Here is a 115,174-nt window from a genome sequence, read left to right on the forward strand (position 1 = left end):
CGCGCCGTCCCGCCATCGGCACCCGCACGCGCGGTCGCACCGTCGTGAGCTGTCGCACCATCGTCCCCCGCATGCCCGGTCGCGCCGCCATCACCGGCATGAGCCGTCGCACCGTCATCACCTGCACGCGCCGTCCCGCCATCGGCACCCGCACGCGCGGTCGCACCGTCGTAAGCTGTCGCACCATCGTCCCCAGCATGCCCGGTCGCGCCGCCATCACCGGCATGAGCCATCGCACCGCCATCACCCGAATGCGCGGTTCCGCCATCATCGCCCGCACGCGCCATCGCGCCATCGTCACCGGCATGAGCCGTCGCACCATCGTCCCCTGCACGCCTGGTCGCGCCGCCATCACCGGCACGCGCCGTCGCACCGTCATCACCCCCACGCGCAGAACCATCACCGGCGGCCCCCGCCTTCGACATACCGTCATCAGCACCATGCGAATGCGCCGAATCATCGCCCGCACCATAACTATTCGAAGAGCCGTCAGCTCTCGCCGTCGAACCGTCGTCCACGGCATGCGCAGTCGACCCGTCTGCCGTACCGTCACCACTGCTACGACTAGGCTCCCCCGTTTGCCCTGCGTTCGGCGCCCCCTCCCCGGTCTGCCCGCTTCCCGGGGCAGCCGCACGCCCACCGGCATCACCATCACCGACCCCACCCGGCCCGGTGTCAGGACGAAAGCCGATGCGGGACAAGCTATCCGGGTCAACCGGCGAACCGTTCGGCCGGTACCAATCTGGATGCCGATCTGTATAGAACTTCTCGGCCATCGCACGATTCGCACCGGACATCGCGCCGTTCGAAGCGCCCGCCGTCAACATACGCAGGTCGAATTCGGTGTCTTTCAGACCTTCGACGGCCTTGTCCCAGCCGCCTTCCGGCCCGGACTTTGCCCAGGTGAACGCGAACTGCGCGCCGACACTGCCGCCGAAGCCGGCGACGGCACCCACCGTGCCCGCGGTCGCGCCGGTGAGGAGGCCGCGCAGCCAGGCCTTCATCTCCGTTTCGGCCAGCTTATGGCCGAGTCGCTCGCCGATCGGACTCGCGACACCGGCGCCAACCGCCGAACTGATCGCGGTGATGCCGACTTGTTCCCAGTTGACCTCCTTGCGATGTCCCGAATTCACCTGATATTGCTGAATTCCCCAGTCCTGGACGGTGCCGAGGACGGTGTCGATGGCGATGTGGCGGACCAGGAATTCCGCCAGTCGACGCCCGAGGAATTTGGCCACGATTTCGACGATCTTGTCCATGATCCGCTTGGCGATAATCCGGATGGCCACCCGCGTTCCGGCAATCGCCAACGCCTCCTCCGCGGGCGCGGTCGGCGGAAAGATCCATGCGATCGCGATCTCGGCCGCCAGCAGCGCCAGGGAGGTGATCAGCATGAGCTGGCCGTATTCGATTTCAGTGCCGACGCTGGTCGCCGAATCGGCCAGCTTCTCGAAATCGCGGGCCAGCATCTCGAGCGATTGCGGACCTTCGAGATAACTGTCGAAGTTGGCGATGATCGCCTCGATGCCGTCGCCGTCCTGATATGCCTTCAGCGACGCCGTTTTCGCATCACGGATGTCGGGCAGGATGTCGCGCAGTCCGGTCGCCGCGGCACGCCAGTCCTCGGCTAACCCCCACATGCCGTCGGGATCGCCCGCAGGCCAGTCGGATCCGGCGACCCATTCCAGCCATTTGAGATATCCCGGCAGCTCAGCCATCTGCGTTCACCCTCGGTCACCAGCTGGAATCGGTGACTCCGCGGTCCGTGGCCGATTGACGCGAGAGGACCTCGACATTGCTGAATTCCATCTGCGCGCCGTCTTTATCGGAAATTAGTTGGCGCTCTTCGGAATTCGGCGGAGCGAGCGAAACCTTCGGCGCCTTCGGCATTTCGGCGCTCAGGTCGGGCATGCCCTCGATCAGATCCGACAGTTTGGGTAGTCGCGCGCGACGATCGTGCAGGGGCATCATCAACTCCTGCGCCTTGCGCGACACCTCGGCGGTCGCCCGCTGCGCCGCTTCGGTCACCGCCTTCGCGATCTCGCCGTAGCTCAATTCCTCAATGCCGGAAGCGAATTTGGTTTCGATGATGGTGCCATCGGCATTCACGGTGACCGTGATCCGCTTGCGCACGGTAGCGCTGGCGGTCAGTTCGGCACGCTGCTGCTGTACCTGCGCGATCGCCCGAAACTGTTGCTGGACCTCATCGAGCACCGCGGCCATCTCGGCCTTGGCGAATTCGTTCGTCATGGGTAACAACTCACCGGAAGCCGTCGCCGTTGGACTGGTCCATCCGCCGCAGTTCCTCGGCGGTCTTGGTCTGACCGGTGTAGAAGTTGTCGAAATTCGTCGCCGTGGTCTTGATATTCCCGGTCATCTTCTCGCGAGCGACCTTGTATCCGTCTGGCCCTTCGGCGAACTGGCGACCCAGCTTGTCGTTCCCCCACGGCGCACCGCGTCCGGCGAGCGCGGCATCCAACGTGCTCAGCACGCTATTGACCCGATCCCGAACCGCGCTGGTCCGCTCGGCGGCCTTCTCGAACAGATCCGCGTCGTGCCTCAACTTGTCCGACATCGCGCACTCCTCGAGCTCCAGCGGTTCCCCGCACCCATCACCATCGGACTCTCTGAGTCGACGATGCCAGCGCTTGGCAACTCATCCGTAGCTCGAACATGAACGGCAAGTGCCGCGCCAGTTACAGCGCCCACCAACCGTGGTTCGCCGCTACTTGCGCTTGCGGAACCTGCCCACGATGCCGTCGACAATGCGCAGCACACCGCGCACCGCCATCGGGAAGAACGCCGCCTTCATGAACTCGAAGTAGCTCGGGTTATAGCGCGCGACATACGAGATCGCCGGATCCACGGATTCGACCTGGTGCCACCAGAACATCGGAATGTAGAGGATGTCACCGGTCTCGAGGACCACGTCGTAGAAGGACGCCTCCCCCAGCTTCTCGAAGCTGCTCACATCCGGGCCGAACTCGTCGGGCAGCCCGGTGTAGGGGTCCGAAACTTTCAGCGGAATCCGGCCGTACACATTGCGGTACTCATTCGGCGGAAACAGCCGGACCCGCTTGCGGCCGTGCAACTGAATCAGCAGGCCGTGCCATGGATCATTGTGCAGCGGTGTCAGATTGCCCTGCTGGCCGATCCACACGCTGCTCGCCGCTGGACTCTGCTGCCGGGTGCCGACGCGCGCGGGCAGCTGATCGGCCAGCGGCTGCGGGTCCGCGGCGGCACGCGAGTAGTAGTTCTTGCCCGGCTTGGGCTCGTCGAAGACGGCTGCCATGACATCGCGGTATTCGAGCACCTCTACCGGCGATGTTTCCTGCGTGAACACATTGGTCGTACTGGTCAGCGCGGCGACCTTCTGGTCGCCATACTTCTCACGCAGCGCTTCCGGCTGAAAATCCTCGAATACGGGCCAAGTTGTTGCGACACCACGGAATACGACCGGAGTCTGCTCATCGAAGACAGCCTCGAGTTGGAAATCCCGATCGGGTACGACCAACCCCTGCCGCCCGCCCCTCGACGGACTCACCACATCCCGTACGCTCCGACCGACCCACAGCGCGAAACTGGCTAGAAAGATAGGAGCCAGCGTGGCCGGCCTCTCATCGTAACCCTTAGTCATATCCCCGTATCTTCTAAGAGAATTGGTGTAGCGCCCTGACTTTCGGTTGCTCTGTGCAACCATCACCCCGTCGTGAGCCGACCCTATCGACACCTCGAGTCTACCGCCGCGAACCGCACCCACAGCTGGGAAGACCGTAACGCAACTCACCGCCGATCAAGCGGACCTCCCACAGACGGCGACAACGGGTGTGTCGGGACGCCTAGGGTCGAAGGGACGCCGATTTCAGGAGATATCGTGGCCGACTTGCCTTCGGACCCGTTGATTTCGCTGGTGACCGTGGCGGCGGAGCAGATGGGGTATTCGTGCCGGGCAACTGAACCCGACGAGCTGCGGTTGGTGGGCCCGCGCGGGGACGGGCCGCATTTCCTGTGGTTGCACAACCTGCGGCGCAGGCTGAACGAGCAACCGTTCGAGCAGTGGCCCGGGCTCATCGCCGATCATGTCGAGACGTTCCTGGCGCGAGTGGATCCGGATTACGCCGATTCACTCGCTACCGACGAATTCCTCACGGTGCGTGGACTTCTCAGGACACGGTTCGCGTCGTCGGACACCATTGCGGGCATCGACATCGTCGGCCGCTACGTCGCGCCGGGAATCATTCAGGTGATGGTGATCGAGCAACTTCTCACTGCGGAGGCCGTCACTACCGACCAGCTCGACGAGTGGCAGATCGACAGCACTGAACTCTTCGAGCTGGCGGAGGCGAACACCCGCGCCGCCGGACGGCTCCAGATCGAATGGCGGAACTTCAACGATGCGCATTTCGCCATTCTGAGCGGCTCGGACTCCGCGAGTGCCCACTCGAACTGGCTCGGCGACTATCCGGTAATCGGCACCTACGGAGCGCTTTTCGTAGTCTCGCACGAGGGCAATGTCTACGCGCACCCGATTGTCGGACCGAACGCGCTGACGGCGATGATCCTGCTGGGCAAGGTGGCCGCCAATACCTACCGCAGCGAACCGCGGCCCATCAGCCCGGCGGTCTACTGGTGGCGAGACGGAGAGATCAGCCTGGCTGCCATTACCGAGGTCGATCCCGATCACAATGTCGAGGTGCGCCCGACCCCGGAATTCGAGGCGTTGCTGACCAGCCTGGCGGTGACCTGCGAGTTCGCGGTGGTACCCGCCGAAACGGTCGATACCGCGCTCGACGCGCTGGAACAGTACCGACAGATGTGCATCGCGCCGGACAACAGCGCGAACCCACCCGCCGTCGACGACCTCATCGCTGAGATCGACCGCAACGGCGGCGCAGTCGGATTCGTTGCGGCGGCTGCGGATTCACGTGGAGCCGTACTGCGCACCTGGGGACCGAACCGCGGCCAGCACCTGCTCGCCGTACTGAAACTCACCAAGGACCGCGACCTCGCCGTGCTCGACGTCGAGACGGGCCACCTCTACGACCCCCGCGGGCGGGTCGAGGTCCACGTAACCGTCGGCGATGGCCGGTCACTGCCCTACCTCACCCGCGCACTACTCGACGACTTCGTGGTCGCCGCCGCCGACCCGGATGACCCGTTCCTGGTCGTCACACGCGCGGACGGGACCTATATCCGAACGCGCCGCCACGAGTGGGTCTACGAAATCGAGCACCGGGCCGGATCCGCGTCGGAACATTTTCGCGTGTATACCTTGCGGCACACGGTTGCTCGCGATGTCATCTGGGCGTGGGCCTGTGGTGACCCGTCGTGGATGGTCGCGGTGCAATGGCGGCGGGTCGATCCGACCTCGCCCGGTATCGAGGCGGCATCCGGGCTGGAAATCCTGCAGGACGAACTGTCGTCCGCTGGTTCCGATCTCTCGGCCGACGCCCTCGCGCTCCTCGATACCTTTCTGGCAGTTCGTGATACACCGATCCCGTCGACGGATCTCGCTGCGACGGAGAACCTCGCGATCGACCCGGCGATCTTGCGCGAGCTGGCGTCATCACACACCGAAGAGGCACGCCCGATCGAAACAGAGAAGCCGGACGACCCGGACGAGACCTGAGGGCAGTCCGGTGCAGCCACACCCGGGTGCGAGGATCGCAGCATGCGAGTACTGGTGCAGCGCGTATCCGCCGCGCAAGTGACCGTCGACGGACAGACCGTGGGCCGGATCGAACCGAATCCGCAGGGTCTGGTCGCCCTGGTCGGCGTGACGCATGACGACACCGAAGGCACCGCGAAGGCATTGGCGGACAAGCTGTGGCGATTGCGAATCCTGGAGGGGGAACGCGCCGCCGCGGATCTGAATGCGCCCATTCTCGTGGTCAGCCAGTTCACCCTCTACGCCGATACCGCCAAGGGGCGCCGGCCGTCCTGGTCCGCCGCCGCACCCGGTGCTGTCGCCGAACCGCTGGTCGAGACCTTCGCCCAGGCGCTGCGCGAGCTCGGCGCAACCGTGGCCACCGGACGGTTCGGCGCGCATATGCATGTCGAACTCGTCAACGACGGACCGGTCACATTGCTGCTCGAGGGCTGAACACGACCACCCGAGCGCAACCACCCCTGACAGGTTCGCGAACCACCGGTTGCTCGGCTGAACCCACGAACGTCACGGAACAGCAACACCGTCCGAGACCGCGGTCGCCGCAGCTGTCAACAGGACGATCTCGGCAGCAGCGGTCGCCGGTGGATTGCCTGCTCATTCCGGCCATTTCTATGGCAAACTCGGTCGAGCAGAATGCGGCCGCTCGACGACCGTGGCGCGGAAGGGTAAGCGGGAGTTGAGGTCGCGATGGATCTGAGTGCACTCGAGCGTCGGGTAGCCGAGGATCGCCGGGCAGCCATCGACCGGACGGTCGAGAACGAATTGCGTTTGGCCACGTCACTGTGTGACCTCGCAAAGGGCCTGGTCGCAACCAAGAACGGCCCCGGCAGAGACCGGACGGCCGAGGCGCTGGCGCCATCGCAGGAGTCCGTCGGCATTCGACTGCACTGGCTCGCCGCCGGTCGCGTGACCGCCGAGTTCGCGGGCGAAGTCCAGGATGCGCTGCGCGTCTTCGAGCAGGCGACTCGGCACATCGGTCACCGCGAGCTCGCGGCGAGCACCATCCGCAATGCCTGCCATACCTATCGCCAGGTGTCGCGGACGCATCCGCAGGTGGCCGCGGTCTGCGCGGACGGGCTGTCGAAATGCGGCGTCTGGTTGTGTCGTCTCGACCCGAAGGCCGCCGTCGCCGCCAGCGAGGATGCCGTGCGCATCCGCGGCGCGCTGTTCGCTGCGAATCCGGATCAGTCCGGGAAGTATCTCGCCAGCCTGAACATGCTGCTGCGCACGCTGATGGTCGGCCGCCAGCGCAAACAGGCGGTGGCGATGTACCGCGAGCGGTACGCGGCACTGACGTCGCCGGAGATGACGGCGCGGCTGCGCGAAACCCGGATCGAGGATATCGATCTCACGAATAAGACCTTCACCGCGCTCACCAAACTCGAGGCCCGGACCTTGCAGCGCGCGGGACATCTGACGCAGCAGCAGATTCTGTACCAAACCTCCGGAGATCTCGCCACGATCGAGGAGATCAACTGGAAGCTCGCACTGGTCGGCCTGAAGCCGCTGGCCGCGGGTGCCCTACCCGATCCCCCGTCGCGGCCGGTGGAGATCGGTGCGACCTTCGGCGCATTGAGTGTCCGCTGCAGCGCTCGCGACGCCGTTGCCCAGGTCCGCGCCGCGATCATCGCGGCCTACGCCGCCGATAGCGTACGCCAGGTCGACCGCTCGGCCGTGCGTGGCGCACACGAAACCCACTGGCACACCTTCGATCCCGAACTGAATCCGGCCGAATCCCTGGGCGATGATGTGGTGTTGATCGAACAGCCATACGGCGGTTCGGTTGTCGTCATGAGCTTGAACTGGGAGATGGCTCCGGTCGGCAAACACCCACTGGCACAGCACCTTTCCGCGCGCTGGCCGGTGATCAGCGTTACCGCGAATGAAAAAATGTCCTACGAGCTGTGCCGATACGAGGACGGTGTGGCCACCCAATACGCCGCCCTCGGCCGCCCGAGCGGACAAGCCCCGCTCGATACACCATTGGCGCCCTTGGACTTCGCGGCCCTGGCCGACTACGGCGCGGACTACGCGTCCGAAACCCAAGTGCGTGCCGCCTTCGGCAACACCGATATGTTCGCGAAACTCACCCACCTGCCCGCCAGCGGGATCCGGCAAGCAGCCCTGGCTATTCCGCTAGCGGACTACGGCGACAACGTCCTGTTTTTCCGCAAGTCGAGCGCGGACTGACGAACTTCCCCAACTCCCTGTGCACGTCGAGAACGCCCGGCGCCGCCGGGTCTAAGCGATGAGCTGTCGGCGCAGGGCGGACAAGTCGACGAATGCGAACCTGATGGCGCGGTCGCCGCAGCCATAGGGCAGGACCAGGGTGTTCCGGTGGACGAGCGCGCCGCATGAGTACACCACGTTGGGCACGTAGCCGTCGCGTTCGTCTTCGTTCGCGGTCAGCAGCGGCTCGCGGAGTGCGCCGATGAGTCGAGTCGGGTCGTCGAGATCGAGCAGAATCGCGCCGATGCCGTACGTGCGCATCGGACCGACGCCGTGGGTCAACACCAGCCAGCCGTCGGGTGTCTCGATCGGTGGACCGCAGTTGCCGAGTTGGATCAGCTCCCAGGGGTGCGTTGGCCGATAGACGGTGACCGGCGCACGCCACACCCGGGTGTCGGAAGAGCTGACCACACTGATGTTTTCCCGGTCCCACCGCGAGAGCATCAGGTAGCGGTTGTCGACACGTCGTGGAAACAGTGCCATCCCTTTGTCTTCAGCGCCGGACCCGGCCAGCCGAGTGCTGACGAAAGTGCCGAAATCGTTGGTGCGCAACAGCCGTGGCGCGATGCGGGCGCCGTCGAAGGCGGTGTAGGTGCCGTAGTAGGTGACAGTCCCATCCGGCTCGATGAACCGGGTCAGCCTCGCGTCCTCGATGCCGCGGCTCTCGTCGGGGCTCTCGGGAAGCAGCACCCGCGCCGATAGCGGAGCATCGGCGGGGAAGTTCACGGTGTAGTCGCCTGCCGCCGAGGCGGCGACCCGGCCGGTGTCCAGAAAGGGCGAAGGCTTGTCGAAGCGAACCGAATCGTGTTGTGCGACTGTGCCGGTCCGGAATTCGATGCTCGAAAGGTGCCCCTCGCCCAGCGCACGTACGCTCATGACGAACCGCAGCTCGCCCGCCGCCAGGCCGGATTGGTCCGGGTGCGCGACCATCGACGGATTGAACAGCGCCGCGGCTTCGACCGCGTACTCCTGGGTGAAGTACGCGCCGATGAGCTGCCTGCGCGCGGTTGTCAGGGTCCCCCGCCGTGGCAGCAGATGTTCGACGAGCGCCGCATGCGTGGCGAATGTCGCGTCGATATCGCGGTGGCGGTCGCCGAACCGACGGCGCACGGAAGCCAGGCTGGCCAGCAGGTCCGCATCGGTGAGTGCAAGCACGCGGTCGATGATGGCCTCGGCGCGTGAAATCCCTTGTCCGAGAATCTCTTGGCCGGGCAGAAATAGCCTCGCCGATACCCTGCGGGCATCCGGCACCAGCACCACGGCACTGCGCCGGACGAGATCGGCGGGATTGGTGGAGTCGGCCACTACCCGGCCAGCGTGAGTCGGCGCGCCTGTTGCTGCGTGGAGATCAGCGCGAGCGTCGACTCGGCGCCCTGGTTCTCGTTTCGGCCGGTGTGCTCGAGTCCGTCGCAGCAGCCCCCGCTGACCGGGTCGATCAGGGGAGTGTCGACGTCGTTCGTGCCGCGGAACCACGCCTCACACAGCAGTACCGCATCCTTCCATCGCTGGTCGCCGGTTTCGTCGTAGGCGCGGGCGCAGGCGTCCGCCAGGGTCGCCACCTCGATGGGTTGCTGGTCGAAGCCGGGCCGGGTTTCGCCGGTCGCCCAGCCGTCGACGGGGGTGACCGATAAGTGATCACCCGAGGTTTCGATCTCGAGTAACCAGCGCAGCATCGCGAGTCCATCGGCAAAGACGCGGCCCTGTCCGGGCAGCAGCGTGCCGACCGCGAGCAGCGCTTCGGCCAGCACCGCGTTGGCATAGTGCAATCGCGGCTCGGGCCAGCGCCAGTCGAGACGGCGGGTCGGCGGGCCGATCCGGGCGGCCGCGTCGGCGAGTAGTTCGCGCGCTTCTGTGTTCCCCGGCTGGACACGCAGCACCTCGGCGGCGCCGAGAGCGGCGAAGGCCATTGCCCGGGGAAATGGGGACCGCCGGTGCGCCCCGAGGGTGAAGTGCGCCAACGCGATCTGCGCCAAGTCGGGTTGGCGGGCGACGACGGAGCCGAGAGCCCACAGGGCACGGCCCCAGTGATCTTCGAGGCTCGGTTCGTCCTGCCAACTCCGGTCCGTGCCCCGACGATTGTGGCAGCTTCCGTCCTCGTTCAGGGCCGCGATAATGAAGTCCAGATACACGCCGGTGTTTTCGAGTAGTCGTTCGGTCGGCTCGGGCTCACGAACGGCCACCACGAGTGCGCGCGCGACATCGTCGACACAGTAACCATTCTCGATGCGGGGCGTGGTGAACTTCGAGTGTTCGAAGATGCCGCACTCGTCGCTGAGTCGGTAGAGGTGCGCGTAGGAGATGCTGATGGTATTCATGCCGTGGCCAGCTTCGTATCGGCTCGCAGCGTTTCCGCGGCAAGGTCACGATACTTTCGGCCTACCGACGTCCAAAACAGTTCGGGCGCGATGCGTTCGGCTTCGGCGCCCATTCTCGCGGCGAGGCCGGGTTCGGTGATCACGCGGCGCAGCGCGGTGGCGATATCGGTCGGTGATTCTCGATCGACAAGCAGGCCCGCGCCGCTCGACAGCAGTTCTTCAGCATGCGGGAAGGCGGTCGATATCACCGGTTTGCCCGCCGCGACCGCCTCGATCAGCACGCCGGATGTCACCTGCTCACGCGAATCGTAGGGCAGCAGAACCACATCGGCCTGTCTGATGAGCCGGTACAGCTCGATGTTGGACAGGTAGCGGGCGTCGAAGTGCACGGCGTTGGCGACGCCGCGGCGCTGGGCGCGCTCGACGAGGCCGGTGCGATAGGACTCACCCTGGCGCGCAAGCACTCTCGGATGTGTCTGTCCCACCACCCGATACTGTGCGGCCGGGCGCAAGTCGGCGAGGTGGGCCATCGCGTCGATGCCCCATTCGATGCCTTTACCCGCACCGAGTAGTCCCCAGGTCAGGATTACCGGCGTGCGGGAGATCGGCTGGTGTTGGTCGCCGGGCTGTCCGGAGCGATTGTCGGTGGCACCGTGCGGAATTACCCGAACCTTGGCCGGGTCGACCGCATAGTGGTCGATGAGTCGTCGGCGAGCCGTGTTCGTCATGGTGACGACGACCGCGCAATTGCGAGCGAGCTGCTCGAGGATCATCCGTTGCTGTGGTGTCGGGGTGACCAGCACTGTATGCAGCACGACAATGGCCGGAACCCGAAGGGCACGAACGATTTCGAGGATATCGACGCCGTCTCGCCCACTGTAGATGCCGTATTCGTGCTGGATGATCGCGATATCGAAGCGGTTGAGTGCGATGGCCGCGGCGGCGGCACCGCGGTGGTCGCTGCGCTCCCACTGATGTGCCACCTCAGGGGCCGGTGCCGGATCCGGACTGTCGACCACGGCGACAATGCCGACGGTTGGACAGCGCCCGAAATCGACCGACACGAAACCGATTTCGCCCGGCGCGGTCAACGCATCGACCAGTGCACCGGTGAAGGTCGCCAGCCCGCACTGGGTCGGTGAATAGGTACTCAGAACGCCATAGGACCGAACCGACACTGCGCCAGCCTTTCTGATTCGAGGCAGCGCCGACGGTGCCGCTGTCTGCAGCCACTCAATTGGCTGATCGTGTTGCGCTGAAGCGCTTGAGAATCCGCTCCGGGAAAAAGACACGGAGGGATCGGCAACCAGGTCTCGATGATAACACCCGGATCGGCGAAAATTAGTGTGATATGATCGCCGCATCATGTTCGCCCACATCTGGGGCGACTCTCGGCGGTCTTGCCGCCAGTAACCGAGGATTATATGAGAATCGGCGTTATCGCGTCGGTCGCACACCGTACACCTCCGAAAAACTATGGCCCGTGGGAGCAAATTGCCTCGACGCTGGCCGAGGGGTTTGTCGCGCGTGGGCACGATGTCACACTGTTCGCAACGGCGGACTCCGCGACCTCGGCACGGCTGGTCTCCGCCGTACCGTCGGGATACGAGGAGACGGTCGATGCGGATGCGAAAGTCTTCGAAGCGCTGCATAATTCGGCGGCATTCGCGCGGGCCGGGGAATTCGACATACTCGCCAACCATTTCGACTTCATGCCGCTGACTTACAGCAGGCTGGTATCCACACCGATGGTGACGACGATTCACGGCTTCGCCTCGCCGAAAATCGTTCCGGTTTATCGAGAATTCGGTGACATCGCCCACTTTGTGGCGATCACCGATGCCGATCGCGACCCGGATCTGCGCTATGCCGCGACTATTCATCATGGTATCGATCTCACTCAGTTCACATTTCGGCCGGAGCACGGCGAATATTTGCTCTTTCTGGGCAGAATTCATCCGGATAAAGGGACGCACCTGGCGATCGAGGTGGCGCGGCAGGCCGGACTGCCATTGAAGATCGCAGGTGTGATCCAAGACGAGGAATACTTCCGCTCGGCGGTCGAACCGCACCTCACCGGCACCGATGTGACCTACCTCGGTCCGGTCGGTCCGGCAGAGCGGGACGCGCTACTCGGGGGTGCCCGCGCACTATTGCATTTGATCGGTTTCGCCGAGCCGTTCGGTTTGTCGGTCGTGGAAGCCATGGCCACCGGGACACCGGTCATCGCAACACCATTGGGCTCGATGCCGGAGATAGTCCGCCACGGTCGCACCGGATTCCTCGTCGCCGATGTCGCGGGTGCGGTCGCGGCCGTATCGGATATCGGCCGGCTCGACCGTTCCGCCTGCCGGGACGACGTCTTCGAACGGTTCACAGCTGATCGCATGATCGATGCCTACCTAGCTCTATTCGAGCGGGTCGTGCGAGATTGCGGACATCGCAACGAATCCGCCGAGCCGGTACCGCAACAGGCCATCGGCTCGCCTGGACTGTTCTCACACGCCGGACTGTAATCGACAGTGCCCCAGTGCTATTGGGTCTCAGACCGGGTGCCGAGGTGGTGCGGCGTCTCGGTTCGTGACGCCGACCGCATCAGACTGTTCGCTTGATCGGGCGGGGTGTCGGCGGGGATAACCAGCAGGGCCAGATGAGTTCCGCCGACGCCTGCCAGATGCATGACATCCTGTGATTGGGCAGCGCCCGGCCCGTAGAGTCGGATGCCGTCGTCGTGGTCGATACGGCGTTGGGCGAGACTGACCGCGTTCCAGGCGAAGCCGATTCGCACGGTCGAGCCGAGGCGTGGGGTGAGGACGCTGATCAGATCGTGCAGTTCGGCGGTGAGGTTAGCCGTCCACGGCCACCATGCACCGTCGACCTGTCCCGAACGGGAGCCGCTTGTGCGCAGCAGCAGGCGTGGCGTGCGGGTGGGTGTCCGGAACGGTTGCAGGTTGCGTAGCGGCGGGCCGATGTTTCCGGTCATGTCCCGGTGATTGGTTATCGGGCGGTGCGCCTTGATGTGAGTCATGATCTGGTCTCGATTCCACTGGCGGCCAGGGTCGCCGGTTCGGGTTTGACGGCAGCCATCAGGGCCGCATGCGCGGTGTCCTCGGCGGTGGCCGACGGGATTACGCGGAGCACGATCAAGCCGCTGTCGCGGCCGAAGACGAACATCGTGTTCCACCGCTCGAAGCGATAGGGATCGAGCCGGACCGTGCGGTTGTCGACGGTCATTTGCTGGGGTGCGCGTGACCAGCACGCGGGGTCGTAGACGACCCGCCAGACCGGTCCGAGCCCCACCGATAGGACCGCCAGCAGATCTGGCAGTTCGGCGGTGAGTTCGCCGGATCGGGGCCACCAGGCGCCATCGATATATCCGTCGCGTTCGGTCTTCGGCTTCAGTCTCAATCGAGGCGTGTACTCCGGCGGGACGCGATGTCGAGCGGCCGGTGAGCGGATCTTTTTCGGTGACATGATGGTGCTCCTGTTTTCGGCTGTAGTGCCCGTCGATTGATGGGTATCGCGGGAATGCGCGACGGTGCCCGCGTGCCGTCTGGACGGTCAGTAGCAGTGGCGGCGACCGCGGATGGGTGGCCGCTGGTGCCCGCGAGCATGAGCACCAATCCGGTGACGACGACGATGACGCAGATCCTCAGATCTGTTGATGCTTCCAGTAGACGCCGGTTATGCCGTAATGTCAACGCTGTAGGTCTACGATACTGACCTACAGCGAAGATGCTGAGGACTGGAGAATGCTTCGAAATGACCGAACCACCGACCGCTCACACGAACTCCCGATCCGGGCGGCCCGCCCCGGCCACCGCAGGACGGAGCCGCGGTCCGGTGACCAGGGCGACGGTGCTGCACGCGGCGCTCGAGATCGTCGATCGGGACGGGGTCGACGGGCTCTCGATGCGGCGGCTGGCCGAGGCGGTAGGCCGGGATCCGATGGTGGTCTACCGGCATGTGGCCAATAAAGCCGCGGTGCTCGACGGCGTCGCCGAGGTCGTCTTCGCGCAGTTGTCGGTCGATGCCTTCGCCGCGGACTGGGCCGCTCAATTGCGAGTGGTCGCACGCGATTTCCGACGCTTGGCACTGGCCCACCCGAAGGCGGTACCACTGCTGGTGACCCGGCCGTTGGCGACTCCGTTGGGGCTGCGCCCCCAGGCGGTGGTCCGTCCGCTCGAGGACATCCTCGCGCTGCTCACTCGCGCCGGGTTTTCCGGTGCGGATGCCCTGCACATCTACCGTGCACTGTTCGGCTTTCTCTACGGTCACGTGCTCAACGAGTTGCAGGAGATCGTGGAGCATCCCGAGGAAACCGACGAGGTGCTGCGCCTCGGGCTGCATCGGCTGCCCATCGCGAAATTCCCATTGCTGCGCGAGCTCGCCCCGGTGCTGGCGGCCTATGACGGCGCCACCGAACTCGAACGAGGTCTCGATATTCTGCTCACCGGACTCGCGGCGACGCTGCCGGGCCACCGGCAATGATCGTTGGCCACTCAGGCCCCCGCCCCGCCTTCGGAGTCCCAACGTTGCTGTGCCGCAATCGTTTCAATGTCAGCAGGGGTAACCACCGCTAGCGTGAGCTGAGCACCACTGACGCCGAGAATACTGAGCGTATGCCGGGCCTTGTGCCGGTAGCCGTCGAGCCGCACCAGGCGCCCGCCACTGGCGAGTTTCCTTGGTGCTGCGGCCCATTCGTCGAGGTGATAGATCACTCGATGGATCGGGCCGAGTCGGGTCGCAACCGCGGTGAGCAGTTCCGGCAGTTCGGCCACCAGGTCATTGCCGCGCGGACGCCACACTCCGTCGACCGAACCGGTTGCGTCCATTGTGAATTCGAGTTCCTGTCGCAGCGGACGAGGATTCGGCGGGTGTCTACCCGATTCGGTTCGGGTCAATTGGTGCGTCATGGTCGACGCTCCTCTCTCGGCCGCGTGGCGACCGGGTCATGGTGGCGGCGAGGCCGGTGAGCAGAATGTCCAGGCCCTGTTCGAGTTCGGCGACGCCGTCGTAGGCGGCCAAGTCGGTGGCGAGGCTGCGCAGCAGTGGGAATTCGCCGATCGGCAGGCGGTACAAGCCCAGGCGCAGCAGGTCGGTTGTCTCTTCGGGGCGTTCGACGAGTTCCTGTCGCTCATTGAGAATGTGGCCGTAGAGAAAGCCGAACAGCGCACGATAGATGTGCAGCGCATCGGTGCCGGTGAATTCGGCGCGGGTGAGCAGCATGAGGATGTCCTCGAGCGGACGCAGTGTGCCTGCCGGTCGGCGCCCGAGCGGGGTGGCCAGCGGGTGAGTTACCAGCAACGGAACGACATTCGGGTGCTCGACCGCTAGACGGCGGAAGTTCCGCGCGATACTGCGCAGTTGGTGGCGCCAGTCGCGGTCGGTGGTGTCGACGGTCAGCTGCTCGAAAACGATCTCGGCGACACCGTCGAGGAGCGCCGCCTTATTCGCGGCATGCCGGTAGAGCACCATGGGGTCCCGGCCGAGGGCTGCGCCGAGACGTCGCATAGATAGCCGGTCGACGCTATCGCGGTCGATGATCTCGAGCGCGGCCGCCAGCATCACGGCCCTGGTCAATGGCGGATTCCCCCCGTTGGCGCGGTGCGCGCGACCTTCCGGATTCTTGGGGGAACCGATGGGTCCTTCCCTGATTCCGTTCATCCCATTCAGCACCTCTCGATAAACAGCACAACTGTTAACGATGTAAGCCTACGCCGTAGACAGCCGGCGTAGATAGGGCCTAAGCTGTGGATATACCGAATCGTATAGCGGCTGGTCAGCCGGTTTGGGCTGTCCGAGACCGACACCGCGCAATCCCGAGACAGGAACATTGCGATGACGATCGTAGACAAGATCGCGCAGCGGGTTCGGGTGGTTCGCGCAAGCTTGCGGAAGCTGTTCGCCAGACCGAACGAAGACAGTCGGCGTCGAACCGATATTGGTGGCAAACCTCCCCACGGCATGGTCGACCGCTTCTCGAATTCGCTGAGAGACATGTTCAAACGCTGACCGAATCAGGGGCATGACGAATGGCAATCACACAGGTCGCTGCCTACGCGCATCTGAGCGCGGCCGATATCGAGGCATTCGGCGATGAGCTGGATGCGATTCGCCGCGATATCACCGATCAGCGCGGTGCGCGGGACGCCGCCTACATCCGCCGCACGATCGTCTTCCAGCGTGCACTCGACGCCGCGTCGCGACTGATCATCGGTCTCAGTCGCAAGCGAACCGGTTGGATCCTCGGGACTGCCGGTTTGGCTGTAGCGAAGAGCATCGAGAACATGGAGATCGGCCACAATGTCTGCCACGGCCAATGGGATTGGATGAACGACCCGGAAATCCATTCCAGCAGTTGGGAATGGGATATGGCGGGGCTGTCATCGCAATGGCGTTATTCGCACAACTATCGCCATCACGTCTTCACGAATGTGCTCGGCATGGACGAGGACATCGGATTCGGTGTCATACGCGTGACCCGCGATGACCGTTGGCGCCCAGGGAATCTGCTGCAGCCGTTGCTGAACCTGGTGCTGGCGGCCGGCTTCGAGTGGGGTATCGCGCTGCACGGTCTCGACTCCGAACGCCTGCGCGCGGCGACCCCTGCCCAGCAGGCGATGCAGACAAGAGCGCTCCTCGGCAAGATCGCCAGGCAAGCCGGCAAGGACTACCTGGTGTTCCCCGCGTTCAGCGGGCGACACTGGCGGCGCACCTTGGCCGCGGACACCAGCGCCAATGTCCTGCGTAACCTATGGGCCTATCTGGTGATCTTCTGCGGGCATTTCCCCGACGGCGCAGAGAAATTCGCGGCGACCGTCCTGGAACACGAGACCAAACCGGAGTGGTATCTGCGCCAGATGCTCGGCACGGCCAATTTCGACGCGGGCCGGGTGCTGGCCTTCCTCAGCGGCAACCTCTGCTACCAGATCGAACACCACCTGTTCCCCGACCTACCGAGCAACCGCTACGCCGAGATCGCCCTGCGCGTGCGGGCACTGTGCGACAAGTACGACCTGCCGTACACCACCGGTCCACTACTGCACCAATATCTGCTGACGCTGCGTACCATCCACAAACTGGCGCTGCCCGACAGCCTCCTGATCGCCACCTCGGACGACGCACCCGAAACCGCATCCGAACATAGGTTCAAGGGCATCGATTCGTCCACAGTCGTCGACACCGACCGGACGCCGGGACGTCGCGGGTTGCGCACGGCGTTGCGACGACTAGCGATCAATCGTGCGCTCGTCCGCTAACTGGCACCCTTGGCTCCCACCAATTTCCCAGCATCCGCGCAGTAAATGGCCCGCGTCGGCGAGGGCGGTCGCGGTACCGTCGTCGCGTGTCGGACTTCGCGCAATCTGCTGACGAAACAACGAATCGGGCCCAACTCCGGGCCGAGCGCGCCTCCTCATTCGGCGCACATGCCGCGGCATATGCGGAGCATCGCCCCGACTATCCCACCGAAAGCATTCGCTGGGCGTTGGGGCCGGTTGACACCAAGACACCGGTCGTCCTCGATTTGGGCGCGGGCACCGGCAAACTCACCGAGGGGCTGCTCGCCGTCGGCGCGGAAGTGATCGCCGTCGAACCCGATGCCGCGATGCGCGCCGAACTGGCCCGTCGCTTTCCCGAGGTGATCGCGTCGGCCGGTGCGGCAGAGGCGATTCCATTAGCCGACGGCTCGGTGGACGCGGTAGTGGCCGGGCAGGCATTCCACTGGTTCGACAAGGAGCGAGCATTTCCGGAGATCGCGCGGGTACTGCGTGAGAACGGAGTCTTCGCCGCGCTGTGGAATGAGGATGACCTCGGCGTCGAATGGGTTGCGGAGTTGCACAAGGTAACTCGGTCGGCCGCGTCCTTACCGCCGCAGGAGCTGCTGCCCGCGCGACTGCCCGAACATCCGTTGTTCGAGAACTTCGAGCGGGCCGACTTTCCACACCGCCAGCGCCGCACCGCCGAATCCCTCACCGCGACAATCGGAACGCATTCGCACACGCTGGTCATCCCCGCACAGGCACGCAACGAGCTGCTCGAACGAATCTCCGACTACCTGCGTGGCAGGCCAGAGACCGCGGCGGGCGAATTCGACCTGCCCATCCGCACCGACGTCATCCGCGCCGTACGCCGCCCGGATACCCAGCACCGCAGCCGAATTGAGCCGGGACGCGTCGTCTAGCGGAAGCCGCTACCTACTCGACACGTCGCGAACCCCGCAGCACCGCCCCTGAGCTGTGCGCAGACCTCTATCGCCGCTCCTGAAGCGCCCATCGAACGACCGCTGTTCGCCGCGGAACTACGCAATCCCACAAGGGAATTCGAGTAGCTACCTACTCGGGTGAGCACCCCTCCGCCGGCCATACGCTTCTTCCATCGCCGGAGTTCAGTACGAATCGGAGGAGAAATAATCGCCACAGTGGTTGCGGTCGAGTCCCCAGGATGACCCCCGAAGTGCGGTAAGACGCACGAGCGCGGGTGCAAGGAACGACGTCACCGATCCAGCGCGAGCTGGGTAATGTCAGGTCATGCGGCGGACGCATTGTGTCCGAAGCCGTTGAGTACCAGACATTTACGACCTGCGGGCGTCGGTGCGACTCGGTTCCTCGCCGCGCCACGTCACCGATCTCGGTGTGTCGGACAGGTGACCGCTCCGCGACACGTCAAAGCTTCATACCACCAACGCTACCGGGGCAGGAATGTGCGGTATACCGCTCTTAGTCCGGACGCACCGTAAGAATCCGCGGCCCATCCTCGGTAACCGCAACCGAATGTTCCCAGTGCGCGGCCCGACTACCGTCCAGCGTCACCACGGTCCAGTCGTCGTCGAGCACCTTCGTCTGCGTAGTGCCCAACGTCAGCATCGGCTCGATCGCGAGCACCGATCCGACAACGAGTTTCGGCCCCTTACCCGGCGCACCCTCGTTGGCCAGGAACGGATCCATATGCATCTCCCGGCCGATGGCGTGCCCACCGTAACCGTCGACGATGCCGTAGGCCCGGCCGTGCTGCTTTTCGGCCGCGCGCGTCCCCATCTCGATGGCATGGGAGACATCGGTCAACCGATTGCCGGGCAGCATGGCCGCGATCCCCGCCTCCATCGACATCTTGGTGGCATCGCTGAGCAGCTGATCGGCCTCGATGATCGTGCCGACACCGAAGGTCCAGGCCGAATCACCGTGCCAGCCTTCGAGAATCGCGCCGCAGTCGATCGAGACCAGATCACCTTCGCTCAGAATTTCCGACGATGTCGGAATCCCATGCACCACACGGTCGTTCACCGATGCGCAGATCGAACCCGGAAAGCCGTGATAACCCTTGAACGATGGCACAGCGCCCGCATCGCGGATCACCTGCTCGGCGATCTCGTCCAGCTCCAGCGTGGAAACACCGGGCTCGGCCGCCTTGCGCACCGCGACGAGCGCGCGGCCGACAATCGCGCCAGCCGCCGCCATCGCATCCAGTTCGCCTGCCGTCCGGAACGGCACGACCTTCTTCTTGCGGTTGAAGACCATCCGGCCTCAGTGTCCCAGGGCGCGCAGTGCGCGTGCGTTGACCTCGTCGATCTCACCGACACCGTCGACCGAGACGACCAGACCGTCATAATGCTCCAGCAGCGGCTCGGTCTCCTCGCGGTACACCCGGAGCCGGTTGCGGATCACATCCTCGTTGTCGTCCTTGCGACCGCGTGCCATCATCCGGGCGACCACGGTGTCCTCGGGCACGACGAAACAGAGCACCGCGTCGAGCTTCTTATCCATATCCGCGAGGATCTTCTCCAGCGCGTCGGCCTGATCGACAGTGCGCGGGTAGCCGTCCAGCACAAAGCCGTTCGCGGCATCCGGCTCGGCGACCCGAGCCTCGACCATGCGGTTGGTCACATCGCTCGGCACCAGATCGCCCGCGTCGATGTACTTCTGCGCCTCCCGACCCAGCGGCGTCTGGGCGGAGATATTGGTGCGGAACAGGTCCCCGGTGGAGATGTGCGGGACGCCCAGCTTGTCCGACAGGAGATCGGCCTGGGTACCCTTGCCGGCTCCCGGCGGTCCGAGCAGTACAAGTCTCACTTGAGGAACCCTTCGTAATTTCGATTCATCAGCTGGCTTTCGATCTGCTTCACGGTGTCCAAGCCGACACTCACCATGATCAGCACCGAGGTGCCACCGAACGGAAGGTTCTGGGTGCCACCGGACGCGCCGATATCGAGGAAAAGGTTCGGCAGGACGGCTACGAGACCGAGGTAGATCGAGCCGGGGAGGGTGATGCGGCTCAATACGAAATTGAGGTAGTCGGCGGTGGGCCGACCGGGACGATATCCCGGAATGAACCCACCGAACTTCTTCATCTCGTCCGCGCGTTCCTCCGGGTTGAAGGTGATCGCGACATAGAAGTAGGTGAAAAACACGATCAAACCGAAGTAGATCGCGATGTAAACGGGGTTGCCCGGGTTCACCAGGTATTTCTGGATGATCTCCTGCCACCAACTCTTATCGGTGGCGGCCTTCGAGGAGGTCAGTTGCGCGACCAGGTTCGGCAGGTACAACAGTGAGGACGCGAAGATCACCGGAATGACACCGGCCTGGTTGACCTTCAGCGGCAGATAGGTCGAGGAACCGCCGTACATCTTGCGGCCGACCACACGCTTGGCGTACTGCACCGGAATTCGGCGCTGGCCCTGCTCGACGAAGATGACCGCGGTGACAATGGCGAACGCGGCGACACAGACCAGACCGAAGACCAGTCCACCGCGGTTCTGCAGAATGTTGTTGCCCTCGTTCGGGATGCGTGCGGCGATACCACCGAAGATCAGCAGTGACATGCCGTTGCCGATGCCGCGCTCGGTGATCTGCTCGCCGAACCACATGACCAGTGCGGCACCGGCGGTCATCACCAGCACGATGATCACCATGCCGAAGATGCTGGTGTCGGCCAGGATGTCCTTCTGGCAGCCCTGCAGTAGCTGGCCGCGGGCCGCAAGCGCGACCAGACCGGTGGCCTGCAGGATCGCCAGCGCGATCGAGAGGTAGCGGGTGTACTGCGTCATCTTGTTCTGGCCCGATTGGCCTTCTTTGCGCAGTTCCTCGAAGCGCGGGATGACGACGGTGAGCAGCTGGATGATGATGCTCGCGGTGATGTAGGGCATGATGCCGATCGCGAAGACCGACAACTGCAGCAGCGCACCACCGGAGAACAGGTTGATCAACTGATAGATACCGGCGGAATCACCGCCGGAGACCAGGTCTATACATTCCTGGACGCTCTTGTAATCGACACCGGGGGACGGCAGCGACGCACCCAAGCGGTACAGCGCGATCAACCCCAGCGTGAAGAGAATCTTCCGCCGTAAGTCCGGAGTCCGGAAGGCCGATACGAAGGCGGAAAGCACAGATCCTCCTGGCGAACGACATGGTCATGCCATGGAAATAACCCATGACGAGGCTTTGGCAGACAACAATTGAACTCTAACAGTGGCACCGGACGAGCCTTCACTCGTCCGGTGCCACTTAGTGTCAGAGTACCGTCAGCCCAGCTCGGTGACAGTGCCACCGGCCGCGGTGATCTTCTCCTTGGCGGCGCCGGTCACCTTGTCGACGGTCACCTGGACCGCGACGCCGATCTCGCCATCGCCGAGAACCTTGACCAGCTGGTTCTTGCGAACCGCGCCGGCAGCCACCAGCTCCGCCTTGCCGACCGCGCCGCCCTCGGGGAACAGCTTGGCGATCGAGCCGACATTCACGACCTGGTATTCCACGCGGAACCGGTTCGTGAAGCCCTTGAGCTTGGGCAGCCGCATGTGAATCGGCATCTGCCCACCCTCGAAGGCGGCCGGGACGTTCTTGCGAGCCTTGGTGCCCTTAGTACCGCGGCCCGCGGTCTTGCCCTTGGAGCCCTCACCGCGACCCACGCGGGTCTTCTCGGTCTTGGCGCCGGGAGCCGGACGCAGGTGATGCAACTTGATGGTCATGTCAGACCTCCTCAACTGTTACGAGGTGGCGCACGACGTTGATCAGCCCACGGTTCTGAGGGTTGTCCTCACGAACCACGGTCTGGCGGATCTTGCGCAGGCCGAGCGTACGAAGGCTCTCCCGCTGGTTCGCCTTGGCGCCGATCGACGACTTGATCTGAGTAACTTTGAGATCTGCCATTACCTGCCACCTCCCGCTGCCTGAGCGCGTGCGCGCAGCATGCCCGCGGGGGCAACATCCTCGAGGGGCAGACCACGACGGGCCGCGACCTCTTCCGGACGCTGCAGCATCTTGAGTGCCGCAACCGTCGCGTGCACGACGTTGATGGCGTTGTCGCTACCCAGCGACTTCGCCAGAATGTCATGGATACCAGCGCATTCCAGCACCGCACGCGCCGCACCACCGGCGATCACACCGGTACCGGGCGAGGCCGGACGCAGCATGACCACACCGGCCGCCGCCTCACCCTGCACCGGGTGGGTGATGGTCGAGCCGATCATCGGAACGCGGAAGAAGCCCTTGCGAGCCTCCTCGACACCCTTCTGGATGGCCGCGGGAACTTCCTTGGCCTTGCCGTAGCCGACGCCGACCAGACCGTTGCCGTCACCGACGATCACCAGGGCGGTGAAGCTGAAGCGACGACCACCCTTCACGACCTTGGAGACGCGGTTGATCGCGACGACGCGCTCGAGCTGGTTCTTGTCGGCCTGCTGGTCACGACGGTCACCACCGCCACGACGATCGCGGCCACCGCCGCGGCCGTCCCGGCTGTCGCCGCCACCGGCGGCACCGTTCTGCTGTCCGGCGGGTCCGTTGCCGCCGTCACGCCTCTGACGTCCCGGCATCAGACGTTCCTTCCGTAATTGTTTGCAGTCATCAGAACTTCAACCCACCTTCGCGAGCGGCATCGGCGAGCGCCGCGATGCGGCCGTGGTAGTCGTGACCACCACGGTCGAACACGACGGCCTCGATGCCCGCGGCCTTGGCACGCTCGGCGATCAACTGACCGACCTTCTTGCCCTTGGCCGACTTGTCGCCATCCAGTGCGCGCACATCGGCCTCGATCGAGGACGCGGCGGCAATGGTCTTGCCGTTCGAGTCGTCGATGAGCTGTGCGTGCAGGTGACGCGAGGAGCGGTTGACCACCAGACGCGGACGCACGGTGGTGCCGACGACCTTCTTGCGCAGACGGAAGTGACGGCGGGTCTTCGACAGACGACGCGTCGTCGACACGTCCTTGCCACGCGGAATGCGCTTGGCTTTCTGATTTTCGGTTTGCGCCATGATCACTTACCCGTCTTTCCGACCTTGCGGCGAACGACCTCGCCGGCGTAGCGGATGCCCTTGCCCTTGTAGGGATCGGGCTTACGCAGTCCGTGGATGACAGCGGAGATCTGGCCGACCTTCTGCTTGTCGATACCGGACACGGAGAACTTGGTGGGCGATTCCACCGCGAAGGTGATGCCCTCCGGGGCCTCGATCGGCACCGGGTGCGAGTAGCCGAGGGCGAACTCCAGATTGGAGCCCTTGGCCGCCACACGGTAACCGACGCCGAAGATTTCCATCTTCTTCTCGTAACCCTTGGTGACGCCCTCGATCATGTTGGCGACCAGGGTACGGGTCAGGCCGTGTAGCGAGCGGTTCTGGCGCTGGTCATCCGGGCGGACAACCTCGAGCTGGCCGTCCTCACCCTTGGTGACGGTGATCGGCTCGGCGACAACGTGGGTCAGGGTGCCCTTGGGACCCTTCACCGCCACGCTCTGGCCGTCGATGGCGACCTCGACACCGGCAGGAATGGCGATGGGCTTCTTACCAATACGCGACATTTGTCCTACCTCCCTTACCAGACGTAGGCGAGGACTTCGCCGCCCACGCCCTGCTTGGCCGCCTGACGATCGGTGAGCAGACCGGTCGACGTGGAGATGATCGCCACGCCGAGGCCGCCCAGGACCTTGGGCAGGTTGGTGGACTTCGCGTACACACGCAGACCCGGCTTCGACACGCGGCGCAGACCCTGCAGGCTGCGCTCACGGCTCTGGCCGTACTTGAGGTCGACGACCAGGGTCTTACCCACGGGCGCGTCCTCGGTCCGGTAGTCGGCGATGTAACCCTCGCGCTTGAGAATCTCGGCGATATTCGCCTTGAGCTTCGAGTGCGGAGCCTTCACCTGATCGTGGTACGCCGAGTTGGCGTTGCGCAGACGCGTCAGGAAGTCTGCGATCGGATCAGTCATGGTCATAGTTCGACCTTGACACCTTTCTCGCTACGGTTCCCATACAACACCGGCGTATACATCGGCACGCCAGCCGTGGGCCTATAGCAATTCGGCGGTCCGGCCGACACTTGCCGACCGGATTGAGTTCTCATATGAGCTCTCGGTGCGCGGGCCGTCCACACGTCGATGCAGCATCGCATCAAGGACATGTGGACACAGAAGTGCCCAAGCAACCGGTCTAGTGTAGGCAAGGTCGCTACCAGGACAAAATCCGGGTCCGGCCCCTTACACTCACCCGCGTGCAGGAATCCCTCGCGACCGCGTTCGTGGGTCGCGAAGCCGAAATGGCAACTCTAGCGACACTCGGACGGCGCGTGGTCGCCGGTAACGGGTGCGTCGTTTTGATCGAGGGCGAGCCGGGAATCGGCAAATCGGCACTGCTGGAAGCGGCGCGAAATCCATTGGCGGCAGCAGGCCTTCATATCCGTATCGGTGCTGCCGAGGAGTTGCGTCAGGGCGTGCCGTTCGCCGCGGCGTGCTCATGGCTGGACGACACCGGCACCACCGCCCCGATCGACGCGCTGCGCAGCGGAAATCGCGCGGGCGATGTGGCGGCCACCCATGAACTCGCCATTGCCGAGGCGATCGTGGACCAGATCGACACCTGGTGCGCGGCGGGCCCGACTGCGCTGGTCATGGACGATGTGCACTGGGCGGATCGGTCGAGCCTGACCCTGCTGCACCGACTCTGCGCGCTCGTCGACGAGCTGCCGCTGCTGCTGGTGCTCGCGGCCCGGCCGCTGCCGCGCGATCCGGACTTCGCCGCACTATCGGCCGAACTCATGGCACGGCACGCCTCGGTGCTGCGGCTCGGCGCTCTACCCGCCACGGATGCCGCGCAACTGGTACGCCATCTGGTCGGTGCCGAACCGGGACCTCGGTTGCTGGAAAAGGTGGCCGAGGCCAGTGGGAATCCGCTGCATGTCACGGAATTGGTGGCCGCTTTGGTGCGAGACGGGGCGATCAAGGTGTTCGCCGACACAGCCGATCCCGCAAGCGCTGTCGTCGCGAACACGTCCGCGTCCTTGGCCGAAGCGATTACGCAGCGACTGGACTTCCTATCCCGTCCGACCCGGGATGTGCTGCCGATGGCCGCGGCCCTCGGTCCGACCATTGATGTCGCGGACCTGGCGGTGGTGTTGAAGATCCCAATCCTGGATGCCTGGAGCGCCGTGACGGAAGCGCTGGATGGCGGGCTGCTCGTCCGCGTCGACTCCGAGTTGGCGTTTCGACACGATCTGATCCGGCATGCGCTGGCGGATCGGCTGCCTGCTTCATTGCGGTCGGACCTGCTCCAGCAAGCCGGACAAGCGCTCCAGTCGACCGATGCGCCGATCGAGCGGGTTGCCTATTACTTATCGGTCGCCGACCGCGAATTGGACCGGGCCAGCATCGGTTGGCTGATCGGTATCGCCGACAAGCTGATCGTTCGCGCGCCCGAACTGGCGAAGCAATTGTTGAGCCGGGTTGCCGCGACGCCGGATCTCGATCCGGCAATGCGTTCAGTATTGATCCGCCTGAGAATTCACGCCTTGCTCTGGGAGGGGAGCGTCGCCGAGGCCGAATCGGTGGTGCGTGAGGCGCTGCTCACCCAACCGCAGGACGGCGACGATATCGAACTGCGCTGGCTGCTCGCCCAGATCTATCAAGCCCAGGCCCGATTGGCCGATGCGGTCGCAGTGGCCGAGGAGGTGCTGTCCACCAGGCAGCTCGACGCCGAGAACGCCGCCCGGTTTCTCGGCATGTCCGGACTCGGCAATTTCTTCCTCGAGCGGTTCGCTGCGGCCGAGCAGGCCGGTCGGCAGGCCGTGGCGCTGGGCGAGAGCACCGGGAACCCGCTGGCCACCGGATACGGACTCACGGCGGTGGGCGGGGTGCGCTATACCCAGGGCCATCTCGATGAGGCGCTGGATCTGAGCGCGCGTATCCCGGCCCTCTTCGAAGACGGGACCGGGCCCGACCAATTCGATCCATACGCGCTCTACGCCCACTGCTTGATCGAACTCGATCGGCTGGGCGACGCCGAGGAGATACTGAAAACGGCCATCGGTCGCAACCGCCGATTCCGCGGCGTCTATCTGACCTCGAACCTGGTCGCCAAGGCGCGGATGTATCTGGTGGGCGGGCGCTGGGACGATGCGCTGGCCGAATGCGCGGCGAGTATGCAGACGCCCGATGTGCTCGGATATCCGACGGTCGCGCACACCGTCGCGACGCTCATCGGAATTCGCCGCGGCACCTTCCTGCCGGACCCCGACGGCCTGCCCGCACCGGACAATCGCCCGGCCAATATCGGATACGCGCATTTCCATCCGTGGGTCAAGGCGTTGACTGCCGAGGCGCGCGGCCGCCCCGACCTGGCACTGCGACTACTCGTCGAAACGCACAACCGACTCGCCGACGGATTGGCCTCCGCCACACTGCATTACATCTTCCCGGATATCGCGCGCTTGGCCGCGGAGACCGGTGACGCGCACGCGGCCCGATCGGTGGCGGCGAGCGCCGATCTGCTGCTGAGCCGACAGTCGACCGCATCACGAACCGGAACGGCCCTGCTGTGCCGCGGCCTCGCGGACTCCGATCCTGAGCGTCTCCTCGCCGCAGCGAGCGCCTTTCAACAATCGGGCCGCCCACTGTTCGAGGCTCAAGCGCACGAAAACGCCGCCGTCCTACTGGCCGCAGCAGGGCGCGGACCCGAGTCCCGCACCGCCCTGGACGCGGCGGTCGAACTGTATTCCGGCCTAGGCGCATCCTGGGACTCCGCTCGCGCGGTGGCCCGGGTGCGACCATACGGAATCCGCCGCGGCGCCCGCGGCCCACGCAACCGCCCTAAATCTGGTTGGGCCGCCCTCACCGACACTGAACGCAAAGTCGCCGCACAGGTGTCCGAGGGCCTGTCCAATGCGGATATCGCCGCCCAAATGTACCTGTCCCGCCGGACAATCCAGTCCCACGTGTCGAACATCCTGGCCAAACTCGACCTCCGCTCACGCCGCGAAATAACCACCGCCACGCCGCACGCTCGCTGAATCCGGTTCGGTCGCCGGCTCGACAAATCGCCGCATACTTTCCAAGCCCGCCGTACCTGGACGCTCGGTGAGAGCACAAGGAAACAGCCGAAGGCACGGACTCGGGTGAGTCCGTGCCTTCGGTTGGTATTCAGTGCTGGGCGCTCACGAGGAGCGCGGGCTCACCAGGAGCTCTTGTGCACGCCCGGGAGCTCACCGCGGTGCGCCATTTCGCGCAGGCACACGCGGCAAAGGCCGAACTTGCGGTACACCGCGTGCGGGCGACCGCAGCGCTGGCAGCGGGTGTAGGCGCGAACGCCGAACTTCGGCTTGGCCTCGGCCTTGATTCGCAGTGCTTTCTTGGCCATCGTCAGTTCTCCTTGAACGGGAAGCCGAGGTGCTTGAGCAGGGCACGGCCTTCTTCGTTGTTGGTCGCGGTGGTCACCACGGTGATATCCATACCGCGCGGGCGGTCGATGGAGTCCACGTCGATCTCGTGGAACATCGACTGCTCGCTCAGGCCGAACGTGTAGTTGCCGTTGCCGTCGAACTGCTTCGGCGACAGACCGCGGAAGTCGCGGATACGCGGCAGCGCGATGGAGACCAGGCGGTCCAGGAACTCCCACATGCGGTCGCCGCGCAGGGTGACCTTCGCGCCGATCGGCATGCCCTCACGCAGCTTGAACTGCGCGATCGACTTGGTGGCCTTGCGGATCTCGGGCTTCTGACCTGTGATCAGTTCCAGATCCCGGACCGCACCGTTGATGAGCTTGGCGTCGCGCGCGGCGTCACCGACACCCATGTTCACGACGACCTTGACCACGCCCGGAATCTGCATCACGTTGGCGTAGTTGAACTCGCTGTTCAGCGCGTCCTTGATCTCGGCACGGTAGCGCGCCTTCAGACGGGGCTGAGTCTTTTCGGAGGTGGTCATGTCAGATGTCCTTCCCGTTCTTACGGGAGATCCGGACCCGCTTGCCGCTCTCCTCGTCCGTCCGGTAGCCGACGCGGGTCGGCTTGCCGTCGGAGTCGACGACCATCACGTTGGACACGTGGATCGGAGCTTCCTGGGTCACGATGCCGCCCGAGGAGGCACCACGCTGGTTGGTGGAGTTGGCAACGTGCTTCTTGATGCGGTTCACGCCCTCGACCAGGACCCGGTTCTCCTTCGGGTAGGCCTGGATGACCTTGCCCTTGGCGCCCTTGTCCTTACCCGAGATGACCAGCACCGTGTCGCCCTTGTGCACCTTCATGTCAGAGCACCTCCGGAGCCAGCGAAACGATCTTCATGAACTTCTTCTCGCGCAGCTCGCGGCCGACCGGGCCGAAGATACGAGTGCCACGCGGGTCGTTGTCCGCCTTGATCAGCACGGCCGCGTTCTCGTCGAACTTGATGTACGAACCGTCCGGGCGACGACGCTCCTTGACGGTGCGCACGACGACGGCCTTGACGACCTCGCCCTTCTTGACGTTGCCGCCGGGGACAGCGTCCTTGACGGTGGCGACGATGATGTCGCCGATGCCGGCATAGCGACGCGACGAACCACCGAGAACGCGGATGCAGAGGATTTCCTTCGCACCCGTGTTGTCGGCGACGCGCAGTCGCGACTCCTGCTGAATCACTTCAGCCTCCTTGACCTGGATGTATACGCACGCCGGATTGCCGACCCGACGGGCATGGTCGTGTCACCACCCGAACGCGCGCCTGCCAGCGGTTTTCTCGATCGGATGGATCAACCACTGGGGGTTCGCGGCCGGATTGCGGGCACAGCTCCCGCAGGCAACCGGTTCAGTGTAGGTGAATGCCAGGTCGGACCCAAATCAGGGTCCCGCGAGCGCAGCCTGAACTTCCGCTGTGAAACCCGCGCGGATAAGTGCTCGCGGGCTGTCCCGTTACTACCCTCGAGACGAGCAAGATCACCAGATGAACTTTGCACATTCCGCATCTCGCTGAATATGGGGGTCCCTTTTGAGTTCGTCCGCGCGTTCCGCCCGGCTCGGTCGTCGCACCTTCCTGGTCGCGCTGGGGGTGATTCCGACCACCACGGCGCTGGTCTCCTGCGCCCGGGAGCAGTCGGTGCAGCTCACCGGGGCCGATATGCGGGGCGAGGACCCGGCGGTTCGCCCGCAGGACGATCTTTTCCGATTCGTCAACGGCGGCTGGCTGCGCGATTATCAGCTGCCGCCGGATAAGCCGTCCTACACCACCTTCGACGAAGTCGGCGACCGGGTGGAACAGCAGCTGCGCGAGATCATCGATGGCATCCACGAGCCGACGGCCGGGACCGCCGAGCAGCAGATCCGCGATCTCTACGACGCCCGCGTCGATCTGGCCGAAATCGAGCGGCTCGGCGTGACCCCGCTGGCGGATCTGTTCGCGGCGATCGACGGCGCGGCGACCAAACCGGATCTTGCGAAGGTGATGGGCGGGCTGCCGATAGGCGGGCTCATGGGTTTGTCCGTCGGGGTCGATGAGAAGAACTCGGCCGAATACATCGCGAACATCGCCCAGTCCGGTATCGACCCGAATATGGGCGAGAAGTATTACCGCAAGCCCGAATACGCCGAGCAGCGTGCTGCCTATCAAACCTATCTGCAACGAGTCGCTGCGAGCGCGGGCTTTCCCGATCCGGCGGGCACCGCCCAGCGGGTATTCGAGCTGGAGACGAAGATCGCCGCCGGTTACTGGGACGATGTTCGGCTGCGCAATCCCGATGCTGTCTATAACCCGATGAGCTGGGCCCAATTGACCGCGCTCGCACCGCAATTCGATTGGGAGCCGTGGCTGGCGGGCAATACCGACCGACCGCGCGCACTGTTCGATCGCGTGGTAGTCGGTCAGCCGTCGTTCGTGACGACGACCGGAAAGCTCTGGGCCGAGGTCGATATCGCGGCCTGGCGGGAGTATCTGCGCATGGCGGTGGTCAAACAGTTCGCGGCACTGCTACCCAAGGCCATTGCCGATGCCGAATTCGATTTCGTCGGCAAGGTGCTGCAAGGGTCGCAGGAGCGTCCGGAACTGTGGAAGGACGGCATCGCCACCGTGAATGAGAACCTGAGCCAGCAGCTCGGGAAACTCTATGTGCGCAAATACTTTCCGCCCACGGCCAAAGAGCGCGCTCTGGCGATGGTCGCCGATCTCATATCCGCCTACCGGGCCGACTTCACCGATTCGACCTGGATGTCGCCACCGACCAGACAGGCCGCCATCGCGAAACTCGACAAGATCGTCACCAAGATCGGCTATCCGGACAACTGGATCGACTACTCGGGATTGACGATCACGCGCGGCAAGTTGATCGAATCCGTCCGCGCCGCACAGCGTTTCGAAACCAAGCGCGGTTTCGCGCGCCTGGGCACCCCGGTCGACAAGTCCGAATGGCGAATGCCGCCGCAGCTCGTGAATGCCATGTACAACCCGAATGCCAATTCGATCACGTTTCCGGCCGCTATTCTGCAGCCGCCATTCTTCGACTCGGATGCTGCGACCGCGGTCAATTACGGCGCGATCGGAGCGGTTATCGGTCATGAGATCGGACACGGGTTCGACGATCAGGGTTCACGCTACGACGGTGACGGCAATCTGCGCGACTGGTGGACCCCTGAGGACCGGGCCGCATTCGATGCCAAGACCGAGCAGCTCATCGAGCAGTACAACGCGCTGGTCCCGACGGGTCTCGACCCGAGCAGGCACGTCGACGGCGCGCTCACGGTCGGGGAGAATCTCGCGGATCTGCGCGGTCTCGGTATCGCCCTGGCCGCCCTCGGCATCGCCGATAAACGCGACGGCAAGGGCAACCCGGACAACCGCACGCTGTTCTTGTCATGGGCCCGGATCTGGCGGGAGAAATCGACGAAGCAGCATATGGAATTGCGACTGGCCATGGATCCACACGCACCCAACGAGTTCCGTTGCAACCAGGTGGTCCGCAATATCGACGAGTTCTACACCACCTTCGCCGTCGAACCGAGCGACAAGCTGTACCTGGCCCAGGACCAGCGAGTCTCGCTCTGATCCGACGGGCTGGCAACGCCGGAGGCGGGTAGCCTCGGGCCAGCACTATCGCGCCTGACGAGGATGCGGCCGGGACCGCATCGGGAGAGGAAATCCTCGTGACATCAACCGGTCGTCTCGGTCGAATGGACCGTCGTGCCTTCCTGGTCGCGCTCGGGGTGGTGCCCGCGGCCGTCGCTCTCGTCTCCTGCTCGAAGGATGAGCAGCCGGTGCGGCTCACCGGGGTCGATATGGGCGGCGCGGACGAGCCGATCCGTCCGCAGGACGATCTGTACCGGCATGTCAACGGCAAGTGGCTGCGGGAGTACCAGCTGCCGCCGGATAAGGCTGCGGTCGGCGCGATCAGCGATGCGAGCGACCGGACACTGGATCAGCTGCGCGAGATCATCGAGGGCATCAAGGATCCGAAGCCGGGTTCGGAGGCGCAGCAGATTCGCGATCTCTACGACGCGCGCCTGGATGAGGCCGCCTTCGAAACGCTCGGCCTGACACCGCTGACCGATCTGTTCGCCAAGATCGACGGCGCGGCGACCAAACCGGATCTGGCCAAGGTGATGGCGGAGCTGCCGATCGCCGGGCTGATCGGCATCGGAGTCGGCATCGATCGCAAGGACTCCAACGCCTACATCCCCACCGTCAGTCAGTCGGGTATCACGCTGAGCGAGCAGTACTACCGCAAGCCGGAATACGCCAAACAGCTCGCGGGCTACAAGACCTACCTCGAGAAGATGTCCGCGGGCGCGGGCCTCGCCGATCCGGCGGGGATCGCGCAGCGCATGCTCGATCTGGAGACCAAGATCGCGGCGGCGCATTGGGACAGCGTGCGCAATCGCAATACCGATGCCACCTACAACGTGATGAGCTGGCATGATCTGGTCGCGCTCGGACCGCAATTCGATTGGGATCCGTGGATGGCGGGCAATACCGATCGGCCGCGCTCGCTGTTCGACAAGCTCGTGGTGGCGCAGCCGTCGTTCGTGACCGCCGCCGCGCAACTTTGGGCCGACACCGATATCGCGTTGTGGCGAGAGTTCCTGCGGGTCAATGTGATTGCGGAGTACGCCCGATTCCTGCCCAAGGCGATCCGCGACGCGCGGTTCGAATTCGTCGGCAAGGTGCTCAGCGGAATCGAGGAGCGGCCCGAGACCTGGAAGTCCGGTGTCGGGGTCGTCAACGACAATCTCGGTGACCAACTCGGCAAACTGTATGTGGACAAGTACTTTCCGCCGACTGCCAAGGATCGGGCCAAGGAGATGGTGGCCGACCTCATGGCCGCCTACCGGGAGAACTTCACCAATTCGACCTGGATGTCCAAGCCGACCAGGGATGCTTCGATCGTCAAGCTGGACAAGATCGAGGCCAGGATCGGATATCCGGATAAGTGGGACGACTACTCCGCGCTGAAGATCACCAGGGGCAAGCTGATCGAATCCCTGCGCGCCGTCAATGCTTTCGAATCCAAGAAGGCGTTCAACCGGCTCGGCACTCCGGTCGACAAGTCCGAATGGGGTATGTCGCCGCAGACCGTCAATGCCTACTACTCACCCACCAGCAACCAGATCACCTTCCCGGCCGCCTATCTGCAGCCCCCGTTCTTCGACAAGGACGCGACGACCGCGGTCAATTACGGTGCCGTCGGTGCGACCATCGGCCACGAAATCGGCCACGGCTTCGACGACCAGGGCCGCAAATACGACGCCAGCGGTAACCGCAGCGACTGGTGGACGCCCGAAGACTTGGCCGCATTCGAGGCGAAGACCAAACAGCTGATCGACCAATTCGACGTGCTGGTCCCTGAGGGCCTCGATCCCAAATACCACGTCGACGGCGCGCTCACCGTGGGCGAAAACCTCGCCGACCTGCGCGGCCTGCAAATCGCCGTCGAGGCCTACCGCATCGCCGCCAAACGCGAGGGCATCGACCCCGACTACCAGCAGATGTTCTTCTCCCACGCGCGCAGCTGGCGCGAAAAGCAGACCGAGGAATCCACCATCAGCCTGCTCCAGGATGTCCACGCCCCCAACGAATTCCGCTGCAACCAGATCGTGCGCAATATCGCCCAGTTCTACAACACCTTCGCAGTCAAGGAAGGCGACAAACTCTTCCTCCCGGAAAACCAGCGCATCACCCTCTGACAATCGCCTCCCATGAAGCCCGGCCCCTACGCCGGGCTTCATTCGCGGAGAAACGCTCGCGAGCGAATAGGGTTCGCCGCCGAGGCGAGCGGGTCAGAAGGCGCTGCCGGTGGAGGGGCGGGGGAAGTAGCCGGGCCAGCCGAACAAGTAGCCGGGGTAGCTGGGGTAGCCGGGGTAGCTGTGCTGGCCCCAGCCGCCGTGACCGCCCCAGCCGCCGTTGCCGCCCCAGCCACCGTGGCCGCCCCAGCCACCATGACCCCAGCCGCCGTGACCGTGGATGTCGTCAGCCTGGTCCACCTGCACGATCGCCGGGCCCTGGGTGTCGGTCGTATCGGCGAGCGCCGGGCCCGCGACCGCGGCGATCGGGGCCAGGGCAAGCACGGAGGTGATGGCGATGCGGGCGACCATGGGGCGGACGCGTCGGGCGGAACTCTTTTGGTTCATCGGAACTAACCTCAATTCGGTATGCGTCAGTCGTGCGAAGACCCGTGTGCTCACGGGTTCGACGTCGATGCCTCCCGGACGAGAGGATCATTATTGACGTCATTTAACGTACCGCTAGATAGCGGCACGTTCAATAGGTTCACAACAAATGACATGACAGCGATCAGCAAGTCAGGGAGAGTGCCGTGAGCAATGTAGGTTAGGCTGGCCTTTGCTATTGCGGGCTCGAAGGGAGCCGAGTCGGGGAATTCCTCGATGAAGGAGAGGGTGACGATGGAGCCTGTTCGGACGTCTCGTGGCTGGAAGCGGGCGGTGGTTGCCGTGCTGGCCGGTGCGCTGACCCTGGGTATCGCCGCCTGCGGGTCGTCGAGCGATGACGCGGAATCCGACGGTGGCGCACCCGTCACCATCAACCACGCCCGCGGCACGACAACGGTGCAGGGCACCCCGAAAAAGATTGTCACGCTGGGGAATCAGTGGCTGGATTCGACGCTGGCGCTCGGCGTCACCCCGGTCGGCTATGTCGACAATGTCGCCTCGGTATCCAAGAGCACGCCGGCGTGGGAGCCGAAGTCGCTCGAATCGGCGAAGGCCTTGAATACCAGCGGCAATATCGCCGAACAGGTCGCGGCGCTGGAGCCGGATCTGATTCTGGTGGACGGATTCCTGGCCGACCAGAAGACCTACGACGAGCTGTCCAAGGTCGCCCCGACGCTGCCCGCACTCACCTCGTCGTCGATCCAACCGTGGCAGGACCTGGTGACCGCGCTCGGCAAGGTACTGCACAGGGAAGACGACGCGACGCGGGTGATCACCGATGTGGACAAGAAGGTGGAATCCATCGGCCAGGCCAATCCGGGCCTGAAGGACAAGACCTTCGCGAGCACCTGGTTGGCGAGCCCGGCCCAGCTGATGGTGCTGACCGATCCGAACGACGGGTCGAGCAAGATCTTCACCCAGCTCGGACTGACCATTCCGAAGAACCTCACCGACCGGCCGTCGAATCAGGGCCGGCTGGCGCTGTCCCCGGAGCGGGTCGACGAGCTCACCGCCGATCTGCTGCTCGCGGGCTACTCCCCCGGTATGGACGACAAGTACCGACAGTTGCCCGGATACGCCGATCTGCCCGCGGTGCAGAAGGGTTCGGTGGTCTTCCTCACGGTGCAGGAGATCAGCGCTGTTAACCAGCCGACCGCGCTATCGGTGCCCTATCTGCTGAACAAGCTGGAGCCCGCCTTCGCCAATGCGGCGAAATAGCTTCAGCGCGCCGGAGATTCGAGGCGCACCAGTGCGTGGGCCTTCGGCCATTCCGCGGCCATGTCCAGCAGGTACCTGAGTTCATCGGTTCGATCGCGTAGGGCTGGAGTAGCGCGGCCGGAGGACATCGCCGGGGACTCACCAGCAGCTTTTGCCTGCACGGCATGCGCGATACACCGCGCGTATTCGCGAATATCGGTGTGCGCCTCGGCATCCGGTGCGTACGGCCGCAATCGCACCAGCGCATCCCGGATTTCGACCGTCATCCGATATAGCCGCGACGCGGAACCGCCGCTCGGCCGGGCCAGCACTACCTCGGGTACAGCATCCGTGAGCGCCTGCCACAGCGGACGCAGTCGGCGACAGCGGCGCCCGGCCCGGTCCAGTTCCGCCCGAGCCAGCAACGCATTCCACAGCGGGATCGCGATCAGGGCGGTGAGCAGGAACAATGTCGCGTAGGTTCCGATAGACCAGATCAACCCCTGCTCATCTGGTCGAGTTCCGTTGGTCATCCGCACGAGCGAGACCACTGTCGAGATCGCGGCATACACGGCGACGATCAGCAGTGCGCCGTAGGTCAGTCGCTCCTGCACGGTGAGGCCGGCGGCGCGCAACTCTCGCACGCAGGCCCGCGTCATCAGCATGCCGGACAAGGCGGTCGGCACCGTGGTCAGCGACCAAATGGTCAGCCCCCAGTCCAGGTGCGAAGCCACAATGCCGACCAGCACAACACATCCGGACGCAAGGGCGGTCCTGTCGTAGGTGCGCTGCCGGCGTACCGCGGTGCGCGCGTCCCCGCCATCGAGCAATCGTGCGAATCCGAAGACATTCGCCACCGCCAGCGCACCGAAGATCGTGAACAGATCGAGCGCTAGATCAGCCCGACCGAGCCGACCGACGCAGATGAAGATGAGCAGACCGACCAGATCCCAGGCTAGTGCGCGATTGATGAGCTGGTCGCTGAGGGTGTCGGCGACCAGGAACCACCGGCCGATGGTGATCGCCGCGACGAATCCGAGGACCGCCACCACGGGCGCGACGGGCAGCGAGTTCATGGCCCAGACAGTAGAGTCCGGGCGCGGCAGACACCAGCCGTGCGTCAGCGCGCGGCGACGAGTTCGTCGGCCTCGGCGATTTCGGCCAGTTCCTCCTCGACGTACTTATCGCCCGCGAAGTACGAGGCCGCGGCGGCCAGGAACATCATCACGGCGGCCGAGACGAATACCACGATCAGACCGGAGTGGAACGGCCCGGTGAGCAGATTCGGGAAGAACTCCTGACCGGTGAGGGTGTCCGCATTGACGCCCGGCTTGGCCAATTCACCACTGGGTCCGAGCAATTCCTGGATCGGGTTGTATCCGAGGAAGGCGGCGAACATGCTCGCGACGGGCGGCAGGTCGGCGAGTTGGGATGCGGCGCCCGCGGACACGCCCTGGGCACGCAGCCCGCTGTCGAGGGCCGAGGGCAGGCTGGCAGCCAGGCCGACGACCATGAGCGAGAAGAAGATTCCCATCGACAGCGCATTGCCGCCGTTGAACAGGGTGCCGCGCATACCGGATGCCGCACCGCGCTGGGACGCGGGCACGCTCGACATGATGGCGGCGGTATTCGGCGAGAAGAACAGCCCGCAGCCGACGCCGTTGAGCAGCACGATCGCGGCGAATACCCAGTAGTTGAAGTCGACCGGGATGACGAGCAGCAGCAGGAAGGTGAGCCCGGCCAGCGCCGCGCCGCCGGTGGTGAACGCGCGCGATCCGTAGCGGTCCGACAGCCAACCCGAAACCGGTCCGGCGGCAAGGAATCCCACGGTCAGCGGCAAAAGATAGATACCGGCCCACAGCGGCGTCGATTCGTAGTCGTAGCCGTGCAGTGGCAACCAGATGCCCTGCAACCAGATGATCAGCATGAACTGCAGGCCGCCGCGGCCGATCGAGACCATCAGATTGGCGAAATTGCCCAGACCGAATGCGCGGTTGCCGAACAGCGACAGCTGGAACATCGGCTCGGCGACCTTGGTCTCCACCACGCAGAACGCCGCGAGCAGGGCGGTGCCGCCGATCACCGCGCCGAGCACCCAGGGGTTGGACCAACCGGTGGGATGTCCGCCATAGGGCTGGATGCCGTAGGTGATGCCGGTGAGCAGTGCGGTCAGGCCGAGGCCGAAAGTGATGGTGCCCGCCCAGTCGACCTTGCCCTTGGTTCGCGTGCCTACCTCGTGCAGTGAGCGGTAGGACCAGATCGAGCCGATCACCGCGATCGGCACGCTGACCCAGAACACCGCGCGCCAATCCCATTCCGACAGCACGCCACCGATGATCAGGCCGAGGAAGGAGCCCGCCACCGCGGCAACCATATTGATGCCGAGTGCGGTACCGCGCTGTTTGGCCGGGAAGGCGTCGGTGAGGATGGCCGTCGAATTGGCCGTCAGCATTGCGCCGCCGATGCCCTGCAGCACGCGCCAGACGATGATCCACATCGCGCCCGACCCACCGTGGGATGGATCGAACGACAGCGCGACCGAAGTAACCGCGAAGACCGCGAAGCCGAGGTTGTAGATCCGGACGCGCCCGAAGATATCGCCGAGCCGCCCGAACATCACCACCAGCACCGCGGTGACGAGCAGATAGCCCATCAGCATCCACAGCAGATAGCCGACATTGCCCGCTTCCAGCGGATTCAGTCCGATGCCTCGGAAGATCGCGGGCAACGAGATCAGCACGATCGAGGCGTTGACCGCGCTGAGCAGCACACCGATGGTGGTGTTGGTCAGCGCGATCCATTTGTAGTTCGGATGGTCTCGGTCGTAGCGCAGGCGGCGGCGAATGGTCTGGACATCATCCAGATCGAGATCGGCGGATGGAATCGTCACGGTAGTCCCTTGCTGATTGTTACCTCAGGAAACTATATAGTTAGCCGATGTAACTATCAACTGGCCGCCCCACTCAATGGACTGGTCAGCTCTCCGCGGCCTTGCGGTAGCCGCGAACCGCGAAGGCGCCGAAGACCAGCGCAAGCCCTGCGGACCAGGCGACGGTCTGCAGCAGCGGGGTGGCGATGGGACCGCCGATCGTGCAGCCGCGCATTGCCTCGATGGCGCAGCTCATCGGCTGGACGCGCACCACCGGCTGCAGCCAACCCGGGTAGTTCTCCACTGGCACGAAGCCGGAATTGAAGAACAACCCGAGCAGCACGAGTGCCGAAAACAATTGCACGACCTTGTCGCCCGCCTTGCTGACGGCGACCGTGATCACCATGGTGGCGAAGCCGGGAATCAGCAGCACCGGAACCGCGAGCGCACCGAGCACGCCGGGCCAGCCCTGCTCGAAGCGCAATCCGAGCGCCACGCCGAGGGCGACCACGATGATCGTCGCGATCAGCGTCCGTCCGCATTCGGCGAGCAGTCTGCCGATCAGTCCGGCCGCGCGGTGCACCGGCAGCACCCAGATGCGCCGCAGCAGACCGCTTTCCCGCTCCGCGTACAGCGACAGTCCGGTGCCCATGGCACCGTACATCGCGCCGGTGACCGCGATCATCGGGACGAAACCGTAGATGGCGTCCACGCCGGACGATGCGCTGAGGAATTTGTGGAGCACCAGTTGGTACATCAACAGCAGCAGCACCGGCAGGATCAGCGTCGAGGTCAGCACCTCCTGCTCACGCGGCCAGCGGCGCAGCAGTCGGCCCGTTTCGACGAAGCTCTGGTCGATCAGTGTTTTCACGGCCGCCGCCTTTCCACCAAGACCGAGATCGCGGTGAACGCCATGATCAGACCGAGAATCCAGACCGCCGCTATCGCGACGGCCGAGGTGGATTCGCCATTGGCCAGATCGCGCAGGGCGGCAGCGGCCTGGGACACCGGCTGATTGCGGACGAAGGGCTGGATCCAACCCGGAAACCCCTCGGCCGGAACGAGACCCGTGGACATCATGATGAGCAGAAGTTGCGGTGCCAGCAGCGCGGATGCGCCGATTTCCGGCCTACCGGTGGCGACGCCGAGTGTGTCGGCGCCGATCACCAGTGCCACGGCAAAGGCCAGCGACAGTGCGATGAAGACGAGAGCCGCTGTACCGCTGTGGAATCGGAATCCGAAGATCGCGCCGATGACCAGCGCTCCGGCTAGTCCGGCCAGCGCGCGAACCAGGTTCGCGGACATTCGGGCGGCCAGCGGGACCCAGGATTTGACCGGCATGGATCGCATGCGGGTTCCCATGCCGCTGAAAGTGTCTCGGGCGGCGCGGTCGCCCGCCGACATGGCAGTGAAGAACATGCCCTGCAGCACGATTACCGGCAGCAGGTACTGAGCGTAGTCCGCGCCGGTCTGCTCCATCGACTTGCGCAGTGGGACATAGAAACAGACGAAGAAGATCATCGGCGCGATGAAGCCGAAGGGCAGATCACCCTCGCGGACCGCCGCGCGCACGGTGCGCCCGCTCAGCGCGGTCCATTGCATTCCGGCGGGAATGGTGACTGATTCGGTCATGCGGTCACCAGCCCCGGTTCATCGGTGGTGAGCTTGATGAAGACCTCGTCGAGTGAGGGTCTGCGCAGGGCGATATCGATGAGTTCGATACCGGCTTCGGTAATGCGGCGCAGCGCTTCGGCCAGTGTGGCGGCACCGTCGGGGGCCGGAAGCGAAACCCGGTCCTTGGATTCGGCGACCGTCACCGTGCCGAGGCCGCCCAGCGCGGTTACCACGGCGGGCAAGTCACCGGCATCGACCGGCACGACCTCACAGTAGCTCGAACCCGAACGTGCCTTGAGTTCGTCCGCGGTGCCCTCGGCGATCACGCGGCCCTTATCGATGACGATGATGTTGTCGCTCAACGCATCCGCCTCCTCGAGGTACTGCGTCGTGAGCAGGATTGTCACACCCTGTTCCGCGAGCGAACGCACCAGCGACCAAACCCTCTGTCTACTCACCGGATCCAGGCCGGTGGTGGGTTCGTCGAGAAAGACGACCTTGGGCAGGCGCACCAGGCCGCAGGCGATATCGATGCGCCTGCGCATACCGCCGGAATAGCCGCCGACGCGACGATCGGCCGCCTCGGTGAGATCGAACTGTTCGAGCAGTTCGGTGGCGCGGACCTTGGCCTGCTTCGGACGCAGACCCATCAGACGACCGAAGAGGACGAGGTTCTCCCGACCGGTCAGCACCTCATCGAGCGCCGCGTACTGGCCCGTGAGCATGATAGATGCCCGCACAGCCGCGGCCTCACGCACGACGTCGTGGCCCGCAACCAGGGCGCGGCCCGCATCGGGCTTGGTGAGCGTCGACAGGATGGAGACCGTGGTGGTCTTGCCCGCGCCGTTCGGACCGAGCACGCCGAGCACACTTCCGGCGGGCGCCGAGAAGGTCAGGCCGCGCACGGCATGGACGTCGCCGAAGGACTTGCGAACGTCCTCGACCACGATGGCGTTTTCGATCGCGTTCATCGTTCTCCCGGAGTTGCGCTTGGTATGGCGGCGGCCACTGCGGTAACGCAGCGCTGCCAGATCGTTGCGAAACGGTCGATCTCGGTGGTGTCGAAAAGTGCGTCGCTCCAGCGGAACAGGGTGGCCAGCTGGGGTCCGTCGGCGCCGGGGTAGACGGCGACGACGAGGTCGAGTGCGTAGCGCAGCGGCATTTCCGGTTCGGGGGCGACCGGAAGCCGTTGGTGCAGGGTGAGATCGGTGATCGGGGTCCATGGGCCCGATGTGCCTGCGGCGAGGTCCATTCGCCCCAGGTAGTCGAGCATTACCTGCGGGTCCGTGTGCGGTTCGGTGTCGCCGTAGCGAAGTAGGCCGTAGTCCAAGCCCTTGTTCGGGACGCTGTCCAGCTGTGCTGCGACGGCTTTCAGCAGGCCTGCTGCTTCGGCCGGATCGGATTCGGCGCGGGAGATGTCGAGTGTCGAGCCCGCACCGACGCGCAGTGGATAGACGGTGGTGAACCAGCCGACGGTGCGCGAGGTGTCGACGGTGCGCGAGGTGTCGGCGTTGCCGACAGTGCGCGAGGTGTCGGCGTTGCCGACAGTGCGCGAGGTGTCGGCGTTGCCGACGGTGCGCGAGGTGTCGGCATTGCCGACGGTGGCATCCTCGCGGCCGTGGCCCTCGAGGGCGACCAGTGTGCCGGTCGAGCCGTCCTGGTTGCGTTGGGCTCGCCAAGTCGTGACCGCGATTGTCAGTGCGGTGAGCAGCAATTCGTGCATGCTGAGGTCGGTTCCGAGGCCGTCGAGGATGCGGCGGGTGATGTTTGTCGGCGTGAACGATGGCGTGAGGCGGTAGGAGGACCAGGTGTCTCGGGTCGGATCCGGGTGCCGCAGTCCGAGTTCTGGATCGGGGCCGGTTAATTGGTTGGTCCAGAAGTCACGTTGTGCTGTTACTTCAGGTGCGGTGCGGCGCTTGTCGAGTAGTTCCGCCCAAGTGCGATACCCAGTGAATTCTGGTGCGACAGTGAGGGTTTGCCCGTCAAGGAGATGCGACCACGCGTCGGCGAGATCCGCGAAGATGATGTGCCAGGAGACCGGGTCCACCGCGAGGTGGTGGATCGACAGCAACAGCACATCTGGGCCTGCGAAGCGGACGGCCTGAATCATGGTGCCCGTCTTCGGATCGATGCGGTCGATCGCCGCTCGCGCATGCTCCTCGAGTGCGGGGCCGAAGTCACCGGAGACCTGAACCTCGTGGAGGATATCAGCGGCGCGCACGCTGCCCTGTGCTCTGGTTTCGAACCTGTCTTCGGTCGTTGACAGTTGGCCGCGCAGCATGTCGTGTCCATCGAGGAGTGCCTGCAGCACCGCTTCCAACCCGACTCGATCCAACTCGGCGGGTAGCGATACCAGTGTGGAGAGTGCGAGCCTGCGGAAGCCGCCGTACTCGTACATCCAGGACATGATCGGTGTCGGGAGCACCGCACCGACCGCAGTTGGCGTGTTCTCCTGCTGTGCCGCACAGGAATCGATGGCGGCCGCCAGATCGCGGACGGTGCGGTTGGTCATGACCATGGCGGGGCTGATCGAGAGTCCCGCGCGTCGCACGGCGTTTACCAGGGAGATGGCAACAATGCTGTCCATGCCGAGTTCGATGAAATCGTCATCGATGCCGGGTGTGGTCCCGCCCAGTGTCTCCGCGAGCGCGCGGCACAGGGTTCGCTCGGTATCGGTGCTCGGCAGGGTGCGCTGAGCCGAACCTTGCAGCGCCTCCAGCCCAAGAGCATGCAGAGCGCGGACATCGAGTTTGCCGTTAGGGGTGACCGGTAGCTCGGGCAGCGAAATGACCCGCGCCGGAACCATATATGCAGGCAGGCGCTCGGCAAGTCCGGCGCGCAAGTTGGCCGAATCAGCACCGACCGCGAAGGCGAGGAGACTCGGGCCACTCGGCCGCCGCACAACCAGTACGGCGCCCGCGCGGACCTGCGGAAGCTGCAGCAAAGCTGTTTCGATATCGCCGATTTCGATCCGGTAGCCGCGAATCTTGACCTGGTCATCGATGCGGCCGCGGTAAGCGAGATCGCCATTCGGCAACTGCCGCACCAGATCACCTGTGCGATACATGCGGGCACCGGGTCGGAATGGGTCGGCGACGAAGCGGCCCGCGGTGATGGCGGCCTTGCCGATATAGCCGCGTGCCACCTGAGCGCCCGACAAATACAACTCACCGATGACACCGCGCGGCACCGGCCGCAGCATGGCATCGAAGACATAGGCGGACATGCGATCCACCGGTCCGCCGATGGTGGGCTGGGCACTGCCCGACTCGCTGCGACCGGTATTCACCGTCGCGACCACCGCCTCGACCGTGGTCTCGGTGGGGCCGTAGCAGTTGTAGACCGCGGTGCCCGGCAGCGCGCGCAGTTGCTCCCACATGGGCGTACCGATGGCCTCGCCGCCGAGGGCGAGCACGGTCAGCCGCTCACCGTCCACTAGGCCGGCGGCCGAGAGCTGGGTGAACATGGACGGCGAGGTGTCGATCATATCGATCTCGTGCCGGACGATGCCGTCGACGAGGCCCTGCGCATCGCGCATTTCGGTCTCGTCGAACAGGTGGACGGCGTGGCCGTCGAACAGGCCGATCATGGGCTGCCAGGAGGCGTCGAAGCTCAGCGACCAGGCATGTGCGATGCGCAGTCGGCGGCCGAGTCGGGTCACTGCCGGGCGGTAGACGCGGTCGCGGTGGTCGGTGAAGTAGCTGGTCAGAGCGGCGTTTGTGGCGATGACACCCTTGGGTTCGCCGGTTGAGCCGGAGGTGAAGATCAAGTACGCGGCGGTCTGTGGGGGAACCGGGTGGTAGGACGGGATGGGGTGGTTTGCGATTCTTTCGGCTACGGCCGGCTCGTCGAGTACCAGAACGGGACGCGCGGTCTCGCCGAGCAGCGGGGCAGACTCGGCGACCGTCAGTACGAGTTTCGGGTCCGCCTGGCGCAGGATGGATTCGATGCGTGCTGCGGGTGCCGAGATATCTACCGGCACATAGGCTCCGCCGGCTTCCAGTACGGCGAGGATCGCGACGATAGACCTGCCCGATCGCGGTAGCGCAAGGGCGACAACGGTTTCCGGACCGATACCGCCGGCGATCAGCTCATTGGCCAGTTGCCCGGCGGCTGCACGCAATTCACGGTAGGTGTAGCGATCCGAACCGGCGCTCAGGGCGATCGCATCCGGAGTGTCGGCGACCTGGTTCAGGAAGAGCTCGTAAGCCGTCCCATTAGCGTCGACCTGCTTCGCGGCCACGGTAACCTTCTCATCGGCCAGCAGCAGGTCCAGCGAATCAGGGCTCGAATCACCATGATCGGGCAATTGACGCAGCACCGACAGTATCCGCTCGCCGATATCGGCGATCGGGAAGTGCGGCAGGGCTTCGGCAATCGCCTCGAGCATGACGACGAGTGTGCCGTCGTTCAAATGCGACACCACCGAAAGCGGATAGTGCACCAGACTTTCCATCGCCACTGGCAGGAACCGGGTGCCGCTCGCGGTGACGATCGGATCGGTGGCCGCACCGATGGGCGCGTTCTCGAAGACGAACAGCACGTCGAACAGCGCACCGTGACCGGCGGCCCGCTGAATGGTCGACAGGCTCACACATCCCGCATCCCGCATGGCCGCCGATTCGCGCTGTAGCTGCGCGCATTGCTCGGCGACGGTGCGGGTTCGGTCGATGAGGACGCGCGCGGGCACCGTATTGATGAACAGTCCGATCATCGTTTCGACGCCGGGCAGTGCATCCGGACGGCCGGAAATGGTGGTGCCGAAGACGACATCATGTCGATCGGTGAGTCTGCCGAGGACGACGGCCCAGGCGAATTGGACGACCGTGCTCATGGTCAGGCCGTTAGACCGTGCCCATCGCACCAGCCGCGCGGTTTCGGCATTGCCCAGGCTGAATCGGCTGCGGCGTGGAATCGCCGCGCCGATTTCGGTCGCCGCACTACCGGCCAGCATGAGCGGACCGCTCAGCGGCGCAAGGTATTCGGACCAGCGTCGGGTAATGGCCGCGGTGTCCTGCACGGCGAGCCAGCCGATGTAATCGCGGTACGGCCGTGCCGGTGGCAGCGAATCCGCCTGTCCCCCGGCTTCATACACCGCCATCAGCTCGCGGAAGAACACCGCGACCGCCCAGCCGTCCATCAGGATGTGGTGCGCGGTCACGATCATCCGGCGCCGCTCGTCGGGAAGCGTTACCAGCGTGATGCGCAGGGCCGGACCGCGAGAAAGATCGAACCGCCGTTGCCGGTCGGCCGCGGCGATGGTATCGAATTCCGCCGGAAGCGCCGAGATTTCGAACCAGGGCAGATCCACCCAGGTCGGGACGATCTGCACCGGCCTGGGCAGATCTTTATCCCAGAACGCGGCCCGCAGATTGGCGTGCCGCTGCAGGATTGCTTCGCTGCTGCGGCGCAACATCGGCACGTCGATCGGACCGCCGATATCGATGACGAACTGCATGGTGTACAGATCGACCCCGTCGGCGGCCAACCGCGCCAACGCGAACAGCCCCTCCTGTAGTGGGCTGAGCGCGAGCACATCCTCGATTTCGGCCGGGACGCTCCGGTCCACAGTCATCGCAACGCCTTTCGGCCCGAGGTCATCGTATCGCCGCACGTCGGGCCAGCCGCTCGGAAGTAGTCGCCTTTCATTGCGACTGCTTCCAAGCCGCGCCCAAGGCGGCCAGCGCGTCCGAGCTGAGGCCGGATACGCTCATCGCGGCATGTTGGCGCTGATCAGGTTCTGCTGGTTGGGCCGTATCGGGATGGCCGTCATCGCCGTTCGCGTCGGCTGCCACACCGAAGGTGTCGCCGATGGTCGTTGTCACCCCCGCAGCCACCGCCTCGTCGACCGCGGCCGCGAGTTCGGCGATGGTGAGGTGCTCGAATACCAGCTGTGGAGACAGTGGGAGGCCGAGCTGATTGGCGCGTGCCGACCACTGAATGGAGATCACGCTGTCGCCGCCGAGTGCGAAGAAGCCGTCATCGGCGGCGACATCCTCGATTTCCAGCAACTCCTCGAGGATTGCGATGAGCTGCTGCTCGGTCTCTGTCTGCTCGGCAGCGGAAGATGCTGTACCTGTGGCGGTTTCAACAGTGCCACCGGGCCTGGTCGCGAACACGAGTCGTCCTGCGGTGTCCCAACGCGCCCGCTGTTCGGTGCGGAACAATCGAGCTCCCGGCAGGTACGGGTCGTCGATGAATGCTTTTGCCGAATCCTCGACGTACCCCTCGGCAAGTCCGGCCCCACCGACGTACACGTCGCCGTCGACGCCGGGCGCAACCGGTCGCCGGGCTTGATCCAGCACCAACACCCGCGCACCCGGAATGGGACGCGCACGTCCGCTTCCGTCGACCGCCCCGCGCGCCACCGCGCCCGCGTACTCCGGAATCCGGAAGTCGAAGGTCGCGACCGAACCGGCCGCGAGCGCAGGCAGTAGATCGGGAAGCGCTGGGGGCCAATCGGTTCCGATGACCTCCCAGCTGCGCACCGACGGCAACATGGAGACGCCGGTCTGCACGAACCGCGACAGCGTGATGGGATCGGCAACCACATGGGTTACCGAATGTGCCCCGATCAGCTCGACCAGCGCGACCGGATCTTCGTGTTGCGGTTCGGTGGCGAGGATCAGCGTCGCCCCGTCGGCGAGCGCAGCCAGCAACTCGACCGCGATCTCGGGTCCGGACCAGAGTGCGGCGACCAGTCGAACATCCGCCGAACCCGTTGCCCGATCCAGCGATTCGCTGCGGCGCTCAGCGGCGATGGCCCGTCGATCGGCTACCACGGCCGCCACAGCCTCGCGGCCGAGCACAACGTGCGAAACCGCGATAGTTCCATCGGTATTCGCTACCGCGTCCAGTGCGGCAAGCCGTCGCACCACCCCCGCCGCCGAAGCGCCATCGGGCACCTGTGTCACGCCTCGATCGAGCTGTTCGAATAGCTCGCCATAGGTGAGTGTCTCGGTACCGCAGCGCAGAGCGATCCGATCGGCCGGAACACCGCGACCACGCCGGATCAGCTCGGCAAGGCCCGGTATCCAGGTCAGCTCCACACCGGTGGCCCATTCACCGAGGACCCGTTGCCGCTCGGCGGCGGGCATCACGTCGAGTTCGCCGACGGTGCTGTCGGGAGTTTCGGCGAAGGCTGTGAGTACCCGAAGCATGCGCTGCGCGAACAACTCTCCGGTCGCGGGCTCATACAGATCGGTATTCACGATGACACTGGCATCGAAGCCGCCGTCGGATCCCGCGAAGAAATTGATGCTGAGATCCAGCAGCGAGGTGTCGAAATCCAAAGGCAATACCGTCAGTGCGGTGTGCGCGTCCAAACCCCGACCCGCGCCGTCCCAGTTCTCCTCGCGGAAGTGCATCATGGCCTGGAACAGCGGGTTCCTGGACCGGGACCGAGCCGGATTCAGCGCGTCGACCAGGCGTTCCATCGGGATATCCTGGTTGCTGTACGCGCCGAGTGCAGTATCGCGGGAGCGCTCCAGCACGGTCCGCAGCGTCGGATCGCCGGATAGGTCATTGCGCAGCACCACCATATTGGCGAGCAGTCCGACCAACTCGGCCGCGGCCGGATCGACCCGACCCGCGATCGGCGTGCCGAGCGGAATATCCACACCCGCACCGAGTTTGTGCAGCAGCGTCGCGACAGCGGCCTGGTAGAGCATGAACTCGCTGCCCCCGCTCGCCTCGGCGAGCGCCTTCAGCTTGCCGCGCAGGGCGGCGGGGACCGCGAACGGCACTACATGTCCGTTCTTGCCGAGTATGGCGGGACGCGGGCGGTCCAGAGCGACATTGATCTCGTCCGGCAGGTCGGCGAGTGTGTCGCGCCAGTAATCCACCTGCGCACCGAGCGAATCGACCACATCGCGCTGCCACAGTGCATAGTCGGCGTACTGAATGTCGAGGGGCGTCCAGTCCGGAGCAGCGCCCGCGGTGCGAGCACGGTAGGCGGTGGCGAGATCGTCCAGAATCGTCCGGAACGACCAGTGATCGGCCACCAAATGGTGCACGAGCAGCGAGAGCACGTGAGTCCTGTTGTCCAGCATGAAGACTCGCGGTCGAATCAGCAGCTCGGTATCGACCGCGAAGCAGTGACCACCGGCTGCGGCGAGTTCTGCGCGCAGTTTTTCCGGATCGTCCAGCTGCGTCACCGGCACAGCTATCGGCCCTGCGGGCAGCACCAATTGATATGGCATGCCGCCGTTCTCGGGAAAAACGGTGCGCAGCACCTCGTGCCGTGCAACGACGTCGGCGAGCGCGGCAGTCAGCGCATCGAGATCCAGCCGACCGTCGACCCGAACCGCGAATGGGATATTGCCGATCGCACTCGGCCCCTCCAGCTTGCGCTGGAACCACAACGCGAGCTGCGAGTACGACAGCGGAATATGATCGGGCCGTTCGCGTTTCAGCAGTGGGCGCACAGCGGCAGTGACCCGCGCCGGTGTAGCTTCGATCTGTGCGGCAAGTCCCGCGACGGTCGGGGTATCGAACGGTGCGCGCACATCGATCTCGACGCCGAATTCGGTGCGAATCCGCACGACCAGGCGGGTGGCAAGCAGCGAATGCCCGCCGAGTTCGAAGAAGGAATCGTCCGCGCCGATCTGCTCGCGGCCGAAGATCTGCGCGAACAGGCCGGCCAGACGGATTTCGGTGGCGGTGCTCGGCTCCCGGTAGCGGTGGCTGGTGGCGCGTTCCGGATCCGGCAGCGCACGACGGTCGAGTTTGCCGTGTACGGTCAGCGGGATCTCGTCGATCACCGCGAAGGCGCTCGGCACCATGTAGTCCGGCAGCGTCGCGGCGGCATGTCCGCGGACCTCGTCCATATCGAGCGTCGACGCCGAAAATCCTTTGGCCGCAACCACATATGCGGCCAACATCGCACCGACCGCCGCATCCTCGACCGCGATGACGACACAGTGTCCGACACCCGGATACGACGCGATGGCCGCCTCCACCTCGCCGAGTTCGATCCGGAAGCCACGCACCTTGACCTGCTCATCGGCCCGGCCGACGAATTCGATCTCACCATTGGCATTGCGCCGGGCGAGATCTCCGGTCCGATACAGCCGAGCGCCCGGCGCGAACGGATCGGCGACGAAGCGCTCCGCTGTCAACCCACGCCGATTCAGGTAGCCTCGCGCCAATTGCGCTCCGCCCAAATAGATCTCACCGACAACACCCGGTGGCACCAGCTGCAGCGCCGCATCGAGCAGGTACACCGTGACGTTCTGATTCGGCACACCGATCGGCACGATCCGGGTGCCCTGCGGGCCTTCCACATTCATATGCGTCGCGCACACAACTGCCTCGGTCGGGCCGTAATGATTGCGCAGCTCGGCATCGAAGACACCGGCGAACTTGTCGGCCACCTCACCGGGCAGCGCCTCACCACCCACCGGAACATGCCGCAGCGCACGCCATTCGCTCACCTCCGGCAGCAGCAGGAAGGTGCTCAACATCGACGGCACCATATGCAGCACCGTGACCCCGCAGCGGGTGATCAACTCGGCGACGTAGGGAATATCGCGGAAGGCATCGGGCTTCGGGATGACCAGCCGGGCGCCGAGCGTCAGCGTCACGAAGATATCGAGCAGGGAGGCATCGAAGCTGACCGAAGAGGACTGCAGCAGCCGGTCCTCGGCGGTCATACTCCATTCCGCGACGAAGCCAGCGAGATGTTCGGCGATCGCGGCGTGGGATACCGGGACGCCCTTGGGCTTTCCGGTGGACCCGGAGGTGTAGATGACATACGCGAGATGGCCGGGCAGCAGCGGCCGCACCCGGTCCGCATCGCCAGGATCGGTATCCGGGAGTCCGCCGACCGCGGCTTCGGCGGTATCCAGTTCGACCCGACCGAGCACCAGTCGGGGTGCGGCGTCCTCGGTCAGGTAGTCGATGCGGTCGTCCGGGTAGGCCGGATCGATCGGTAGATAGGCCGCACCGGCTTTTAGCACGCCCAGCACCGCGACCACGAACTCCACCGAATTCGACAGCCGCAGCCCGACGATGTCTTCGGTACCGAGTCCCTGCCCGATCAGCCAGTGCGCCAAGCGATTGGCGCGCCGATTCAGTTCGGCGTAGGTGAGTTCGGTGTCGCGTTCCGCAGGGGCGACAATGGCGAGCGCATCGGGCGTTGCCGCGACCTGATTTTCGAAGAGCGCGACCATGGTGGTCGGTTCCGCCTCGACAATCGGGCCGTGCGACAGCGCGAGGATCGCGGCGCGATCGGCCGCGCCGAGCATATCGATATCACCGAGCCTGCGATCGGGATTCGCGAGTGCGTTGTCCAGCAACTGCAGGTAGTGGTCGAGCAGCTGTTCCACCAGGGCGCGGTCCAGATCGGCGATCCGGTATTCGGCCTCCAGATAAGCGCCATCGGCTTCCGTGACTACGGTCAGCCCCAGCGGAACCTGCGCCACCGCACTGCCGAGATCGAGCAGTGTCGCCTCGACACCTGCCAGGTCGAATCCCTGTGCGCTCCTGCGCACCCCGAAGCCGAGTCGGACCAGCTGTTCCAACCCGTCCCGGCCACCGATGCGATCCGGATTCGCCTCGCGCACAACGCGATCGATGCCGACATTCTGATGCGCGAAGGCACCGACGCAGGTGTCGCGAATGGTTTCGGTGAAGCGGGCGAAGTTGTCTTCGGCACCGATGGTGGCGCGCAGCAGCAGCGTATTGCCGAAATAGCCGATCAACGAGCCGGCGGTGCCATCGCGGCGCACGGTAACCGGGACCGATACCAGGAAATCCGTGGCCGCGGTGTAGCGATGGATCACCGCGTCATAGGCGGCCAGCCACACCATGAAAGGGGTGGCGCCGTGCGCACGCGCGAAGGCCTCCACGCGGCCGACGAGCTCCCCGGGCAGCGACAGGGTGCACCGGTCGGACTGCTTCGCCGCAGCCGTGGCGACCGTGGCTGGACCGGGGAGTTCCAGGGCTTCCGGTAGCGGGCGCAGGGTTGTACGCCAATAGTCGATATCGGTTTTGTCAGTGAGATCGCCGAAAACCGCGACGTCGACGAATTGCGCACGGTCGGACTGGACGGGCTCGGCACGGTAAGCGGCATTGAGCTCGGTGAAGAAGACAGCCCACGAGTCGTCATCCCAGCTGATGTGATGCGCTACCAGCAGCAAAGCGAATTCATCGGCACCGATGCGCACCAGGCTGACGCGCAACGGCGACTCGGTCGCGAGATCGAACGGTCGGCCGAATTCCCGGCGAGCCAGCACTTCCAGCCTGCGTGACCGGCCGGTCTCCGGCATATCGGTCAGATCGTGCCTCTGCCAATACAATTCGAGATCCGAGCGGACGGTCTGGTACGGCTCGCCGTTCTCGTCCAACCCGTAGGTGGTGCGCAGAATGTCGTGGGCGTTTACCACGGCCGTGACCGCATCGCGCAGCCGTGCCTCGTCGAGCGCACCCGTCAGCCGATAGGCCACACAGATATTGAGGGTGGTGTCCTCCGGATCACGCGTCTGCAGAAACCACATGCGCCGCTGTCCGGCCGAAAGCGGATGACGTTCACCGGGTTTCGATCTCCGAATGGGCGCGGCCTCGGAAACCGGTGCGGTCAGCCCACTTTCGGCCAAACGCTGGCGCAGCAGCGCCTTCCGGCGGTCCAGCACGCTGGCCGGCTCGTTGTTCGACATCGTCAATCCCTCGCCTAGACGTTGCTGTCGGCCATCAGGCGCACGACGTCGTCCAACGACGCGCCGCCCAGAATGGCCGCCACCGGAAGATCGCGGTTCAGTTCGGCCTGCACCCGCTTGCGGAAGTCCAACGCCTGCAGCGAATCCAGACCGAGCGCCACCAGCGGCACCGAGCTGTCGATGGCGTCGAGCCCATCGGCGCCCATCACCTTGCCCAGTTCGATGCGCACCTGATCGGACAGTGAACCGGCGAATGGCACGACCCCCTCCGGCACGACCACGACGGCAGGGGCAGCGACTCTGGGCTCGACCCGCGGCGGTGCCGGTTCCACTTGCGCGAGCACATCGGCGAGCAGCGGACCCCAGCCGACCGCCGAAATGATGTCGTTCAGCTGCGACCAATCGGCCGCCATCACAATGCGATTGCTGGGCCGTCCGATTTCTGCGTACTCGGTGAAACCGACGGCGAGCGCGTCACGCGGGTCCATGGACTGGCCGCCCGCGGCGGCGATCCGATCCACGCCGACCGCATGCAGTGGGCCTTCGAGATCCCAGATACCCCATTGCATCGCAACGGCATTCGTGCCAGCCGCACGCAAACGCATGGCCAGCACATCGAGCATGCGGTTGACCGTGGCGTAGAGAATCTGCCCGCGACCGCCGAAGGTAGCCGCCGCGGACGAGCAGATGACAATCCGGGCGTCAGCGGCCACCGGTAACAGCCGTAGCAGATGGTCGGTGCCGATGATCTTCGATGCCGCCATCTCGAACAGCTTTTCGGCGGTCACATCGGTGAGTTCGGCGCGCACATAGTTGACTGCGGCGTGTACCAGCATGGTCGCCGGTGTGTCGGCCAGCGCGGCGGCGAGCTCGCGCACGCTGGATTCGTCGCCGACATCGCACGCGACAACCGCGACCGCGGCGGTGCCTACCTGTCGGATAACCCGCAATCGGCCTGCGACGGAATCGGTTTCGCCGGACCGGCTGAGCAGCGTGATCCGCCGCGCACCACGACCGGCGAAGTACTCGGCGAACTTCAGGCCCAGGGTGCCGGTCCCGCCGACGATGACGACGTGCTCGAGCTCCGCATCATCCGGAACTCCGCCAGCCGGTTCGAGTTCCACCTCGAGCCGCTTGGCATAGAGTCCGCCCGCGCGCAATGCCAGCTGCGGTTCGTCCTTGGCATGCAGCGCGCGCACCATCTTGGCGGCCTGCCCCGCATCGGCGGCGTCGAGGTCGAGGTGTCGGAAGGCGGTGCCGATATTCTCCAGTCCGATGCAGCGGAATCCGGCGGAGACCGCGCCGTGGAACAGGTGTGGTGCCGGGTCGTCGGCGACCGCGGCCTCACCGCGGACGGTCACCAGCCAGCAGTCGGTGACCGTGGCATCCAGAGCGGGCAGCCACCGCGCGTCATAGAACCGCGCCAGTTCCGCGATCGCGGCGGGCCCGTCCAGATCGGGCAACTCCGGCAGCAGCACGACGATCGAGTCGTAGTCGGCGGTGTCGGCGGGCCGATCGGGATCGTAAATCGCCGCGCCGCCGCCGTGATTATGAGCCGCGGTGCACAGCGCCGCCGCGAGTTCGGCGCACTGACCGGTGTGATCGACGACGAGCATTGTGCGCGGCGAAATCAGCGAACGACGCTCGAGCCGCACCCAGTGCTCCGCCAGCCGGGTCGCAGTGTGCTCGGGGGCGACCGGCGTCGTCGTCCGGTAGGGAGCCCACAGTCGCTGCGGATTCAGCACGGTATTGGGGAAGTCGCGCAGCGGCAAACGCACCGTGTCCGAATCGGATTCGACCCGCAATGCATCCCATCGGTAGTTCAGGTCGTGCACCGCGACGGTTGCCAGGTTGCGGGTGAACTCACCGAGTCCCGCCGCCGTGCGCAGCGAGGTTCCGATCACCCGGAATTCGCGCTGCGGCCGGGCCGGATCCGGACGCACCGTGCTCAGGTTCTCCTGAATGGCCAACTGCAGCATGGGATGTTCCGACATCTCGACGAAGGTGTCGACGTCGGCGGTGGCCGCCGTGATCGCCCGATCGAACCGGACCCGGTTGCGCAGATTCCAATACCAGTACTGGTCGTGCCGCAAATCGGGCGTAATTGTCGTGCCGAGTGTCGCACCGTAGCAAGGGATTTCGGTCGCGATGAAGTTCGGCCCGCTCATTTCGTCGCCGAGCGCCGCTTCCAGTCCCTTCCGATACTCGCTGACCACCGAGGTGTGCGCCGGATACGCGACGCGGATTTCCTTGGCGAACTGCCCCCGCGCGGTCGCGGTCGCCACCATATCGACGATGGTCTCGCGATCACCCGAAATGGCCAGGATATGTGCCGAATTGACCACCGACAGCTCGGCCCAGCCGGAGTGCCTGGCCAGCAGCGCCTCACACTGATCGCGGTCCATGCCCAGCACCGCCATCGAGTAGCCGCGCGGCGAAAGCTGATCGACGGCCAGGGCCCGATGCGTCACCGCGAGCACCGAATCCCGCAGCGTCATGATTCCCGATACCGCACCGGCGGCCAGCTCGCCCTGACTATGTCCGATCGTCGCGGCGGGTTCGACACCGGCCGCGCGCCACATGGCGGCCAAGGCGTACATCTGGAACATCAACGCAGGCTGGAGCACCCGCACGTGGTCTTCGAACCGATCATCGTCGCCGAGCAGATAGTGCAGCGGCTCCCGGTGACCGAAGCGCTCCTCGAAGATCGCGGTGCATTCATCTACCGCGCGACGGAAGCTCGGGGAGATCTCGTAGAAGAGTTTGCCCATGCCCGGCCGCTGACTGCCCTGTCCAGGGAAAACGAATCCGATGCCGCGCGCGGTGGCGACGCCGGCTGTCACCGCAGGATGTTCGGCGCCAGCGACGATCGCTCGCAACGCGTCGAGGAGGCAGTCGCGGTTGCCGACCATCGCGAGCGCCCGCCGCCGACGTGCCATCCGAGTGCGAAACAGCGTGTCCGCCACCCGCTCCGGGGTCACGCCGGGATGCCGCTGCAGGTATCCCAGAATCGCCGCCGCCTCGCCGCGCAGCCCATCTGCCGTATCGGAGGACAGCAGCACCGGGACGGTTCCGTCCGGAAGTCGGTAATCAGGCATCGATTTCCTCCAGCACGGGCATCGCCAAGATCGCGTGCGCATTGGTGCCCGCGACGCCGAACGAGGAGACGGCGCCGTAGCGGACGCCGTCGGCGGGGTCCCAGGGTTCGAGTTTCGTGGCCAACCGCAGGCTGGTGGCGTCCCAATCGACCTCGGTGGTCGGATTGTCCGCGTAGAGGCTCGGCGCGATCTGACCGTTCGCGCCGCTCAGCAGCATCTTGATCAGGCCGAGCACGCCCGAGGCGGCCTGTGCGTGGCCCATATTCGACTTCACCGAGCCGAGTCGCGGGCCATCGGTGCCGCGGTCGCCGCCGCCGTAGGACCGTGCGAGGGCGGTCAACTCGAGCGGGTCGCCGACCGGTGTTCCCGTGCCGTGTCCTTCGATCAGCCCGATGTCATCCGGCCGAATTTCAGCCGCCGCCAGGGTTTTCTCGATCAGCCGCTGCTGTGCCGCCGCGCTGGGTACCGCGAGCGGTGCCCCCTTGCCGTTGTGGTTGACCCGGGTGGCGAGCACGCGGCCGTAGATGCGGTGGCCGAGTCCGCGTGCGCGCGACTCGTGTTCGACAACGACCACACCGGCCCCCTCAGCCCACAGCGTGCCGGTCGCGTCGGCGGCGTAGGCGCGACAGTGTCCGTCCACGGCGAGCGCGTTGTTCTTGGCGAACTCGAAAAATGCCGCGGGCGAGCCCATGACACAGACGCCACCGGCCAGCGCCCAATCGCATTCACCGGCACGTACGGCATTGGCAGCCAGGTGCAATGCGGTCAGCGATGACGCGCAGGCGGTATCGGTGGTCAGCGAGGGCCCGATCAGTCCGAGACTGTGCGAAATCCGACCGGCCACCGCGCCGAGGGCCGTCCCGGTGGCCCGGTATCCGGAGTACTCGGTGACCACACCGGACTGCGGCCCGTATTCATTGATGGACGCGCCCATATAGCAGCCGACCTCGGCGCCATCCAGCGCCCCCGGATTGATGCCCGCGTTCTCCAGCGCCCGCCAGGCCACCCGCAGCGCGACCCGCTGCTGTGGATCCATCGAAATAGCCTCGCGCGGCGTGATACCGAAGAACATCGGGTCGAATTCGGTTGCCTCCGAGAGGAACCCACCGGCATCGGCGACCCGGCTCCACCCTGCGGTGCGGTGCAGCGCAAGCAACTCCTCGATCGGCCATTCCCGATCGCGCGGGAATGGTCCGATGAGTTCGCGCGATTCGGCAAGCGCCGACCAGAAGTCGGGCAGCGTCTCGATCCCGCCCGGCGCCTCGACGGCCATACCCGAGATGACGATCGGATCCGTTTCCGTACTCATCCGACGCGATCCAGCTCGGGCGCAAGCAATTCCGCGATACCGGCGGCATTGTCGTTCAGATAGAAATGCCCGCCGTCGAAGATGGTGACGTCGATTTCCTGTGCGCTGTGATTGGACCAGCCGTACAGCTCACGCGGCGTGATGAGGTGATCCTCGGCCCCGCCGAGCACGTGAATCTTGGCCTCCACTCGGACATCCACCGGGCAGCTATAGGCATCGAAGGCCCGGTAATCGGCCTTCACCACCGGCAGCGCCATCCGCATCACCTCGCGGCTGCCGAGCACATCCGCGCCGGTGCCCTCCAGCGCGCCGAGGTGGTCGAGGATCTGCTCGTCCTCGGTCGGATGCGGCGGCAAGTCGACCGCCCGACCCGGCGAGACCGCAGCGGACGGCGCGAGTAACCGCACCTCCAGTCCGGCCGCCTCGGCATTGCGCACCAGTTCGAAGGCCACCATCGCGCCCATGCTGTGGCCGAAGACCGTCAGCGGCAGACCGCGATTGTGTTCGGAGCTATGGAATTCCGCGAACGCACCGGCGGCGAGTTCGGGCAGCGTGGCGAGTGCCGCCTCGCGGGCGCGGTCCTGGCGACCCGGGTACTGGAAGATCAGGACGTTGAAGTGTTCGCTGAGCACCTTCGACAACGCGCGATAGGTGGACGCGCCGCTACCCGCGTGCGGGCAGATCAACAATGGCGGGCGTGCTGTGCCGACCTGCGAGCAGCCGCTAGCGGCGAAGCGGGGCTGGTGGAATTGCCGGATCCATCCGAGATTTGCTGGCATTTCTTGACTCCTGCGCTCCCGCCGGACGTCCCGGCGCAATGCTCGCGCCAGGCGTCATTCAATCGGCGGCGTACAACACCCCCCGGCTCGCTGCACTGATCTTTGGTTACTTCTGAACGGTCACTCGATATTAGTGTAGCCTACCCTAACAAGTCTAGGTCGACTCCCCCTGCGTCACTGATCGGTGAGATACCCACCGCGCGTGAAGAATTCCGCGGCCGAATGGTCGGTGCCGTCCTCGGTGCGAATCCGGGTGAGCACCAAGCCGCGATTGCGCCCGCGATGGGCCTCCGGACCACAAACCACCGCGCCGCCACCCTCCTGCACGATCACCCGGCCGGGCGTCCCGCCGTAGCGCGCCTCGGAAACCGCCGCCTCGAGCACCTCGATCCGCTCGCCGCGGTAGTAGGTGAACGCGCGCGGGTACGGCTCGGACAGTGCGCGCACGAAACGCTCCAGATCGACGGCGGACCAGCTCCAGTCGATGCGGCTGTCCCGCTCGGAACGCTTGTGGAAGTAGGTGCGCTCGGATTTGCGCTGCGGCTTCCATTGCGCGGTACCGAATTCCAGGGCGTGCAGCGCTTCCCGCAGCGCGCCTGGGATGAGTTCCATACCGCGCAGCACCAATTCGGTACCGGTATCGGTGGGGCCGATGGGCAATGCGCGTTGCACCAGGATGTCGCCGGTGTCCAAGCCCTCGTCCATCCGATGCACGGTCAGGCCCGTCTCGGACTCGCCGCTGATCAACGCCCACAGCACCGGCGAGAAGCCGGTGAACTTGGGCAGCAGCGAATCGTGCAGGTTAAGGGTGCCGTGCGGAGGCAGGTTGTAGAGTTCGGCGGGCATCCAGGTGTACCAACTGTTCACCACGATGACGTCCGGTTCGGCCCGCTTCACCAGATCGATGGTCTCGGCATCGGCCCGTTCGGTCAGATGCACCGGAATGCGGTGCTCACGGGCGAGGTCCTCGACCGAATCCGACCAGATCCCCTTGTAGGAGTCGGCACTTGCCGGATGGGTGACCGCGAGCACGACCTCGTGTTCCGAATCGATCAGTGCCTGCAGGGTTTTACGGCCCCAGGTCTGGAAGCCGAACGAGACGATGCGCATGAAAACCTCACGTAGATGTATTTGGGGATATCGAGGCCGAGTCAGCCCAGTCGAGGGGCCGCACCCCGTCGCGCACCGACCACCTGACGCGCCGGCGCCGTACGCAATACCCGATCCGAGAGTTCGCCTAAGCAGCTGAGATTCGGGAACCCGGGCCCCTGCGCGATGGCCGCCATATTCGGCAGATAGAGCTTCGCGTCCAGACCGGAAACCGCCAGGTCGTAGCCGATCGAGGCCTCCAGCCTGGCTTGGGTCAACGGACCGCCGACGGCGAGTTCGAGTAGGTCGGCGGCATCGGAATCGAAGAGCTCCAGGAACCACAGCGGCTGCCCGCCGGTCGCGTCGACCACCAGGTCGAAGTTGTGCACTTGATCCGGACGGCGGTCATTGCGCAGCGTCACCGCCACGCCGTCGCCCTGTTCGGCCACCCGCACGACCCGCCCCTGCAGATGGTGCACGCGGTTGTCGCCGATCACGCTCTCCTGCACGCGAACCGAGAAGACGCCGCGGTCGGTGCGCCGGATGACATCGCGGCGCTCGTCCATGCTCAGCGCGTTCCACTTGGTCGGATCGCTGAAGAGCGCGTTCTCGAAATAGCTTTCACCGCGGGTGTAGATGGTGGCTTTGGGCGTGATCACCGAGATGGTCAGCATGTCGTGCCGGACCAACTCGTCCAGCGCCGAACCCGCGGTTTCGCCGCCGCCGATCACCGCGACCCGCGAGGAGACCGGCAGCGCGCGTTTGCCTGCCAGGTTCCAGAACTCGGCGATGCTGAGCACCCGGGGGTGTTCGGCCAGGGCCCGACCGCTGTTGCCCGGACCTGTGATCATCAGTGCGTCCGTATCGATCTGGGTGATCACAGCAGTGTTGTTTCGAGCGACCTGCGAACAGTCGCTAGCGGCGGCGTCGGTCACCGAAACCAACCACCCATCGGCCGCCGCGGCGACCGAATCCACTGTTCCGAGGACCAATTCGAGATCGATCGCGCGGGCCACCCACTGCAGATATTTGGCCCATACGTGGTGGTGCGGGCTCGGGCGGCCGCGGTCGATCCATTCGGCGTAGGTGCCGTGCTCGACCAGGAACGAGGTCCAGCTGTAGGCCATCATCGCCTCGTCGATGGCCCGGTTGTGCCCGCGCGCCCAGGTCGAGTGGTACGGGAACCCGATGTCCTTCTCCGGACTGGTTCCGAGCCGGTGCTGTCCGTCGGTCCAGCCGCCGCTCGGCAGCCAGTTGCCGCCGACGGCATGCGCCTCGACGACGATCACGCGCGGGGCAGCGAGCCCCAATTTCCGCAGGACGTGCGCTTTTGCCGCCACCGCAAGGGCTTTCGGCCCTGCTCCGACTACCAATAGTGTGTCCACGGTTCTCCTGCGTTCGATCCAGGGGCGGGAGCCAGGGTCACCTAACTTCCAACTTTCAGCTTTGCATAGGCTTACCTTATATTGCACTGTAGTGCCAGTCCCGGACCGGCACACTCCCGGCAAACGAACGATTGGATGATCCGATGCTCAGCACCAGAAATAGGCCGGTGGCACGCCTTGCCACCGCGGCCTTCTCGCTCACCGCGGCCGCCATGGTCGGCGCATTCGGCACCGTCGCCACCGTGGCCCCGGCCATCGCCGCGCCCATCGGCGCGCCGATGCGGACCGCCACCCCCGGCCTGGGCGAGTTGAAGGCCAAGCTGCAACTGGTGCTCAACACCGGCGCTTCGCGCTCCGCCCGCGCGGCCGAGCTCGAGGCGGGCGAGGCCGGTCTGAGCCTGGTCGACCAGGTCGGCGGCGCGATGGCCTCGGCCCCGCCGAGCTTCCGCTGGGATGTCCTCGGCCCGGTCAATGTCTCCGGCGATCTGCTCACCGCCCAGCTGACCACCGCCATCGACGGCTGGGACCCCTGGTACTTCGACCTGTCCTGGAAGCAGATCGATGGCACCTGGAAGCTGACCCGCGAGGCCGAATGCACCATCGCGAGCGTCGCGATGCTGCCCTGCAACCTGTAATCGCCTGCGCCACGCGCGAGTTGGCCCCGAGGTAGCTCACCACCCCGGGGCCACACGGCCATTCGGAGTCGTTTCATCGGACACCCCAGGACATCAGAGTATGTTTAGGCTAACCTTAGCTGCATGGGTAGAGGCTTCGAAGGGTTGCTGCTGAAGGCGTGGCGCGCCGAGGATTACCGGCTCACGGTGACTTCGACCGAGTACATCAGCGACAAATACATGCGGCTCGGATTCGATGCCGGCGGACTGCTCACCGATCATCCGGTGCACCCGACGCAATGGGTGCGGCTGTGGATTCCGAATGATGAGCGCGAGCACCAGCGTGGCTACACGCTGGTCGATCCCGATCCGGCCGGGAACAAATTCTCGATCGAATTCGCGGTGCACCACGGGCCCGCCTCGATGTGGGCGCAGCAGGCGGCCGTCGGCGACCAGATCGACGTCTCGGTGCTCGGCTCGGATTTCCAACTGCCCGAGCCACTCCCGAGCGAGTTCGTCATCTTCGGCGATACCGCATCGCTGCCCGCCATCAATTCGCTGCTCGACGCGATCGGCGATGTGCCTGCCCGGGTCTGGCTGGAATGGCAATACGAATCCGATACCGGGCTCCCGGTGCGCAATAAGCCGCACCACCAGGTGAAATGGGTGCAGCGGATCGATAACGGTCGATTGCTGCGCGAGCAGGCCAACGAAATGCAGTGCCCGAACGACGCTTTCGCCTGGGTCGCGTGTGACGGCCACACCACGCGTTCGATCGTCAAGGCGCTGAAGACCACCCACGGGCTGCCGAAAACCGCCATCAAATACCGCGCTTATTGGAAGTAGTCATCCTCGGGGATGACACCGGACTCGTATCCGATCCGGCGAGCCGTGGCTTCGTCGTACTCGCCATCGACCATCTCTACGAGGTGGCGGTCACCGAACTCGCGAATGGCACCGTCGCGAGCGGCCGCCGGTCACCCGAATATCCACCGCGTGCCCATCCCTTAGAGCGCATCTGGGAACTCGGGGTTCGGTGGCAGGCTGCTCGCCGAGGGCAGCAGTCGATCAGCCAAAAGTCCCTGGAATCGCGGGCAGGTCATGATGTCGTCGTACGGGCATTCGCCCTCGAGCATGTCGAGTGCGGCCTGCGCCCGGGCAATCCGTGCCAGCAGCCGCTCGCGGTGGCGGACCGTCACCTCATGACGGGCCGGTGCGGACCGAGCGGCCAGCATCGTGCGGATATCGGCGAGTCCGAAGCCCGCCTCCTTCGAGATCAGGATCGCCGCCACCCGGTGCAGATCCGCGTCGGTGTAGCGGCGACGGACACCCGCGCGGGCCGGTGTCAGCAGTCCTTCGGCCTCCCAATATCGCAGCACGTGTGTCGGCAAGCCGAACTGAGCCGCCACCTCGCCGATTGACTTCATGTCGACATTAAGTCGCACAATGGCGGCCATGTCCACATTGCTCACTCTGCTCGACACCTTCGATGACCTACCCCAGGTCCGTAACCTGCGAGAACACACCTACGAAGGGCTTGGCGACACCGTTGTCGACGTCGGCTGCGGGAGCGGACGCGCCGTCGGCGAGTTGGCTGCCCGCCGAGTGCGGGCCATCGGCGTCGACCTGGACCCCGCCATGATCGAGATCGCCAGCGAGCGCTGGCCCACAGGTGAGTTCCATATCGCCGACGCCACCGCGTTGCCTCTCGATGACGGCTCGGTCACCGGCTACCGCGCCGACAAGGTCCTGCACACCCTCGACGAGCCCGAGCGAGCCCTCGTCGAGGCCCGCCGGGTCCTGGCCGGCAACGGTCGCGCGGTGCTCATCGGCCAGGACTGGGACACCTTCGTGATCGACTCCGACGAGCCCGAACTCACCCGCACGCTGGTCCACGCTCGCGCGGACGGTATGCCCAACCCGCGAGTCGCCCGCCGATACCGGAACCTCCTGCTGGACAACGGGTTCGTCGAGGTTACCGTCGCTGTCCACACGATCGTGTGGACAGATGCCACGGCCCTGCCGGTGCTCGCCGGCATCGCAGGAGAAGGCACGTGGCTCGAAGACCAAGCCACCAGGGCACGCAACGATCGGCTGTTCGTCGCCGTCCCTATCGTTCTCGCCTCTGGGAGGCGCGGCGATTGAGAACCAGTTCGCCGTCGTCGGCGAAATGGCCTGCCATATCGGGACCCCACCCAGCCATCACCGGAGCAGCCAGTTACGAATTCGCTAGACCGGCGCGGGCTCCAATCGCCAACCGGTGGCTCGCGACCGCTCGTTCCAGAAGTCGGCATAGCGGCCGTCGAGCGCCAAAAGTTCGGCGTGCGTGCCACGTTCGACGATCCGACCACCATCCAGGAACAGAATCTGATCGGCATGCGCGATGGTGGCCAGCCGATGCGCGACGACGATTACCGTTTTATCCCTGCTGAGTTCGTGCATCCCGCGCACCACGACCGCCTCGCTGTGCGGATCCAGCGCACTGGTCGCCTCGTCGAGCAGCACGATCGGCGCATCCTTCAGCAGCGCGCGGGCGATCGAAACCCGTTGCCGCTCACCACCGGATAGCGTCGCGCCGCCCTCACCGACCGCCGTGTCGTAGCCGTCGGGCAGCCGCTCGACGATCTCGTCCACCCTGGCCGCCTCGGCCGCGCGCTGCAGTTCGGCGTCGGTGGCATCGGGGCGGCCGATCCGAATATTGTCCGCCACCGACTGATTGAACAGATAGACGTTCTGGAAGACGAGTGAGAGCTGGTCCAGCAGTGTCTCCGACGGTTGCTCGCGCACATCGTGTTCGCCGACCACGACCCGGCCCGCCTCGACATCGTAGAAACGTGCGGCGAGCCGCAGCAGCGTTGTCTTGCCCGCGCCGCTCGGCCCGACGATGGCGGTGGTGGTCCCGGCGGGCACCTCGAAGCTCAGCTGCGACAACACCGGGTCACCCGGCCGGTAGCCGAAGGAGACATTGTCGAAAACAACGGATGGCGCACCCGGCGTCACCGACGACTTCGCCTCGGGCAGTACGGGTTCGGCGAGCAGTCCGGTGACCCGGTCGGCGGCCGCCGCGGCCGACCGCAGCGCATTGCCCAGCTGCGCGGCCTGGTTCAGCGGTTCGATGAACCGGGAGCTCACCGCGATGAGCGCGATCGCGGCTGCCGCCGAAACGGCGCCGTCGGTAACCCGGCCCACCGCGATGTAGACCAGCACCAGGAACACGGCCTGCACGAACAGCGCGAATACGATCAGACCGGGCACCGATGCGAACATCAATCGGGTAATCGCCGAACGTTGTTGTGCCAGTGCGCTATCGAGTGCACAGTTACCTGGTCCCACCGCGCCGAAGGCTCGCAACACCGGCTGCGCCTGGGCGAATTCCACCACCCGCGAATCGGCTTCGGCCGCCGTCTCGTGCATCCGCGCGTCGGAGCGGGTGTAGGCACGATTGGCCAGTCCATTGACCACGAATAACACCGGTGCGGCGAGCAGCATGGCCAGCGAGATCCGCCAGTCGATGAACAGCATGCCGACCGCGACACCGAGCGGAACCACGATGCTGGTCAGCACCTTGGTCAGCAGATACGCGATGAGGCCCTGGATCTCGCGCACATTCTCGACCACGATCCGCGAGAGCGGTCCGGCACTGTGCGTCTCGAACCAGCCGAGCGGCAAGGCATTCAGATGATCGCCGAGCCTGGTCTGCAGTCCGCGCTGCATGCCGACTCCGACGCGCAGACCGATTACGGCCTGCAGATATCCGAAGACAACGACCCCGGCGACCGCGACCAACATCCACAGCGCCCAGAACCAGGCGCGGCCGAGATCGTTGTCGAACAATGCCTCCAACACCGGCACCAACAGCAGATATGCCACGGCCTGACTCAACGCCTGGGCGATGATGGCCGCCAACAGTTTCGGCGTCAGGTGGGTGAACTCCGCCGGAATCAGCCCGAGCACCTTGCGAATCATCGTGTCACCTCGACATTTTCGATCAGCGCGAGCGCGCCGAGAGCCGCCTCGTTGATTTCCCAGAGCCGCTGATAGGTACCGCCCGCATCGCGCAGACGGGCATGATCCCCCTGCTCGACCAGGGATCCGTTCTCCAGCACGAGAATTTGATCGACACCGGTGATGGTGTGCAGCCGATGCGCGATCACGAGCACCGTCCGACCCGCGACCAGCGCTGCGAGCGCATCCTGCACAGCCGCCTCGGATTCCGGATCCGCGAAGGCGGTCGCTTCGTCGAGGACCAGCACCGGGGTATCCGCGAGCAGCGCGCGGGCAATCGAAAGTCGTTGTGCCTCACCGCCAGATAGCGTCGCATCGACGCCGATCTCGGAGTCATAACCACGCGGCAGCGCCAGAATTCGGTCGTGGATCTGGGCCGCCCGCGCCGCCTGCTCCAGCGCGGCATTATCGGCATCGGGGCGGGCCAGCCGCAGGTTCTCGCGAATGCTGCCGCGGATCATGCGCACATCCTGGAAGACGAATCCGACAGTGCGGTAGAGCTCCTCGGTCGAGAAATCGCGAATATCGCGGCCCGAAATGGTGATTCGCCCGGCGCCGACGTCGTAGCAGCGCGGCAGCAGCTTCGCGAGCGTCGACTTACCCGACCCGCTCGGCCCGACCAGCGCGGTAATCGTGCCCGGCCGCAGTTCGAGGTCGATCTCGCGCAGCACCTGATGATCCGCGCGATAGCCGAAGCTCACGCCCTCGAACCGCACCACACCCGCGGTCACCGGTTCGGGAGCCGAAGTCGCCTCGGGCACAGTCAATTCGGGCGTCTGCTGCAGTTCGTACAGTCGCACCGCGGCCGCACCGGCGGCCCGCAGTGCCTGAGATCCGTACCCGAGACCGAGCAGCGCACTACCCAGACCGAGGCCGACGAGCAAGAACGGCAATACATCCAGTGGCGCGACCCAATCCAGCCCCACCGCGGTGAGCCCCGCGACCACCACCACAAGCATCACGAATACCGGCATGACCACGATGTCGGAGGCCGACTGGATGCGAATGATCGGCATCTTCAACCGATTCAGGCTATCGGCCTGGCCGTCCACCGCCTCCTGGAATACCGCGTGCGCCTTACCCGCTTGCCCGAATGCCCGCACCACCTGGATGCCGTCGACGAATTCGATTGTGGCGTCCTGGGTTCGGCGTTCCCAGCGGGTATAGACGGCCATGCGATCGCGGCCGTCCTGGTCCATCATCCGGCTGAACAACACCATGTAGGCGATCAGCGGAATCAGCAGTGCCAGCGTGAGTCGCCAGTCGACGGTGATGAGGTAGCCGAGGGTGACCAGCGGCACGGTGAGCGCGCCGACGAACTCCAGTCGCGCATGCGCGACCAGATAGTGCAGCGCCTCGACATCGTCCTGCAGATACTTCTTCACCTCGCCGGAGGACCGCTCATCGAACCAGCCGAGCGGCACCCTGGTCAGCTTGGCCGCCAATAGTCGACGCAGCGTCAGCTGGTATCCGGCGTCGACCAGATGCGACCAGGTCAGCGCCGCCGCCTGCAGCAGCCCGCGCGCGAGGAGCACCAGCACGGCGATCAGCAGCAGTCGCCACACCCGATCGGTATCCACCTGGTCGGCGAGCAGTTCCCGGCAGGCCGCGACAATCAGCACGAACGGCACCACGGTGCCGACCGAGGCAATGGCCACGATGATGCTGGCGAGCGTCAATGTGGCGCGCACGGGCGCAAGGATCTCCTTGCGCGCCGCGGTTTCCTGCCGCTTTCGCGCCTTCAGCACCGTCTTCGGCGGCCGGTTTCCGGTTTCCTCCACCGTCATCTGCCTTGCCCCTCTCGCCCCTTCGCGGAGCCTCTTGCCGGAATCGGCACCCATCCTCACACAAGATGGGCCGAGAAGATAGGTTAGGCTAAGTTATCTAGTGGTGGTTCCAGCCGAGGTCACGTCCGATCAGCGCCTCGTTCCACGGGCGATAGAACTCGCGTAGCCGGGCCAGCGGGCCACCGCATTGACGTACACGCCGGTGCCGAGCATCGGCACGGATGGCAGCGCGGTCGGTGGCGGCGGCGCGGAGACCACTGAATCCCGGCTGTCGAGACACAGACGACGATGCACCCCATCTAGGCGACTTCACTAGACCGCCAACAAGGGATGCGCCAGCCACCGCTGCTCAGCGGTCGAAATCCCGCACCGGGCAGGACACTTGCCGACGAGCTCGATGCGAAGCTCGCACGGTGGGATCTCGCCGCCGGTGCCGATTTCCACGGACACGAGCGGTGGTGAGAAGCGACCGGATCGGATGCTGCGGGAAACCACCCACTACTCAATACCGAATGACCGGTTCTCATAGCGCACTTGGCAACACATTTTCGACGTGCCGGGGAAGCCTGTGTGAACGGCCGACTTTCCCAGCAACTTTCGCGCACGAGCATTACTAGCTTTGGCATCTACACAGATTGCGACTGCGGTTGGAGTTGTGAAAATGTTTGTCACGACAATTATTTCGAATTTCGGCGATTGCTACCGCGACCCCGGCACCTTGTCCGAAGTGCAGGCGCACCGGGCGATGCAGGTGCACTTGTATTGCAGCGTGGACAGCTGCAAGGTCCGCCGCCGCGCCAGGCAGACGCTCGTCGAGTCCCGGCGAATGGTGCTGGACGAACGTGCCGAGCCGTAGTCGCCGTGGCACATCTGCGCCGACGCGGAATCGACTGCACCGCGTCGGCGTTGCGACAGCCATGACCACCACCGAACCCGATCGCTCCGCCACGCCCGTCGTCGACACCGGCACCGCATTCGGTGCCACGGTCGCCGCCCGCCTGGAACGCGAGAATGTCATCTGGCTGACCACTGTCGGCCGCAGCGGAACACCGCAGCCGAATCCGGTGTGGTTCCAATGGCGCGACGGCGAATTCCTGATCTTCAGCCAGGCCGATAAGTCGAAGTTGCGCAATATCGCCCGCAATCCACGGGTGTCGCTACATCTCAACAGCACCGAGACCGGCGGCGACGTGGTGATTCTCACCGGCACCGCGCGCATCGATGAAGCCGGGCCCACCCCGGTGGAAGTCGCCGCGTTCACCGAGAAATACACCGAGGGACTCGCCTCGCTTCCGATGACCGAGGAACAGTTCCACGCCGAATACTCGGTCGCGGTGCGCGTCACGCCGGATCGGCTGCGTGGATTCTGAGCCCGACCCGGCCGTGAGCTGGGGCTTCGTCGCCAACTAAGGTCATCGGTGATGAGACGCAGGCAGCAGCCGCCGTTGCCCAAGCGGCACGGCCTGGATCCGGCCCGGCTCCGCCTGCCGGAGCAGGGCGATTGGGCGACCATTCGCGACCATTTGGTGGACCGGCTGCCTCGCGTCCCCGCCACGCGGATCGATGAACTGCTGGATGCGGGCGGAATCGTCGATCTATCCGGTCCGGTCGCGCCGGACGCGCCGTATGTGCCGGGCGGCGCGGTCTGGTTCCATCGCGACCTACCGGACGAGACCGAAGTGCCGTTCGATATCCCGATCGTCTACCGCGACGACGATCTGCTCGTCGTCGACAAGCCGCATTTCCTGGCGACGATTCCGCGTGGCCAGCACATCCTGCAGACGGCGTTGGTGCGGCTACGTCGCGAACTCGACCTACCCGATCTGATTCCGGCGCACCGACTCGACCGCGTCACGGCGGGGCTGGTGCTCTTCGTGATCAATCCGGCACGGCGTGGGGCCTATCAGACGATGTTCCACAAGCGCACGGTGCGCAAGGAGTACGAGGCCATCGCCCCATTCGATCCGGAGCTGACGCTGCCGCGCACGGTACGCAGCCGGATCATCAAGGAGAAGCAGGTGCTCGCCGCACAGGAGGTGGCTGGCGAGCCCAATGCGGAGACCTGGATCGAGTTGCTGGAGCAGCGCGACGGACTAGGTCGCTACCGGCTACGGCCACTGACCGGGCGCACCCATCAGCTGCGGCTACATATGAATGGGCTGGGCATTCCGATCCTCGGCGACGACTTCTACCCGGTACTCACCGACAAGTCTGTGCACGACTTCACTCGGCCCCTGCAACTGCTGGCCACATCGCTCGAATTCACCGACCCGGTCAGCGGCGAACCGCGCCGGTTCGACAGTGCTCGGACGCTGCAGGCATGGGCGGATCCGCAGGGTTGGCGAGGTCGGAATTAACGCCGACAGTGCGTAGCGCGAAACAAGCTACGACCATGTTGATGACGCAAACCCCCGAAGCCGAACCCGTCGCGCCAGTTGCGGGCATCCGTAAACTGGGCCGGGTGCTTCAACAGGACCTCGACGAAGCGGCACCGCCCCGCCACAAACTGCACGCCTATCTCGACGTGGCCGTTGTGGTGATCGTCCTGGCCGGCACGAATCTGATCGCCCACTTCACCACCGCATGGGCGAGCATCCTTACCGTTCCGATCGCCGCTGTGGCGTTGCTCGCGCTCATGCGCCGACGCGGACTCGGCTGGGCCGAACTCGGACTCTCACCGCGGCACTGGCGACGCAGCACGCTCTGGGCGCTCGGTGCGGCCGGCTTGGTGCTCGCCGTGGTCGCGATCGGGGCGCTGCTGCCGATCACCCGGCAGTTCTTCCTCGCCGACCGCTACGCCACCATCTCCGGCGCACTCATCGCATCGATGATCGTCATCCCGCTGCAGACCGCGATTCCGGAAGAACTTGCCTTCCGCGGCGTCCTGCACGGCACGCTCGACCGCGTCTACGGCGTCCGCGGCGTCTTCGCGGCGGGCTCGCTGCTGTTCGGCCTCTGGCATATCGCCTCCTCGCTCGGACTGACTGCCAGCAACCGCGGCCTGACCGGCTTCATCGGCGGTGGCACGGCCGGTCAGATCATCGGCGTCCTGCTCGCCGTTTTCGCCACCGCCGCCGCGGGCGTCGTCTTCACCTGGCTGCGCCGCCGCAGCGGCAGCCTCCTGGCCCCCATCGCGCTGCATTGGTCGGTCAATGGCGCAGGCGCATTGGCCGCCGCCATCGTTTGGCACACCACCCTCACCTGAACCCGGGTCGAGCGTAAATTCCGAGCATGCCCCTCGGACACCTCGGCATCAACGTCACCGTCTCACTGCGGCCCGATCCTATTACGACGAGCTGACGCCGCTGCTCGACTACGCGCCGCTGCTCAGTGCGGCCGACCAATTCGCCTACTTGCCCGCCGACAACAGGCCCGGCACGTATATCTTCTTCTACCCCCGACGTCCCCAGCTACGTGCGCACCGCTCCCGGCCTGCAATACATCGCCTTCATGGTCCATACCCGAGCTGCTGTCGACCGCGTACACGCGTGGGCCACCACCCGAGGCGACGAAATCATCCACGCCCCACAAGAATTCCCCCCGTACCGGCCCCCGTACTACGCCCGCTCCTGGACCGGCCCCGATGGCCTCGTGCTCGAGGCGGTCTGCCACACGAACGCATGACGCCGTAGGACGACAGGGCGTCCGATTCGCGCATTTGTTCGAGTTTTCGGAGTGCGCAGCATTGACCTCGGACGGGTAGCGGTTTAATCTCGGTGCGATCACACATATGTTCGAGCATGTAGGTCTGCGTCGGTATGACACCTGCTATGGCACCTGCTCCTGGGAAGGCTCGCGATGCGCGACAAACAGTCGACCGGTAGGTCCGAGATTGCCGCATTGGCCGAGCGGGTCGCGAATGCGCGGGGTCGGTTGCCGCTGCAGGATGACGCGGCGCTGGTGCAGGCGTTATCGGATGCCGAGATCGATGCGGAACGTGAACTCGCGCAATGGGTTCGGACGCAACGACGGGGACAGCGGAAACGGGCGGTCCAGGACGAACTCGCGGCGGAGAAGCGTAACCGGCGGACCATGTCCGCCATCCAGCGCGCCGATGACGCGGACGCGCGCTGGCATCGGCGGGCGCTCGCGGCGCGACGGCGGGTCTCGAATCAGGATGCGCGCCTCGCCCAGTTGTACCGCCGGGCCGAATGGTCCTCGCGCGCATTGATCGCCGTCGTGGTGCTCGGCATGGTGTGGGCCGGGGTGAATGTGCAGCACAACCTGGTGCCCAGCGGGAATATGGCAGATCCCCTGTACTGGTTGAGCTATGGCATCGAGGCGATGATCTCGATCCCGATCATCACCATCATGGTGGCCGCGACCACGGCCGCCCGCTGGGGCCGCGAACTCGACCGCGGCAAGGTCGTCTTCTTCGAAACCGCGCTGCTCGGCACGACCATCGCGCTCAACGCGGGCCCGCATCTGGCTGCCGGATCCTTCGGCCAGGCCGCCGAATACGCGATCGCCCCGGTCATGGTCGGCGTCGTTATCTGGTTGCACGCCTGGGTTTCCGCGCGTTACGCCCTGCTCATCGACAGCGTTCCGATGGTCGAGGACGAACCCGACCTGCCGCCCCGGCATCGGGTCACCACCGAACGCGGCGCACCTGTCGACACCTTCCGCGACGAACCCACCGACCGTCGAGAACTGCTCGCCGCCAAGGGTTTCGATCCCCTGCTCGACCAAACCGGCGTCCGCTTCCCGGTCGATATCGATCCCCACGTCGCCGAGGCGGCGATGCGCGCCGCCCAACCCGACACGGTTCCCGTCTCACGCCTCGATTGCACGGAAACCCTGGTGTACCACGCGCAAAGCACGCGCTCGACCAACGGCCGTCTCACCCAACCGATCCCGAGCGAGGACTACCGGTCCAGGCACTCAGCGCATGGGTCGGATTCGATCCATGACACCGCGCGCACCTTTACCGATGCCGACGGCACACGGCCTGCGCATGCATCGGCCACTGCCGCGAACACCTTCGACGAAAACGCATTGCACGCCGCCGAAGTCGATCAGCACATTGCACCCGGTGCCGCCGCGAGCGCCAGCCAGCGCTCGCCTCATGGCACCGTGCGTGTCCAGTCAGCGACGGCACAGGTACCCGCTCGCGACGCGCACACGAGCGTCACCCCAGCCGGATTCGATTCAGCGACCGCGGCGACGGCTGCCGACGCGCGTATTGCCCCTGGTGCCACCAGATTCGAGTCCGATACCGCACCTGCTACCACTGCCGATGAGCACACGACTTCCGCCGCCACAGGTTTCGCCCCCCAGACGGCTGCACCGAATGCTGTCAGCACACGCAACGAGCACACGGCCGTTGCCGACACCGCATTCGCCTCCCAGACCGCTGCCGATGAGCGCACAGCTTTCGCTGCCGCAGGCTTCGCCCCCCAGACGGCTGCACCGAATGCTGTCAGCATGCGCGACGAGCACACGACTGTTGCCGCAACCGGATTCGATTCCCAAGCTGCGGTGACTGCTATCGATGAGCGCGCGGCTGCCGCCGATATCGCTACCACGTCCGCGGCTAATGCTTCCGCTGGCGACGAGGTCACGGCCTCCGAGAAAAGCGGCGGCGATGCCCGGACGGCACCTGTGACCGCCGATCACGCGGCTTTTTCTGCCTCAGGCATCGACGTCCGGACCGCGACGGCGGCTGACTCCAGTACTAAGCGGGAGCGCACGGCCCCCGGTGCCACAGGCTTCGAGCGCGATACAACAACCACAGCTTCCGTTCGCGATGAGCGTTCCACTCGCGACGCGAGCACGACAGCTATTGGCGCAGAGGTCGAATCGCAGAAGGCCGCAACACGCCCCGCAGCGCAATCGCAGCTGAGCATCTTCGATACGGCGACTGTCGAGCCAGCACTGCAATCCAGTGATGACACCGCCCACACACCACGGGGCCGCGCACAGGCCGACAAGAGTCGCGCCACGGTTTCACGCACCGCGGCGACAGCAGGCACGGGCACGGGCACGGGCACGGGCACGGGCACGGTAGCTGACACTCCCCGCCCCACGAAGTCCAGTATTCGCACCGAAACCCCCACGCGCACAAGTTCACCCGCCGATCCCCAGGGTGCCGCCCGTAGTTCCGTGGCACCCACCCCGGCCGAACGAATCACGCGAGCAATGGAGGTTCCCCTCCCTTCGAGCGCGGGCAACACCGCAACAGATCCCCAGGCGCAGACCGCAGAGGACGAGGCCGAGGTCAGGAAACTCGTTCCGGATGAAGCACCGCGCCGCACCACCAGCGAGGTGATCAGCGAAGTCGTGCAATCACTTTCGGCGGAGGACCTGCTGACCGAGAACCTCGGCTCCGAGAGCGATGATGTCGAGGTATGGTCGGTCGCCCGCGCGATCGCGGGCCGCGGCCTCTCGGTCATCCCGGTGGAACAACTCGCCGAAATCCTCATGCTCGCCGACCAATCATGGACCCCGACCAGCATCGGCGCAGAAGTCGGCCTCTCCCGCACCGCCATCGCCCAAGTCTTGGAATTCGCCCGACGAGTCCGCCGCCCCTACGCGATCAGCAGCTAGCGAGACCCCGCCGCCGCGACCTCGGCGGCGGGTTCGAGCACGTATGCGTGAACAGTGCCCCCGTCGGTAGCGACCGTTCGCGACATGTCGCCTGTCGACACTGCGGGATATTGCGTGTCAACGAAATCACCGATAGCGGCCGATAAAGCACTGCGGCAGACTCGATACCGTCGCCGCCGAGCGCAAGGATCTGCTCGTGTGAGCGCATTGCGGCAGCGCATATTCCGCGACGGCGAGCGAGCAGCGGGTGGTCCGGGGGGGGGACTTGGCCTGGCTGTCACATTGACCGAAATGCAGGTGCTCGGGACCCGCGAGATGTCGGACCTCAACTAATTAGCTGACCCACCATCTGGCCGACTGGACTTTCACCGACGTCCGACCCCACCTCACCGCAAACGAACTGATCGGTGAGATACGCGACGAAATCGACCGGCTGAACGAGCGACCGAACTCGACCGGCCGATGCCTCGCCGCACCGACTGGCCGCAGATCCGCGTCGCGGTCATGACTCGACTGATACGCGCGAAATTCGACCAGCACCCCGAGATCGCCGCCGTCCTTCTCGGCACCGCACCGATCCGATACTCCGACTCGACGTCACCGCACTGGGACGAGCGGGGCCGCGACTGGACCGGTCGACCCCTGGAACTGACCCGTTCCGAGCTGGTAATCATCAGCAATGCATGAGACGAAAGGCCGTCCGACTTGGATATCCCAAGTCGGACGGCCCTGTTCACTCAACGGCTGAACTACCGGCGTTCCCCGGTAGACGCTGCCCCTAGTTGTTGTACGTATCCGAGTACGCGTACTGATCCGAGCGCGCATCCTGCGATTGCCCCTCGGACGCACCCTTCGAATCCCGGTCCCCATGCCCCGGCCACCAGGCCCGGTGCCCGATCAGCGCCGTCACCGCCGGGGTGAAGAACATCGCCATGACGAATGCGGCGATCGCGATGCCCACCGAGATCGCAAAGCCCATCTGCGACAGCACATTATTGCCGGCCAGCATCATCGAGGCGAAGGTGCCCGCCAGGATCACACCGGCCGCGGCGACCGTCGGACCGGTATGCCGAACCGCGAGGGCCGCAGCCTGTTTCGGCTCGTTTCCGGCCCGCGCCTCCTCACGCAAGCGAGCGACCATCAGAATGTTGTAGTCGGTACCGAGGGCGACCACGAACAGGTACATGATCACCGGCAGGGTGAAGATCAGTCCGGAATTGCCCTGGAGGTGCTGGAAAACCAGTACCGCAGCACCGAGCGTCGCGGCGAAGCCGAGGAAGACCGAGACCATCAGGTACCACGGTGCCACCAGACTGCGCAGCAGCAGCGCGAGCACGATCATGATCAGAATCGCCGCCACCGGGAACACGATCTTGTAGTCGTGGACCATCGCGTCCTGGAAGTCGACGTACACCGACGAGATGCCACCCACCACAGCGGTAGTGCCCGTGGGTGCCGACGAATGCGCGGCCGCACGCAGCGGATCACGCACCGTATCGAGCGCGGCATCCGATTCGGGCGCACCAATGAGGGTCACCTGGAAGTCGGCGGCCAGTCGGTCACTCGATACCGTCGGCGCGCCGACCTGACTCACACCCGGCACCGCCGCGAGCACGGCACGGTAGGCGGTGAGCTGGTCATCGTCGAGCGGTACGCCGGTGTCCGAACGCAACAGCACTTCGGACGGTTGGGTCGCCCCGGCGGGCATCCCCTTGAGCAATTCCTTGTTGTAGACCGTCGATTCGGAGGAATCCGAGGTCGAGCCCGAGCTCAGATCGAACGTCGGATGGAAGCCGAACGCCAACACCCCGAGGGCCACCAGTAGCCCACCGGATACCGCCGCGAACGCACCGGGCCGCCGCCCCATCGCCGCGCCGGCCGCGCTGAAGCGCGCACCTTTCGGCTCCTGCTGCCACGCCTTGGACGGCCAGAACACCTTGGTGCCCAACAGCGAAACCACGGCGGGCACCAGCGTCAGCCCGGCCAGCAGCGCCACCGCGACGGCGATGGCCAGCGCGGGACCGAGCGCACGGAACATGCCGAGCGTCGACAGGGTCAGCGCCATGAATGCGATGATCACCGCACCCGCCGCCGAGGTGATCGCCTCGCCGACCTTGGTGACCGCACTGACCATCGCGGTCTTCGGATCCTCGCCGGCCCGCAGTCGCTCCCGGTACCGGAACATCAGGAACAGGATGTAGTCGGTGCCGACACCGAAAAGCACCACCAGCAGAATGGAATTCACCGAACTGTCGACCTTCAGATCGAAGGCCTTGCTGACCATCGCGATCAGGCCGCCGACAGTGCTGGAGATCGCGCCGATCACGACGATCGGCAGTAGCGCGATCACCGGACTGCGGAAAATGATCAGCAACAGCACCAGAATCAGCACCACTGTCGCGATACCGATAATGGCCATACCCTTTTCACCGGACTCGGTCTGATCCAGCATCTGCGCCGCTTGACCGGTGACGCCCGCCTTCAGATCCGTGCCCTGCACCTGATCCCGCAATGCGTCTCGCAGTTTCTCGACCGCATCGCTCTGCGTCGTATCGCCCGCATTGGTCACCTTCGTCATCTGCACGGCGGCGATCTGCACCAAGCGGTTCTCCGAGGCCGGAACGGCCTGGATGCCGATGACATCCTTGATTCTGTCGCCATTGAGCTTCGACGCGATTGCCGTCACGCTCGCCGAATCGGCCTCGGTTAGCGGTGCGCCGTCCGCGCGGACGAAAACCAGTAGCGCTGCGGGGGCCTGCTGCTGTGGAAATGCCTGCTGCTGCAATTGCATTGCCTGAATCGACTCGTAATGCGATGGCAGGAATTCGGATTGGTCGGTGGTCGATTTCAGTTGCGGCGCCGAGGCCACCACCGCGATCACGATGAACAGCCAGAGACCGATCACCTTCCACGGGTTGTGCACAACGATCGCGCCCAGTCGAGCGAACATGTGGGAGAAGTCCTTTCGAGGTCCGAACGAGCGGACCGGTCTCAGATGTCGAGTTCGTCGATCTTCGGACTCGTCGCGGTGTCGACGAGTTCGCGGTAGATGCGGGCCGGAACCCGCCCGGCGAGTTCCTCGACCGAGTCGACGATGTCCACCGTGTAGTCGCCCCAGGTCTGGTCGTCGACGTCGAAGATCTCGCGCCAGTTCTTCAGATCCCTGGTCCAATTCGTGAATGCGAAGTCCATCCAGTCGGCCTGCTGCCGGTGCACCACGTATTTGCCCTTGCGGCTCAGGTAGACCCGGATCACCGCGAGGCCCGACTTGGTGAATTCCCGTGCCTCACCGAGCCTTCGCCCGACGAAACGCTGCCTGTGCAGGCCGCCGGGACCGGTTTTGAGCAGCACATCGCGCATATCCGATGCGCTCTTATCAATGTTGACCGTGGCAGTGTCGGCCGGTGTGTGCGGATCCGCGTTCATGATTCCCCGTCCCATTAATAGATATGCAATAAAGCATGAGATCGACGCCAGCGGACCCCGATTCGGTCCGCTGCGATGAGTTGATCTGCTGTTTTTCCGGTCCCCTCGAGCAGGCTCGTCAGCTTCCGTCGGGAATCACTATAAGTAGATGTATACGTATAACGCAAGGCCTGCATCGAGCGACTTCAGATCGCGCCGACCGGCCGCCGCTCCCGGTCGACCCGACGCACCACCTTGACCAGCAGCAACAGTCCGATTCCGAGTCCGAGCCCGAGTGCCGCGGCCGCCGCGAATCCCGCCGGGAAACCGCCCGCGTCGATCGCAACCCCGCAGAGCGAACTGCCGATGCCGTTGCCGAGCGTCATCGCGGCGCCGTGCCAGCCGATCGCCTCGCCGCGCCCGCCCTCCGGAACAATTCGACTCAACTGATCGACGGATGCGACAAGTGTTGGCGCACAAAGCGCTCCGGCGATGAGTCCGGTCACGCCCAGCGATAGCGGACCGACGGCGAAGCACATCGGAATGGTGACGACGCCGAGCCCGGCGAGCAGCACATACGTCGATATGGATCGATGCAACGCGCCGTAGACGAGCCCACCGACCAGCGAACCGAAACCCCAGACCGCCATGACCACGCCGAGCCACCGCTGCGCGCCGAACTCGCGAATCGCGGATACGAATGTCAATTCCGACCCCGCGAGCACCGCGATCGCCACACACGCGCCGATGCACAGCGCGACGAACTCGACCCGGAACCATTCGCGCCGCGGCACCGTCGCGGCCTCGGCCTTGTCATCCCCGCCCTTGACATCGCAGCGCAGCGGCGGATTGCGGACCCACACAAAGACTCCCGACAACACCAGCGCCATCTGCATCCCGAAGAGGGTGAGCGTCGTCGACCAAGCCGTCGCGGCGGCGACACCGAGCACCGGCCCGACCATGAACGCCATCTCCACCGAAACCGATTCCAGTGCCAGCGCCGGTTGACGGCTCTGCTCGGTCGTCGCCGCGATCACGGCCTGCCGCACTACCGTGAAGATCGGAATATCGAAAAGCCCGGCGACCGCCGCGAGCACCAACAGCGCCGCATACCCCACAAACGGCGCGATCGACCAACACACCGCCCCGACCACAATCGACGGCAGAATCGTCCGCCGCAATCCGAACCGATCCAGCATCCGCCCCCGCCACGGCCCACTCGCCGCAACACACAGCGTCACAACTGAACTCAGCGCGCCCGCCTGCCCATACGACCCGTGCAACGTCTGCACCACATGCAACGCGAGCAACACCGCCCCGGCGAAAAACGGAATGCGAACCATCACCCCCAGCAGCAGCACACTGCGCACCGCCGAATCCGCCAACACCTCCCGATAGGCCCGCACCCGACCGAGCGTCCCACGCCCACCCACCCCACGCCACCAATTAATCCCATGATTCGATCCACAGCGCACCAACGTCGCGAGTTCAGATTCGCACGTACCCAAGCCTTTCGGATCCGGCCGAATCGCTCAGGCGTGATCGCGGCCTAATAGCGCAGTAGCTCGACGCAGTACACGAGAATCCAGCTGACCCAGCCGAGCCATCCGATGAGGCCGATGAGTGCGCCGCGGCTGGTTCCATTCGCGTTGTAGGGGCTGGTCGACGCGGAGATGAACAGTAGTGCGGCGCTGACGTATCCGAGCGACGCGTGCCAAACGGCGATAAGTCCGGTACTCACTCCGGCGGCGGTGAAGCCAAGCATCGCCATGGCGAGGAAGACCTGGTTGAACCCGAAGAGCACGTTGCTCAGCGCCCACAGGCCTGCCACCGAATCACGGTCACGCGAAGCGGCCGCGGCCATGCCGAATCGGAGTGCCTCGACGCAGGTGAACGTGACGTTCTGCATGAGCACTCCGGCGAAACCGACCAGGGCCCACGCCTGCGGTCCGGACCCGCCCTGCCAGAGCACCGATAACAACCCGGCGGCGAAGACGGTGAGGCACACCCACCCGGCCGGAGCCGCGACCGACGGTTTGCGCAGTGCGCCGCCGACGGAGGCGAAGGATGCGACGACGGTGTCGAAGCCATCCCTCGACACTGGAAGCGGTAGTCGGCCGCGCACATAGACGGCGTTGATCACGACCGCCAGCAGCACGAATCCGAAACCGCCCAGGCCTGCCAATGCGGTGAACTCCATGAAGCCACATCCTTCTACAATTAGCTTTAACGAGACTATATTGAATATAGTTAGCAACAACCCAGGAGGACAATGGAAGCGCAGCCAGACCGACGCCGCTACGACTCGCTGCGCCGACTGACGCAGGCCAAACAGACGCACGCCGAGATCGCCGAGGCCGCGCGCCGATTGTTCGTCTCCCAAGGCTGGACGGCCACCACGGTGCGCGAGGTGGCGCGCGAAGCGGGGGTTTCGGTGCCGACGGTATATGCGGCATACGGGAGCAAAAAGGGATTGGTCCAAGCCCTGGTCGATGCGGCCGACCTCGCGGCCGACCCGGCACGGATGGTCGCGGAGTTGGAAGCCACCCCCGCCCCCGAAAGCCAGCTCGCGGGAATGGTCGGCTATGACCGCAGGCTGTTCGAGCGCGCCGGAGATCTCATCGCATTGTTACGCGAGGCGGGCCGCGTCGAATCCGATCTGGCCGCTGTGTATCAGCAAGGCAGGCTCCTGGCTGATCGAACTCGCATCCAAGTGTTCTCTACCTGGCCCGACAACACCCTGCGCGTAGACCTCGACCTCCCCACCGCTGTCGACATCTACGCCGCCCTGTGCAATATCGACGTCTACACCACCCTCACCACCGAACGCCGATGGCCACCGCAACGCATCGAACATTGGTGGACCCAAGTCCTGACCCGCGAACTCCTCAACCCGCACCGCCCATAGGCGAGCGCGAGGGCAGTGGCACAAATGCAGCGCAGCTAGCCGATTCGCGGTGCGGACTAGAATCAACGAGCTGGACACCTCACGGCGCAGACTCGCCGTGCTCTAGGTACCGGGTCACAGCTTCGGCACGTGCGACACCGGCTTGCCGCAGACGTCGGGCGAGAGAGTCTTATCACCTTCGCCCTCGCTCGGTGCCCAGTCGTGGACGAGCAATCGCTTTGGCAGGCGGTCGATTCCGAGCTCTTCACGAACCTCGCGGCGGCACGCCGATGCGGGTGCTTCACCCGGCTCTACATAGCCACCGGGTATATCCCAACCATTGCCATAGGTCTTGTGTACCAACAGCACCTCGTCGCCGCGCACGAAAAGCGCTCCCGCCGCCAGCCGTGCGCGCGCAAAATGATTGTCCTCGTCGGTCATTGGTTCACCTCACGACATGCATCCGTTGGGCCAAGGATTGCAAGACGAACGAAGGACCGCCGTGCGCATTGCGCATCCAGGTGAGTACGAGTTGTCGGCTGAGGTAATGGTGGCGAACTTGTTCCGGTGCCGCCTGCTCGGCATCGAGTAGGGCCGATACCGAATCCTGTTGGCGACCTGCCAAATTGAATGCACGCGCAAGCTCGAGCTGGTGCCGAATCCGGCGCTCCACCGGCAGGGCGGAGGTATCCAGCCCGGGACCCAACCGAAGCGCGATCTGCACATCGCCGAGTTCCATCGCGGTGTTGACTCTGAATGATCCGAACCGCTGAGCAAATATGAAAAAGGCCCGCTTCCCAAATGGGAAGCGGGCCTTTGCTTTACCGCCGGAAAAGGCTGACCGTTTCGAGCGACCTGCAAGCAGTCGCTACGGTTACTTGGCCTTCTCCAGGACCTCGACCAACCGCCAGTGCTTGGTGGCCGACAGCGGGCGGGTCTCCATCAGCTGGACGCGGTCGCCGACACCGGCGATCTCGTTCTCGTCATGCGCCTTCACCTTGGTGGTGGAGCGAATGATCTTGCCGTAGAGCTTGTGCCGCGTGCGGTCTTCCAGCTCGACCACGATGGTCTTGTTCATCTTGTCCGAGACCACGTAGCCGATGCGGACCTTGCGGGTGCCGCGCTTGACCTCGGGGGTCACTTTCTCTTCACTCATGCCGCATCTCCCTTGCCAGCGGGTGCCGAGGCCAGGCCGAGCTCGCGCTCACGCATGACCGTGTAGATGCGCGCGATCTCGTGACGCACGACGCGCAGGCGACGGTTGTTGTCCAACTGACCCGTCGCCATCTGGAAGCGCAGATTGAACAGCTCTTCCTTCGACTCGCGCAGGCGGGCGACGAGCTCCTCTTCGTTGAGCTCGCGGAGCTCTGCGGCCGGTGTACCGGTAGCCATCAGAACTGCTCCTCCCTGGTCACGATCCTGCACTTCATGGGGAGCTTGTGCATCGCGCGGCGCAGGGCCTCACGAGCGATCTCCTCGTTGGGGTAACTCATTTCGAACATCACGCGTCCGGGCTTGACGTTCGCGATCCACCACTCCGGCGAGCCCTTACCGGAACCCATGCGGGTTTCGGCCGGCTTCTTGGTGAGCGGGCGATCCGGGTAGATGTTGATCCAGATCTTGCCGCCACGCTTGATGTGGCGGGTCATCGCGATACGCGCGGACTCGATCTGCCGGTTGGTGACGTAGGCGGGCTCGAGAGCCTGGATGCCGAATTCACCGAACGCGACCGAAGTGCCGCCCTTGGCCATGCCGCTGCGGCTCGGGTGATGCTGCTTCCGGTGCTTGACCTTCCGTGGCATCAACATGCGTCAGCCCTCCTGTGTTTCTGCCGGGGCGTCGGCAACCGCGGTAGCAGCGCCGGCACGCCCGGCCTCGGTGCTGGTCGCGGTGGTGCCTGCGGAACCGGACCGACGCGGGCGGCTCGGCCGCTCCCGACGCTCGCGGCGGTCACCAGCGGCGGGCGCGGCCGCAGCCGTGACCTCACGCTTGCCACCGACGATGTCGCCCTTGTAGATCCAGACCTTCACGCCGATGCGACCGAAGGTGGTCTTGGCCTCGTAGAGGCCGTAGTCGATGTCCGCGCGCAGCGTGTGCAGCGGGACGCGACCCTCGCGGTAGAACTCCGAGCGCGACATTTCGGCGCCGCCGAGGCGGCCCGAGCACTGCACCCGGATGCCCTTGACGTTCGGCGAACGCATGGCCGACTGGATGGCCTTGCGCATCGCGCGACGGAACGCCACACGGTTGGACAGCTGCTCGGCGACACCCTGGGCAACGAGCTGCGCATCCGACTCGGGGTTCTTGACCTCGAGGATGTTCAGCTGCACCTGCTTCTTGGTGAGCTTCTCCAGTTCGGCGCGAATGCGATCGGCCTCGGCACCACGGCGACCGATGACGATGCCGGGACGCGCGGTGTGGATGTCGACGCGAACCCGGTCACGGGTGCGCTCGATCTCCACCTTGGAGATGCCCGCCCGCTCCATGCCAGTGGCCAGGAGCTTGCGGATGGCGACGTCTTCCTTCACGTAGTCCGCGTACTGCTTGTCCGCGTACCAACGCGACTTCCAGTCGGTGGTGATACCGAGGCGGAAGCCATGGGGGTTGATTTTCTGTCCCATTTACTTTGCCCCTCCCTTCCGGCGGTTACGAGTGGATCCACCGGCGGTGGGCACGCTCTCGACCTCGATGGTGATGTGGCTGGTGCGCTTGCGGATCCGGAACGCGCGGCCCTGGGCCCGCGGCTGGAAACGCTTCATGGTCGCGCCCTCGTCGACGTAGGCGGTCGAGATCACCAGGGTCGACGGGTTCAGGCCGAGGTTGTTCTCGGCGTTCGCCGCGGCGCTGGCCACGACCTTGGCGACCGGTTCGCTCGCGGCTTGCGGCGCGAACTTCAGGATCGCGAGGGCGTCCTCGACCCGCTTGCCGCGGACCAGGTCCACGACACGGCGAGCCTTCATCGGGGTCACGCGAACGTGCTTGGCGGTCGCGCGCGCAGTCGGGTTCTGAGTCTCAGTGGTCATCGCCGCTTGCTCTTCCGGTCTTCCTTGACGTGGCTCTTGAACGTCCTGGTGGGCGCGAACTCACCCAGCTTGTGGCCGACCATGGACTCCGAGACGAACACCGGCACATGCTTGCGGCCGTCGTGGACGGCGAAGGTGTGTCCGATGAAATCGGGGATGATGGTCGAACGACGGGACCAGGTCTTGATGACCTGCTTGCTGCCCTTTTCGTTCTGAACGTCCACCTTCGCGAGGAGGTGGTCGTCGACGAACGGGCCTTTCTTGAGGCTACGTGGCATTTCTTACCTCCTCCTTCAGCGCTTCTTGCCGGTCTTGCGACGGCGGACGATGAGCTTGTCGCTCGGACGGTTGGGCTTGCGGGTACGGCCTTCCGGCTGACCCCACGGCGAGACCGGGTGGCGACCACCGGAGGTCTTGCCTTCACCACCACCATGCGGGTGGTCGACCGGGTTCATGACGACACCACGGACCGTGGGGCGGCGACCCTTCCAGCGCATGCGGCCGGCCTTACCCCAGTTGATGTTCGACTGTTCGGCGTTGCCGACCTCGCCGACGGTGGCGCGGCAGCGCACGTCGACGCGACGGATTTCACCGGAGGGCATACGCAGCGTGGCGTAGGGGCCTTCCTTACCGAGCAGCTGGACACTCATGCCGGCGGCGCGGGCCATCTTGGCGCCACCGCCCGGACGCAGCTCCACGTTGTGGATCGTGGTACCGGTCGGGATGTTGCGCAGCGGCAGGTTGTTACCCGGCTTGATGTCGGCGGTGGGGCCGGACTCGATCGGGGTGCCCTGCACCACGCCCTTGGGGGCGATGATGTAGCGCTTCTCGCCGTCCACGTAGTGCAGCAGCGCGATATTGGCGGTGCGGTTCGGGTCGTACTCGATGTGCGCGACCTTGGCCGGGATGCCGTCCTTGTCCAGGCGACGGAAGTCGATCAGACGGTAGGCACGCTTGTGGCCGCCACCGCGGTGACGAGTGGTGATGCGACCGTGCGCGTTGCGGCCACCCTTGCTGTGCAGCGGGCGGATCAGCGACTTCTCGGGGGTCGACCGAGTGATCTCAGCGAAGTCCGAGACGCTGGAGCCACGACGGCCCGGCGTAGTCGGCTTGTACTTACGGATTGCCATGAGTTCTTCTCTGCTTTCTGGATTCCCAGGCGCTTACGCGACCGGGCCTCCGAAGATCTCGATGGGCTTGCTGTCGGCCGAGATGGTCACGAGCGCGCGCTTGGTGTCCTTGCGCTTGCCGTAACCGAAGCGGGTCCGCTTGCGCTTGCCCTGACGGTTGGCGGTGTTGACGCTGGTCACCTTCACGCCGAAGACCTTCTCGACGGCGATCTTGATCTGCGTCTTGTTGGAATCCGGGTGCACGATGAAGGTGTAGGTACCTTCCTCGATCAGTCCATAGGACTTCTCCGAGATGACCGGCGCCAGCAGAATGTCGCGGGGGTCGGCGATCGTGGTCACTTGCTCTCCTCCTGTGCGGATTCGGCGGGGCCGTGCACGAAGGCGTTCAAGGCCTCGACGCTGAACACCACTTCGTCGCTCTCGAGCACGTCGTAGGTGTTGAGCTGATCCGGCGCGATCGGGTGCACGAACTCCAGGTTCTGCACGCTCTTCCAGCCCGCGACGTCCTCACGTCCGAGGACGAGCAGGAACTTCTTCCGGTCCGAGAGCTCGGACAGGAACGACTTAGCGGTCTTGGTCGACGGGTTCTGACCCGAGACCAGTTCGGTGATCACGTGGATGCGCTCGTTGCGCGCACGATCCGAGAGAGCTCCACGCAGCGCGGCGCGGATCATCTTCTTGGGGGTGCGCTGGCTGTAGTCGCGCGGCTGCGGACCGTGCACGGTGCCACCACCGGCGAACTGCGGCGCGCGGGTCGAACCCTGACGGGCGCGACCGGTGCCCTTCTGGCGATACGGCTTCTTGCCACCACCGGAGACCTCGCCGCGCGTCTTCGTCGAGTGCGTGCCCTGGCGTGCGGCAGCGAGCTGCGCGATGACGACCTGGTGCATCAGCGAGATGTTCGCGGTGACATCGAAGATCTCGGCGGGGAGCTCGACGGTGCCGTTGGTCTTGCCGCCGAGTTCCTTGACCGGGAGGGTCAGATTGGTCTTCTTCTCGACGCTGGTCATGCGTGCGCACCACCCTTCACTGCGCTCTTGACGGTCACGACGCTGCCCTTGCGACCGGGGATCGCTCCCTTGATGAGCAGCAGGCCGTTCTCGGCGTCCACCTTGTGAACCGAGAGGTTCTGCGTGGTGACGCGGTCGTTACCCATGCGACCCGACATGCGCATGCCCTTGAACACGCGGCCGGGGGTGGCGCAACCACCGATGGAACCCGGGCGACGGTGCACCGCCTGGGCACCGTGCGAGGCGCCCTGACCACGGAAGCCGTGGCGCTTCATGGTGCCTGCGAAGCCCTTGCCCTTGCTGGTGCCGGTGACGTCGACGTAGGCGCCCTCTTCGAAGACATCGGCGTTGATCTCCTGGCCGACCTCGAAGGTGGAGGCGTCCGCGACCCGGATCTCGGCGACGTGGCGGCGCGGAGTGACACCGGCCTTGGCGAACTGACCGGAGACCGGCTTGTTCACCTTGCGCGGGTCGATGGCGCCGAAAGCGACCTGGACGGCGCTGTAGCCGTCGCGCTCCACGGTGCGGATCTGGGTAACGACGTTCGGTCCGGCCTTGATGACGGTCACGGGGACGACGCGGTTCTTGTCGTCGAACACCTGGGTCATGCCGAGCTTGGTGCCCAGGATGCCGGCCGCTGGCCTGTTCTTGTTGTCAGTCATATCTCGAGTCCCCGTCACTGAATGTTGACGTCGACGCTGGCCGGCAGGTCGATGCGCATGAGGGCATCAACCGTCTTCGGCGTCGGGTCGAGGATGTCGATCAGCCGCTTGTGCGTCCGCATCTCGAAGTGCTCGCGCGAGTCCTTGTACTTGTGCGGCGAACGGATGACGCAGTACACGTTCTTTTCGGTCGGCAACGGCACCGGCCCGACCACACGGGCCCCGGTGCGGGTCACCGTCTCCACGATCTTGCGCGCGGACGCGTCGATCGCTTCGTGGTCATAGGCCTTGAGCCTGATGCGGATCTTCTGTCCCGCCACGCTAAGTGTCCTTTTCTCCGCTTATCGTTCGTGGTCCGGAAGCCGGCTTCCGTACCACCTTCAATTGCACAGCCCGAACACACGAAGACGTCCCAGCCCGAGTGGATCAGGCCCGGAGGAGGCAGCCTGCGCAACCACGCAGGTCCCCCGCTCGGGCAGATCCAACACAGTGAGACCGCGACCGGGCACCGCCCGATCCTCGCCGCTGTTCATCTGTCATGGTTCTCCGGTCCACGCGGTCGGGCGTGTCGCCCCTCCGCTCATTCCTCGGCCCCGGTTCGAAACTTCACCTGGCCTGGAACGTTTGTCCCGGACGCACCCACGCTGGATGTCCAGCGAGGTACACGATTGGGTGTTGCTCGCCTCACCACCCGCCACAACCGTCGAACGGCATGACCCGGTGCAAGGCAACCCGAACAGTATGCCCGACCGCGTTGGCGACTTCAAATCCGCCCCCCGCCAATGACTCCTCAGCAGGTCAGGTTGTGAATCCCGGGCGCGCCCCGGTCGCTACCCGCACGAACTTACTTCCGAGTAAGATAAGGGCATGACGAAACCGACCGCGACCCATCGGATCTGGAACAAACTTCCGGACAACCGGCTCGGGCACACCCTGTTCTCGCTCGGCATGGTGGCCCGGGTGCCCTACTTCGGCACGGTGCTGCCGAGCGTCGTGCGTTTGGAGCCCGGACTATGCGAGGTGACCTCGCCGAAGTGGTTCGGCATCCACAACCACCTGGGCACATTCCATGCGATCGCGGCCTGCAATCTGGCCGAGGTGGCGATGGGAATGCTCAGCGAGGCCACGGTGCCCGATACCCACCGCTGGATTCCCAAGGCCATGAATGTGGAGTACCTGGCCAAGGCCGAGACCGGTCTGCGCGCAGTGGCCGAGCTGGCCGAGGTACCCGACTTCACCCAGATCACCGAGGGGCAGGAGCTGACCGTCCCGGTCTCCATCTACGACAAGCACGGCCGCGAGGTGGTGCACGCCGACATCACCACTTGGATTACACCCAAGTAGGCAACACCGTGAACGCGGCGAAGTCCCAACGCCGACGCGGCCGGTGCCCTGCGCCAGCGAGGTACACACCCACTGCGCGACCTACACACTATTTTCAGCGGGTGTGCAGGTCACACGGGGGTGTGCGGTTGGCCGCACCTACGGGGAGCATTGTTGCGGGCGAACGGGGGGAGCGGATTGAATGCGGAATATGAGCGACAGGGCGGTCCGGGAATTCGACCTCTGCGTGGTCGGGCTCGGACCGACCGGTCGGGCGCTGGCGCATCGGGCGATGCTGGCCGGGTTCCGCGTCGCCGCCGTCGATCCGCGGCCGGACCGGCTCTGGATGCCCACATTCTCCTGCTGGATCGATGAGCTGCCGGAGTGGTTGCCGTCGAGCGCCATTGCCGCGCGCATTCCGAAGCCGACGGTCTGGACGAAGTCCGAGCATCGGATCGACCGCCCCTACTGCGTGCTCTCGAAGACCGGACTGCGCGATGCCCTGCCGCTCGACGACGCCACCGTCATCGCCGGGCGGGCCACTCGCGTCGAGGCCAATGAGCTGGAGCTCGCGGACGGCACGACTTTCAGGGCCACAACAGTTTTCGATACCCGCGGGCTGCCGACACTCGGACGGCGTCGAGCCGCCAGCGCGCACGGCATCTTCGTCGACGCCGAAACCGCCGCGCCCATGGTGACCGAAGGCGAGGGACTGCTGCTGGATTGGCGTGCGGAGAACGGCGCGGGACCGAATGAGCCGCCGTCGTTCCTCTATTCCGTCCCGCTCGGTGACGGCACAGTGATCTTCGAGGAGACCAGCCTCGGCCTGCGCGGCGGCATGCCGCAGCACGAGTTACGCAGGCGCACCCTGAATCGTCTCGCCGCACACGGCATCCGACTCAAAGGCGACGAACCGACCGAGGCTGCGCACTACCCACTCGACCAGCCACCGCCGAAAAAGGGTACCGCCCAGGCGATTCCTTTCGGCTCCCGCGGCGGCATGATGCATCCCTGCACCGGCTACAGCGTCGCTGATTCGCTGGCTTTGGTCGACACCGCCGTCGAAGCCCTGCGACAAGGCCGTGACCCCATCGCCGAACTCTGGCCACTGCAGGCCCGACTGGTGTACTGGATGCGCATGCGCGGCCTCTGGGGCATAGGCCGCCTGACGACCGAACAGTCCATCGCCATGTTCGACACCTTCTTCCGCGCCTCCCCCCGCGGCCAGCGCGCCCTGCTCTCCGCCCACGACGACTACACCGCGCTCGGCGCCGTCCTCTTCAACACCGTCGCCCGCACCTGGCCGTTTCGCTGGCGCTACGACCTGGTCGGCTGGACGAACCGGAACCGCTGGGCCGATTTCGAATTCGCCGCAGCCGAACGCGAGGAAGGCCGGATCGGCTGACCCGGACCCGCGAGCCATCCGAACCCGCGGGGACCCGATACGTCAGGCGCCGGTTTCGGCGGCGCGCTGGTAGCCGCGGATCGCCGGGTACGCGAACACGACGATGAGCCCGAGCACCCAGGCGATGGTCTTCAACAGGGGGTCGGCGACGGCACCGCCGTAGGACAGTCCCTTCATCGCATCGATGGCGCAGCTCATCGGCTGATTCGCGACCACGTCCTGCAACCAGGTCGGGTAGGCGATCACCGGCACGAACCCGGAATTGAAGAACATCAGCAGGGTATTGACGATGCCGATAATGCTGACCAGCATGACGCCCTCGGTAATGGTTGCCAGCGCCGTGACCAGCACCGCGAAGCCGACTCCGAACAGCACCGGAATGCCGATCAACGCGATGGCCGCCAGCGGACCCTGCCCGAAGCGGAAACCGAGGCAGAAGCCGACCACGATCACGAACAGCGTGGTGACCAGCACGCGGACCGCTTCGGCGCAGAGCCTGCCCGTCAGTCCGGCCGCCCGGTGCACCGGCATGGTCCAGAACCGACCGAGCAGTCCGGTGTACTTCTCGCCCTTGAAGCCGAGCGCGCTGACCACCGCACCGGACATCGCCGCGACCAGCGTGATCAGCGCGACCTGTCCGTAGATGCTCGGTTTACCGGTGGCCGCGGTAATCGAATTGCCGAGCACGACACGGAACATGAACAGTGTCAGCGCCGGATAGATCAGCGTCTGGATGGTGGTCGCGGGATCGCGCGCCCACACCAGCAGCAACCGCCTGCACTGGATCAGGCTGTGCGCGATCCAGGTCGACAGCGCGCGTTCGGATGGCGTGGCCACCCGCGGCAGCGGGTCGAATCCGTCCACCTCGATGCGCTCCAAGGTCTCGACCGAACTCATGACCGCCTCACACTCGCCCAGATCGCCAACGGGGTGAAGACGATCGCCATACCGCCCAGCCAGGTCAGCGGCACCCACAGCACATCCCAACTCACCCCGTCATGCGCCATATCGCGCAGCGCGAAGGAGAACTGGGAGATCGGCTGATTGCGCACGAACGGCCGGATCCACATCGGAAAACTGCGTTCCGGGACGAATCCGCAGGACAGCATGCCGAAGATCAAGGTGGGCAGCGTCAATGCCTGACTCAGCGATTCCGGACTCTTGGTCAGGCTGCCGAGCGCGTCCGCACCGAGTGCGAGGACGGTACCGACCGCGATCGAGAACACACAGAACAGCACGGCCTGACCGAGTCCGGCGATGAAATGGAAGCCGATCATGTAGCCGAAGATGATCGCCGCGGTCAGCGCGGTCAGCGAACGCACCAGGCCCGCGCCGATGCGAGCGCTCAATGGCACCAGTGCGCCGATCGGCATCGTCTGTAGTCGGGTGCTCAGACCGGTCAGCGCCTCGTATGCGGACAGCTGCGCATTCGACATCATCGTGAACGCCATGGTCTGCAGCACGATGATCGGCATGACGAACTGGGCGTAGTCGATACCCTGGAACTTCATGACGAACCGCAGCGGCAGATAGAAGCCCAGGGTGAACACCAGCGGGGTGACCATCGCGACGATCAGTTCGCCCTTGACGGCCATGGTCCGCACAATGCGTCCGGCCAGCGCGCGCCACTGCGCGAAGTAAGAGAGCCTGGCCACGGGCAGCTCGGCGAAGAGCAGCGCCGAATCGGCCCGCTCGACGGTTCCGGAACTCACTAGTGGCCGCCCGAATGGCCGGTGATGGAAAGGAAGACATCGTCGAGCGACGGCCTGCGCAGTGCGATATCGGCCAATTGGATCCCGGCGGCATCGAGCCTACGCAATGCCTCCGACAGCGTGGCCGCGCCGTCGGGGGCGGGAATCGAAATCCGGTCGCCGCCATCGATATCGGCGAGTACGGCGGCGGGCACCAGATCACCGAGTGCGTTGGCGGCCTTGCCGAGCTGACCCGGAACCAGTGGGACCACCTCGCAGTAGCTGCCGCCGGTCTTCTCCTTGAGTTCGTCGGCGGTGCCCTCGGCGATCACCGTGCCCTTATCGATGACGATGATGTTGTCGCTGAGCACATCGGCTTCCTCGAGGTACTGCGTGGTGAGCAGCACCGTGATGCCCTGATTCTTCAGCGCGGTCACCAGATCCCACACGCCCTGCCGGCTGCGCGGATCCAGACCGGTGGTCGGCTCGTCGAGGAAGACCACCTCCGGCCGCACCACCAATCCGCAGGCGATATCGACCCGACGACGCATACCGCCGGAATAATGGCGCACCGCGCGACGGCCCGCGTGCACCAGGTCGAATTCCTCGAGCAGGGTGTCGGCGCGCTTGCGGGCGGCCGATTTGCCAAGTCCCATGAGTCGGCCGAACAATTCCAGGTTCTCCCGGCCGGAGAGGTTCTCGTCGAGCGCGGCGTACTGGCCGGTCATCATGATCGAGCGGCGCACACCCGCCGGATCCTTCAGCACATCGTGGCCCGCGACCACGGCGGTGCCGGAGTCCGGGCGCAGCAGGGTCGACAGCACTTTCACCATGGTGGTCTTGCCCGCACCGTTGGGCCCGAGGATGCCGAGCACACTCGCCCGCGCGGCGGTGAAGCTGATGCCCTGCAGCGCGTGCACATCGCCGAATGACTTCCGGACATCCGCAACCGCGACCGCCGCGTCACCACCATCGACGGGTGGTGGCTCGCTGGTATGCGAATCCGCTTGGTTCAAACTCGGCATCAACTCTCCACTGTGTCTGATCGGCGGCGTTCGCGGGGCCGGGGCGGCGACCGCGGGTCGCCAAAAGCGTGGGCATGAATACGTCCCGGTTGGTGATCCCTGTCGCCACGCGTGATGTTACCGGCAGAGCCATCCCTGCAGGGCAGACCGCGCCATACCCAGCGGACTGCAGCCTAAGTGTGTGCTTACTCACATTTCTTTCCGCCGACCCACCCGACCGGAGAACGCCGCTGGTGACGGCCCTCGAGGGGCAGCGTAGGGGCGGTAGCGACACCTTGTCCGGCCGTCGCGGCGCCCATAGTCTGCTAGACGGGGGAAACGCACTCACTCGTTTGCGGCAGCGCTGCTTCGCCAAGCGTTCAGCGACCTGCGGCGGATCGACCCTGCGAGAGGTGACCATGGCCGAGACCGCGCAGCCGAGGCTGGCAGCGCATACGGGAGGATCGGGCCGACCGAACGTGCTGACGTCCTATGACCCGCGCACCGGCGAAATCGTCGGCAACTACGCCGTGATGGGCGCGGGCGAAATCAACCGCACCGTACGCGCCGCACGCTCCGCTGAAAAGTGGTGGGCGGAGCTGGGATTCAGCGCCCGCAAACGCTGGCTACTGGATTGGAAGCGCAGTATCGCCAGGCGCGCAGGCGAATTGGTGGAAATCCTGTGCGAGGAAACCGGAAAACCGGAGGCGGACGCGGCAATCGAGGTGATGCTCGCCGTCGAGAATCTGGATTGGGCGGCCCGCAATGCCGCACGCGTGCTGGATCGACGCAAGCTCGGCGCCACCTGGCTGACCCGCAATCAGCACGCCTCCGTCGGCTATCTGCCGCTCGGCGTGGTCGGCGTGCTCGGGCCGTGGAACAACCCGGTCTTCACCCCGATGGGCTCGATCGCCTACGCGATGGCCGCGGGCAATGCCGTGGTGTTCAAACCCGATGAACTCACCACCGGCGTCGGGGTCTGGCTGGCCGACAGCTGGAACAAACTGGCGCCGAATCAGCCTGTGCTGCAGGTCGTTACCGGGGATCACGCCACCACCGCGGCTCTATGTCGGGCAAAGGTGGACAAAATCGCCTATGCCGGTTCGGATGCGGGCTCACGCGAGGTGATCACGCTGTGCGCGCAGACCTTGACGCCGGTGGTGGTCGAACGGAACGGCAAGGGCACCATGGTGGTTCACGTCGACGCCAAACTCGACGAGGCCGCCGAGGCCGCGGTATTCGGCGCGATGGCCAATGCGGGCCAGAACTCCACCGGCATCCAGCGGGCTTATGTCGCCAACTCCGTCTACGACCGATTCCTGGAACTGGTGATCGAACAGGCGCGGCGGCTGCGGCCCGGTGCGGATAAGCGCGCGTCCTACGGTCCGATGATTCTGGAATCGCAGGTCGAGGTGGTGCGCAAGCAGGTGCGCGACGCAGTGGCCAAGGGCGGGCGCGCGGTGGTCGGCGGACTGGATTCGATTCGCGACCCCTATATCGAACCGATCGTCTTGGCCGAGGTGCCGGAGGAGAGCCTCGCGATCACCGGCGAAGGCATCGGGCCATTGCTGATCGTCAACAGGGTCGCGAATATGGACGAGGCGGCGCAGCGGATCAACGCGGTCGGCAATGGTGTCGCGGTGTCGGTGTTCACCCGGGATGTGCACGGTATCGAATCCTTCGCCGAGCAACTGCGGGTCGGCGTTGTGACCATCAATTCTTCGACCACGTATGCCGGGATTCCGGCGCTACCCTTCGGTGGGGTCGGCGAATACGGACAGGGACACCATCACGGCGATCAGGGACTGCGCGAGTTCAGCCGGACGTTGGCGATCGCACGCAAGCGGTATCGGGCCCCGGTCAATCTGTCCACCTTCGACCGGCACTCACGGCATCTGCGCACGGCCAAAGCGATCTTCCGGATGCGTCACGGAGGTGTTTGATTTGCCGCGCCTGCGGCGCGACCCGTTCGCGGCCCCCTGGTGTCTCGCGTCCGTGCCGTCGAGACTCGCTCCATCGGGGTCGTAATGGCGGGCCCTACAGCACCTGATGCACGCGCGTGCTGCAAGGGCGAGTCCCGCGCCTGCAGCGCATACGCTTCGACAACTCAGAAGCGAGACCGGCCGCGAACGCCGCTCGTAAGACACGCTCCGTTGGGGGCGACGATCGTGCGAGCGTCAGCCCAGAAGGACGGCCTCCATCAGGGCGCAGACTCGGGCCAGTTGTTCGGGGCGTGGGTCGAATTTGGTCAACCGGCCCACGTCGATCACCTGAGCGATGGCGGCATGCACGCGAAAGCGCGCCTCCACCGAGTCGCCGTCGAGCAGGTTGGCCCACTCCAGCACGTTCTGGCGCTGGATGGCGCGCAGCTTGTGCTGTTCGGCCTGCGGCAGGTTGCTGAATTCGGCGTAGTAGACCGGCATGATCTCCGGCATCGCGAAGGTGAGCCGGGCCTGGCGGTAGGCAATGCGCCGCACCGCGTCCGGACGGCTGGTGGCCTCGGCCAGCGCCTCGGTGATCGCGATGGCCACCCGGTCGCCGGTGCGGTGGAAGGCGGCGGCGAGTAGATCGGCCTTGCTGCTGAAGTACCGGTAGACGCTGGAGGCGTTGATGCCGACGGCCGCGCCGATTTCCTCGATGCTGGCCTCGTGATAGCCCTGGCGACCGAAGATCCGGATCGCCTCGGTGAGCAGCTGTTCGCGTTTCGAGGTGACCGGCAGGCCGCGGGTGGCCGGTCCGGGCGTGGGCTCGGTCGGTGCGGGCGGCAGTTCAGCGCGCAGGATCGACCAGCTCATCTCGCGCAGCAGTGGCATCAGCCGGGCGGTGGCGAGCGTGGTGCGATGCGAGGAGATGCTGGCGATGGCGCTCAGCACGCCGGCGGCGAGCATTGCCACGTCGGCGGGCGGTGCGCTGGGACGCAGCTGTCGGATCGGTTCGGCGAGCGTCGCGTTGAGCGCGTCGTAGACCTTCCTGATCCGGGCGCGGTCGTCGGCCTCCAGGTAGCGCCGCTCCCAGCGGTACAGTCCGGCCTCGCGACGAATATCGATGGTGTGTTCGCTGATCGCCTTGATCAGCGCGTCGAGCCGGGATTGCGGCTCCAGATTCGGATCGTCCGCGGCGCGCGCGACCTTCAGCAGATGCAAGGCACCTTCTTCGGCGGCCGCGACCAGCAGCGCGTACTTGTTCGCGAAGTGGCGATACAGCGCGGGCCCGGAGATGCCGACCTCCGCGGCGATCTCGTCGACGCCGACCGGGTAATACCCGCGTTCGCTGAATGCACGCGCGGCGGCCCGGATGATCTGGACCTTGCGATCCTTCGGGCGACGCCGCACCGTCTGGGCCGGCTCCGCCCCCGTCCTGTTCCCACCCGCGTCGGGCCGCGCGGAAGCGAGACCGACCTCGCTGCGATCCGCGACCATGTAGCTCTCCGTTCCGGTGCGGCGCCGTTGGTTGACAGCGCCGGACAAATCATCCTAAGTTAACCACAATTCGCAAAGTTAACCACCATTCATGGGAATGCCCCGCCGGATTCCAGACCAGGAGCACCAAATGAGCAACCCCGATTCCGCGACCACATCCGCGGGTTTCAGTGCCGTCAATGACGGCAAGGTGCTCCGGGTCACGCTCACCAAGCCCAAGCGCAAGAACGCCATCGACTACGACACCATGGTCGCCCTCGGTGACACCTTCCTCGCCGCCGCCGAGGACCGTTCGGTGCGGGTGATCGTACTGACCGGCGAGGGCGGCGACTTCTGCACCGGCGCCGATCTTGCCGCATCGGCCGCCGAGGCGCAGCGCGGGATCACTTCGGACATGGTGATGGATGCGGCCAACCGGCTCGTGAAAGCGATTGTGGACGCGCCGATTCCGGTCATCGCGCGGGTCAAGGGCGCGGCCGCGGGTGTTGGTGTCGGCATCGCGCTGGCCGCCGACCTGGTCTACGCCGCCGAGGATTCCTATCTGCTGCTCGCCTTCATCAATATCGGTCTGATGCCCGACGGCGGTGCGGCAGCCATGGTCGCCGCCGCGGCCGGCCGACCGCTGGCCGCGGAAATGGCTCTGCTCGGCGAGCGACTCCCCGCGCCGGCGGCCAAGGCGGCCGGACTGTTCACCGCCGTGGTCCCGCAGGACGAACTCGACGCCAAGGTCGAGGCCGCGGCCGCCAAGATCGCCGCGGGCCCGCGCCGCGCCCTCGAACTCACCAAGAAGGCATTGAACGCCGCGACACTGCCCGCCTTGGACGCCGCGCTCGCCGCCGAAAAGTCCGGCCAGAGCGAACTGCTCCAGTCCCCCGACTTCTTCGAGGGCGCGACCGCCATGCTCACCAAGCGCAAGCCGGTCTTCGCCGACTGATCGGGTCGGCGAGCGAGCATCGAACCGAGCTCCGTGCGGGGATCGTCAGCGTCCCACGGCTTACCGCTGCCTAGCGAGTGATGCGCGGGGGCCGCGCCGACCACAGGTGCGGCGACCGTCCCGAGGGCGGAGCGTGATCCCGGACACAAGCGTGCCCGCACGAGCGACTATGTTGATCGGCTATGGCTTACCTGGTTACCGGAGCAACTGGGTTCATCGGTCGATTTCTTATTCCCGAGCTGCTGAAACGGGAGCGGGATATTCATGTGCTGGTCCGGCCGGGGGATGATTCGGCGGACCGGTATACCTGCTGTGCTCGGGAATGGATGGGCGGGGAGCGGGTGCGGGCGGTACACGGGGATATGGGAGCGCCCAGGCTCGGCATCGATCCGGCCTGGATCGCCGAGCATCGGGGCTCGATCGAGCATGTCTTCCATCTGGCGTCGAGCTATGACCTCGCCGAACGCGGCGACGGCACCAGACATGTCGTCGATGTCGTGCAAGAGTTGAAAGCCACTCTGCTGCACCATGTCTCGACGGTGGATGTGGCGGGCGGGTTCGACGGCCTGTTCACCGAGGATATGTTCGACGAGGGTCAGGTGCTGAGTTCGCCCATGCAGCGGGCGAAATTCGAAGCCGAGAAGATCGTGCGCGAATCCGGGTTGGGCTGGCGGATCTATCGGCCCTCGATCGTGATCGGACATTCGCGCACCGGTGAGATCGATCGAATCGAAGGGCCCTACTACTTCTTCCGGCTGCTGCGGATGGCCGCGCAGCTGCCGAGGATCCTGCCGGTGCTGGTGCCGAAGCTGGGTGAAACCAATATGGTCCCGGTCGATTTCGTGGCTCGCGCACTGGCCCACATCGCACACCGGCCCGACTCGAACCACACCACCTACCACCTGGCCGATCCGCGCCGACAGAGCGCGGCCGAGGCGCTGAATCTGTTCGCCGACGAGGCCGGTGCGCCGCATCTGGTGGAGGTGATGCCCAAGCGCACCCTGGAGATGATGCTGCGCGTTCCCGGCACGAGCTGGCTACTACCCCGCGTCGGCGTCCCCCAGGATGTGTTGGAGCACAGCGAATTCAGCTGCTGGTTCGACTGCCGCAACGCCACCGCCGCACTGGCGGGCACCGACATCAAGGTGCCGCCCCTGGCCGCATATGCTCCGGTGATCTGGAAGTACTGGATCGAAAACTGGGTGTGATCAGCCCGCCTGCTCGTATTCGGCTCTGGCCGCGTCGATTTCGTCGATGTGCTCGATGGCCCAGGCCCGCAGCACATCGACGGCGGCACTCAAGCTATGGCCGAGCGGTGTCAGCGTGTATTCGACGGTGACCGGCACGGTCGGATACACCGTGCGCGACACCATGCCGTCGCGTTCCAGACCGCGCAACGTCTGGGTGAGCATCTTCTGCGTAATGCCCTGCACCTGCCTACGCAGCTGCGAGAAGCGCAGCGTTCCCGGCTTCAGGGCCAGCAGCACGAGCCCGGTCCAGCGTTCACCGAGCCGATCGAACACCGCGCGGGACGGACAGTTCAGGTTGAAGATGTCGTATGCCATGAGATCGTTGGTATCCACCAGGTACCTATACCACTAATTACTGCCTTCTTTCATCTGGAAACCAGCCCTCTTAGTGTCGTTTTCGTAGCAATGACCAGGAGGAAGTCAGATGAAGGCCCTTGCAGCAACCGGTGATCCGACCTTGGTGCGGTTCGTCGAGGTCACCGAACCCACGGCCGCCCCCGATGCGGCGGTCATCCGGGTCGAGGCGTTCTCGGTGAACCGCGGCGAGATTCTCGCCATGACCGGTGCCTACGGCACGCCGACCGTACCGGGCACCGTCATGGGACAGGACGTTGTCGGCCGGGTCGTCGCGGCCGCCGCCGACGGATCGGGGCCCGCCGTCGGAACCAGGGTGGTCGGCCATGCCGAGGGCGGCGGGTGGGCCGAGCGGGTAGCCGTCCCGACCTCCGCACTGGCCGAACTGCCCGACACCCTTGCCGCCACCAGTGCGGCCGCCTTGCCGCTCGCGGGTTTGACCGCATTGCGTCTGCTTCGGCACGTCGAGGCCCCGGCGGGCAAGCAGGCGCTGATCACCGGCGCATCCGGCGGCGTCGGTCATTACCTGGTGGAATTGGCAACGGCCGCAGGCATTTCGGTGACGGCGGTGGCAGCATCGCCCGAACGCGGCGCCCGGCTGGCCGAACTCGGCGCGGCCGTCGTCCATGATGTCGCGGACGCCGACGGTCGCTTCGATGTCATCTTCGAATCGGTCGGCGGCGATGTCTTCGCCGCCGCGCTCGCCCGGATCGCACCCGGCGGTACCGTGCTGTGGTTCGGTCAGGCCAGCCTGCAACCGATCCGGCTCAGCTTCTTCGAATACCTTGCGGTCACACCGTTCACGCTGCGGCATTTTCCGCACTGGGTCGCCGACACCACCGATGCCGAGGATCTGCGCGTGCTGGTCGACCTGACGGCTACCGGTCGCCTGCATCCGGAACTCGGTAGGGTCGCCGACTGGGCCGAAACGGCGAGCGTGCTCACCGATCTGAACAACCGCCGGATCCGCGGCAACGCGATCCTCACCATCGCCTGAAGGAGCGAGCGATCATGTCGACCACCGAGCAGACCCGCGCCACCATCCTGGCCTATATCGAGGCACTCGGATCCGGTGACGCCGCACGCGCCGCCGGGTTCTTCACCCCGGATTCGACCTGGACCCTGTTCGGCGAGCTGCCGACCGCGCGCACCTGGACCGGCCCCGAGGAGATCTTCGGGCAATTCGTCGCGCAGATGATCGAGCGGATGGACGTGTCGCAGCCGATCGGACAGGAGGTGCGGACCGTGCTGGCCGACGGTGCGCAGGCGGTCGCCGAATGGACCACCCGCGCGACCACCAAGGCGGGCGAACCGTATGCCAATAATGTGGCGATCGTCTTCCGGGTCGAGGACGGCAAGATCGCCGAAGCCCGTGAGTATTTCGATACGGGCTATGCCCAGCGCACGCTGTTCGCCTAGTTGCCCGTGACGGTCAGGTAGATAAGGGCCACGTTCAGCAGGCTGATGATGATGGCGACGAGCCAGGCCAGGCCGGTGGTTACGCGATGGTTGACGTCGGCGCCCATCAGGATGCGGTCGCTGGTGAAGCGGACCAGGGGGATCAGGGCGAAGGGGATGCCGAAGGACAGCACTACCTGCGAAATGATCAGTGCGCGAGTGGGATCGATGCCGATCGCCAGGATCAGGATGGCCGGGATCAGGGTGACCAGCCGCCGAACCAAGAGCGGAATCTTACGGTTCAGCAGGCCTTCCATGATCATTGCCCCGGCATACGCGCCGACCGACGTCGATGCCAGCCCGGAGGCCAGCAGGCCGATCGCGAGCAGTAGCGCGGCGACGGGACCGAGCGCATCGCCGACAGCGGCGTGCGCACCCTCGAGGGTGTCGACATTCTCGCGGCCGCGCAGGGTATTCGCGGCCATCAGCAGCATGGCCATATTGACCGTGCCCGCGAGCACCATGGCCAGTCCGACGTCGTATCTGGTGACCCGCAGCAGCCGTGCCCGCAGCGGACCCACTTCGGGCTGACCGTGCCGATCACGGGCCAATCCGGAGTGCAGGTACACCGCGTGCGGCATGACGGTCGCGCCGATCATGGCCGCTGCGAGCAGCACACTTTCAGCGCCCTGGAACCGCGGCAGCAGACCACCGACGGTGCCGGAGACCGACGGCGGCGAAATCACCACGCTGGCCAGGAAGCCGATGGCGATGACGGCGAGCAGACCGGTGATGACCCGCTCGAACGGCTTCTGCCCGCGCTGGTTCTGCACCAGCAGCAGTGCCATCGAAACCACACCGGTGATCAGTCCGCCGAGCAGCAGCGGCAGATCGAACAGTAGCTTCAGCGCGATCGCGCCGCCGACCACCTCGGCCAGGTCGGTGGCCACCGCTACGGTCTCGGCCTGCACCCAATAGGCAAGGCGTACCGGACGACTCGACTTGTACCGCACCGCCTCCGGTAGCGACATCCCGGTGACCAACCCCAGCTTCGCCGATAGGAACTGCACCAGTCCGGCCATCACATTGGCCATCACGATGACCCACACGAGTAGGTAGCCGAACTGAGCGCCCGCGCTGATATTCGACGCCACATTGCCGGGATCGACATAGGCGATGGCCGCTACGAAGGCTGGACCGAGCAAGACGGTGACGGATCTCGCCCGGGTCGTCACGTTCCGCGCCGACTCGACCAGGGTTGTACTCATAGAACAGAATTTTACGGGTTCCCGAACTTTTTGTTTAGCACTATCTATATAAAACAGACCGCCCCGGTTGTGTACAAGGTCACAATCGGGGCGGTCGGTTGGGAAGCGCGGGGATCGACTCAGAGACCGAGGCCCTTGGCGAGGGTGGGCCAGGAGGCGTGCAACTCGTCATTCCAGTAGCCCCAGGAGTGGGTGCCATTGGGACGGAAGTTGAAGGTGGCGGGGATGCCCAGCGAATCCAGCTTGGCCTTCATGTTGTTGGTGCAGTAGTTGGTGCCCGCCTCGATGACACCGCCGATCAGGATCTGGTTGGCCAGACCGCCCGAGCCGGGCAGTGCGTACTGACCGTCCAGGGTGTCGTACGGGCCGGGCAGACCGTTGCCGGTCGAGATGTAGAGGTCGGTGCCGCGCAGACCCTCGGCGTTCACGTAGGGATCGTTCGCCGTCCACTCCGGCCCACCGATCGGGCCCCACATGTTCTCGACATTGCCGCCGCCCCAGGTCTCGACGGTCAGCCTGACGAACTCCGAGCCGACCGGATCACTGGTCTGGGCGCAGCCGCTGTAGGCCGCGGCGGCCTTGTAGAGGCCCGGCTTGGCGATCGGCAGCGCGAGCACGGTGGTGCCCGAGGTGGACAGCCCCGCGATCGCGTTGGTGCCGTTGGTACCGAGCGCGCCGTCGATCAGCGGCGGCAGCTCCTCGGTGAAGAAGGTCTTCCACTTGTTGCGGCCGAGAACCGGATCGTCCTTGATCCAGTCGGTGTAGTAGCTCCACTTGCCGCCGATGGGCTGCACCACATTGACGTTCTTGTCGCCGAGGAACTTCAGCGCATCGGTCTTGGCCACCCAGGACGCGCTGTCCTCACCGCCGCCGGCACCGTTGAGCAGGTAGAGCACCGGGCGCGGCGCCGAGGCGTCGGCGGGGCGCTGCACGTCGACCGGGAAGGTCCGGTCCATGGCGGCGGAGTAGACATACAGGCGGATGCTGCGGTCGCCCTTGTACTCCGCCTTGGTGATCTTCGAGCCGTCCGGCGCGACCGGGTTCGCCAGCAGCGTCTTGGAATCCATGATCGGATCAGCCGTCGCGGTAGATGCGCCGAAGCCGGACATGACCCCCGCGAATACCGCGGTTGCCGCGATCACCGCCGCCGCACGTGTGCCGCGACGCCGGATCAGACTACGCATCAATTTCACACCTTCACTTCGTATTGTGATTACGGTAGGGCTTCCCCTTGCCGCGGGCATGCACCGCGGCCGACCATACGGCCTATTTAGTCGTGACGATAGTGGACATCGTTACCGCAATGTTGCTCCATCATGCCTGAACGGCCGGAATGTGATTATGGTCGCCCCGGATATCGCTGACCGTATTCGGCCAGCCCGCCGAGGGCTCGGATCCAATGTTCGGCGAAGGTCTTGACCTCGTCACCGCCGAATACCTCGGCCGCGTAGTCGAAGCGAACGAGCAGGCCCTCGGCGGTGGCGTCAGCGGTGATATCGAGCAGCAGATCCCCGGCCGGTGCGTCGGTGTGCACGCGCGCCGGGCGCAGATCTCGATAACGCAATCCGCACCGGCCGGTGGGGAGTGCGCTCAGGGCGGCGGCGGTATCCGGATTGAGATAACGCAGCAGGCCGTACCCGACGCCATAGGACGGCACGGCACCGGTGAGCCGTTTGACCTGCTCGATCGCGACACCCGCCGCGTGACCACCGACCAACGCCTCCTGGATGTTCACCCCCGCCAACTGCAGCGGGAGCGGGTAATCGGTGGTGAAGGCGCCGACGAGGGTATCGGCCTCGGCCATCGCCCGGCTATCGGCGTGCAGCCGGACCACCGGGCCGATGGCTTCGGTGACGGTTTCGCCCGCGGAGGTGATCTGGGCGAGCGCGAGGGCGGTGAGCAGGACTTCGTCGACGCTGACACCGTGTGCGGCGGCCGCGGCGACGACGGCGGCGGTGCCCTCGGTGGTGATCGTCAGCGAGACCCGGCGCCGCGAGCGCAGGTTCTTGTTCGTGGCACCTGCCTTGGCGGCGGGAACCACGCTCAGGGTGTGGTGCCACCACGCCATTTCCTCGATTGCCGCCGGGCCGCTCGCACCCTCGGACAGGACTCTCAGCAAGTCGGATAGTCCGGACTCGGGAACGGCGGGCGTGCGGTGTCTGCCGCGCGACCAGGCCAGTGACAGCTTGTCGATGATGGTGCGCCAGGAGGTGTCGTCCACGACGAGGCCATTGGCGACGATGACCATGCTCGTGGGCACCTCGCGGCCGCCGACCAGTACGAAGCGGATATTGCGGCCATGTGCCGGATCGAGTTCGCTGGCGACCGCGCGCACCACATCGTCGACCGGCGGCGGGGTCTGATCGATGCCGTACTCCAGGCCGAGGAAGGCCTCGTCGAGCCGCTGTGCCTCGGCCGGGATCTCGAAGACCGGATCAGTACCCGCACCGTCGCGGTGCAGGCGGACCCACAGCATCGGATGCTGTTCGAGCACCGTATCGACGGCGAATTGCACCGCCTCCGGTGAGTAGTTGGGCGGGATCTCGAGGGTGACGACGCGCAGTTCGACGCCGATATCCAACAGCCGCACGGCATTCGGGGTCAGCGATAGCGGGATGGGCGCGTCGTCGGGTTCGTCCGGGCGGTGCGGGACGGCGAATTCGATCGGGTCGTCGTCGTGGATGACCGCGAACGGGACGCGCTCGGGTTTCTCGGCAATCTCGGGTTCGTCGTCGTCGAGATCCAGTGCCGGGGCCTCGACCGTCGGGGGCAGCTCATCGGGCGCGGCCGTGTCCTCGGTCGGTTCCGGGACATCGATAGGTATCGGGACCAGGACCGATGTCGGGTAGTCGTGGTCGAACGCGGCCGGATCGGCGAGCGGTGCCGCGTACTCGTATCCCTCCGGTACGGCGGCGGGTTCGACCGGCGCGAATGCCTCGGCTTCGGTTGGCTCCGCGGCATCCTCGACCGGCTCCGGCGCTGCGAGCAAGGCGGCCAGGACCGGTCCGATTTCGGCGAAGGCCGCCGGAGACGTCATCAGCTCGTGGGTCGCCTCGACCGGATGCTCGTTGATCGTGCCGTCGACGTACGGCCGCCAGGCCCGGGATTCGGCGGTGTGGCCGGCGGCGCTGAAGAACTCGAGCGTGCCGTGGAAAACCTTGTGCTGATGGTTGATTCCGAGCTCTACCGAGCGCACCGCACCGCGGTAGCTCTGACGCAGTCGGTCCGGGGTCAGCAGCGCCAGTTCCGGCGGGATGTTGGCGTACAGCACCGCGAGCGCCTCTTCGGTGAGGTTGCGGATATTGCTGTCGCCCAGCATGTCCGGGCCGATGCCGAGTTCGGCGAAGGCCGAGCGCAGCTCCGCCCAGAAGTCGGCGATATTGCCGCCGGTGCGACTGTCCAGCATGGCGAGTAGCGCGACTTCGGCACCCGCGGACTGCAATTCAACCGCGACCGCATGGGCCAGCGCACCACCGAGCGACCAGCCGAGCAGCCGATACGGCCCCTCGGGCTGCACCGCGCGGATCTCCTCGACATAGCGCCGAGCCATCGCATCCAGCGAATCCGGCCGGAAGTCGGATTCGGACAGCGCGGGCGATTGCACACCGAAGATCGGGCGGTCGGCGGGCAGATACTGGGCGAGACCGGTGTAGCACCAGGACAATCCGGCCATCGGATGGATACAGAACAGGGCTTCGCCGGTGCCGTACCGGATCGGCAGCAGCACATCGAGTGCGGCCTCGGCGTTCAACCCGTATTCGTGGGCCTCGGTGTCATCGGCCGCCATGATGCGCTGGGTGAGCGCGGTGACGGTCGGATCGGTGAAGAACCACTGCACCTGGACCGCGATACCGGTCAGCTCGCGCAGCCTGTGCACCGCGCGCATGGCGGCCAGCGAACTGCCGCCGAGTGCGAAGAAATCGTCATCGGAGCCGACCCGATCGATGCCCGATCTCCGGAGATCCAGTACCTCGGCGTATACGTCGGCGACGGCCTGTTCCTGCGCGGTCGAGGGCGCGCGGTAGGGGCGCGGGGCGAGCTCGGGTGCGGGCAGCGCGGCGCGATCGAGCTTGCCGACCGGGGTCAGCGGCACCATATCGAGTACCACCACCGCCGAGGGCACCATATGCCGAGGCAGGCTGCGCGCGGCGTATTCGGTGAGCGCACCGGTGTCGATGGTCCGCCCCGCTACCGCAAGCACATAGGCGACGAGAATCTTCTCGCCCGTTGGGGTTTCCCGACCGATCGTGACTGCGAATTCGACATCGTCGTGGCCGCCGAGCACCGCGTCGATCTCACCGAGTTCGATGCGCATACCGCGGATCTTGAGCTGGAAGTCCGTACGACCGATGTATTCGAGCTCCCACTCCCCCGGTTCGCCGACCCAGCGCACCAGATCACCGGTGCGATACATCCGCGCACCGGGCGGACCCCACGGATCGGCGACGAAGCGTTCCGCGGTCAGCGTCGGACGGTCGTGATAGCCGCGTGCCAGTGCGGTGCCACCGAGATACAGCTCGCCGACGGCACCGGGCGGCACCGGGCGCAGCCGCGAATCCAGCACCACCATCGGCGTTCCCGGCACCGGGCCGCCGATCGTGATGCGCCCTCCGGCGATCATCTCGCTCCACGACGCGGCCACCGTCGCCTCGGTCGGCCCGTAGCCGTTGATGAAGTGCCGTCCCGGTTGCCATCTGGCGACCAGCTCGGGCGAGGTGGAATCGCCACCGCAGCACAGGTATCGAAATTCGTCCAGACCGGCCGGATCGACCGTGCCGAGGACAGCGGGAGTGAAGATCGCGTGCGTGACCCGCTCGGTGCGCAGCAGCGCGGCCAGATCCGGTCCGCCGAGGATGGTGGACGGCACGATGACCAGCGTCGCGCCGTTGTGGAAGGTGCAGAGCCACTCCAGAATCGACGGATCGAAGCTCGGCGAGCACAGATGCGCGAACCGATGCTGCGGGCCGAGCTGGAATACGGCGCTGGCGTTCTCGACGGCGCCGCCGACGCCGACATGGGTGACGGTGACGCCCTTCGGTGTGCCCGTCGAGCCGGAGGTGTAGATGACGTACGCCGGATGCTGCGGCAGCAGTGTCGCCAGCCGCTCGGCATCGGTGATCGGCGCTGGCGACTTACTGGCGACGGCGGCGTGGATCGCGGGATCGTCGAGCTGTAGCCAGCTGGTTTCGGTCGACTCGTCGGGCAGCCGCTCGCTGTAGGTGGAGGTGGTGATGCCGAGGACGACACCGGAATCGGTCACCATTTGCCGGATCCGGTCCGTCGGATACGTCGGGTCGATCGGCACATGCGCGCCACCGGCCTTGGCGACCGCCCAGAAGGCCGCGACCATCTCCAGCGAACGCGGGAAGGCTAGTGCGACAAGGCATTCCGGGCCGACACCGCGATCGATCAGCACCCGAGCCAGTCGCGAGGAGTATTCGTCCAGTTCGCGGTAGGAGATCGAGCGACCGGCCGTGCGCACCGCGACATGTTCGGGATCGACGCTGACCGCGCTGGTCAATAGGTCCGGCAGCAGCCGGACGGCGGGCGGCTCACCCCTCCGCACCGGTGTCAGAGCCTGCTCTTCGGCCGCGCCGAGCAGCCGCAGGTCACCGATCGGGGCGTCCGGGCGTGCGACGATCTCGGTGAGCAGCCGGGTGAACCGGGCGGCGAACATCTCGATCGTCTTGTCGTCGAACAGATCACGCGCGAAGTTGAACTCACCGCGCAGGCTTTCCGCGGCGGTACCGGGTGCCCACATGGTCAGCGAGAGATCGAATTTCGCGGTGTCGACGGCGAAATCGAAGGTCTGCGCGCGCAATCCGGGCAATTCGAAGGTGCTGGTCGGCAGGTTCAGATACGACATCGACACCTGGAACAGCGGGTGCCGAGCCGTGGAACGCGGCGGGGTCAGCAGTTCGACCAATCGCTCGAACGGCAGGTCGGCATGTGAAAAGGCTTGCAGGTCAGCGTCTTTGGCGTTGGCGAGCAGGTCACCGAAGGTGCGGTCGTCGGGCACCCGCAGTCGCAGCACCAGCGTATTGACGAACATGCCGATCATGTCGTCGAGTTCGGCCGCGCCACGACCGGCCACCGGGGTGCCGATGGCGATATCGTCGGTGCCGGACATGCGCGCCAGGAATACCGACAGCGCGGCGTGCACCACCATGAACATGGTGGCGTTGTGTCGGCGAGCCAACCGCACGAGACCGGCGTGCACCAGCGGATCGATCTCGAATTCGTGGCGCCCGCCGGTGAAGGTCCGCAGCGCCGGGCGCGGGCGATCCGCAGGTAGATTCAGTTCATCGGGCAGATCCGCCAGTGCGGTCCGCCAGTATTGGGCCTGTGCCGAGATCAAGCTCTCCGGATCATCCTCTGAGCCGAGCACCATACGTTGCCAGACACTGAAATCCGCGTACTGTACCGGCAGCGGCGACCATGAGGGAGGTTCACCCGCGCTGCGGGCGGAGTAGGCCAGCATGACATCGCGGACCAGCGGCGACATCGACCAGCCGTCGGCGCCGATGTGATGGGCGACGAATACCAGGATGTGATCACCGGTATCGAGCCGGAACAGGGTCGCGCGGAAGGGCACCTCGACCGTGACATCGAAGCCCGCCGCGACGATCTCCTGCACCTGCCGCACCGCATCCGATTCCGCGATCGGAATAGGGACCAGATCGATCGGCACCTCGTTGGGTGCGAGCACCTCTTGCACCGGCCCATCCGCGGTCAGCGGGTAGACGGTGCGCAGCACCTCGTGCCGCGCAACCATATCCTCGACCGCCGAACCCAGTGCGGCGATATCGAGTTCGCCGGACAGCCGGACCGCCACCGGGATGTGATAGGCCGCCGAGCCGGTATCGAACTGGTTGATGAACCACATCCGCAACTGCGCCAGCGACAGCGGGACCTGCTCCGGCCGCAGCCCGGCCAGTAGCGGCTGTCGCCGACCGGAACCGGCATGGGTCTCGACCTTGGCGGCGAGTCCGGCCACGATGGGTGTCTCGAAGATCGCGCGCACCAGCACCTTGGTATCCAGCGCGTCGCCCACCCGGGCCGCCACCTGCGTGGCCAGCAGCGAATTGCCGCCCATGGCGAAGAAATCGTCATCGCGCCCCACACGCTCGACACCGAGCACCTCGCCGTAGACACCGGCCACGATCTCCTCGACCGGGGTGGCAGGGGCGCGGAAGACTTGGGTCTCGAACTCCGGATCGGGCAGCGCGGCACGATCCAGCTTGCCATTCGCATTGCGCGGCAAGGACGTCAGCGTTACGAACGCATTGGGCATCATGTACGACGGCAGCACCGCGGCCAGCGCGGCCTTCAGTTCGGCGGCCTCGACCGAGCTCGCCTCGTCGGCCGGTACGACATAGGCCACCAGCCAATCACCGATCCGTGCATCGGATTTGACGAGCACCGCGGCCTGCGCGATCTCGGGCCGGGCGAGCAGCGCGCTCTCGATCTCGCCGAGTTCGATGCGGAAACCGCGGATCTTCACCTGGAAGTCGGTGCGGCCGTGGTACTCCAGTTCGCCCTGCTCATTCCAGGACACCAGGTCGCCGGTCCGGTACATCCGGGCACCGGATTCGAACGGGTTGGCCACGAACCGTTCCGCGGTCAGATCGGTCCGTCCGAAGTAGCCGCGCGCCAATTGGGCACCGGCCAGATACAACTCGCCGGATACGCCGACCGGCACCGGCCGCAGACGCGAATCCAGCACGTAGACATGGCTGTTCCACTGCGGCCTACCGATCGGCACGGTAACCGTGTCGGCGTCGGTCACCCGATGGTTGGTGATGGAGACCGCGGCCTCGGTCGGGCCGTACAGGTTGAACAGGTCCGCGCCATTGTCCTGACGGAATCGCTGTGCGGTGGCGGCCGGTAGCGTCTCACCGATGGCCAGCACCCGGCGCAGTGATCGGGACAGGTGACCCGTCGACAGCGCGTCCAGCATCGAGGGCACGACATGCAGGGTCGTCACCGACTCGCGAGCCATCAGTTCGTTCAGATAGGCAGGATCCCGATGACCATCCGGAGCGGCGATGACCACCGTGCCACCGCATACCGCCGCCGTCCAGAACTCCCAGACCGAAAGGTCGAAGGTGGCCACCGTCTTGAGCAGCACCACCTCGTCGGCTCCGAGACCGAATTCGGCTGTCTCCCAGAGCAGTTGGTTGACGATCGCGCCGTGCGCCACCGCCACGCCCTTCGGCTGCCCGGTCGAACCCGACGTATAGACCACGTACGCGGTATTGCTCGGCAGCAGCGCACCGCGGCGTTCATGCGCGGCGAGCGGCGCGTCCGAGTAGTGCAACAGGTCGAGCTCATCGATCGTGACGGAATCGACGACATCGGTATGGAAGCCGTCGTGTACGGAGCTCAACAGGCAGACCGGTCCCGCGGTCCGCAGGATGTACTCGATGCGTTCGGCGGGTTGATCCGGATCGATGGGCACATACGCCGCACCGGACTTCGCCACGGCGTACATCGCGACGATCAGATCGACGCAACGGCGGATGCCCAATGCCACCCGGTCCTCCGGGCGCACGCCGCGTTCGATCAGATACCGCGCCAACCGGTTCACCCGGGCATCGAGTTCGCCGTAGCTGAGCTTGCGTCCCGGCTGATCGGATACCACCGCCACCGCATCCGGGTCGGCGGCCACGGTCGCATCCAGAAGTGACACCAGGGTCGCCGTCGTATCGATCGGGTGTGCGGTGGCATTCCAACTCGCGAGAATCCGCGCACTCTCGTCACCGGCGAGCAGTTCGATCTCGCCGACCCGCACCGACACATCGGCGAGTACGGCATCGAGTACCCGGACGAACCGGTCGGCGAAGCCGCGCACTGTCGTCTCGTCGAACAGGTCGCTGGCATAACCGAAGTCGGCCACCATCCCGGCGGGCGCGCCGTCGTCGGTGTAGCGGTCGGCCAGTGAGATGTGCAGATCCGTCTTGGCCAGCTGCAAATCGAAATCGACCGGCGCGACGGAAAGTCCGGGCAGCTCCAGGGTAGTTTCGGCCAGGTTCTGGAAGGAAAGACCCACCTGGAACAGCGGATTGCGGGCGATCGAGCGAACCGGATTCAGCGCCTCGACGATTCGCTCGAAGGGCACATCGGCATTGGCGAAGGCCTCGAGATCGCGCTCGCGCACATCGGCGAGCAGAGCGGCGAAGCTATCACCGGGACGCACCCGCGTCCGGAACACCAGCGTGTTGACGAACATGCCGATCAGGTCATCGAGTTCGCGCTCACCACGACCCGCGATTGGCGTGCCGACCGCGATGTCGTCGGTGCCCGACAGTCGTGCCAGCAGCACCGCGAGCGCCGCATGCACGACCATGAACAGCGAGGCGTGGTTGGCCCGCGCCAGCGCATGCAGTCGCGCGTGCCGGTCCGCCGAGATCGCGAACCGCACCGACCTGCCCTGGAACGACTGGGCCGGCGGGCGCGGGCGGTCGGTCGGCAGCTCCAACTGGTCCGGCAACTGCGCCAAGGTCCGCCGCCAGTAGGCGATCTGCTGGGCGGCGGGCGATTGCGGATCGTCCTCGTCACCTAGCGCCTCGCGCTCCCACAGCGCGTAGTCGGCGTACTGCACCGGCAGCGGCTGCCACAGCGGCGCCTGCCCGTGCATCCGCGCGGCATAGGCGACCATCAGATCGCGGGCGAGCGGACCCATCGATGCGCCGTCGGCCGCGACATGATGCACGGTCAAGGCGATCACATGCTCGCGCGGCGCCAGGCGGAACAGTGCGACCGCGATCGGAACCTCGACGGTCACATCGAAGGTCAGCACGGCGAAGTCGATGAGCCGGCGCACCAGTTCGTCCTCGGCCACATCGACCGGCACCATGGCGAACCGCGTATCCGGCACCGGATGGATCACCTGATGCGGCCGCCCACCGATGCTCGGATAGGTGGTCCGCAGTACTTCGTGCCGGGACAGCACATCGCCGATGGCCAGCCCGAGCGCCGCCGCATCCAGCTCACCGGTGAGCCGCACGGCGAGCGGAATATTGTCCACCGCCGAGGTCTCGGTATCGAACTGGTTGAGGAACCAATACCGCTGCTGCGCCAGCGACAGCGGAATCAACTCGGGCCGCTCCCCCGCGACCAGCCGCGGTCGACTCCGGCCGGATCCGGCGGTCCGCTCGACGACGGCGGTGAAGGCGCCGACCGTCGAGGCATGGAACAGATCGCGGACCGCCAACTGCGTGTCCAGCGCGGCATCCAGTCGGGCGGTGACCTGGGTGGCCAGCAGCGAATTGCCGCCGAGCTCGAAGAAGTCGTCGTCCAGGCCGACGCGCGCGACACCGAGCACATCGCCGAAGGTGCCCGCGACGATCTCCTCGACCGGTGTCGTGGGTGCGCGGAATACCTTCGCCTCGAATACCGGCGCGGGCAGCGCCCTGCGGTCCAGTTTGCCCATGGGCGTCAGCGGCACCTGGTCGAGCACCGTGATGGACGCGGGCACCATATGTGCGGGCAATTTTCGCTCTACCAGGGCCTTCAGCTCCGCCATATCGACGTTCCGCCCGTCGACGGGGTGCACATACGAGGCCAATACGGTGGTACCGCTATCGAGTTCGTGCCCGACGGTCACCGCGAAATCCACACGATCGTATGCACCCAGTACCGCGTCGATTTCGGTGAGCTCGATGCGGAAGCCGCGGATCTTCACCTGGGAGTCGTTGCGGCCGAGGTACTCCAGTTCACCGGTCGCGGTCCAGCGCACCAGATCGCCGGTGCGGTAGAGGCGGGTGCCCGGTTCGAACGGGTTGGCCACGAATCGGGTCGCGGTGAGCGCCTGTTGGCCCAGGTAACCGCGCGCCAGTTGCGCACCGGCGACATATAGTTCGCCGACCACCCGGTTCGGCACCGGCACCAGCCGATCATTGAGCACATAGGCGGCGATGCCGTGGATCGGCGGACCGAGGGTCACCGGCTCCCACGGCACCATCGGCGCGGTGATATTGGTGGCGATGGTGGCCTCGGTGGGACCGTAGGCATCGAAGAATTCGCGCAGCAGCCCGCCCGCGATCGGTAGTACCCAGCGCCGCACCAACTGCGGCGGACAGGCCTCACCACCGGTCACCACGACCCGCAGTTCGTCGAGTCCGTCGGGCTCCACCGAGGCCAGAGCCGCAGGCGTCACGAAGGCGTGGGTCACCCGCTCGCGCCGCAGCACCGCGGCCAGTTCCGCGCCGCCGTAGACAGTCGGCGAGACGACCACCATGGTGGCCGCACCGCCCAACGCCAGCAGCAGTTCCAGCACCGACGCGTCGAAGGACGGGGAGGCGAAATGCAGTGTCCGGGCCGAACTCGTCACCCGGTATCGGGTCCGCTGCTCATCGCAGAAGCCGGATAATCCCTGGTGGGTGACCACGACGCCCTTGGGGACGCCGGTCGAGCCGGAGGTATAGATGACGTAGGCCGGATGTGCCCCGTGCAGTGGTCGCACCCGATCTTGATTGGTCACCCGGTCCACCGGATACCGCTGCAGCAGTTGCGCGGTGATGGGGTCGTCGAGGACCAGCCATTCGGCGAAATCGGGCAGGCCGCGGCGAACCGCGCCGACGGTCAGGCCGAAGCTCACAGCCGAGTCGGTCAGCATGTGCGCGACCCGATCCGCCGGATAGTGCGGGTCTACCGGCACGAATCCGGCGCCGGTCTTGGCCACCGCCCACACCGCGAGTACCGAATCCACCGATCGCGGAACGGCCACCGCGACCAGATCCTCCGGCCCCACACCACGATCGATGAGCAGCCGGGCCAGCCGGGTCGAACGCTCATCCAACTCGGCATAGCTGAGCCCACCGGAAGTGGTATCGACATCTGCGAATACGACGGCGAGGCCGCCGGGATTCGCCTCGACGGCGGCCGCCATCAACTGCGGCAGGGTGATGACGCGCGTCCGCTGTGTCCGTGTCCGAGCCGGCCGCACCCGAGCCTGGCGCGTCACTGGCTCACCGCTTGCGACTGCTCGCAGGTCGCTCGAAACAACGCAGCTTCCTCATGCCGACGTTGTGCAACCACCCGAAACATGAAGGAGCTCACCTACCCTGTAATCCCTAAAAAGTGCTCCCCTCCCAGCGCTTGCTCAGAAGCATCGCATGGTCAGACCCCGATCGTAACCGCAATGGCCGCTTGTTCCCGCCGACGATCCACCTGCGTTCCCCGGCCGATCGCTACCGCTCAGGGGTTTCGAGCAGCTCAGCGAGCCGGGGACCGATCTCGGTCAACGCTTCAGCAGAGGTCATCAACTCGTGCGTCGACCCGATCGGGCGATCGATGATCTCATCGGAGACGAAAGGCTGCCAGTCGGCGGGGGTGCGATCGCCTCTGGCCTGGGCATCTACCGTGGCGCTGAAGAACTCGAGTGTCCCCTCGAATACCCCTGGCCGGTATTGCGACTGCAGCTCAACCGTGCGCACCCGATCCTGTCCCACCGACCGGTATCCCGGCATAGGAACTTTCCTCCCCTCGCTCATCGCCACTACCCGGACCGGTTGCTACCGGCAACGACCCGTGCGAGCACCTGCCGCCGAATCTTCCGGGTGGAAGATCAACCCAGGTCCGGGACGCCCAATAGCGCACCGAGGTCGACTACAACCGGGACGGCCCCGAATTCCGGCGCGGGCGCGCCATCATCGAGCACCACCGCGTGCAGATCCTCCAGCCCCGTCACCTCGACCGGCCCGAGCCCGGCCCGATCGATGAACAGATGCGTCACCCATTCGTCGGCCAATAGTGCCGAAAGCGTTACGTTGTCCAGGTTACCGGCGGTCACCACAACCGACGCGCCGTTCTCACCGGCCGCGACCACTTCCAGCAGCGCCGCCGCCGAATCCGCGCGGCCGTGCCGGAACAGCCTGGACTCGAAGGTCAGCTCAGTGCGGGCTCGCAGCCGTTTGGTCGCGACGGAAATGTCGTTGTAGGACAAGGTAACTCCGGCGACGAAGGCCGGATCCTCACCGCGCAGCGCCTGGGTCCGGTTAGCGTAGGTCACCGGTCGCGGCGATTCGGCGGCTATCTCGGCGAGCACGTCCGGATCGTCCAGAACCAGCCAGTCGACACTGCTATCGGCGGGCCATGCACCGGCGGTAAGTCCGACCTTGACCTCGAGACCAACCGGTAGCGGACCGTTCAGGCCGGTCACCGGGGTCAATGCGGCACCGGCCTTGAGCACCGCCCAGGTGGCGACCACCGCGTCCACCCCGCGATCCAGCCGGATCACGACCCCGGTGCGCGGACCGCAGCCGCGGCCGATCAACACCCGCGCCAGTCGCGAGGACCGCGCGTCGAGATCCTGGAAGGACACCGCGTCCTCGCCGAAGACCACCGCGGGCCCGTCCGGATCCTCCTCCACCGCGGCGGCCAGCGCCTGAGTCAGGGCCGCACCGCTGGTGAGCGGTACGCCGTCGGCGGCGGGCTCCAGCACGGTTTCCGGCGCGGCCAACGCGCGATCGCGTTCGGCGGCATCGAGGATATCGATATCGCCCACGCTGACCTGCGGGTCCGCGACGACGGCGGCGCAGATCCGGGTCAGCCTGCGACCGAATGCCTGCACCGTCGATGCGTCGAAAAGGTCTGTGGCGTAATTGAATACCGTGACCAGCTCGCCGGGTGCGCCGTCCGCTCCGTGCCGTGGCTCGACGGTCAGCTGCAGATCGAACTTCGCCGCGACCGCACCGGTATCCAGTGCCGCGACCGTCAGACCTGGCAACTCCAGCTTCGGCGGCTCGAGATTGTCGAAGGACAGCACCACCTGGAACAGTGGGTTGTGCGAGGTCGCGCGGTTCGGCAACACCGCCTCGACCACCCGCTCGAACGGAATATCGGCATTGCCGAAGGCCGAGAGGTCGGTCTCGCGAACATGTTCGACGAGCGCGTCGAAGGTGGTTGCCGATTCGGTCGTGGTGCGCAGCGCCAAGGTGTTGACGAACATGCCGACCAGATCGTCGAGCGCGCGCTCACCGCGGCCCGCGATGGGAGTGCCGATCGTGATATCGGAACTGCCCGACAGCCGCGCCAGCAGCACCGCGAGCACAGCGTGCACCACCATGAACAGCGACGAATTGTGCTCCCGGGCAATGCGAATCAGTCCAGCGTGCACCTCGGGCGAAAGCGTGAAGGCCGTCGACGCACCGCGCATGGACGGCACGGCCGGCCGCGGCCGATCCAGCGGCAGCTCGAGCGCACCGGACAGTCCGGCCAATTGCTCGCGCCAGTAGGCCAATTGCTGTGCGGCTACGGAGTTCTCGTTGTCATCGGTGCCGATGACCTCGCGCTGCCAGATCGCGAAGTCGGCGTACTGCACCTCGAGCGGTGTCCAGGTCGGGACATCACCGGCACAGCGCGCGGCATAGGCGAGCATCAGGTCACGGGCCAGCGGTGCCATCGAGGCGCCGTCGGCCGAAATGTGGTGCACCACCATAGCGAGCAGATGACGCTCCGGGGTCCCACGCAGCAGCACGCCGCGCACCGGAACCTCTCGGGTCACATCGAATCCGGTCGACATCAGCTCGGTGATGCGGACGATCGGATCGCGGCTCGACTCGACCGCGAGCCCGCCCGGCCAGGCCTCGGCGACCGGCAGGATCTCCTGGTACGGCAGCCCGCCCGGTCCCGTCGACGGGTAGCGGGTGCGCAGCGCCTCGTGTCGTTCGAGCACATCAGCGATGGCATCGCGCAACGCTTGCACATCGAGTGCACCGGTCAGGCCGATGCCGAGCGGGATGTTGTAGGCCGCCGAGCGGGTATCGAACTGATTGAGCACCCACATGCGCTGCTGCGCCAGCGATAGCGGCACTCGTTCCGGACGCGCCGTCACAACCAGCGGGGTACGGGTTCCGGTCGAGGAGCCGGGCACGATTCGTGCGGCCAGTGCCGAAACGGTCGATGCCTCGAACAGTTCGCGCACCGAGACATTCGCGTCCAACGCTTCGTTGATTCTGCTGACCGCCCTGGTAGCCAGCAGTGAGTTACCGCCGAGGACGAAGAAATCGTCGTCCAGGCCGACATCGCGCACACCGAGCAGTCCGGCGAATACCCCGGCGACGGCCTGCTCGATCGGGGTCTGCGGGGCGCGGTAGGTGGCGCTGCTGACGAATTCCGGTGCGGGCAGCGCCTTTCGGTCGAGCTTGCCGTTCAGGGTCAACGGCAAAGCGTCCAGTACGACGATCGCGTCCGGAACCATATAGCTGGTCAGGAATTCGGCGATCGTGCTGCGCAACTCCGCACCCTGCACCTGCGAATCCACCTCGGCCACAACGTATCCGACCAGACGATCACCCACGTGTTCGTCGGAACGCACAAGCACCACCGCCTGGCTGACCGAGGGCTGGGCAAGCAGCGCCGATTCGATCTCACCGAGTTCGATGCGGAAGCCGCGCAGCTGCACCTGCTGGTCCGTGCGCCCGGCGTATTCGAGATTCGCGTGGCCCGCGAAACCAGCCCAGCGACCGAGGTCGCCGGTGCGGTACATGCGAGATCCCGCCGCCCCGAACGGATTCGCCACGAAACGGGTCGCGGCCAGACCGGGCCGACCGAGGTAGCCACGAGATAACTGCGCACCGCTGACATGGATTTCGCCCGCCACCCCGACCGGAGCCGGATGCAGCCGATCATCGAGCACATAGCTCTCCAGCCCGGGCAGTGCACGACCGATGGCACTGGCCGGATTCTCGGCGAGCTGCTCATCCAGCGCCAGGAACGACACGTGCACCGTGGTTTCGGTGATGCCGTACATATTGACCAGCCACGGCGCATCGAAGGGGTGCCGCTCGTACCAGCGCCGCAGCTGACGCAGGTCCAGTGCCTCACCACCGAATACGACATAGCGCAGCGCGAATTTGCCCTGGTCTCCGGCATGCGAGGCCCGGTCGGCCTCGGCGAGCTGGTAGAACGCGGACGGCGTCTGGTTCAGCACGGTGACCTGTTCGCGAATCAGCAAGTCGCGGAACTGTTCCGGGGAACGGGAGGTCAGGTAGTCGACCACTACCACGGTGCCGCCATTGGCGAGCGCGCACCACAGTTCCCACACCGAGAAGTCGAAGGCGAAGGAGTGGAACAGCGTCCACACATCGGTGTCGTCGAACTCGAACATCAACTGGGTGTTGGCGAACAGCTCGACCACATTGCGATGTGAAACGCCGACGCCCTTCGGAACACCCGTGGAGCCCGACGTGTAAATGACGTAGGCCAGGTTGTCCGGACGCAGCCGGGACGTGCGCTCGATATCGGTGATCGACGATTCGCCGAAGCCCGCGGTTTCGTCGAGCAGCACCACCGGAACGTCTGTCGCCGGAATGTCGCCCAGCAGATCCGATGTGGTCAGCACACAGGTCGGCTGCGCGTCGGTGAGCATGAACTCGAGTCGCTGCGCCGGATACGTGATGTCGATCGGAAGATATCCAGCACCGGCGGTGAGCACACCGAGCAGCGCGACGGGCAGCTGCTCGGACCGCTCGACAGCAACGGCGACCAGCGCTTCCGGTCCCGCGCCACGCGCCATCAGCGCCCGCGCCACCCGGTTCGCGCGCCGCTGCAGTTCACCGAAACTCAGTGCGGTATCACCGAATCGGACCGCGATCGCATCCGGGCGGCGGTGCGCCTGTGCCAGGATGAGGTCGACCAGCGTCACATCCGGCACCATCGCGCCAGCCGAATTCCATTCGTGCAGAACCAGATCGCGCTCGCCGGGCGCGAGCAGATCGATGTCGCCGAGCACCGCATCGGAATCGGCGGCCACCGCGGACAGCACCCGCAGGAAGCGATCGGCGAAGTCCTGCACGGTGGCGGCGTCGAACAAGTCGGTGGCGTAGGTGAATGTCGCCGACATGCCTTGCGCCGCAGTGTCCGATTCGCGGCCCTCCCGGTGCCCTCCGTGGATACGCTCCGCTACCGCCTCCGGGCCCGACGCTCGCGCCGCAGGGACTATCACTCGTCACAACA

General features: G+C 65.5%; 95 protein-coding genes and 1 pseudogene. 28 read left to right on the forward strand and 68 right to left on the reverse strand.

Annotation, left to right across the window (positions count from 1 at the left end):
- The 4 genes and pseudogenes from AB0J47_RS33355 to AB0J47_RS33370 form a co-directional block, all read right to left on the reverse strand.
- Positions 1 to 1,718 (reverse strand): annotated as a pseudogene (locus AB0J47_RS33355) (hypothetical protein); the annotation flags it as partial.
- 16 nt (positions 1,719 to 1,734) lie between these two features.
- A complete protein-coding gene (locus AB0J47_RS33360; protein ID WP_364355376.1) occupies positions 1,735 to 2,250 on the reverse strand; it encodes a YbaB/EbfC family nucleoid-associated protein in 516 nt (171 codons plus the stop codon).
- 10 nt (positions 2,251 to 2,260) lie between these two features.
- Positions 2,261 to 2,575, reverse strand: coding sequence for a hypothetical protein (locus AB0J47_RS33365; protein ID WP_364355379.1), 315 nt, complete (start codon positions 2,573 to 2,575; stop codon positions 2,261 to 2,263).
- Between the two features lie 150 nt (positions 2,576 to 2,725).
- Positions 2,726 to 3,637 carry a cupin-like domain-containing protein gene (locus AB0J47_RS33370; RefSeq protein WP_364355382.1) on the reverse strand — a complete coding sequence of 304 codons (912 nt, stop codon included), beginning with the start codon at positions 3,635 to 3,637 and terminating at the stop codon, positions 2,726 to 2,728.
- A 237-nt stretch (positions 3,638 to 3,874) separates the two neighbouring features.
- Here AB0J47_RS33370 and AB0J47_RS33375 point away from each other — a divergent pair, with 237 nt between their 5' ends.
- The 3 genes from AB0J47_RS33375 (at position 3,875) to AB0J47_RS33385 (ending at position 7,861) form a co-directional block, all read left to right on the forward strand.
- Positions 3,875 to 5,629: a hypothetical protein gene (locus tag AB0J47_RS33375; protein ID WP_364355385.1), complete on the forward strand. Its 1,755-nt coding sequence runs from the start codon at positions 3,875 to 3,877 to the stop codon at positions 5,627 to 5,629.
- Positions 5,630 to 5,671: 42 nt separating this feature from the next.
- Entirely contained in the window at positions 5,672 to 6,103 is a 432-nt protein-coding gene (dtd, locus tag AB0J47_RS33380; RefSeq protein WP_364355388.1) for a D-aminoacyl-tRNA deacylase, read from the forward strand.
- Between the two features lie 255 nt (positions 6,104 to 6,358).
- Positions 6,359 to 7,861 carry a hypothetical protein gene (locus tag AB0J47_RS33385; protein ID WP_364355391.1) on the forward strand — a complete coding sequence of 501 codons (1,503 nt, stop codon included), beginning with the start codon at positions 6,359 to 6,361 and terminating at the stop codon, positions 7,859 to 7,861.
- A gap of 51 nt (positions 7,862 to 7,912) precedes the next feature.
- Here AB0J47_RS33385 and AB0J47_RS33390 read toward each other — a convergent pair whose 3' ends face one another.
- The 3 genes from AB0J47_RS33390 to AB0J47_RS33400 are packed head-to-tail and all read right to left on the reverse strand — an operon-like array spanning position 7,913 to position 11,393.
- Positions 7,913 to 9,205, reverse strand: coding sequence for a glycoside hydrolase family 130 protein (locus AB0J47_RS33390; RefSeq protein ID WP_364355394.1), 1,293 nt, complete (start codon positions 9,203 to 9,205; stop codon positions 7,913 to 7,915).
- A complete protein-coding gene (locus tag AB0J47_RS33395) occupies positions 9,205 to 10,215 on the reverse strand; it encodes a glycosyltransferase (protein WP_364355397.1) in 1,011 nt (336 codons plus the stop codon). Before AB0J47_RS33395 ends, AB0J47_RS33390 begins: the two co-directional genes overlap by 1 nt.
- Positions 10,212 to 11,393, reverse strand: coding sequence for a glycosyltransferase (locus AB0J47_RS33400; protein WP_364355400.1), 1,182 nt, complete (start codon positions 11,391 to 11,393; stop codon positions 10,212 to 10,214). The genes AB0J47_RS33395 and AB0J47_RS33400 overlap by 4 nt, the downstream gene beginning before the upstream one ends.
- A 246-nt stretch (positions 11,394 to 11,639) precedes the next feature.
- On the opposite strand from AB0J47_RS33400, the gene AB0J47_RS33405 reads away from it, so the two are divergent.
- A complete protein-coding gene (locus tag AB0J47_RS33405) occupies positions 11,640 to 12,731 on the forward strand; it encodes a glycosyltransferase family 4 protein (protein ID WP_364355403.1) in 1,092 nt (363 codons plus the stop codon).
- A gap of 17 nt (positions 12,732 to 12,748) precedes the next feature.
- On the opposite strand, the gene AB0J47_RS33410 is transcribed toward AB0J47_RS33405, so the two are convergent.
- Together AB0J47_RS33410 and AB0J47_RS33415 are read right to left on the reverse strand one after the other, a co-directional pair.
- On the reverse strand, positions 12,749 to 13,243 hold the full coding sequence (locus AB0J47_RS33410) for a DUF5994 family protein (RefSeq protein ID WP_364355406.1): 495 nt from the start codon (positions 13,241 to 13,243) through the stop codon (positions 12,749 to 12,751).
- A complete protein-coding gene (locus tag AB0J47_RS33415) occupies positions 13,240 to 13,623 on the reverse strand; it encodes a DUF5994 family protein (protein ID WP_364355409.1) in 384 nt (127 codons plus the stop codon). Before AB0J47_RS33415 ends, AB0J47_RS33410 begins: the two co-directional genes overlap by 4 nt.
- Before the next feature lie 354 nt (positions 13,624 to 13,977).
- On the opposite strand from AB0J47_RS33415, the gene AB0J47_RS33420 reads away from it, so the two are divergent.
- Complete coding sequence (locus tag AB0J47_RS33420) at positions 13,978 to 14,706, forward strand: TetR/AcrR family transcriptional regulator C-terminal domain-containing protein (protein WP_364355411.1); 729 nt, start codon at positions 13,978 to 13,980, stop codon at positions 14,704 to 14,706.
- A gap of 11 nt (positions 14,707 to 14,717) precedes the next feature.
- Here the strand turns inward: AB0J47_RS33420 and AB0J47_RS33425 are convergent, their stop codons facing one another.
- Positions 14,718 to 15,131: a DUF5994 family protein gene (locus AB0J47_RS33425; protein WP_364355413.1), complete on the reverse strand. Its 414-nt coding sequence runs from the start codon at positions 15,129 to 15,131 to the stop codon at positions 14,718 to 14,720.
- On the reverse strand, positions 15,097 to 15,882 hold the full coding sequence (locus tag AB0J47_RS33430) for a TetR/AcrR family transcriptional regulator C-terminal domain-containing protein (protein ID WP_364355416.1): 786 nt from the start codon (positions 15,880 to 15,882) through the stop codon (positions 15,097 to 15,099). The genes AB0J47_RS33425 and AB0J47_RS33430 overlap by 35 nt, the downstream gene beginning before the upstream one ends.
- A gap of 368 nt (positions 15,883 to 16,250) precedes the next feature.
- Here AB0J47_RS33430 and AB0J47_RS33435 point away from each other — a divergent pair, with 368 nt between their 5' ends.
- Positions 16,251 to 17,477, forward strand: coding sequence for a fatty acid desaturase (locus tag AB0J47_RS33435; RefSeq protein ID WP_364355419.1), 1,227 nt, complete (start codon positions 16,251 to 16,253; stop codon positions 17,475 to 17,477).
- 86 nt (positions 17,478 to 17,563) lie between these two features.
- Entirely contained in the window at positions 17,564 to 18,400 is an 837-nt protein-coding gene (locus tag AB0J47_RS33440) for a class I SAM-dependent methyltransferase (RefSeq protein WP_364355422.1), read from the forward strand.
- 535 nt (positions 18,401 to 18,935) lie between these two features.
- On the opposite strand, the gene map is transcribed toward AB0J47_RS33440, so the two are convergent.
- The 9 genes from map to rpsH form a co-directional block, all read right to left on the reverse strand.
- On the reverse strand, positions 18,936 to 19,733 hold the full coding sequence (map, locus tag AB0J47_RS33445) for a type I methionyl aminopeptidase (protein ID WP_364355425.1): 798 nt from the start codon (positions 19,731 to 19,733) through the stop codon (positions 18,936 to 18,938).
- A 6-nt stretch (positions 19,734 to 19,739) separates the two neighbouring features.
- Complete coding sequence (locus tag AB0J47_RS33450; protein WP_364355428.1) at positions 19,740 to 20,285, reverse strand: adenylate kinase; 546 nt, start codon at positions 20,283 to 20,285, stop codon at positions 19,740 to 19,742.
- A complete protein-coding gene (gene secY / locus AB0J47_RS33455; RefSeq protein WP_364355431.1) occupies positions 20,282 to 21,604 on the reverse strand; it encodes a preprotein translocase subunit SecY in 1,323 nt (440 codons plus the stop codon). Before secY ends, AB0J47_RS33450 begins: the two co-directional genes overlap by 4 nt.
- Before the next feature lie 135 nt (positions 21,605 to 21,739).
- Positions 21,740 to 22,183 carry a 50S ribosomal protein L15 gene (rplO, locus tag AB0J47_RS33460; protein ID WP_062983140.1) on the reverse strand — a complete coding sequence of 148 codons (444 nt, stop codon included), beginning with the start codon at positions 22,181 to 22,183 and terminating at the stop codon, positions 21,740 to 21,742.
- A gap of 1 nt (position 22,184) precedes the next feature.
- Positions 22,185 to 22,364, reverse strand: coding sequence for a 50S ribosomal protein L30 (gene rpmD / locus AB0J47_RS33465; protein WP_062983142.1), 180 nt, complete (start codon positions 22,362 to 22,364; stop codon positions 22,185 to 22,187).
- Positions 22,364 to 23,029: a 30S ribosomal protein S5 gene (rpsE, locus tag AB0J47_RS33470; protein WP_364355436.1), complete on the reverse strand. Its 666-nt coding sequence runs from the start codon at positions 23,027 to 23,029 to the stop codon at positions 22,364 to 22,366. The genes rpmD and rpsE overlap by 1 nt, the downstream gene beginning before the upstream one ends.
- 31 nt (positions 23,030 to 23,060) lie before the next feature.
- Positions 23,061 to 23,468, reverse strand: a complete 408-nt coding sequence (gene rplR, locus AB0J47_RS33475) for a 50S ribosomal protein L18 (protein WP_364355439.1) — start codon at positions 23,466 to 23,468, stop codon at positions 23,061 to 23,063.
- Between the two features lie 2 nt (positions 23,469 to 23,470).
- A complete protein-coding gene (rplF, locus tag AB0J47_RS33480; RefSeq protein WP_364355442.1) occupies positions 23,471 to 24,010 on the reverse strand; it encodes a 50S ribosomal protein L6 in 540 nt (179 codons plus the stop codon).
- 14 nt (positions 24,011 to 24,024) lie between these two features.
- Positions 24,025 to 24,423, reverse strand: coding sequence for a 30S ribosomal protein S8 (gene rpsH, locus AB0J47_RS33485; protein ID WP_327095437.1), 399 nt, complete (start codon positions 24,421 to 24,423; stop codon positions 24,025 to 24,027).
- A gap of 275 nt (positions 24,424 to 24,698) precedes the next feature.
- Here rpsH and AB0J47_RS33490 point away from each other — a divergent pair, with 275 nt between their 5' ends.
- Complete coding sequence (locus tag AB0J47_RS33490; protein ID WP_364355445.1) at positions 24,699 to 27,488, forward strand: AAA family ATPase; 2,790 nt, start codon at positions 24,699 to 24,701, stop codon at positions 27,486 to 27,488.
- A 161-nt stretch (positions 27,489 to 27,649) separates the two neighbouring features.
- Here the strand turns inward: AB0J47_RS33490 and AB0J47_RS33495 are convergent, their stop codons facing one another.
- From AB0J47_RS33495 to rplN, 4 genes are read right to left on the reverse strand one after another with little or no spacing between them, the layout of a single operon-like run.
- Entirely contained in the window at positions 27,650 to 27,835 is a 186-nt protein-coding gene (locus AB0J47_RS33495; RefSeq protein ID WP_188829844.1) for a type Z 30S ribosomal protein S14, read from the reverse strand.
- A gap of 2 nt (positions 27,836 to 27,837) precedes the next feature.
- A complete protein-coding gene (gene rplE / locus AB0J47_RS33500; protein WP_062983164.1) occupies positions 27,838 to 28,401 on the reverse strand; it encodes a 50S ribosomal protein L5 in 564 nt (187 codons plus the stop codon).
- A 1-nt stretch (position 28,402) separates the two neighbouring features.
- Entirely contained in the window at positions 28,403 to 28,720 is a 318-nt protein-coding gene (rplX, locus tag AB0J47_RS33505) for a 50S ribosomal protein L24 (protein ID WP_062983172.1), read from the reverse strand.
- A gap of 1 nt (position 28,721) precedes the next feature.
- Positions 28,722 to 29,090 carry a 50S ribosomal protein L14 gene (rplN, locus tag AB0J47_RS33510; RefSeq protein ID WP_040686591.1) on the reverse strand — a complete coding sequence of 123 codons (369 nt, stop codon included), beginning with the start codon at positions 29,088 to 29,090 and terminating at the stop codon, positions 28,722 to 28,724.
- Positions 29,091 to 29,436: 346 nt separating this feature from the next.
- Between rplN and AB0J47_RS33515 the strand changes: the two genes are divergently transcribed.
- Both AB0J47_RS33515 and AB0J47_RS33520 read left to right on the forward strand, forming a co-directional pair.
- Complete coding sequence (locus tag AB0J47_RS33515) at positions 29,437 to 31,482, forward strand: M13 family metallopeptidase (RefSeq protein ID WP_364355452.1); 2,046 nt, start codon at positions 29,437 to 29,439, stop codon at positions 31,480 to 31,482.
- 98 nt (positions 31,483 to 31,580) lie between these two features.
- Complete coding sequence (locus AB0J47_RS33520; protein WP_364355455.1) at positions 31,581 to 33,617, forward strand: M13 family metallopeptidase; 2,037 nt, start codon at positions 31,581 to 31,583, stop codon at positions 33,615 to 33,617.
- Between the two features lie 93 nt (positions 33,618 to 33,710).
- Here AB0J47_RS33520 and AB0J47_RS33525 read toward each other — a convergent pair whose 3' ends face one another.
- The gene (locus tag AB0J47_RS33525; RefSeq protein ID WP_364355458.1) at positions 33,711 to 34,061 is read right to left on the reverse strand and encodes a hypothetical protein; all 351 of its coding nucleotides are present in this window, start codon (positions 34,059 to 34,061) and stop codon (positions 33,711 to 33,713) included.
- A gap of 273 nt (positions 34,062 to 34,334) precedes the next feature.
- Between AB0J47_RS33525 and AB0J47_RS33530 the strand changes: the two genes are divergently transcribed.
- Entirely contained in the window at positions 34,335 to 35,318 is a 984-nt protein-coding gene (locus AB0J47_RS33530) for an ABC transporter substrate-binding protein (protein ID WP_364355461.1), read from the forward strand.
- A 2-nt stretch (positions 35,319 to 35,320) separates the two neighbouring features.
- On the opposite strand, the gene AB0J47_RS33535 is transcribed toward AB0J47_RS33530, so the two are convergent.
- The 12 genes from AB0J47_RS33535 to AB0J47_RS33590 form a co-directional block, all read right to left on the reverse strand.
- The gene (locus tag AB0J47_RS33535) at positions 35,321 to 36,373 is read right to left on the reverse strand and encodes an MAB_1171c family putative transporter (protein WP_364355464.1); all 1,053 of its coding nucleotides are present in this window, start codon (positions 36,371 to 36,373) and stop codon (positions 35,321 to 35,323) included.
- 44 nt (positions 36,374 to 36,417) lie between these two features.
- Positions 36,418 to 38,187: an MFS transporter gene (locus AB0J47_RS33540; RefSeq protein ID WP_364355467.1), complete on the reverse strand. Its 1,770-nt coding sequence runs from the start codon at positions 38,185 to 38,187 to the stop codon at positions 36,418 to 36,420.
- A gap of 85 nt (positions 38,188 to 38,272) precedes the next feature.
- Positions 38,273 to 39,037 carry an ABC transporter permease gene (locus AB0J47_RS33545; RefSeq protein WP_364355470.1) on the reverse strand — a complete coding sequence of 255 codons (765 nt, stop codon included), beginning with the start codon at positions 39,035 to 39,037 and terminating at the stop codon, positions 38,273 to 38,275.
- Entirely contained in the window at positions 39,034 to 39,798 is a 765-nt protein-coding gene (locus AB0J47_RS33550; protein WP_364355473.1) for an ABC transporter permease, read from the reverse strand. The genes AB0J47_RS33545 and AB0J47_RS33550 overlap by 4 nt, the downstream gene beginning before the upstream one ends.
- Positions 39,795 to 40,751: an ATP-binding cassette domain-containing protein gene (locus AB0J47_RS33555; RefSeq protein WP_364355476.1), complete on the reverse strand. Its 957-nt coding sequence runs from the start codon at positions 40,749 to 40,751 to the stop codon at positions 39,795 to 39,797. Before AB0J47_RS33555 ends, AB0J47_RS33550 begins: the two co-directional genes overlap by 4 nt.
- Complete coding sequence (locus AB0J47_RS33560) at positions 40,748 to 45,355, reverse strand: amino acid adenylation domain-containing protein (RefSeq protein WP_364355479.1); 4,608 nt, start codon at positions 45,353 to 45,355, stop codon at positions 40,748 to 40,750. Before AB0J47_RS33560 ends, AB0J47_RS33555 begins: the two co-directional genes overlap by 4 nt.
- A gap of 70 nt (positions 45,356 to 45,425) precedes the next feature.
- A complete protein-coding gene (locus AB0J47_RS33565; protein ID WP_364355482.1) occupies positions 45,426 to 51,437 on the reverse strand; it encodes an amino acid adenylation domain-containing protein in 6,012 nt (2,003 codons plus the stop codon).
- 14 nt (positions 51,438 to 51,451) lie between these two features.
- Positions 51,452 to 54,535, reverse strand: a complete 3,084-nt coding sequence (nbtC, locus tag AB0J47_RS33570; protein WP_364355485.1) for a nocobactin polyketide synthase NbtC — start codon at positions 54,533 to 54,535, stop codon at positions 51,452 to 51,454.
- Positions 54,528 to 55,844 carry a polyketide synthase gene (locus AB0J47_RS33575; protein ID WP_364355488.1) on the reverse strand — a complete coding sequence of 439 codons (1,317 nt, stop codon included), beginning with the start codon at positions 55,842 to 55,844 and terminating at the stop codon, positions 54,528 to 54,530. Before AB0J47_RS33575 ends, nbtC begins: the two co-directional genes overlap by 8 nt.
- A complete protein-coding gene (locus AB0J47_RS33580) occupies positions 55,841 to 56,623 on the reverse strand; it encodes an alpha/beta fold hydrolase (protein WP_364355491.1) in 783 nt (260 codons plus the stop codon). Before AB0J47_RS33580 ends, AB0J47_RS33575 begins: the two co-directional genes overlap by 4 nt.
- Before the next feature lie 174 nt (positions 56,624 to 56,797).
- On the reverse strand, positions 56,798 to 57,733 hold the full coding sequence (locus tag AB0J47_RS33585; protein WP_364355494.1) for a methionyl-tRNA formyltransferase: 936 nt from the start codon (positions 57,731 to 57,733) through the stop codon (positions 56,798 to 56,800).
- Between the two features lie 41 nt (positions 57,734 to 57,774).
- Entirely contained in the window at positions 57,775 to 59,097 is a 1,323-nt protein-coding gene (locus AB0J47_RS33590; RefSeq protein WP_364355497.1) for a SidA/IucD/PvdA family monooxygenase, read from the reverse strand.
- 143 nt (positions 59,098 to 59,240) lie between these two features.
- Between AB0J47_RS33590 and AB0J47_RS33595 the strand changes: the two genes are divergently transcribed.
- Positions 59,241 to 59,732 carry a hypothetical protein gene (locus AB0J47_RS33595; RefSeq protein WP_364355500.1) on the forward strand — a complete coding sequence of 164 codons (492 nt, stop codon included), beginning with the start codon at positions 59,241 to 59,243 and terminating at the stop codon, positions 59,730 to 59,732.
- Positions 59,733 to 59,855: 123 nt separating this feature from the next.
- Positions 59,856 to 60,557: a siderophore-interacting protein gene (locus tag AB0J47_RS33600; RefSeq protein ID WP_364355503.1), complete on the forward strand. Its 702-nt coding sequence runs from the start codon at positions 59,856 to 59,858 to the stop codon at positions 60,555 to 60,557.
- Positions 60,558 to 60,718: 161 nt separating this feature from the next.
- Here the strand turns inward: AB0J47_RS33600 and AB0J47_RS33605 are convergent, their stop codons facing one another.
- Positions 60,719 to 61,138: a MerR family transcriptional regulator gene (locus AB0J47_RS33605; RefSeq protein WP_364355506.1), complete on the reverse strand. Its 420-nt coding sequence runs from the start codon at positions 61,136 to 61,138 to the stop codon at positions 60,719 to 60,721.
- 28 nt (positions 61,139 to 61,166) lie between these two features.
- Here AB0J47_RS33605 and AB0J47_RS33610 point away from each other — a divergent pair, with 28 nt between their 5' ends.
- Positions 61,167 to 61,856 (forward strand): methyltransferase domain-containing protein, encoded by a 690-nt coding sequence (locus tag AB0J47_RS33610; RefSeq protein ID WP_364355509.1) that lies wholly within the window; start codon positions 61,167 to 61,169, stop codon positions 61,854 to 61,856.
- An 84-nt stretch (positions 61,857 to 61,940) separates the two neighbouring features.
- Here AB0J47_RS33610 and AB0J47_RS33615 read toward each other — a convergent pair whose 3' ends face one another.
- The 3 genes from AB0J47_RS33615 to AB0J47_RS33625 all read right to left on the reverse strand — a co-directional run bounded on the left by AB0J47_RS33615 (position 61,941) and on the right by AB0J47_RS33625 (position 65,783).
- A complete protein-coding gene (locus tag AB0J47_RS33615; RefSeq protein ID WP_364355512.1) occupies positions 61,941 to 63,677 on the reverse strand; it encodes an ABC transporter ATP-binding protein in 1,737 nt (578 codons plus the stop codon).
- Positions 63,674 to 65,503 (reverse strand): ABC transporter ATP-binding protein, encoded by a 1,830-nt coding sequence (locus AB0J47_RS33620; protein WP_364355515.1) that lies wholly within the window; start codon positions 65,501 to 65,503, stop codon positions 63,674 to 63,676. The genes AB0J47_RS33615 and AB0J47_RS33620 overlap by 4 nt, the downstream gene beginning before the upstream one ends.
- Before the next feature lie 97 nt (positions 65,504 to 65,600).
- On the reverse strand, positions 65,601 to 65,783 hold the full coding sequence (locus tag AB0J47_RS33625) for a hypothetical protein (RefSeq protein WP_364355518.1): 183 nt from the start codon (positions 65,781 to 65,783) through the stop codon (positions 65,601 to 65,603).
- Between the two features lie 381 nt (positions 65,784 to 66,164).
- On the opposite strand from AB0J47_RS33625, the gene AB0J47_RS33630 reads away from it, so the two are divergent.
- From AB0J47_RS33630 to AB0J47_RS33655, 6 genes are all read left to right on the forward strand, one after another.
- Positions 66,165 to 66,359 (forward strand): hypothetical protein, encoded by a 195-nt coding sequence (locus AB0J47_RS33630; protein WP_364355521.1) that lies wholly within the window; start codon positions 66,165 to 66,167, stop codon positions 66,357 to 66,359.
- A 61-nt stretch (positions 66,360 to 66,420) separates the two neighbouring features.
- Complete coding sequence (locus AB0J47_RS33635) at positions 66,421 to 66,873, forward strand: TIGR03667 family PPOX class F420-dependent oxidoreductase (RefSeq protein ID WP_364355524.1); 453 nt, start codon at positions 66,421 to 66,423, stop codon at positions 66,871 to 66,873.
- 51 nt (positions 66,874 to 66,924) lie between these two features.
- On the forward strand, positions 66,925 to 67,860 hold the full coding sequence (locus AB0J47_RS33640) for an RluA family pseudouridine synthase (RefSeq protein WP_364355527.1): 936 nt from the start codon (positions 66,925 to 66,927) through the stop codon (positions 67,858 to 67,860).
- Positions 67,861 to 67,898: 38 nt separating this feature from the next.
- On the forward strand, positions 67,899 to 68,708 hold the full coding sequence (locus AB0J47_RS33645) for a type II CAAX endopeptidase family protein (protein WP_364355615.1): 810 nt from the start codon (positions 67,899 to 67,901) through the stop codon (positions 68,706 to 68,708).
- A 593-nt stretch (positions 68,709 to 69,301) separates the two neighbouring features.
- A complete protein-coding gene (locus AB0J47_RS33650; RefSeq protein WP_364355530.1) occupies positions 69,302 to 72,049 on the forward strand; it encodes a hypothetical protein in 2,748 nt (915 codons plus the stop codon).
- A gap of 504 nt (positions 72,050 to 72,553) precedes the next feature.
- Positions 72,554 to 72,736 carry a hypothetical protein gene (locus AB0J47_RS33655; RefSeq protein WP_364355533.1) on the forward strand — a complete coding sequence of 61 codons (183 nt, stop codon included), beginning with the start codon at positions 72,554 to 72,556 and terminating at the stop codon, positions 72,734 to 72,736.
- 91 nt (positions 72,737 to 72,827) lie between these two features.
- Here the strand turns inward: AB0J47_RS33655 and AB0J47_RS33660 are convergent, their stop codons facing one another.
- The 4 genes from AB0J47_RS33660 to AB0J47_RS33675 form a co-directional block, all read right to left on the reverse strand.
- The gene (locus tag AB0J47_RS33660) at positions 72,828 to 74,999 is read right to left on the reverse strand and encodes an MMPL family transporter (protein WP_364355536.1); all 2,172 of its coding nucleotides are present in this window, start codon (positions 74,997 to 74,999) and stop codon (positions 72,828 to 72,830) included.
- Positions 75,000 to 75,040: 41 nt separating this feature from the next.
- The gene (locus tag AB0J47_RS33665; RefSeq protein WP_364355539.1) at positions 75,041 to 75,475 is read right to left on the reverse strand and encodes an EXLDI protein; all 435 of its coding nucleotides are present in this window, start codon (positions 75,473 to 75,475) and stop codon (positions 75,041 to 75,043) included.
- 185 nt (positions 75,476 to 75,660) lie between these two features.
- Positions 75,661 to 76,887 (reverse strand): MFS transporter, encoded by a 1,227-nt coding sequence (locus AB0J47_RS33670; protein ID WP_364355542.1) that lies wholly within the window; start codon positions 76,885 to 76,887, stop codon positions 75,661 to 75,663.
- 116 nt (positions 76,888 to 77,003) lie between these two features.
- Positions 77,004 to 77,654, reverse strand: coding sequence for a 2-oxoglutarate/malate transporter (locus AB0J47_RS33675; RefSeq protein ID WP_364355545.1), 651 nt, complete (start codon positions 77,652 to 77,654; stop codon positions 77,004 to 77,006).
- A 72-nt stretch (positions 77,655 to 77,726) separates the two neighbouring features.
- On the opposite strand from AB0J47_RS33675, the gene AB0J47_RS33680 reads away from it, so the two are divergent.
- Positions 77,727 to 78,362, forward strand: coding sequence for a helix-turn-helix domain-containing protein (locus tag AB0J47_RS33680; protein WP_364355548.1), 636 nt, complete (start codon positions 77,727 to 77,729; stop codon positions 78,360 to 78,362).
- Positions 78,363 to 78,476: 114 nt separating this feature from the next.
- On the opposite strand, the gene AB0J47_RS33685 is transcribed toward AB0J47_RS33680, so the two are convergent.
- The 13 genes from AB0J47_RS33685 to rpsJ form a co-directional block, all read right to left on the reverse strand.
- A complete protein-coding gene (locus AB0J47_RS33685; protein ID WP_364355551.1) occupies positions 78,477 to 78,782 on the reverse strand; it encodes an NUDIX hydrolase in 306 nt (101 codons plus the stop codon).
- A 4-nt stretch (positions 78,783 to 78,786) separates the two neighbouring features.
- Positions 78,787 to 79,080, reverse strand: a complete 294-nt coding sequence (locus tag AB0J47_RS33690; RefSeq protein ID WP_364355554.1) for a hypothetical protein — start codon at positions 79,078 to 79,080, stop codon at positions 78,787 to 78,789.
- A gap of 135 nt (positions 79,081 to 79,215) precedes the next feature.
- Complete coding sequence (gene rpsQ / locus AB0J47_RS33695) at positions 79,216 to 79,497, reverse strand: 30S ribosomal protein S17 (RefSeq protein ID WP_040686553.1); 282 nt, start codon at positions 79,495 to 79,497, stop codon at positions 79,216 to 79,218.
- Entirely contained in the window at positions 79,494 to 79,733 is a 240-nt protein-coding gene (gene rpmC, locus AB0J47_RS33700; protein WP_040686552.1) for a 50S ribosomal protein L29, read from the reverse strand. The genes rpsQ and rpmC overlap by 4 nt, the downstream gene beginning before the upstream one ends.
- Positions 79,733 to 80,149, reverse strand: a complete 417-nt coding sequence (rplP, locus tag AB0J47_RS33705) for a 50S ribosomal protein L16 (RefSeq protein ID WP_014981662.1) — start codon at positions 80,147 to 80,149, stop codon at positions 79,733 to 79,735. Before rplP ends, rpmC begins: the two co-directional genes overlap by 1 nt.
- Before the next feature lie 3 nt (positions 80,150 to 80,152).
- Entirely contained in the window at positions 80,153 to 80,962 is an 810-nt protein-coding gene (gene rpsC, locus AB0J47_RS33710) for a 30S ribosomal protein S3 (protein WP_040686551.1), read from the reverse strand.
- A complete protein-coding gene (gene rplV, locus AB0J47_RS33715; RefSeq protein WP_364355561.1) occupies positions 80,963 to 81,364 on the reverse strand; it encodes a 50S ribosomal protein L22 in 402 nt (133 codons plus the stop codon).
- Positions 81,361 to 81,642 carry a 30S ribosomal protein S19 gene (gene rpsS / locus AB0J47_RS33720; protein WP_040686549.1) on the reverse strand — a complete coding sequence of 94 codons (282 nt, stop codon included), beginning with the start codon at positions 81,640 to 81,642 and terminating at the stop codon, positions 81,361 to 81,363. The genes rplV and rpsS overlap by 4 nt, the downstream gene beginning before the upstream one ends.
- Positions 81,643 to 81,657: 15 nt before the next feature.
- Positions 81,658 to 82,494, reverse strand: a complete 837-nt coding sequence (gene rplB, locus AB0J47_RS33725) for a 50S ribosomal protein L2 (RefSeq protein WP_364355565.1) — start codon at positions 82,492 to 82,494, stop codon at positions 81,658 to 81,660.
- A 33-nt stretch (positions 82,495 to 82,527) separates the two neighbouring features.
- Entirely contained in the window at positions 82,528 to 82,833 is a 306-nt protein-coding gene (rplW, locus tag AB0J47_RS33730; RefSeq protein WP_040686547.1) for a 50S ribosomal protein L23, read from the reverse strand.
- Entirely contained in the window at positions 82,830 to 83,504 is a 675-nt protein-coding gene (rplD, locus tag AB0J47_RS33735; protein WP_364355568.1) for a 50S ribosomal protein L4, read from the reverse strand. The genes rplW and rplD overlap by 4 nt, the downstream gene beginning before the upstream one ends.
- Positions 83,501 to 84,166 carry a 50S ribosomal protein L3 gene (rplC, locus tag AB0J47_RS33740; protein WP_040686545.1) on the reverse strand — a complete coding sequence of 222 codons (666 nt, stop codon included), beginning with the start codon at positions 84,164 to 84,166 and terminating at the stop codon, positions 83,501 to 83,503. The genes rplD and rplC overlap by 4 nt, the downstream gene beginning before the upstream one ends.
- A gap of 14 nt (positions 84,167 to 84,180) precedes the next feature.
- Positions 84,181 to 84,486 carry a 30S ribosomal protein S10 gene (rpsJ, locus tag AB0J47_RS33745; RefSeq protein WP_003938093.1) on the reverse strand — a complete coding sequence of 102 codons (306 nt, stop codon included), beginning with the start codon at positions 84,484 to 84,486 and terminating at the stop codon, positions 84,181 to 84,183.
- Between the two features lie 547 nt (positions 84,487 to 85,033).
- Here rpsJ and AB0J47_RS33750 point away from each other — a divergent pair.
- Together AB0J47_RS33750 and AB0J47_RS33755 are read left to right on the forward strand one after the other, a co-directional pair.
- A complete protein-coding gene (locus tag AB0J47_RS33750) occupies positions 85,034 to 85,510 on the forward strand; it encodes a hotdog fold domain-containing protein (RefSeq protein ID WP_364355573.1) in 477 nt (158 codons plus the stop codon).
- Positions 85,511 to 85,700: 190 nt separating this feature from the next.
- Positions 85,701 to 86,894 (forward strand): lycopene cyclase family protein, encoded by a 1,194-nt coding sequence (locus tag AB0J47_RS33755; RefSeq protein ID WP_364355576.1) that lies wholly within the window; start codon positions 85,701 to 85,703, stop codon positions 86,892 to 86,894.
- Positions 86,895 to 86,936: 42 nt separating this feature from the next.
- On the opposite strand, the gene AB0J47_RS33760 is transcribed toward AB0J47_RS33755, so the two are convergent.
- From AB0J47_RS33760 to AB0J47_RS33770, 3 genes are read right to left on the reverse strand one after another with little or no spacing between them, the layout of a single operon-like run.
- On the reverse strand, positions 86,937 to 87,791 hold the full coding sequence (locus tag AB0J47_RS33760) for an ABC transporter permease (RefSeq protein ID WP_364355579.1): 855 nt from the start codon (positions 87,789 to 87,791) through the stop codon (positions 86,937 to 86,939).
- Positions 87,788 to 88,555 carry an ABC transporter permease gene (locus tag AB0J47_RS33765; RefSeq protein ID WP_364355618.1) on the reverse strand — a complete coding sequence of 256 codons (768 nt, stop codon included), beginning with the start codon at positions 88,553 to 88,555 and terminating at the stop codon, positions 87,788 to 87,790. Before AB0J47_RS33765 ends, AB0J47_RS33760 begins: the two co-directional genes overlap by 4 nt.
- Positions 88,556 to 88,605: 50 nt before the next feature.
- Positions 88,606 to 89,610, reverse strand: coding sequence for an ATP-binding cassette domain-containing protein (locus AB0J47_RS33770; RefSeq protein ID WP_364355582.1), 1,005 nt, complete (start codon positions 89,608 to 89,610; stop codon positions 88,606 to 88,608).
- A 398-nt stretch (positions 89,611 to 90,008) separates the two neighbouring features.
- Between AB0J47_RS33770 and AB0J47_RS33775 the strand changes: the two genes are divergently transcribed.
- Positions 90,009 to 91,532 carry an aldehyde dehydrogenase family protein gene (locus AB0J47_RS33775; RefSeq protein WP_364355621.1) on the forward strand — a complete coding sequence of 508 codons (1,524 nt, stop codon included), beginning with the start codon at positions 90,009 to 90,011 and terminating at the stop codon, positions 91,530 to 91,532.
- A 234-nt stretch (positions 91,533 to 91,766) separates the two neighbouring features.
- On the opposite strand, the gene AB0J47_RS33780 is transcribed toward AB0J47_RS33775, so the two are convergent.
- Positions 91,767 to 93,008: a TetR family transcriptional regulator gene (locus tag AB0J47_RS33780; RefSeq protein WP_364355585.1), complete on the reverse strand. Its 1,242-nt coding sequence runs from the start codon at positions 93,006 to 93,008 to the stop codon at positions 91,767 to 91,769.
- A gap of 130 nt (positions 93,009 to 93,138) precedes the next feature.
- Between AB0J47_RS33780 and AB0J47_RS33785 the strand changes: the two genes are divergently transcribed.
- Positions 93,139 to 93,942 carry an enoyl-CoA hydratase-related protein gene (locus AB0J47_RS33785; protein WP_364355588.1) on the forward strand — a complete coding sequence of 268 codons (804 nt, stop codon included), beginning with the start codon at positions 93,139 to 93,141 and terminating at the stop codon, positions 93,940 to 93,942.
- Positions 93,943 to 94,124: 182 nt separating this feature from the next.
- Positions 94,125 to 95,150: an SDR family oxidoreductase gene (locus tag AB0J47_RS33790; protein ID WP_364355591.1), complete on the forward strand. Its 1,026-nt coding sequence runs from the start codon at positions 94,125 to 94,127 to the stop codon at positions 95,148 to 95,150.
- On the opposite strand, the gene AB0J47_RS33795 is transcribed toward AB0J47_RS33790, so the two are convergent.
- A complete protein-coding gene (locus AB0J47_RS33795; RefSeq protein ID WP_364355594.1) occupies positions 95,151 to 95,525 on the reverse strand; it encodes a helix-turn-helix domain-containing protein in 375 nt (124 codons plus the stop codon).
- A 91-nt stretch (positions 95,526 to 95,616) separates the two neighbouring features.
- Here AB0J47_RS33795 and AB0J47_RS33800 point away from each other — a divergent pair, with 91 nt between their 5' ends.
- Positions 95,617 to 96,543, forward strand: coding sequence for a zinc-binding dehydrogenase (locus AB0J47_RS33800; RefSeq protein ID WP_364355597.1), 927 nt, complete (start codon positions 95,617 to 95,619; stop codon positions 96,541 to 96,543).
- 14 nt (positions 96,544 to 96,557) lie between these two features.
- Positions 96,558 to 96,965, forward strand: a complete 408-nt coding sequence (locus tag AB0J47_RS33805) for a nuclear transport factor 2 family protein (protein WP_364355600.1) — start codon at positions 96,558 to 96,560, stop codon at positions 96,963 to 96,965.
- On the opposite strand, the gene AB0J47_RS33810 is transcribed toward AB0J47_RS33805, so the two are convergent.
- From AB0J47_RS33810 to AB0J47_RS33830, 5 genes are all read right to left on the reverse strand, one after another.
- Positions 96,962 to 98,212 carry an Nramp family divalent metal transporter gene (locus tag AB0J47_RS33810; protein WP_364355603.1) on the reverse strand — a complete coding sequence of 417 codons (1,251 nt, stop codon included), beginning with the start codon at positions 98,210 to 98,212 and terminating at the stop codon, positions 96,962 to 96,964. The two genes, AB0J47_RS33805 and AB0J47_RS33810, sit on opposite strands and share 4 nt — an antisense overlap.
- 119 nt (positions 98,213 to 98,331) lie before the next feature.
- On the reverse strand, positions 98,332 to 99,321 hold the full coding sequence (locus tag AB0J47_RS33815) for an alpha/beta hydrolase family protein (RefSeq protein ID WP_364355624.1): 990 nt from the start codon (positions 99,319 to 99,321) through the stop codon (positions 98,332 to 98,334).
- Between the two features lie 230 nt (positions 99,322 to 99,551).
- Positions 99,552 to 110,180 carry an amino acid adenylation domain-containing protein gene (locus AB0J47_RS33820; RefSeq protein WP_364355606.1) on the reverse strand — a complete coding sequence of 3,543 codons (10,629 nt, stop codon included), beginning with the start codon at positions 110,178 to 110,180 and terminating at the stop codon, positions 99,552 to 99,554.
- A gap of 226 nt (positions 110,181 to 110,406) precedes the next feature.
- Positions 110,407 to 110,685 carry a hypothetical protein gene (locus AB0J47_RS33825; RefSeq protein WP_364355609.1) on the reverse strand — a complete coding sequence of 93 codons (279 nt, stop codon included), beginning with the start codon at positions 110,683 to 110,685 and terminating at the stop codon, positions 110,407 to 110,409.
- A gap of 98 nt (positions 110,686 to 110,783) precedes the next feature.
- Positions 110,784 to 115,061 carry an amino acid adenylation domain-containing protein gene (locus tag AB0J47_RS33830; RefSeq protein WP_364355612.1) on the reverse strand — a complete coding sequence of 1,426 codons (4,278 nt, stop codon included), beginning with the start codon at positions 115,059 to 115,061 and terminating at the stop codon, positions 110,784 to 110,786.
- Positions 115,062 to 115,174 lie beyond the last annotated feature (113 nt).

Source organism: Nocardia sp. NPDC049737 (assembly GCF_040674755.1).
In the GTDB taxonomy this organism is placed as follows: domain Bacteria; phylum Actinomycetota; class Actinomycetes; order Mycobacteriales; family Mycobacteriaceae; genus Nocardia.

Bases quoted from the DNA above. Each gene is read 5' to 3' on its own strand.
- AB0J47_RS33805 (WP_364355600.1), top strand. From the start codon at position 96,558: ATGTCGACCACCGAGCAGACCCGCGCCACCATCCTGGCCTATATCGAG.
- AB0J47_RS33635 (WP_364355524.1), top strand. From the start codon at position 66,421: ATGACCACCACCGAACCCGATCGCTCCGCCACGCCCGTCGTCGACACC.
- dtd (WP_364355388.1), top strand. From the start codon at position 5,672: ATGCGAGTACTGGTGCAGCGCGTATCCGCCGCGCAAGTGACCGTCGAC.
- AB0J47_RS33600 (WP_364355503.1), top strand. From the start codon at position 59,856: ATGGGTAGAGGCTTCGAAGGGTTGCTGCTGAAGGCGTGGCGCGCCGAG.
- AB0J47_RS33550 (WP_364355473.1), bottom strand. From the start codon at position 39,798: ATGACCGAATCAGTCACCATTCCCGCCGGAATGCAATGGACCGCGCTG.
- AB0J47_RS33770 (WP_364355582.1), bottom strand. From the start codon at position 89,610: ATGCCGAGTTTGAACCAAGCGGATTCGCATACCAGCGAGCCACCACCC.
- AB0J47_RS33825 (WP_364355609.1), bottom strand. From the start codon at position 110,685: ATGCCGGGATACCGGTCGGTGGGACAGGATCGGGTGCGCACGGTTGAG.
- AB0J47_RS33780 (WP_364355585.1), bottom strand. From the start codon at position 93,008: ATGGTCGCGGATCGCAGCGAGGTCGGTCTCGCTTCCGCGCGGCCCGAC.
- AB0J47_RS33495 (WP_188829844.1), bottom strand. From the start codon at position 27,835: ATGGCCAAGAAAGCACTGCGAATCAAGGCCGAGGCCAAGCCGAAGTTC.
- AB0J47_RS33660 (WP_364355536.1), bottom strand. From the start codon at position 74,999: ATGTTCGCTCGACTGGGCGCGATCGTTGTGCACAACCCGTGGAAGGTG.
- AB0J47_RS33530 (WP_364355461.1), top strand. From the start codon at position 34,335: ATGGAGCCTGTTCGGACGTCTCGTGGCTGGAAGCGGGCGGTGGTTGCC.
- AB0J47_RS33535 (WP_364355464.1), bottom strand. From the start codon at position 36,373: ATGAACTCGCTGCCCGTCGCGCCCGTGGTGGCGGTCCTCGGATTCGTC.
- AB0J47_RS33620 (WP_364355515.1), bottom strand. From the start codon at position 65,503: ATGACGGTGGAGGAAACCGGAAACCGGCCGCCGAAGACGGTGCTGAAG.
- rpmC (WP_040686552.1), bottom strand. From the start codon at position 79,733: ATGGCTACCGGTACACCGGCCGCAGAGCTCCGCGAGCTCAACGAAGAG.
- AB0J47_RS33790 (WP_364355591.1), top strand. From the start codon at position 94,125: ATGGCTTACCTGGTTACCGGAGCAACTGGGTTCATCGGTCGATTTCTT.
- AB0J47_RS33595 (WP_364355500.1), top strand. From the start codon at position 59,241: ATGCTCAGCACCAGAAATAGGCCGGTGGCACGCCTTGCCACCGCGGCC.
- rplV (WP_364355561.1), bottom strand. From the start codon at position 81,364: ATGACCACTGAGACTCAGAACCCGACTGCGCGCGCGACCGCCAAGCAC.
- AB0J47_RS33385 (WP_364355391.1), top strand. From the start codon at position 6,359: ATGGATCTGAGTGCACTCGAGCGTCGGGTAGCCGAGGATCGCCGGGCA.
- AB0J47_RS33810 (WP_364355603.1), bottom strand. From the start codon at position 98,212: ATGAGTACAACCCTGGTCGAGTCGGCGCGGAACGTGACGACCCGGGCG.
- AB0J47_RS33610 (WP_364355509.1), top strand. From the start codon at position 61,167: ATGTCCACATTGCTCACTCTGCTCGACACCTTCGATGACCTACCCCAG.
- AB0J47_RS33420 (WP_364355411.1), top strand. From the start codon at position 13,978: ATGACCGAACCACCGACCGCTCACACGAACTCCCGATCCGGGCGGCCC.
- AB0J47_RS33760 (WP_364355579.1), bottom strand. From the start codon at position 87,791: ATGAGTTCGGTCGAGACCTTGGAGCGCATCGAGGTGGACGGATTCGAC.
- rplB (WP_364355565.1), bottom strand. From the start codon at position 82,494: ATGGCAATCCGTAAGTACAAGCCGACTACGCCGGGCCGTCGTGGCTCC.
- AB0J47_RS33575 (WP_364355488.1), bottom strand. From the start codon at position 55,844: ATGAGTACGGAAACGGATCCGATCGTCATCTCGGGTATGGCCGTCGAG.
- AB0J47_RS33370 (WP_364355382.1), bottom strand. From the start codon at position 3,637: ATGACTAAGGGTTACGATGAGAGGCCGGCCACGCTGGCTCCTATCTTT.
- AB0J47_RS33425 (WP_364355413.1), bottom strand. From the start codon at position 15,131: ATGACGCACCAATTGACCCGAACCGAATCGGGTAGACACCCGCCGAAT.
- AB0J47_RS33815 (WP_364355624.1), bottom strand. From the start codon at position 99,321: ATGTCCGGCTTCGGCGCATCTACCGCGACGGCTGATCCGATCATGGAT.
- AB0J47_RS33690 (WP_364355554.1), bottom strand. From the start codon at position 79,080: ATGGAACTCGGCGATGTGCAGATCGCGCTTCGGTTGGGTCCCGGGCTG.
- map (WP_364355425.1), bottom strand. From the start codon at position 19,733: ATGGTCTTCAACCGCAAGAAGAAGGTCGTGCCGTTCCGGACGGCAGGC.
- AB0J47_RS33615 (WP_364355512.1), bottom strand. From the start codon at position 63,677: ATGATTCGCAAGGTGCTCGGGCTGATTCCGGCGGAGTTCACCCACCTG.
- AB0J47_RS33410 (WP_364355406.1), bottom strand. From the start codon at position 13,243: ATGACTCACATCAAGGCGCACCGCCCGATAACCAATCACCGGGACATG.
- rplE (WP_062983164.1), bottom strand. From the start codon at position 28,401: ATGACCACCTCCGAAAAGACTCAGCCCCGTCTGAAGGCGCGCTACCGT.
- rplX (WP_062983172.1), bottom strand. From the start codon at position 28,720: ATGAAGGTGCACAAGGGCGACACGGTGCTGGTCATCTCGGGTAAGGAC.
- AB0J47_RS33675 (WP_364355545.1), bottom strand. From the start codon at position 77,654: ATGGAGTTCACCGCATTGGCAGGCCTGGGCGGTTTCGGATTCGTGCTG.
- AB0J47_RS33755 (WP_364355576.1), top strand. From the start codon at position 85,701: ATGAGCGACAGGGCGGTCCGGGAATTCGACCTCTGCGTGGTCGGGCTC.
- AB0J47_RS33750 (WP_364355573.1), top strand. From the start codon at position 85,034: ATGACGAAACCGACCGCGACCCATCGGATCTGGAACAAACTTCCGGAC.
- AB0J47_RS33565 (WP_364355482.1), bottom strand. From the start codon at position 51,437: ATGTCGAACAACGAGCCGGCCAGCGTGCTGGACCGCCGGAAGGCGCTG.
- rpmD (WP_062983142.1), bottom strand. From the start codon at position 22,364: ATGGCAGATCTCAAAGTTACTCAGATCAAGTCGTCGATCGGCGCCAAG.
- AB0J47_RS33585 (WP_364355494.1), bottom strand. From the start codon at position 57,733: ATGCGCATCGTCTCGTTCGGCTTCCAGACCTGGGGCCGTAAAACCCTG.
- rplO (WP_062983140.1), bottom strand. From the start codon at position 22,183: ATGACCATCAAGTTGCATCACCTGCGTCCGGCTCCCGGCGCCAAGACC.
- AB0J47_RS33775 (WP_364355621.1), top strand. From the start codon at position 90,009: ATGGCCGAGACCGCGCAGCCGAGGCTGGCAGCGCATACGGGAGGATCG.
- AB0J47_RS33580 (WP_364355491.1), bottom strand. From the start codon at position 56,623: ATGCCAGCAAATCTCGGATGGATCCGGCAATTCCACCAGCCCCGCTTC.
- AB0J47_RS33605 (WP_364355506.1), bottom strand. From the start codon at position 61,138: ATGAAGTCAATCGGCGAGGTGGCGGCTCAGTTCGGCTTGCCGACACAC.
- rpsQ (WP_040686553.1), bottom strand. From the start codon at position 79,497: ATGAGTGAAGAGAAAGTGACCCCCGAGGTCAAGCGCGGCACCCGCAAG.
- AB0J47_RS33800 (WP_364355597.1), top strand. From the start codon at position 95,617: ATGAAGGCCCTTGCAGCAACCGGTGATCCGACCTTGGTGCGGTTCGTC.
- rpsE (WP_364355436.1), bottom strand. From the start codon at position 23,029: ATGCCGGGACGTCAGAGGCGTGACGGCGGCAACGGACCCGCCGGACAG.
- AB0J47_RS33785 (WP_364355588.1), top strand. From the start codon at position 93,139: ATGAGCAACCCCGATTCCGCGACCACATCCGCGGGTTTCAGTGCCGTC.
- rplC (WP_040686545.1), bottom strand. From the start codon at position 84,166: ATGACTGACAACAAGAACAGGCCAGCGGCCGGCATCCTGGGCACCAAG.
- AB0J47_RS33435 (WP_364355419.1), top strand. From the start codon at position 16,251: ATGGCAATCACACAGGTCGCTGCCTACGCGCATCTGAGCGCGGCCGAT.
- AB0J47_RS33685 (WP_364355551.1), bottom strand. From the start codon at position 78,782: ATGACCGACGAGGACAATCATTTTGCGCGCGCACGGCTGGCGGCGGGA.
- rplR (WP_364355439.1), bottom strand. From the start codon at position 23,468: ATGGCGCAAACCGAAAATCAGAAAGCCAAGCGCATTCCGCGTGGCAAG.
- AB0J47_RS33560 (WP_364355479.1), bottom strand. From the start codon at position 45,355: ATGACTGTGGACCGGAGCGTCCCGGCCGAAATCGAGGATGTGCTCGCG.
- AB0J47_RS33360 (WP_364355376.1), bottom strand. From the start codon at position 2,250: ATGACGAACGAATTCGCCAAGGCCGAGATGGCCGCGGTGCTCGATGAG.
- AB0J47_RS33630 (WP_364355521.1), top strand. From the start codon at position 66,165: ATGTTTGTCACGACAATTATTTCGAATTTCGGCGATTGCTACCGCGAC.
- AB0J47_RS33430 (WP_364355416.1), bottom strand. From the start codon at position 15,882: ATGAACGGAATCAGGGAAGGACCCATCGGTTCCCCCAAGAATCCGGAA.
- rpsH (WP_327095437.1), bottom strand. From the start codon at position 24,423: ATGACCATGACTGATCCGATCGCAGACTTCCTGACGCGTCTGCGCAAC.
- AB0J47_RS33655 (WP_364355533.1), top strand. From the start codon at position 72,554: ATGACTCGACTGATACGCGCGAAATTCGACCAGCACCCCGAGATCGCC.
- AB0J47_RS33640 (WP_364355527.1), top strand. From the start codon at position 66,925: ATGAGACGCAGGCAGCAGCCGCCGTTGCCCAAGCGGCACGGCCTGGAT.
- rpsC (WP_040686551.1), bottom strand. From the start codon at position 80,962: ATGGGACAGAAAATCAACCCCCATGGCTTCCGCCTCGGTATCACCACC.
- AB0J47_RS33395 (WP_364355397.1), bottom strand. From the start codon at position 10,215: ATGAATACCATCAGCATCTCCTACGCGCACCTCTACCGACTCAGCGAC.
- rplF (WP_364355442.1), bottom strand. From the start codon at position 24,010: ATGTCGCGTATTGGTAAGAAGCCCATCGCCATTCCTGCCGGTGTCGAG.
- rplD (WP_364355568.1), bottom strand. From the start codon at position 83,504: ATGACCAGCGTCGAGAAGAAGACCAATCTGACCCTCCCGGTCAAGGAA.
- AB0J47_RS33405 (WP_364355403.1), top strand. From the start codon at position 11,640: ATGAGAATCGGCGTTATCGCGTCGGTCGCACACCGTACACCTCCGAAA.
- AB0J47_RS33555 (WP_364355476.1), bottom strand. From the start codon at position 40,751: ATGAACGCGATCGAAAACGCCATCGTGGTCGAGGACGTTCGCAAGTCC.
- rpsS (WP_040686549.1), bottom strand. From the start codon at position 81,642: ATGCCACGTAGCCTCAAGAAAGGCCCGTTCGTCGACGACCACCTCCTC.
- AB0J47_RS33525 (WP_364355458.1), bottom strand. From the start codon at position 34,061: ATGAACCAAAAGAGTTCCGCCCGACGCGTCCGCCCCATGGTCGCCCGC.
- nbtC (WP_364355485.1), bottom strand. From the start codon at position 54,535: ATGCCTGATTACCGACTTCCGGACGGAACCGTCCCGGTGCTGCTGTCC.
- AB0J47_RS33680 (WP_364355548.1), top strand. From the start codon at position 77,727: ATGGAAGCGCAGCCAGACCGACGCCGCTACGACTCGCTGCGCCGACTG.
- AB0J47_RS33830 (WP_364355612.1), bottom strand. From the start codon at position 115,061: ATGTCGGCGACATTCACCTACGCCACCGACTTGTTCGACGCCGCCACC.
- rplP (WP_014981662.1), bottom strand. From the start codon at position 80,149: ATGTTGATGCCACGGAAGGTCAAGCACCGGAAGCAGCATCACCCGAGC.
- AB0J47_RS33365 (WP_364355379.1), bottom strand. From the start codon at position 2,575: ATGTCGGACAAGTTGAGGCACGACGCGGATCTGTTCGAGAAGGCCGCC.
- AB0J47_RS33665 (WP_364355539.1), bottom strand. From the start codon at position 75,475: ATGAACGCGGATCCGCACACACCGGCCGACACTGCCACGGTCAACATT.
- AB0J47_RS33650 (WP_364355530.1), top strand. From the start codon at position 69,302: ATGCGCGACAAACAGTCGACCGGTAGGTCCGAGATTGCCGCATTGGCC.